The 115,343-nt window shown below is 69.7% G+C and carries 99 protein-coding genes (2 of these 99 cut by a window edge); 56 read left to right on the top strand and 43 right to left on the bottom strand.

All coding sequences use genetic code 11. From position 1 onward, the window contains the following. Window positions 1-364 carry the 5' portion of a Maf family protein gene (locus AA0Y20_RS15355; RefSeq protein ID WP_412936000.1) on the bottom strand. 293 nt of this gene lie to the left of the window's left edge, so only the first 364 of its 657 coding nucleotides appear in the window; it begins with the start codon at window positions 362-364; the stop codon falls past the left edge of the window. Window positions 365-408: 44 nt separating this feature from the next. Between AA0Y20_RS15355 and AA0Y20_RS15350 the strand changes: the two genes are divergently transcribed. Genes AA0Y20_RS15350 through AA0Y20_RS15335 form a run of 4 tightly spaced genes read left to right on the top strand, consistent with a single transcriptional unit; the run spans window position 409 to window position 4,665 of the window. Then, a complete protein-coding gene (locus tag AA0Y20_RS15350) occupies window positions 409-1,704 on the top strand; it encodes a class I SAM-dependent RNA methyltransferase (protein ID WP_412935998.1) in 1,296 nt (431 codons plus the stop codon). A 9-nt stretch (window positions 1,705-1,713) separates the two neighbouring features. Continuing rightward, on the top strand, window positions 1,714-2,370 hold the full coding sequence (locus tag AA0Y20_RS15345) for a response regulator (RefSeq protein ID WP_412935996.1): 657 nt from the start codon (window positions 1,714-1,716) through the stop codon (window positions 2,368-2,370). After that, window positions 2,360-3,598 carry an ATP-binding protein gene (locus AA0Y20_RS15340; RefSeq protein WP_412935994.1) on the top strand — a complete coding sequence of 413 codons (1,239 nt, stop codon included), beginning with the start codon at window positions 2,360-2,362 and terminating at the stop codon, window positions 3,596-3,598. Before AA0Y20_RS15345 ends, AA0Y20_RS15340 begins: the two co-directional genes overlap by 11 nt. Continuing rightward, on the top strand, window positions 3,595-4,665 hold the full coding sequence (locus AA0Y20_RS15335) for a hypothetical protein (protein ID WP_412935991.1): 1,071 nt from the start codon (window positions 3,595-3,597) through the stop codon (window positions 4,663-4,665). Before AA0Y20_RS15340 ends, AA0Y20_RS15335 begins: the two co-directional genes overlap by 4 nt. Window positions 4,666-4,884: 219 nt before the next feature. On the opposite strand, the gene AA0Y20_RS15330 is transcribed toward AA0Y20_RS15335, so the two are convergent. Together AA0Y20_RS15330 and AA0Y20_RS15325 are read right to left on the bottom strand one after the other, a co-directional pair. Then, window positions 4,885-5,136, bottom strand: a complete 252-nt coding sequence (locus AA0Y20_RS15330) for an acyl-CoA carboxylase subunit epsilon (protein ID WP_412935989.1) — start codon at window positions 5,134-5,136, stop codon at window positions 4,885-4,887. Beyond that, on the bottom strand, window positions 5,133-6,722 hold the full coding sequence (locus tag AA0Y20_RS15325) for an acyl-CoA carboxylase subunit beta (protein ID WP_412935987.1): 1,590 nt from the start codon (window positions 6,720-6,722) through the stop codon (window positions 5,133-5,135). Before AA0Y20_RS15325 ends, AA0Y20_RS15330 begins: the two co-directional genes overlap by 4 nt. A 129-nt stretch (window positions 6,723-6,851) precedes the next feature. Between AA0Y20_RS15325 and AA0Y20_RS15320 the strand changes: the two genes are divergently transcribed. From AA0Y20_RS15320 to AA0Y20_RS15265, 12 genes are all read left to right on the top strand, one after another. Continuing rightward, window positions 6,852-7,640: a biotin--[acetyl-CoA-carboxylase] ligase gene (locus AA0Y20_RS15320; RefSeq protein ID WP_412935985.1), complete on the top strand. Its 789-nt coding sequence runs from the start codon at window positions 6,852-6,854 to the stop codon at window positions 7,638-7,640. Window positions 7,641-7,702: 62 nt separating this feature from the next. Next, window positions 7,703-8,257 (top strand): PH domain-containing protein, encoded by a 555-nt coding sequence (locus AA0Y20_RS15315; RefSeq protein ID WP_412935983.1) that lies wholly within the window; start codon window positions 7,703-7,705, stop codon window positions 8,255-8,257. 76 nt (window positions 8,258-8,333) lie between these two features. Beyond that, a complete protein-coding gene (locus AA0Y20_RS15310) occupies window positions 8,334-9,461 on the top strand; it encodes a 5-(carboxyamino)imidazole ribonucleotide synthase (protein ID WP_412935981.1) in 1,128 nt (375 codons plus the stop codon). 110 nt (window positions 9,462-9,571) lie between these two features. Further along, on the top strand, window positions 9,572-10,039 hold the full coding sequence (gene purE, locus AA0Y20_RS15305) for a 5-(carboxyamino)imidazole ribonucleotide mutase (RefSeq protein ID WP_412939663.1): 468 nt from the start codon (window positions 9,572-9,574) through the stop codon (window positions 10,037-10,039). Beyond that, on the top strand, window positions 10,036-11,478 hold the full coding sequence (locus AA0Y20_RS15300) for an LCP family protein (RefSeq protein ID WP_412935978.1): 1,443 nt from the start codon (window positions 10,036-10,038) through the stop codon (window positions 11,476-11,478). Before purE ends, AA0Y20_RS15300 begins: the two co-directional genes overlap by 4 nt. Window positions 11,479-11,481: 3 nt before the next feature. Further along, on the top strand, window positions 11,482-12,567 hold the full coding sequence (locus tag AA0Y20_RS15295) for a glycosyltransferase (protein ID WP_412935976.1): 1,086 nt from the start codon (window positions 11,482-11,484) through the stop codon (window positions 12,565-12,567). A gap of 35 nt (window positions 12,568-12,602) precedes the next feature. Continuing rightward, window positions 12,603-13,535 carry a glycosyltransferase family 2 protein gene (locus AA0Y20_RS15290; protein WP_412935974.1) on the top strand — a complete coding sequence of 311 codons (933 nt, stop codon included), beginning with the start codon at window positions 12,603-12,605 and terminating at the stop codon, window positions 13,533-13,535. Between the two features lie 74 nt (window positions 13,536-13,609). Continuing rightward, complete coding sequence (locus AA0Y20_RS15285; protein WP_412935972.1) at window positions 13,610-14,137, top strand: hypothetical protein; 528 nt, start codon at window positions 13,610-13,612, stop codon at window positions 14,135-14,137. Continuing rightward, entirely contained in the window at window positions 14,134-16,521 is a 2,388-nt protein-coding gene (locus AA0Y20_RS15280; RefSeq protein WP_413331745.1) for a hypothetical protein, read from the top strand. Before AA0Y20_RS15285 ends, AA0Y20_RS15280 begins: the two co-directional genes overlap by 4 nt. Before the next feature lie 187 nt (window positions 16,522-16,708). Then, window positions 16,709-18,655, top strand: a complete 1,947-nt coding sequence (locus tag AA0Y20_RS15275) for a hypothetical protein (protein ID WP_412935967.1) — start codon at window positions 16,709-16,711, stop codon at window positions 18,653-18,655. A gap of 53 nt (window positions 18,656-18,708) precedes the next feature. Further along, window positions 18,709-19,440, top strand: coding sequence for a glycosyltransferase family 2 protein (locus AA0Y20_RS15270; RefSeq protein WP_412939662.1), 732 nt, complete (start codon window positions 18,709-18,711; stop codon window positions 19,438-19,440). Then, window positions 19,437-19,841, top strand: coding sequence for a DUF2304 domain-containing protein (locus tag AA0Y20_RS15265; protein ID WP_412935965.1), 405 nt, complete (start codon window positions 19,437-19,439; stop codon window positions 19,839-19,841). Before AA0Y20_RS15270 ends, AA0Y20_RS15265 begins: the two co-directional genes overlap by 4 nt. A 13-nt stretch (window positions 19,842-19,854) precedes the next feature. On the opposite strand, the gene AA0Y20_RS15260 is transcribed toward AA0Y20_RS15265, so the two are convergent. From AA0Y20_RS15260 to rfbB, 3 genes are all read right to left on the bottom strand, one after another. After that, window positions 19,855-20,205 (bottom strand): GtrA family protein, encoded by a 351-nt coding sequence (locus AA0Y20_RS15260; protein WP_412935963.1) that lies wholly within the window; start codon window positions 20,203-20,205, stop codon window positions 19,855-19,857. 127 nt (window positions 20,206-20,332) lie between these two features. Further along, window positions 20,333-21,751: a dTDP-4-dehydrorhamnose reductase gene (gene rfbD, locus AA0Y20_RS15255; protein ID WP_412935961.1), complete on the bottom strand. Its 1,419-nt coding sequence runs from the start codon at window positions 21,749-21,751 to the stop codon at window positions 20,333-20,335. 3 nt (window positions 21,752-21,754) lie between these two features. Then, window positions 21,755-22,753, bottom strand: coding sequence for a dTDP-glucose 4,6-dehydratase (gene rfbB, locus AA0Y20_RS15250; RefSeq protein WP_412935960.1), 999 nt, complete (start codon window positions 22,751-22,753; stop codon window positions 21,755-21,757). 153 nt (window positions 22,754-22,906) lie between these two features. Here rfbB and AA0Y20_RS15245 point away from each other — a divergent pair, with 153 nt between their 5' ends. Then, window positions 22,907-24,772, top strand: a complete 1,866-nt coding sequence (locus tag AA0Y20_RS15245) for a rhamnan synthesis F family protein (RefSeq protein WP_413331742.1) — start codon at window positions 22,907-22,909, stop codon at window positions 24,770-24,772. After that, on the top strand, window positions 24,769-26,703 hold the full coding sequence (locus AA0Y20_RS15240) for a rhamnan synthesis F family protein (protein ID WP_412935956.1): 1,935 nt from the start codon (window positions 24,769-24,771) through the stop codon (window positions 26,701-26,703). The genes AA0Y20_RS15245 and AA0Y20_RS15240 overlap by 4 nt, the downstream gene beginning before the upstream one ends. Here AA0Y20_RS15240 and AA0Y20_RS15235 read toward each other — a convergent pair. From AA0Y20_RS15235 to AA0Y20_RS15190, 10 genes are read right to left on the bottom strand one after another with little or no spacing between them, the layout of a single operon-like run. Further along, window positions 26,700-28,937, bottom strand: coding sequence for a glycosyltransferase (locus AA0Y20_RS15235; RefSeq protein WP_412935954.1), 2,238 nt, complete (start codon window positions 28,935-28,937; stop codon window positions 26,700-26,702). The two genes, AA0Y20_RS15240 and AA0Y20_RS15235, sit on opposite strands and share 4 nt — an antisense overlap. Beyond that, window positions 28,934-29,803, bottom strand: a complete 870-nt coding sequence (gene rfbA, locus AA0Y20_RS15230; protein WP_412935951.1) for a glucose-1-phosphate thymidylyltransferase RfbA — start codon at window positions 29,801-29,803, stop codon at window positions 28,934-28,936. Before rfbA ends, AA0Y20_RS15235 begins: the two co-directional genes overlap by 4 nt. A gap of 41 nt (window positions 29,804-29,844) precedes the next feature. Next, window positions 29,845-30,786, bottom strand: coding sequence for a UDP-glucuronic acid decarboxylase family protein (locus AA0Y20_RS15225; protein WP_412935949.1), 942 nt, complete (start codon window positions 30,784-30,786; stop codon window positions 29,845-29,847). Window positions 30,787-30,818: 32 nt separating this feature from the next. After that, complete coding sequence (locus AA0Y20_RS15220) at window positions 30,819-31,700, bottom strand: glycosyltransferase family 2 protein (RefSeq protein WP_412935947.1); 882 nt, start codon at window positions 31,698-31,700, stop codon at window positions 30,819-30,821. Between the two features lie 49 nt (window positions 31,701-31,749). Continuing rightward, window positions 31,750-32,814, bottom strand: coding sequence for a glycosyltransferase family 4 protein (locus AA0Y20_RS15215; protein ID WP_412935945.1), 1,065 nt, complete (start codon window positions 32,812-32,814; stop codon window positions 31,750-31,752). Window positions 32,815-32,851: 37 nt separating this feature from the next. After that, window positions 32,852-34,096 (bottom strand): lipopolysaccharide biosynthesis protein, encoded by a 1,245-nt coding sequence (locus tag AA0Y20_RS15210; RefSeq protein ID WP_412935943.1) that lies wholly within the window; start codon window positions 34,094-34,096, stop codon window positions 32,852-32,854. Continuing rightward, window positions 34,093-35,220, bottom strand: coding sequence for a glycosyltransferase family 4 protein (locus tag AA0Y20_RS15205; protein ID WP_412935941.1), 1,128 nt, complete (start codon window positions 35,218-35,220; stop codon window positions 34,093-34,095). The genes AA0Y20_RS15210 and AA0Y20_RS15205 overlap by 4 nt, the downstream gene beginning before the upstream one ends. Next, entirely contained in the window at window positions 35,220-36,419 is a 1,200-nt protein-coding gene (locus AA0Y20_RS15200; protein ID WP_256977408.1) for a glycosyltransferase family 2 protein, read from the bottom strand. Before AA0Y20_RS15200 ends, AA0Y20_RS15205 begins: the two co-directional genes overlap by 1 nt. After that, window positions 36,416-37,612 carry a glycosyltransferase family 4 protein gene (locus AA0Y20_RS15195; protein ID WP_412935938.1) on the bottom strand — a complete coding sequence of 399 codons (1,197 nt, stop codon included), beginning with the start codon at window positions 37,610-37,612 and terminating at the stop codon, window positions 36,416-36,418. Before AA0Y20_RS15195 ends, AA0Y20_RS15200 begins: the two co-directional genes overlap by 4 nt. A gap of 2 nt (window positions 37,613-37,614) precedes the next feature. Further along, window positions 37,615-39,531 (bottom strand): DUF6541 family protein, encoded by a 1,917-nt coding sequence (locus tag AA0Y20_RS15190; RefSeq protein ID WP_412935936.1) that lies wholly within the window; start codon window positions 39,529-39,531, stop codon window positions 37,615-37,617. A 166-nt stretch (window positions 39,532-39,697) separates the two neighbouring features. Here AA0Y20_RS15190 and glf point away from each other — a divergent pair, with 166 nt between their 5' ends. The 4 genes from glf to AA0Y20_RS15170 all read left to right on the top strand — a co-directional run bounded on the left by glf (window position 39,698) and on the right by AA0Y20_RS15170 (window position 45,121). Continuing rightward, on the top strand, window positions 39,698-40,834 hold the full coding sequence (glf, locus tag AA0Y20_RS15185; RefSeq protein ID WP_412935934.1) for a UDP-galactopyranose mutase: 1,137 nt from the start codon (window positions 39,698-39,700) through the stop codon (window positions 40,832-40,834). 7 nt (window positions 40,835-40,841) lie between these two features. Next, entirely contained in the window at window positions 40,842-42,878 is a 2,037-nt protein-coding gene (locus AA0Y20_RS15180; protein WP_412935932.1) for an acyltransferase family protein, read from the top strand. 81 nt (window positions 42,879-42,959) lie between these two features. Next, window positions 42,960-43,865, top strand: coding sequence for an ABC transporter permease (locus AA0Y20_RS15175; protein WP_412935929.1), 906 nt, complete (start codon window positions 42,960-42,962; stop codon window positions 43,863-43,865). 56 nt (window positions 43,866-43,921) lie between these two features. Beyond that, window positions 43,922-45,121, top strand: a complete 1,200-nt coding sequence (locus AA0Y20_RS15170; protein ID WP_413332499.1) for an ABC transporter ATP-binding protein — start codon at window positions 43,922-43,924, stop codon at window positions 45,119-45,121. Here AA0Y20_RS15170 and AA0Y20_RS15165 read toward each other — a convergent pair. After that, complete coding sequence (locus AA0Y20_RS15165; RefSeq protein ID WP_413331736.1) at window positions 45,109-45,849, bottom strand: hypothetical protein; 741 nt, start codon at window positions 45,847-45,849, stop codon at window positions 45,109-45,111. The genes AA0Y20_RS15170 and AA0Y20_RS15165 overlap by 13 nt on opposite strands. A gap of 195 nt (window positions 45,850-46,044) precedes the next feature. On the opposite strand from AA0Y20_RS15165, the gene AA0Y20_RS15160 reads away from it, so the two are divergent. The 3 genes from AA0Y20_RS15160 to AA0Y20_RS15150 are packed head-to-tail and all read left to right on the top strand — an operon-like array spanning window position 46,045 to window position 48,720. Further along, window positions 46,045-47,154 (top strand): glycosyltransferase domain-containing protein, encoded by a 1,110-nt coding sequence (locus AA0Y20_RS15160; RefSeq protein WP_413331734.1) that lies wholly within the window; start codon window positions 46,045-46,047, stop codon window positions 47,152-47,154. Window positions 47,155-47,185: 31 nt separating this feature from the next. Further along, on the top strand, window positions 47,186-47,977 hold the full coding sequence (locus AA0Y20_RS15155; protein ID WP_412935919.1) for an ABC transporter permease: 792 nt from the start codon (window positions 47,186-47,188) through the stop codon (window positions 47,975-47,977). Beyond that, complete coding sequence (locus AA0Y20_RS15150) at window positions 47,977-48,720, top strand: ABC transporter ATP-binding protein (RefSeq protein ID WP_412935916.1); 744 nt, start codon at window positions 47,977-47,979, stop codon at window positions 48,718-48,720. Before AA0Y20_RS15155 ends, AA0Y20_RS15150 begins: the two co-directional genes overlap by 1 nt. Before the next feature lie 3 nt (window positions 48,721-48,723). On the opposite strand, the gene AA0Y20_RS15145 is transcribed toward AA0Y20_RS15150, so the two are convergent. The 5 genes from AA0Y20_RS15145 to AA0Y20_RS15125 are packed head-to-tail and all read right to left on the bottom strand — an operon-like array spanning window position 48,724 to window position 55,885. Then, a complete protein-coding gene (locus AA0Y20_RS15145; RefSeq protein ID WP_412935913.1) occupies window positions 48,724-50,637 on the bottom strand; it encodes a glycosyltransferase in 1,914 nt (637 codons plus the stop codon). 13 nt (window positions 50,638-50,650) lie between these two features. Continuing rightward, complete coding sequence (locus AA0Y20_RS15140; RefSeq protein WP_412935911.1) at window positions 50,651-51,622, bottom strand: glycosyltransferase; 972 nt, start codon at window positions 51,620-51,622, stop codon at window positions 50,651-50,653. Window positions 51,623-51,632: 10 nt separating this feature from the next. Then, a complete protein-coding gene (locus tag AA0Y20_RS15135) occupies window positions 51,633-52,979 on the bottom strand; it encodes an O-antigen ligase family protein (protein WP_412935909.1) in 1,347 nt (448 codons plus the stop codon). Further along, on the bottom strand, window positions 52,976-54,424 hold the full coding sequence (locus tag AA0Y20_RS15130) for an O-antigen ligase family protein (RefSeq protein WP_412935906.1): 1,449 nt from the start codon (window positions 54,422-54,424) through the stop codon (window positions 52,976-52,978). Before AA0Y20_RS15130 ends, AA0Y20_RS15135 begins: the two co-directional genes overlap by 4 nt. A 36-nt stretch (window positions 54,425-54,460) precedes the next feature. Further along, on the bottom strand, window positions 54,461-55,885 hold the full coding sequence (locus AA0Y20_RS15125) for an O-antigen ligase family protein (protein ID WP_412935903.1): 1,425 nt from the start codon (window positions 55,883-55,885) through the stop codon (window positions 54,461-54,463). Between the two features lie 72 nt (window positions 55,886-55,957). On the opposite strand from AA0Y20_RS15125, the gene manA reads away from it, so the two are divergent. The 4 genes from manA (at window position 55,958) to AA0Y20_RS15105 (ending at window position 61,913) form a co-directional block, all read left to right on the top strand. Further along, entirely contained in the window at window positions 55,958-57,130 is a 1,173-nt protein-coding gene (gene manA / locus AA0Y20_RS15120) for a mannose-6-phosphate isomerase, class I (RefSeq protein WP_412935901.1), read from the top strand. A 144-nt stretch (window positions 57,131-57,274) separates the two neighbouring features. After that, the gene (locus tag AA0Y20_RS15115) at window positions 57,275-57,595 is read left to right on the top strand and encodes a WhiB family transcriptional regulator (RefSeq protein WP_094260134.1); all 321 of its coding nucleotides are present in this window, start codon (window positions 57,275-57,277) and stop codon (window positions 57,593-57,595) included. Window positions 57,596-57,684: 89 nt separating this feature from the next. Further along, a complete protein-coding gene (locus tag AA0Y20_RS15110) occupies window positions 57,685-60,525 on the top strand; it encodes a glycosyltransferase family 2 protein (protein WP_412935898.1) in 2,841 nt (946 codons plus the stop codon). Further along, on the top strand, window positions 60,522-61,913 hold the full coding sequence (locus AA0Y20_RS15105; RefSeq protein ID WP_412935896.1) for a DUF5719 family protein: 1,392 nt from the start codon (window positions 60,522-60,524) through the stop codon (window positions 61,911-61,913). The genes AA0Y20_RS15110 and AA0Y20_RS15105 overlap by 4 nt, the downstream gene beginning before the upstream one ends. Window positions 61,914-61,921: 8 nt before the next feature. Here AA0Y20_RS15105 and AA0Y20_RS15100 read toward each other — a convergent pair whose 3' ends face one another. After that, complete coding sequence (locus tag AA0Y20_RS15100) at window positions 61,922-62,275, bottom strand: metallopeptidase family protein (protein ID WP_412935893.1); 354 nt, start codon at window positions 62,273-62,275, stop codon at window positions 61,922-61,924. Window positions 62,276-62,442: 167 nt separating this feature from the next. On the opposite strand from AA0Y20_RS15100, the gene AA0Y20_RS15095 reads away from it, so the two are divergent. Then, window positions 62,443-62,649 carry a DUF3499 family protein gene (locus AA0Y20_RS15095; RefSeq protein WP_036305938.1) on the top strand — a complete coding sequence of 69 codons (207 nt, stop codon included), beginning with the start codon at window positions 62,443-62,445 and terminating at the stop codon, window positions 62,647-62,649. On the opposite strand, the gene AA0Y20_RS15090 is transcribed toward AA0Y20_RS15095, so the two are convergent. After that, window positions 62,621-63,481: an RDD family protein gene (locus AA0Y20_RS15090; RefSeq protein WP_412935890.1), complete on the bottom strand. Its 861-nt coding sequence runs from the start codon at window positions 63,479-63,481 to the stop codon at window positions 62,621-62,623. The genes AA0Y20_RS15095 and AA0Y20_RS15090 overlap by 29 nt on opposite strands. A 16-nt stretch (window positions 63,482-63,497) precedes the next feature. Here AA0Y20_RS15090 and AA0Y20_RS15085 point away from each other — a divergent pair, with 16 nt between their 5' ends. Genes AA0Y20_RS15085 through katG form a run of 3 tightly spaced genes read left to right on the top strand, consistent with a single transcriptional unit; the run spans window position 63,498 to window position 67,364 of the window. Further along, window positions 63,498-64,493, top strand: a complete 996-nt coding sequence (locus tag AA0Y20_RS15085; RefSeq protein ID WP_412935889.1) for a stage II sporulation protein M — start codon at window positions 63,498-63,500, stop codon at window positions 64,491-64,493. Window positions 64,494-64,546: 53 nt separating this feature from the next. Beyond that, entirely contained in the window at window positions 64,547-64,984 is a 438-nt protein-coding gene (locus tag AA0Y20_RS15080; protein ID WP_412935887.1) for a Fur family transcriptional regulator, read from the top strand. A 40-nt stretch (window positions 64,985-65,024) separates the two neighbouring features. After that, window positions 65,025-67,364 carry a catalase/peroxidase HPI gene (gene katG, locus AA0Y20_RS15075; RefSeq protein WP_412935885.1) on the top strand — a complete coding sequence of 780 codons (2,340 nt, stop codon included), beginning with the start codon at window positions 65,025-65,027 and terminating at the stop codon, window positions 67,362-67,364. A gap of 557 nt (window positions 67,365-67,921) precedes the next feature. On the opposite strand, the gene AA0Y20_RS15070 is transcribed toward katG, so the two are convergent. The 5 genes from AA0Y20_RS15070 to AA0Y20_RS15050 are packed head-to-tail and all read right to left on the bottom strand — an operon-like array spanning window position 67,922 to window position 73,279. Further along, entirely contained in the window at window positions 67,922-69,223 is a 1,302-nt protein-coding gene (locus tag AA0Y20_RS15070) for a DUF58 domain-containing protein (protein ID WP_412935882.1), read from the bottom strand. Between the two features lie 6 nt (window positions 69,224-69,229). Then, on the bottom strand, window positions 69,230-70,195 hold the full coding sequence (locus AA0Y20_RS15065; protein ID WP_412935879.1) for an AAA family ATPase: 966 nt from the start codon (window positions 70,193-70,195) through the stop codon (window positions 69,230-69,232). After that, a complete protein-coding gene (locus AA0Y20_RS15060; RefSeq protein ID WP_412935877.1) occupies window positions 70,192-71,361 on the bottom strand; it encodes a DUF4350 domain-containing protein in 1,170 nt (389 codons plus the stop codon). Before AA0Y20_RS15060 ends, AA0Y20_RS15065 begins: the two co-directional genes overlap by 4 nt. Further along, window positions 71,358-71,990, bottom strand: a complete 633-nt coding sequence (locus AA0Y20_RS15055) for a DUF4129 domain-containing protein (RefSeq protein WP_412935875.1) — start codon at window positions 71,988-71,990, stop codon at window positions 71,358-71,360. The genes AA0Y20_RS15060 and AA0Y20_RS15055 overlap by 4 nt, the downstream gene beginning before the upstream one ends. Next, window positions 71,987-73,279 (bottom strand): hypothetical protein, encoded by a 1,293-nt coding sequence (locus AA0Y20_RS15050; protein WP_412935873.1) that lies wholly within the window; start codon window positions 73,277-73,279, stop codon window positions 71,987-71,989. Before AA0Y20_RS15050 ends, AA0Y20_RS15055 begins: the two co-directional genes overlap by 4 nt. A gap of 142 nt (window positions 73,280-73,421) precedes the next feature. Between AA0Y20_RS15050 and mtrA the strand changes: the two genes are divergently transcribed. The 5 genes from mtrA to hpf all read left to right on the top strand — a co-directional run bounded on the left by mtrA (window position 73,422) and on the right by hpf (window position 78,963). After that, on the top strand, window positions 73,422-74,102 hold the full coding sequence (gene mtrA, locus AA0Y20_RS15045) for an MtrAB system response regulator MtrA (RefSeq protein WP_412935872.1): 681 nt from the start codon (window positions 73,422-73,424) through the stop codon (window positions 74,100-74,102). A gap of 7 nt (window positions 74,103-74,109) precedes the next feature. Then, window positions 74,110-75,780, top strand: coding sequence for an MtrAB system histidine kinase MtrB (gene mtrB, locus AA0Y20_RS15040; protein ID WP_412935871.1), 1,671 nt, complete (start codon window positions 74,110-74,112; stop codon window positions 75,778-75,780). Further along, window positions 75,777-77,453, top strand: coding sequence for an LpqB family beta-propeller domain-containing protein (locus tag AA0Y20_RS15035; RefSeq protein ID WP_412935869.1), 1,677 nt, complete (start codon window positions 75,777-75,779; stop codon window positions 77,451-77,453). Before mtrB ends, AA0Y20_RS15035 begins: the two co-directional genes overlap by 4 nt. An 88-nt stretch (window positions 77,454-77,541) precedes the next feature. Next, window positions 77,542-78,207 carry a phosphoribosyltransferase family protein gene (locus AA0Y20_RS15030; RefSeq protein ID WP_412935867.1) on the top strand — a complete coding sequence of 222 codons (666 nt, stop codon included), beginning with the start codon at window positions 77,542-77,544 and terminating at the stop codon, window positions 78,205-78,207. A 93-nt stretch (window positions 78,208-78,300) separates the two neighbouring features. Then, window positions 78,301-78,963 carry a ribosome hibernation-promoting factor, HPF/YfiA family gene (gene hpf, locus AA0Y20_RS15025; RefSeq protein ID WP_120264732.1) on the top strand — a complete coding sequence of 221 codons (663 nt, stop codon included), beginning with the start codon at window positions 78,301-78,303 and terminating at the stop codon, window positions 78,961-78,963. Between the two features lie 71 nt (window positions 78,964-79,034). Here the strand turns inward: hpf and AA0Y20_RS15020 are convergent, their stop codons facing one another. Continuing rightward, window positions 79,035-80,360, bottom strand: a complete 1,326-nt coding sequence (locus tag AA0Y20_RS15020; protein WP_412935865.1) for a hypothetical protein — start codon at window positions 80,358-80,360, stop codon at window positions 79,035-79,037. A gap of 160 nt (window positions 80,361-80,520) precedes the next feature. Here AA0Y20_RS15020 and secA point away from each other — a divergent pair, with 160 nt between their 5' ends. Continuing rightward, the gene (gene secA / locus AA0Y20_RS15015; RefSeq protein ID WP_412935862.1) at window positions 80,521-83,310 is read left to right on the top strand and encodes a preprotein translocase subunit SecA; all 2,790 of its coding nucleotides are present in this window, start codon (window positions 80,521-80,523) and stop codon (window positions 83,308-83,310) included. Window positions 83,311-83,370: 60 nt separating this feature from the next. Then, a complete protein-coding gene (locus AA0Y20_RS15010; RefSeq protein ID WP_412935860.1) occupies window positions 83,371-84,594 on the top strand; it encodes a pyridoxal phosphate-dependent aminotransferase in 1,224 nt (407 codons plus the stop codon). A gap of 6 nt (window positions 84,595-84,600) precedes the next feature. On the opposite strand, the gene AA0Y20_RS15005 is transcribed toward AA0Y20_RS15010, so the two are convergent. After that, entirely contained in the window at window positions 84,601-85,032 is a 432-nt protein-coding gene (locus AA0Y20_RS15005; protein WP_412939661.1) for an Rv3235 family protein, read from the bottom strand. 142 nt (window positions 85,033-85,174) lie between these two features. Between AA0Y20_RS15005 and AA0Y20_RS15000 the strand changes: the two genes are divergently transcribed. After that, entirely contained in the window at window positions 85,175-85,756 is a 582-nt protein-coding gene (locus AA0Y20_RS15000; RefSeq protein WP_412935857.1) for a hypothetical protein, read from the top strand. Window positions 85,757-85,760: 4 nt separating this feature from the next. Here the strand turns inward: AA0Y20_RS15000 and AA0Y20_RS14995 are convergent, their stop codons facing one another. Continuing rightward, window positions 85,761-86,033: a helix-turn-helix domain-containing protein gene (locus tag AA0Y20_RS14995; RefSeq protein WP_412935855.1), complete on the bottom strand. Its 273-nt coding sequence runs from the start codon at window positions 86,031-86,033 to the stop codon at window positions 85,761-85,763. Between the two features lie 98 nt (window positions 86,034-86,131). Here AA0Y20_RS14995 and AA0Y20_RS14990 point away from each other — a divergent pair, with 98 nt between their 5' ends. The 3 genes from AA0Y20_RS14990 to AA0Y20_RS14980 are packed head-to-tail and all read left to right on the top strand — an operon-like array spanning window position 86,132 to window position 89,517. Continuing rightward, a complete protein-coding gene (locus AA0Y20_RS14990; RefSeq protein WP_412935852.1) occupies window positions 86,132-86,758 on the top strand; it encodes a hypothetical protein in 627 nt (208 codons plus the stop codon). Next, on the top strand, window positions 86,758-88,014 hold the full coding sequence (locus AA0Y20_RS14985; RefSeq protein ID WP_412935849.1) for a hypothetical protein: 1,257 nt from the start codon (window positions 86,758-86,760) through the stop codon (window positions 88,012-88,014). Before AA0Y20_RS14990 ends, AA0Y20_RS14985 begins: the two co-directional genes overlap by 1 nt. Window positions 88,015-88,023: 9 nt before the next feature. Continuing rightward, window positions 88,024-89,517: a sensor histidine kinase gene (locus AA0Y20_RS14980; protein WP_412935847.1), complete on the top strand. Its 1,494-nt coding sequence runs from the start codon at window positions 88,024-88,026 to the stop codon at window positions 89,515-89,517. A 70-nt stretch (window positions 89,518-89,587) separates the two neighbouring features. Here the strand turns inward: AA0Y20_RS14980 and AA0Y20_RS14975 are convergent, their stop codons facing one another. Then, window positions 89,588-89,836 (bottom strand): WhiB family transcriptional regulator, encoded by a 249-nt coding sequence (locus AA0Y20_RS14975; RefSeq protein WP_023955350.1) that lies wholly within the window; start codon window positions 89,834-89,836, stop codon window positions 89,588-89,590. A gap of 222 nt (window positions 89,837-90,058) precedes the next feature. On the opposite strand from AA0Y20_RS14975, the gene AA0Y20_RS14970 reads away from it, so the two are divergent. Beyond that, on the top strand, window positions 90,059-90,445 hold the full coding sequence (locus AA0Y20_RS14970) for a histidine kinase (RefSeq protein ID WP_412935844.1): 387 nt from the start codon (window positions 90,059-90,061) through the stop codon (window positions 90,443-90,445). 24 nt (window positions 90,446-90,469) lie between these two features. On the opposite strand, the gene bcp is transcribed toward AA0Y20_RS14970, so the two are convergent. From bcp to aroA, 3 genes are read right to left on the bottom strand one after another with little or no spacing between them, the layout of a single operon-like run. Further along, window positions 90,470-90,937: a thioredoxin-dependent thiol peroxidase gene (bcp, locus tag AA0Y20_RS14965; protein ID WP_412935841.1), complete on the bottom strand. Its 468-nt coding sequence runs from the start codon at window positions 90,935-90,937 to the stop codon at window positions 90,470-90,472. Then, window positions 90,934-92,013 carry a ribosome small subunit-dependent GTPase A gene (gene rsgA / locus AA0Y20_RS14960; RefSeq protein WP_412935839.1) on the bottom strand — a complete coding sequence of 360 codons (1,080 nt, stop codon included), beginning with the start codon at window positions 92,011-92,013 and terminating at the stop codon, window positions 90,934-90,936. Before rsgA ends, bcp begins: the two co-directional genes overlap by 4 nt. Beyond that, window positions 92,010-93,353, bottom strand: a complete 1,344-nt coding sequence (gene aroA / locus AA0Y20_RS14955; protein WP_412935837.1) for a 3-phosphoshikimate 1-carboxyvinyltransferase — start codon at window positions 93,351-93,353, stop codon at window positions 92,010-92,012. The genes rsgA and aroA overlap by 4 nt, the downstream gene beginning before the upstream one ends. Before the next feature lie 66 nt (window positions 93,354-93,419). Between aroA and AA0Y20_RS14950 the strand changes: the two genes are divergently transcribed. Further along, the gene (locus AA0Y20_RS14950; protein WP_412935834.1) at window positions 93,420-94,073 is read left to right on the top strand and encodes a sigma-70 family RNA polymerase sigma factor; all 654 of its coding nucleotides are present in this window, start codon (window positions 93,420-93,422) and stop codon (window positions 94,071-94,073) included. Further along, window positions 94,070-94,318, top strand: coding sequence for a zf-HC2 domain-containing protein (locus AA0Y20_RS14945; RefSeq protein WP_412935832.1), 249 nt, complete (start codon window positions 94,070-94,072; stop codon window positions 94,316-94,318). The genes AA0Y20_RS14950 and AA0Y20_RS14945 overlap by 4 nt, the downstream gene beginning before the upstream one ends. A gap of 108 nt (window positions 94,319-94,426) precedes the next feature. Here the strand turns inward: AA0Y20_RS14945 and AA0Y20_RS14940 are convergent, their stop codons facing one another. Beyond that, a complete protein-coding gene (locus AA0Y20_RS14940; protein ID WP_412935830.1) occupies window positions 94,427-98,134 on the bottom strand; it encodes a multifunctional oxoglutarate decarboxylase/oxoglutarate dehydrogenase thiamine pyrophosphate-binding subunit/dihydrolipoyllysine-residue succinyltransferase subunit in 3,708 nt (1,235 codons plus the stop codon). A gap of 220 nt (window positions 98,135-98,354) precedes the next feature. On the opposite strand from AA0Y20_RS14940, the gene AA0Y20_RS14935 reads away from it, so the two are divergent. After that, entirely contained in the window at window positions 98,355-99,812 is a 1,458-nt protein-coding gene (locus AA0Y20_RS14935; protein WP_412935828.1) for a GuaB1 family IMP dehydrogenase-related protein, read from the top strand. A gap of 119 nt (window positions 99,813-99,931) precedes the next feature. On the opposite strand, the gene AA0Y20_RS14930 is transcribed toward AA0Y20_RS14935, so the two are convergent. After that, window positions 99,932-100,885 (bottom strand): hypothetical protein, encoded by a 954-nt coding sequence (locus AA0Y20_RS14930; protein ID WP_412935827.1) that lies wholly within the window; start codon window positions 100,883-100,885, stop codon window positions 99,932-99,934. Window positions 100,886-101,208: 323 nt separating this feature from the next. On the opposite strand from AA0Y20_RS14930, the gene AA0Y20_RS14925 reads away from it, so the two are divergent. Together AA0Y20_RS14925 and AA0Y20_RS14920 are read left to right on the top strand one after the other, a co-directional pair. Further along, the gene (locus tag AA0Y20_RS14925; protein ID WP_412935824.1) at window positions 101,209-102,576 is read left to right on the top strand and encodes a hemolysin family protein; all 1,368 of its coding nucleotides are present in this window, start codon (window positions 101,209-101,211) and stop codon (window positions 102,574-102,576) included. After that, window positions 102,573-103,631, top strand: a complete 1,059-nt coding sequence (locus tag AA0Y20_RS14920; protein ID WP_412935822.1) for a hemolysin family protein — start codon at window positions 102,573-102,575, stop codon at window positions 103,629-103,631. Before AA0Y20_RS14925 ends, AA0Y20_RS14920 begins: the two co-directional genes overlap by 4 nt. A gap of 24 nt (window positions 103,632-103,655) precedes the next feature. On the opposite strand, the gene AA0Y20_RS14915 is transcribed toward AA0Y20_RS14920, so the two are convergent. Beyond that, window positions 103,656-104,723, bottom strand: coding sequence for an NADH:flavin oxidoreductase/NADH oxidase (locus AA0Y20_RS14915; RefSeq protein ID WP_412935819.1), 1,068 nt, complete (start codon window positions 104,721-104,723; stop codon window positions 103,656-103,658). A gap of 35 nt (window positions 104,724-104,758) precedes the next feature. Here AA0Y20_RS14915 and AA0Y20_RS14910 point away from each other — a divergent pair, with 35 nt between their 5' ends. The 4 genes from AA0Y20_RS14910 to AA0Y20_RS14895 are packed head-to-tail and all read left to right on the top strand — an operon-like array spanning window position 104,759 to window position 108,469. Then, window positions 104,759-105,610: an NAD(P)H-hydrate dehydratase gene (locus tag AA0Y20_RS14910; protein ID WP_412935817.1), complete on the top strand. Its 852-nt coding sequence runs from the start codon at window positions 104,759-104,761 to the stop codon at window positions 105,608-105,610. Window positions 105,611-105,651: 41 nt separating this feature from the next. Beyond that, window positions 105,652-106,857 (top strand): glycosyltransferase 87 family protein, encoded by a 1,206-nt coding sequence (locus AA0Y20_RS14905; protein WP_412935814.1) that lies wholly within the window; start codon window positions 105,652-105,654, stop codon window positions 106,855-106,857. Between the two features lie 14 nt (window positions 106,858-106,871). Next, the gene (locus AA0Y20_RS14900) at window positions 106,872-107,213 is read left to right on the top strand and encodes an MTH1187 family thiamine-binding protein (protein ID WP_412935811.1); all 342 of its coding nucleotides are present in this window, start codon (window positions 106,872-106,874) and stop codon (window positions 107,211-107,213) included. Continuing rightward, complete coding sequence (locus AA0Y20_RS14895; protein ID WP_412935808.1) at window positions 107,213-108,469, top strand: MFS transporter; 1,257 nt, start codon at window positions 107,213-107,215, stop codon at window positions 108,467-108,469. Before AA0Y20_RS14900 ends, AA0Y20_RS14895 begins: the two co-directional genes overlap by 1 nt. Window positions 108,470-108,473: 4 nt before the next feature. Here AA0Y20_RS14895 and metX read toward each other — a convergent pair whose 3' ends face one another. Together metX and AA0Y20_RS14885 are read right to left on the bottom strand one after the other, a co-directional pair. Next, window positions 108,474-109,676 (bottom strand): homoserine O-acetyltransferase MetX, encoded by a 1,203-nt coding sequence (gene metX / locus AA0Y20_RS14890; RefSeq protein ID WP_412935806.1) that lies wholly within the window; start codon window positions 109,674-109,676, stop codon window positions 108,474-108,476. A gap of 46 nt (window positions 109,677-109,722) precedes the next feature. Beyond that, window positions 109,723-110,736 (bottom strand): DUF2332 domain-containing protein, encoded by a 1,014-nt coding sequence (locus tag AA0Y20_RS14885; RefSeq protein ID WP_412935803.1) that lies wholly within the window; start codon window positions 110,734-110,736, stop codon window positions 109,723-109,725. 181 nt (window positions 110,737-110,917) lie between these two features. On the opposite strand from AA0Y20_RS14885, the gene AA0Y20_RS14880 reads away from it, so the two are divergent. Next, on the top strand, window positions 110,918-111,949 hold the full coding sequence (locus tag AA0Y20_RS14880; protein ID WP_412935800.1) for a TerC family protein: 1,032 nt from the start codon (window positions 110,918-110,920) through the stop codon (window positions 111,947-111,949). Window positions 111,950-112,027: 78 nt separating this feature from the next. Here the strand turns inward: AA0Y20_RS14880 and AA0Y20_RS14875 are convergent, their stop codons facing one another. Next, window positions 112,028-113,350, bottom strand: a complete 1,323-nt coding sequence (locus tag AA0Y20_RS14875; protein ID WP_412935797.1) for a bifunctional o-acetylhomoserine/o-acetylserine sulfhydrylase — start codon at window positions 113,348-113,350, stop codon at window positions 112,028-112,030. 122 nt (window positions 113,351-113,472) lie between these two features. Here AA0Y20_RS14875 and AA0Y20_RS14870 point away from each other — a divergent pair, with 122 nt between their 5' ends. Beyond that, the gene (locus tag AA0Y20_RS14870; protein WP_412935794.1) at window positions 113,473-114,258 is read left to right on the top strand and encodes an SDR family oxidoreductase; all 786 of its coding nucleotides are present in this window, start codon (window positions 113,473-113,475) and stop codon (window positions 114,256-114,258) included. A 15-nt stretch (window positions 114,259-114,273) separates the two neighbouring features. Here AA0Y20_RS14870 and AA0Y20_RS14865 read toward each other — a convergent pair whose 3' ends face one another. Then, window positions 114,274-115,343 carry the 3' portion of an MFS transporter gene (locus tag AA0Y20_RS14865; protein ID WP_412935792.1) on the bottom strand. It continues 427 nt past the right edge of the window, so 1,070 of the gene's 1,497 nt are visible here — the last part of the coding sequence; its start codon lies off the right edge, out of view; it ends in the stop codon at window positions 114,274-114,276.

The raw sequence follows: 115,343 nt of genomic DNA, 5'->3' as shown, positions 1-115,343 counted from the left end.
CCGAGTGCCCGGAATGGAGGATGCCGGTTCCCCCGCGCATCCGTTCCCATCGCTCGGCGGCGACCGCCGGCAGCAGCGGCTTGCCGAGCACTTCTCCGTCGAAAGCGAACATCGAGTCGCCGCCGATCACGATGCCGTCGAAGTCGGGCTCGTCCCGCGTGAGGGCGACGACGACGTCGGCGGCCTTGCGTCGGGCGAGCAGCAGCACGTGCTCGTCGGGCGGCAGGGTCCTGCCCTCCGCGGCCTCGAGCGCGGCGACCACGGCCTCTTCGTCGACCTCGGGCGCCCGCGTCGACGGTTCGATGCCGGCTTGACGCAGCAGCATGAGGCGGGCGGGGGAGGTCGAGGCGAGGCACACGCGCATGCCGTTCACGCTACCCGTGGGCGCTCGTGTGCGAGCATCGTGGGATGCAGTCCGGCGACCTTCTCGATCTCGACGTCACCGACGTCGCCCACGGCGGCGTCTTCGTCGCCCGTCACGAAGGCCGCGTCGTCTTCGTCCCCGATGCGATCCCGGGTGAGCGGGTGCGTGCGCGCCTGACCGACACCGCGAAGTCGTCCTTCTGGCGTGCCGAGGCGCTCGAGGTGCTCGATGCGTCGCCGCATCGGAGGCCGCACGTCTGGTCTCGCGCTGACATCGGCACCGCTCCCGAGAACCGGCCGGGCGGCGCCGACTTCGGGCACATCGAGATCGGGCACCAGCGCGAGCTCAAGCAGCGTGTCCTCCGCGACGCGCTCCAGCGCTTCGGCGGCGTCGACAGCGACGTCGTCGTGAGCGCGGCCGGCGCCGACGAGACCGCCGACGGCACCGGATGGCGCACGCGCGTCAGCCTGCACGTCGACGAGGATGGGCGGATCGGCCCCTTCGCAGCGCGGTCGCACCGAGTGGTCGAGGTCGATGATCTGCCGCTGGCGACGCCCGCGATCGCCGAGGCGGTGTCCCGCGGTCGCTCGGCCGCGCCCGGTCGTCTCGACCTGGTCCAGCCCGCCGATGGACGTGTGCGCGCACTCCCGCGGCCCGAGGTCGCTCGCCGGCGTGGCCGGGGCGGACCGCGCCCCGTCGTGGATCCGGCGCTGCGCGACGTCGTGGTCGAGCGTGTCGGCGACCGCGAGTTCCGCGTCGATGCGGGCGGCTTCTGGCAGGTCCACCGTCTCGCCCCGGCGGCGCTGCGGGACGCGGTCCACGAGGGGCTGCGCGCAGCGGGACGTGACGCGGTGGATCCGGAGGCGTGGCACCTCGACCTGTACGGCGGCGTCGGCCTCCTCGCGACCGCCGTCGCGGAGCTCGGCGGTCCCGCCACGCGGGTCACGAGCGTGGAATCGGATCCGCGCGCGACCGATCACGCCGGCGAGAACCTCGCCGAGTGGGTGGGGGCGCGCGCGGAGACCGGTCGCGTCGACCGCTGGCTCGCCCAGACCGAGCAGGCCGCCTCGAACGCCGAGCGCGCCCGCCTGCGCGCCGGAGTGACGGTCCTCGACCCGCCGAGGGCGGGGGCGGGACGCGAGGTCGTCGACTCCCTGCTGCGACTGCGTCCGGCGACGCTGGTCTATGTCGCGTGCGATCCGGTCGCCCTCGCGCGCGACCTCGGTATGCTCCGCGCGGGCGGTTACCGCCCCGCGTCGCTGCAGGGCCTGGATCTGTTCCCCAACTCGCACCACGTGGAGGCGGTCGCGGTACTCACCGACGAGGGTCCGCTGTCCTAGGCTGAGCGCATGACACGGGTGGCACTCATTGACGATCACGAGTCGGTCCGACTCGGTCTCGCCGCCGCCTGTTCCCGGGCCGGAGTGGGCGATGTCGTCTTCTCCGGCAGCACCGTCGCTGAGTACCTGCGGTGGCGCAAAGACACGGGTGAGGCTCCCGCGGATGTCGTCGTCCTCGACCTCATGCTCGGTGATGGGGCCACCGTGTCCGAGAACGTCGCGCAGCTCGTGTGGGACGGGTCGCAGGTGATCGTCCACAGCGTCGCCGACCGTCCCGTCGCGGTGCGCGAGGCGCTCGCGTCCGGTGCGCTCGGCGTCATCAGCAAGTCGGCGCGCGCCGACGACGTCGTCGCGGCGATCCAGACCGTCGCGCGGGGCGAACATCTCGACAACGTCGAGTGGGCGAGTGCTGTCGACGGCGACCGGGCGTTCGCCGATGCCCAGCTCTCCGCGCGCGAGCGCGACGTGCTGCGACTGTATGCGGCGGGTCTGCCGCTGAAGGCCGTGGCCGAACGCCTGGGGATCGCCTATTCCACCGCGAAGGAGAACATCACCCGCGTCCGGGTGAAGTACGTCGAGGTCGGCCGTCCCGCACCCACCAAGGTCGACCTCCTCCGTCGCGCGATGGAAGACGGCCTCGTCGCCGAAGCCTCCGATGCCCGCTGAACCCTCCGGCGTCGGCATCCCCGGTCCCCGACGGCCCGCAGAGTTCCGCGAAGCGCTGGCCCAGACGCAGCGCTTCACGCAGTCGCGCATCGATCGCATCCTGGGCATCGTCGTCGGAGCCGGAAGCGCGGTCATCGGCATCCAGGCGCTCGTGGGCGCGCTCAGCGCACCGGCCGGGCATTCGACCTGGAACACGGTCCTCCTCGTCGCCGTGCTGGGCTCGCTGCTCATGATGTGCGTCTCGCTCCTCACCTCGTGGGCCGTCCGCGTGTTCACCGGCATCTTCGCCGGCGTCTTCCCGGTCGCGACCGTGCTCTGGCCGCTCGCGGCCGGAACCGGAACCACGATCGACGAGCAGCCCTGGCTCTGGTTCCTCATCAACGTCGGCACCGTCGCGGCGGTCTTCTGCATGCCCCTCACGGGGCAGATCGTCTGGGCGTTCCTGCTGCCGCTGCTCTACGGGGCGATGCGATTGACGCTCCTGCCCCTGAGTCCGGCCACCGTGCTCGACGTGGCGCTGGACTCGGTGTTCGCGATCATCCTCGCGAGCGTGCTGATCGTCGTGGGATGGATCCTGCGCTCCCTCGCAGCCAGCATCGACAACGGGCGGGAGGGGGCGGTGCGCTCGTTCGCGCAGGCTGCCGCGGCCGACGCTGTCGAGAAGGAACGGGTCGCGGTGGCGGCCCTCATGCACGACAGTGTTCTGGCGGCGCTCATCGCCGCGGAACGAGCCGAGACCGATCGGGAGCGCACCCTCGCCGTGTCGATGGCGCGTGACGCGCTCACGCGCCTCGCCAATGTCGATCAGGAAGCCGGGGAGGGGCCTGACGCGCCGGTGGATGCCGCGGCCATCGGCGCCGAGCTCGAAGCCACCGTCCGGCGCCTGTACCCCGCCGCCGCGGTCAGTCACGACATCCGACCCGACGCCCGGCCGGTCCCGGGTCGCGTCGCGCGAGCGCTGCAGCTCGCGGCGGCACAGGCCGTCACCAACTCGGTCGAGCACGCCAGCGCGGCGGATCTGCGGGTCGACTTCCGGGCCGACGGGACGGGGCTGCGCATCACGGTGAGCGACCAGGGTCCGGGGTTCGAGGCGGCTCGTGTCCCCGAGGATCGCCTCGGCATCCGAGCTTCGATCATCGCGCGGGTCGCTGCGGTGGCGGGAGTGGCCACGGTCGATTCCGACGCGTCGGGGACGACGGTGGCGATCAGCTGGCGGGAGCGCTCATGAACCGTTCGGTCCGCTGGGTGCTCTCCGCCCTCGGGGTCGCGTTCACGGCCTACCTGGCGGTCGGCGGCATGTTCTGGACCCGCCCCGTCGATGTGCCGATCGTGCTGGTGCTGAACCTCGTGGTCTACCTCGCCGTCACGGGGCTGTGCATCTTCTGGCCCACGCGGCCGATGGGCGTGCCGTCCGAGCCCCTGGCGAACGTTCCGGCGGTGAGCGCCGTGACGGCCGGGATGAGCCGGCCCGCGCCGCTGCCGTTGTGGATCGCGCTGCTCGCCTTCGTCGTGACGGTCGTGATCCCCTCGGCCACGTGGTGGGCGGCGGGCGAGGAGGGACGTCTCCAGCCTTTCGCGACCTGGAGTCTGGGCGGCCTCGGTGCGCTGATGGCGGTCCTCGTCGTCCGTCGCCGGTCGATCGTCGCGTGGTCGGGCATCGCGATGCTCTTCCTGCAATCGGTGATCTGGATCGGTCCCGAGCCCACGCTGTCGCTCGGCGCCGTCGGCTCGGCGCTCTGGGTGGGAGGGGCGCAGATCATCGTGCTGCTGATCGACCGCGCGGCCATCGAGACCGCGCAGCTGACCGCACTCCAGCGCGAGGCATCGGAGTGGCTCGCGACGCAGGAGGGGCGTCGTCGCGAGAGGCGCGTCCGCGTGCAGCGCGCGCTCGCCGTGGCCGGGCCCGTCCTCTCGCGGACGATCAAGGCCGACGGCGACCTCGACGATGACGAGCGGCTGCAGGCCCGGCTCGCCGAGGGGCGTCTGCGCGACGAACTGCGGGGACCGCGTCTGCTGGATGACGCCGTGCGCCGCGTGCTCGAGGATGTTCGGCGCGCCGGTTCGCACGTCACGTTCCTCGACGAGGGCGGCCTCGACGGTCTCGATGAGCGTGAACTGGCCGCCATCCGAGCCGAACTGGCTGCGGTTCTCGACGGCGTCCGGTCGGAGCGCCTCTACATCCGCACGTCCACGCACCCCGACACGGCGGTCACGGTGGTCGGGCGATCGCGTCACGCGGACGGTTCCGACGAGACAGTGGACCTCTGGCGCGAGATCGCTCGTCCGCGTCCCTGACCCGGAGGAAGATGCTGGGGGCGAGGGGCGGCGAAGCCGCCCGCCCCTCGCCATGCGAGTGGTTACCCGAAAACCGACTCGCAGCAGTCACCGGCGTGAAGCACAGGTGACCGAACGCAGTAGCGTTCCAGCACATTCAGTCTGCGACAGCGTGCCAGATCTGTCTGTAGGTATTTCGGGGGACAAGACCGCCCGGAGGTCGCACGCGCGGCAGGGCTGTCAGCCGGTGAACCTTCCCCAGCCGAAGCCGCGGCGCAGCGGTGTCCGCAGGGCGCGCGCCGAGCGTCGCCACGCGGATTCGGGTTCCGGCTCGGGGGCCACCGCCTCAGCCGCCTCCTGCGCGTACGACTCGCTCACCACCGCGATGAGCGCCGCGAGCTCCTCCGGCGTCGGATTGCCGCGGCGCACGTCGATGCGAAGGGGGCGCTCCTCGCGCTCCGCCTCACGCTGTGCGTCGTCCGAGCCGGTCACAGCGGGATGTTCCCGTGCTTCTTCGCGGGCAGCTCGGCGCGCTTTCCGCGCAGCGCGCGAAGCGACTTCGCGACGTAGACACGCGTCTGTGCGGGCTCGATGATGCCGTCCAGCTCTCCGCGCTCGGCCGCCAGGAAGGGGGATGCGACGTTGTAGGTGTACTCGGAGGCCAAACGCGACCGCACAGCGGCGACATCCTCGCCCGCCTCTTCGGCGCGCTTGATCTCACCGCGATACAGGATGTTGACCGCGCCCTGGCCGCCCATCACGGCGATCTCCGCGGTGGGCCACGCCACGTTGATGTCGGCGCCCAGCTGCTTCGAGCCCATGACGATGTACGCGCCGCCGTAGGCCTTGCGCAGGATGACCGTCACGAGAGGGACCGTCGCCTCGGCGTAGGCGTACAGCAGCTTCGCGCCTCGGCGGATGACACCGGTCCATTCCTGGTCGGTACCCGGGAGGTACCCGGGGACGTCGACGAGCGTGACGATCGGCACCGAGAAGGCGTCGCAGAAGCGCACGAAGCGGCTGGCCTTCTCGCCCGCGTCGATGTTCAGCGTGCCCGCCATCTGCGAGGGCTGGTTGGCGATGATGCCGACGGTGCGTCCCTCGACCCGACCGAACCCGACGACGATGTTGGGGGCGAACAGCGGCTGCACCTCGAGGAAGTCGCCCTCGTCGACGAGCCCTCCGATCACCTGATGGATGTCGTACGGCTGGTTCGGCGAGTCGGGGATGACGGTGTTGAGCGTACGGTCGTCATCGGTGGTCTCCCACTCGAAGCCGGTCTCGTAGACAGGGGCGTCCGACATGTTGTTGTCGGGCAGGAAACTCAGGAGCGAGCGCGCGTAGTCGATCGCGTCGTCCTCGTCTTCGGCGAGGTAATGCGCCACCCCCGAACGCGTGTTGTGGGTGTGAGCGCCGCCGAGCTCCTCCATGCCGACGTCCTCGCCCGTGACCGTCTTGATGACGTCGGGGCCGGTGACGAACATCTGGCTCGTCTTGTCCACCATGATCACGAAGTCGGTGAGGGCGGGGGAGTAGACCGCGCCGCCGGCTGCGGGCCCCATGATGAGCGAGATCTGGGGGATGACGCCGGACGCGGCGGTGTTCAGGCGGAAGATCTCGCCGTACTTGCCGAGGGCCACGACGCCCTCCTGGATGCGTGCGCCGCCCGAGTCGAGGATGCCGATGATCGGCATCCCGCCGCGCAGGGCGAGCTCCATGACCTTGATGATCTTCTCGCCCGCCGACTCGCCGAGCGAGCCGCCGAACGTCGTGAAGTCCTGCGAGTAGACCGCGACCGTGCGTCCGTGGATCGTGCCGACCCCCGAGACGACGGAGTCGCCGTACGGGCGGGAACGGTCCATGCCGAAAGCGGTCGTGCGGTGGCGCACGTACTCGTCGATCTCGACGAACGATCCCGGGTCGACGAGCATCTCGATGCGCTCGCGGGCGGTGAGCTTGCCCTTCTTGTGCTGCTTCTCGTGTGCCGTCGTCTCGGCGTCGACGACGGCCGTCTGATAGCGGGCGCGGAGGTCGGCGATCTTGCCGGCGGTCGTGGACAGGTCGGGCTGGTCGGTCACGCGTTCCACCCTATCCAGCACCGCCCCGCAGCCGTTGGAGCACACCCACAACGACCGCAGAGATCCGCTGTGGGAACCCTCGGGCGCAACCCCTCGCTGCGCCCCGATGCCGCGCCGTAGGGTGGCGCCATGACGATCCCCGAGAACGGCTACCCCCGCGCCGCTGCGGTCTCGCCCCGCCTGCACGTGGTGGAGCACACCGATTCGACCAACGCCCACCTGCGTCGCGACGTCGAGGCCGATCCTGATGCCCACCCGCACCTCTCCGTCCTCCTGACGACCGACCAGCGCGCCGGACGCGGCCGCCTCGACCGCAGCTGGACCGCCCCCGCGGGCACCGCGCTCGCGATCTCCGTGCTGCTGCGGGTCGGGGCGGTCCCGGTGCAGGCGCGCGGCTGGATCCCGCTCGTCGCCGGTCTCGCCATGAGCGATGCGATCGCCGCACAGCTGAGCGATCGGCGCGTGGGCGTGAAATGGCCGAACGACATCCTGGTCGACGGGCGGAAGATCAGCGGCATCCTCGCCGAGGTCCTTCCGGGCGAGGCCGGCGACGTGATCCTCGGCGCCGGTGTCAACACGACCATGGCCGAGGTCGATCTGCCTGTGGCGACGGCGACGTCGTTCGGTGCGCTCGGTGCCGCGGTCGACGAGGACCGGCTGCTCGCGGACTATCTCGCGGGTCTGCGCGATCACATCGCGCACCTCGCGGTGGCGGGGGCGGACGCATCGCTTCGCGAACGCGTCGCGGCGGCATGCGTCACGATCGGCGAGGACGTCGTCGTGTCGCTGCCCGGCGGTGAGGCGCTGACGGGCACTGCGCGCCGTCTCGACGAGGGCGGCCGTCTCGTCGTGCAGACGGGCGCGGTCGAGAGCGTCGTCGGCGCCGGGGACGTCGTCCACGTCCGCAGCGCCGGCTGAGGCCTCGCGCCATCCGGGCGTGCCGTCGTCGCGATGTCGTGCCCGCGGGTCATGATGGTGCTGTGACACACCCCGCGACCTCGTTCGGCAGGCCCGTGGCGCCCGCGCCCGGCGCCGCCGCGCCGGAGCTGCGGGTCGCGCGACTGCGTCCGCACGCCGGGCCCCTGCTGTGGCCCGCGCTGCTGCTCATCGTGATCGCCGGTGTCACGGGGTACTTCACCGACAACCTGCCCGAGCCCTTCACCGATGTCATGCTCTGGTCGGCAGCCGGCCTGATCGTCGTCCTGCTCGTGGTGTTGCCGTACCTCCGCTGGCTCGCGCACTCGTACACGATCACGACGCGTCGGGTCATCGAGTCCTCGGGACTCATCGTTCGGCGGCGGGCCGAGCTGAGCCATATCCGCGGGTACGGCATCGACGAGTCGCGCGGCCCGTTGCAACGCCTCAACGGCACGGGAACCCTGACGCTCTCGAACGGCGTCGACCCGTCGATGCGGCTGCGGAGCATCCCGGCCGTCGGGCTCGTCCACGAGGTGCTCGCCGATCAGGTCGAGGTGAGCCAGATCCTCGCGCATCGCGACTCGCACAGCATGCCCGTCGTCGGCTCCGACTCCTGATCTCGCCTGAGCCCGGCCGCGCGTGCGGCGACCCGGCGCGGTGCGCGATGATGGATGCGAACCCGGAGGAGGCGCCATGTCGTTGCGAGTAGGAATCGTCGGCGGAGGGCAACTGGCCCGCATGATGATCGCGCCCGCCGTCGAGCTGGGCCTCGACGTGCGTGTGCTCGCGGAGGAGACCGGGATGTCCGCGGCGATCGCGGCGACCGCGACGGGCGACTACCGCGATCTCGAGACGGTGCGGGCCTTCGCGCGTGATGTCGACGTCGTCACCTTCGACCACGAGCACGTGCCGCAGGAGGTGCTGCGCGCGCTCGTCGACGAGGGCGTCGCCGTGCACCCCGGCCCCGACGCGCTCTTCTACGCGCAGGACAAGCTGCGCATGCGCGCCCGTCTCGCCGAGCTCGGGATGCCGCAGCCCGAGTGGGCAGCGATCTCGGATGCCGCCGGCCTGCAGGCGTTCCTCGACGACAACGGCGGACGTGCGGTCGTGAAGACCCCCCGCGGCGGATACGACGGCAAGGGAGTGCGGGTGGTGCGGGCCGCGGAGGAGGCCGCGGACTGGCTCGACGCGCTCGAGCCGGGCGGACAGCTCCTCGTCGAGGAACTCGTGGAGTTCACGCGCGAACTCGCTCAGCAGATCGTGCGCCGGCCCTCCGGGGCGTGGCGCTCCTACCCCGTGGTCGAGACGGTGCAGCGTGACGGCGTGTGCGCCGAGGTCATCGCTCCGGCTCCGCGCGCGGGACAGCGCTTGATCGAGGTCGCCGAGAACATCGGGGTCGCCATCGCAGAAGGATTGGGCGTCACCGGCATGCTCGCCGTGGAGCTCTTCGAGACGGCGGACGAACGTCTGCTCGTCAACGAGCTGGCGATGCGCCCGCACAACAGCGGCCACTGGAGTCAGGACGGCGCCGTGACGGGGCAGTTCGAGCAGCACCTGCGTGCCGTGCTCGATCTGCCGCTCGGCGACACGTCCCCACGCGCGCCGTGGTCGGTCATGATCAACATCCTGGGCGGCCCCGTCTCGGACTCGCTCGCGGCGCGGATCCCCGCTGCTCTTGAGGCCCACCCGGGCGCGAAGGTGCACACGTACGGCAAGGCCCCCCGCCCGGGGCGCAAGGTCGGGCACGTGAACCTGTCGGGGGACGATCTCGACGCCGTCGTGGGCGACGCTCGGGTGGTGGCCGCTCACTTCGACGACTGAGCTCCGCGGGCACCGCGCCGCTCCGGGAATTCCTCAGGTCGCCCGCCTAACCTGGGTCGGTGACATCCTCGCCGCTGCATTCGTCGGACGCCCCGCTCGTGGGAGTCGTCATGGGTTCGGACTCCGATTGGCGCGTCATGAGCGACGCATCGCAGGCGCTCACCGATCTCGGTGTCGCCCACGAGGTCGAGGTCGTCTCGGCCCACCGCACGCCCGACAAGCTCCTGCGCTACGGGCGTGAGGCCCGCGGGCGCGGACTGCGGGTCATCGTCGCGGGAGCCGGGGGAGCGGCGCACCTGCCGGGCATGCTGGCATCGCTCACGCCGCTGCCCGTCGTGGGAGTGCCCGTCCAGCTCGCCACGCTCGACGGGCTCGACTCGTTGCTGAGCATCGTGCAGATGCCCGGCGGCATCCCCGTCGCGACCGTCTCGATCAACGGCGCCAAGAACGCCGGACTCCTCGCCGCCCGCATCATCGGAGCCGGTGACCCGGCGCTCGCCGACCGGCTGGAGGAGTACGCGCGCGGGCTCGAGCAGCAGGTCGAGGAGAAGAACCGTCGACTCAAGGAGTCCCTGTGAGCGTCAGCGCCCCGCCGCGCAGTTCCGCACGGCCACGGCGCTCGAGCCTCATCGAGGAGCGTCCTCTCCGGCATCCCGACATCTCGTCGCCGGAGGTGATGGGACGTCGCGGCTGGTGGCTCGTCGTGCTCAACTTCCTGCTGCCCGGCTCGGCGCAGGTGCTGGCGGGAAACCGTCGTCTCGGGCGTTTCGGTCTCGCGGCCACGATCACGATGTGGGTCGTCGCACTCCTGACGGTGCTCACGGGCCTGCTCTGGCGTCCGCTCCTGCTCTCCCTCGCGACCAACTGGTTCGTGCTGCTCATCGTCCAGGTGATCATCGCCTTCTATGCGGTGATGTGGATCGTGCTCACCGTCGACACGCTGCGCCTGGTCAAGCTCGTGCGCGCGGGAACCGTGGCCCGGATCGGCGTGCCCCTCCTGGCCGTCCTCCTCGCCGTCGCATCGACATCGGCGGCCGCCTGGACCTTCGACCGCGTCAATTCGGTCCGTGAGACGCTCAGCACCGTTTTCGGGGCGAGCGGGCCGAGTGTTCCGCCGTCGGACGGCTACTACAACATCCTCCTGCTCGGCGCCGACAGCGGGGAGGGCCGCGACTCCATGCGGTTCGACTCGATCTCGGTCGTCTCGGTCAACGCCGAGACCGGCGCCACGACGATCACCGGAGTCCCGCGCGACATGGGCCACTTCCCGTTCGCGCCCGGGCCGATGAAGGACCTCTACCCCGATATCCATGAGGGACGCGTCGACCCGAACTGCGGATGGAGCAGCGGCATCAACCAGCTGCAGACCGAGGTCGAGATCTGCCGCGACGGCAACGCGCTCTACCCGGATGCGAAGGACAACGGCTCGTCGCCGGGCGTGGAAGCGACCAAGGACGCCGTCGAAGGCATCCTCGGCATCACCATCCCGTACTACGTCTTCATAGACATGAAGGGGTTCGCCGACCTCGTCGACGCCCTGGGCGGTGTCGACATCAACGTCGTCGAGCGCCTGCCCAAGGGCGGCGGGCCCCGCTACGAGGGGCAGAGCGCCGAGGATTGGGCCGAGGGCTGGATCGAAGCCGGGCAGCAGCACATGGACGGCGACACCGCCCAGTGGTACGCCCGGTCGCGGTACACGACGAGCGACTTCGATCGGATGCGCCGCCAGCGCGAGCTCCAGCAGGCGATCCTCGCCCAGATGACGCCCCAGAACGTGCTCGACCGCTTTACCGAGATCGCCGATGCCGGTCAGGTGCTCGTGCAGACCGACATCCCCGCCGATCTGCTGCCGTTCCTCGCGGACATCGCCATCAAGGCCAAGGAGCAGCCGGTCACCACGATCGAGCTCACTCCCGAGAACGGCATCGAGGAGGCGGACCCCGACTGGGCGCTCGTCCGACAGATGGTGCAGGACGCGCTCCACCCGCAGACGCCGACCCCCGCTCCGGAGGGCTGAGCGATGACCACCGTTCTCCGGGTCGTCCTCGACCAGCTGGTCGACGTCGTCGACGCCGACTCGGCCGAGGCCTCCGTCGAGGTGGCGCGCGCGCTCGTCGAGACAGCGCCCGCCCGGTGCGAGGTCGCCGCCGTCGTCCCCTCGGATGCCGTGGATGCCGCCGCCGCGGTCGACGGCGTCGCTCAGACCGTCCGGGCCCCCTTCCCACGTACCGGCCTGCTCGCCTCGTGGCCCATGGGCATCTCGGGAGGCGTCGCGGGCGGACTGCTGCACGCCCCGACCCTGCTGGCGCCGCTCGTGAAGCACGACCGAGCACACGACAACGAGCAGACCGTCGTGACGCTGTGGGACCTCGCCGCATGGGATGCGCCCGCTCTGTTCCCGCGGGCGACCCTGCTCGCGCATCGTGCGCTTCTCAAGCGCGCCGAGAAGCACGCGGATGCCGTGGTCGTCCCCGCCCATGCGACAGCGCACCGTCTCGCGGAGATCGCCCCCAAGCTCGCCGGCCGGATCCGCGTCATCCCGGGTGCCGCCCCGGCGCACTTCCGTGTGCCGACCGACGCCATCGGGCGGCGGCGTGAGCTCGGCGTTCCCGATCGAGTCGCTGTCGTCGCCGGCGGCACCGAGGAGCAGTTGCGCGCCGTCCTGGCATCGATCGCCGGGGAGCAGACCGCCAGCGTCGTCGTCTTCGACGAACCGGCAGACATCGCCGGGGCCATCGCCGACGCCGGTATCGACCGCGAGCGCGTCATCGTGCCGGGCCGGCTCGACGCCGCCGACCGCGCCGCCGTCCTCGACGCCGCCGTCCTGCTGATCGCGCTGTCCGACGGCTCGGGGTTCCCCTGGCGTGCCGTCGAGGCGATGGTGCTGGGTGTTCCCGTCGTCGCGTGCGACTCGCCGGTGCATCGCGAGGTGCTGCTCGACGGCGCACGCATCGCACCGTTCGACCAGCTGAGGGATGCCGCGGGAGAGGTGCTCTCGGCTCCGGAGGAGCTCCACCGGTGGGCCGTGCGCGCCGCCGATCGCGGCCGCGCGTTCTCGTGGCGCGATCATGCCGAGCGGGTGTGGGCGCTCCACGCCGAGCTGTGACGCGGGACCCGGGCGGCGCCTCCTAGGGTGGAGGTATGCCCGCACGCGTAGGAGTCGTCATCCGCACGGCCGACCGGCCCGAGTTCCTCGCTCGGGCGCTCGCCGACGTCGCCGCCCAGACCTTCGGCGACCGACGGATCGTGGTGGTCAACGACGGCAGCGATCGGGCCGCAGTCGACGCCGTGGTGTCGGCGTCCGCCGTCGTCGACACCGTCACGGTGCTCGACTCGCGGGCCCCGGGCGGCCGATGCGCCGCAGCGAACACGGGAGTCGAGGCTCTCGACACCGAGTTCGTCGTCGTTCACGATGACGACGACCTCTGGGCGCCGGAGTTCCTCGCCCGCACCGTCGCCTTCCTCGACGACCACCCGGATGACTCGGGGGTCGGGGTCGCGACGGCGATCGTCTACGAGGAGAAGCGGGCAGGCCGCTGGGTCGAGACGCACCGCGTGCCGTTCTGGGCGGATCTGACGGCGTTGCGATTCATCGATCTGCTGGAGGTCAACCGTGCGGTTCCGATCTCGCTGCTCTACCGTCGCGGGCTGCACGAGCGCGTCGGTCCCTACGACGAGTCGCTCGAAGCCGTCGAAGACTGGGAGTTCTACCTGCGCGTCCTCGCGATCGGGACGCTCGGCTTCATCGGGGGAGCGCCGCTGGCGTTCTGGACCCAACGCCCCGGCGCGTCGGGTGCGGAGGGCAACAGCATGTTCGCGCTCGAGCACCTCCACGACCGCGACGACATGATCGTGCGCGATCGCGAGCTCCGCGCCTGGGTGGCCGACAACGGTGCCGGCCTGCCGCTCTATCTGGGCGCCATGGAGCGCCGCATCGTCGCGGAGCTGCGAAGTGAGGTCGAGTCACTGCGACGCGAGCAGCGCGAGCAGCGGGCTGCCATCCGCGCCGACATCGACGCACATCAGCCCATCTGGTCGCGTCTGCGCCGTCTGCGCCGCCGAATGTCGCGCTGACCGCCCCCGTAACGGACGGATGACGAATCGGCGTGGATACTGTGCGAACGCGATGATGGCCGCAGAATGATTGCGTGACCTCTCCCCGCGCGCGCAGAACGACGACATCGGTGACCGCGACGAGCTTCCGCCTCTTCGGCGGCCTCGTCGTCGGGATGCTGGCCTTGAGCGCTTGCGCCACCCCGGTGGGCGGTGCGATGACCCCAGCCCCGACCTCGACGATCGAGAGCCCGACGCCCGAGCCGACCCCGACGCCGGATGACACCGCGACGCCGGATGTGCCGGTCCCGACCGAGACGGTCGAGGTGGAAACGCCCTACAACGGCGAGGTCCTCGTCGTCACCGCCGAGCAGCGCGGTGCGACCCTCGAGGTCACCGCGATGATCCCCGGCGTCAGCGAGGATGACGGCACCTGCACGCTCCGCGTCGACGGCGTCGCGGTAGCCACCATCACCAGCACGGCAGGTAACGGTGTGACGTACTGCGGCCTCATGTCGGCCGACGTCGCGTCCGACTCCGCGGCGACACGGTTCGATGTGCAGTACGAGTCCTCGTCGACGCGGGCGCGTTCCGCCGACTCGAGCGTCGAGTCGAGCCAGTGAGCGCCCGTCGCAGCATCCGCTCGTCCGTCGCGGTCCTCGCCGCGTGGGTGTGCGCCGTCGCCCTGCTCGTCGCGGCACCGGTGGCACTGTCGTCGTCGATCGCTCCGGCTCCGGCCGCCGCGGCCGCGTCGGGCTCCGACTTCAACCCCGGCAACATCATCAGCGACGCTGCGTTCTACGACTCCAACGCGATGGGCTCACCCGAGATCCAGGCGTTCATGGAGCGCCAGGTGCGGTCCTGTTCGTCGGGTTACACGTGTCTCAAGGACTACCGCCAGAACACCGACAACCGCCCGTCCGACCGTTACTGCAACGGGTACGAGGGGCGCGGCAACGAGAGCGCATCGACGATCATCGATCGCGTCGCCCGCTCGTGCGGCATCAGCCAGAAGGTCATCCTGGTGCTCCTGCAGAAGGAGCAGTCGCTTGTGACGTCGACCGCGCCCTCCGCCAGAGATTACGCGGCGGCGACCGGGCAGGGGTGCCCCGACACAGCTCCCTGCGATTCGGCGACGCTGGGCTTCTTCTACCAGGTCTACTACGCAGCCCGGCAGTACAAGATCTACAAGGCGTTCCCGCAGGACTTCGGCTACCAGGCCGGCCGCTGGAACAACATCCTCTACCACCCGTACAACAACTGCGGGACGCAGCGCGTCTACATCGAGAACCAGGCGACGGCGGGTCTGTACATCTACACGCCGTACGTCCCGAACCAGGCCGCGCTCAACAACATGTACGGCACGGGCGACACCTGTTCCTCGTACGGCAACCGCAACTTCTGGCGGCTGTACACCGACTGGTTCGGGTCGACGCAGGCCAATAACGAGAGCCCCTTCGGTGGTTTCAACGTCGAGGTCTCCCGAGGGATAGTCGGAATACGCGGCTGGGCGCTCGATCCCAGCGACCCAGGGGCGGCTCTTACCGTCGTCGTCACAGCGAACGGGGCTCGTCTTGGAGAGTTCCGCGCGGACGATCCGCGTCCCGACGTCGCGGCCGCTCATCCCGGCTACGGGCCCAACCACGGCATGCGCGCCGACTTCGAGGTCGTCGGAGGTACGACTGAGATCTGCGTCACGGTGCGCAACGTGGGAAGAGGGTCGGACACGGCTTTCGAGTGCCAGACGGTCGAGGTTGAGACCGCTTCGCCCTACGGGGGTACGACGGTCGAGGCGTTGACCGGAGGCGTGCGCATCACCGGCTGGACGCTCGACACCGACACCCGGGATCCGCTCGACATCCACGTCTATATCGACGGTCAGGGGTCGGTCCACAAGGCGGACCGCCCTCGGCCGGATGTTGCCGCGGTTTTCCCGGGGTTCGGGCCGAATCACGGCATCGACGTTTCCATTCAGACGCCGGTCGGCAGCCACCACGTATGCACGTACGGAATCAATGTCGGGCTTGGTATGAACAAGCTTCTCGGCTGCCAGACGGTGGAGGTCACGCGGAGCGCCGACCCGCAGGGAATGGTCGATGACCTCTACCCGGTGCCGGGCGGCTTCCGCGTGCGCGGGTGGGCTGTAGACCCCAACACCACTGAGCCCATGACTGTTCACGTGTACAGAGGAAGCTCGGGGCGTGCGATCCAGACGAGCGTGATCCGAGACGACGTTCTGAAAATCTATCCGAGCGCGAATCGCAGGAGTGGATTCGACGAGTTCATCAGCGCCCCCGCCGGGTCATCCACCGTGTGCGTCTACGGCATCAACGTCGGTTGGGGGCAGAACTCAACGCTCGGGTGTCGCAATCTGGAGGTGCGAGCGGGGCAGGCGTTCGGCGGCATAGATACGACGGTCACGGGAGAATCGGTTCGGATGCGGGGATGGGCCATCGATCCCGATACTCGGGACTCGCTTACGATTCACACATATATCGACGGAACGGCCATCGTCGGGAGAGCCGATGTCACTCGAGCCGATATCGCGCGGGCCTACCCTGGTTATGGGGCCGATCACGGGATAGACGAGACTTTCGAGCTCGATCCTGGAACCCACCGGATTTGCGCGTACGCAATCAATGTCGGCCCCGGCACGAACCAGCTCCTCGGTTGCGAATCGGTCGTCGTCGAGGACCATTCGCCTTTCGGCGGTACTGACGTGACCGTCGAGGCCGGAGGCGTGCGGCTACGCGGCTGGACAATCGACCCTGACACGTCCGCATCACTCCAGGTTCATGTGTATGTCGATGGTGTCGGCTTCGCGGTTGCGACGGCCGCGGTCGCACGTCCCGATGTCGCGCGGGCGTACCCCGGGTTCGGGGACGCACATGGCATCGACCTCAGGCTGGCGCTCAAACCCGGACGGCACCAGGTATGCAGCTACGCGATCAATCAGGGCCCCGGCAGCAACTCCACGCTCGGCTGTCACAGCGTCTTGGTGCCCTGACCAAGGCGTTCCCGCACCGGCGCGGTAGGATCGGATGATTCCTGGCCGCGTACGAACAGAAGCAGCACGAATGTTCTCATCCCCGGGAGACCCAGACCCCCGCGCACTTTTTACCCGAGACCGCAGAGGCGACGGAAGGTGGGAACGCTGGATCGCTCCCACGGCAGATGGCCTCCCGTCTCGACGCGTGCTGGCTTTGCCGTTGGCATTGCTCGCCGGTGTGTTTGTGGTGCTGGTCGCCTTCGGCGTGACGGGCAGCTCGACCGGCGTCCTCCATTCGATGGTGTCTGGCGGAGACGATCCCCGTCTCGTCGCCGGCGAACCGCGCGAGATCCGTAGCGACGAGTGGTTCGTGCAGTCCAGCTGGGTGATCTCGCAGGTCGAGCAGTCGCTTCCCGTCGAGAACGAGACATTCCCGGGCGGCATGGACGCGACCGTGCAGAACGACCTCCCGAACGCCGACTGGTCGACTGCCTTCCGGCCTCACTTGCTCGGCTTCTTCTTCCTCCCACTGGACCAGGCAATGGCATTCCGCTGGTGGTTCCCGGGCCTCGGCGTCATCGCGGCGACGTATCTGTTCGCGGTCACACTCCTTCCACGGCGCCCGCTGACGAGCTTGGCGCTGGCGGTCGGTTTCTTCTTTGCGCCTTTCTTGCAGTGGTGGTACCTCTCGCTCACGCTTTACCCCGCCTTGTGGGCGATGCTGGTCATGTCCGCGATCATCTGGTCGTTGCGATCGCGGAAGCGAGGACCCGTGTGGATACTGGCCGCGCTCGTCGCCTACGTCACTCCGGCGTTGGCGATGGGAATCTACGTTCCGTTCATCGTTCCTGTGACGCTCGTGGCGGCCGCCTTCGGCCTCGGGGCCGTCATCGCCCGTGACGTCGGTCGACCTCGCTTCACACAGCGGCTGGTCGACATCTCGCCGGTCCTGGTCGCGGGGCTCGCCGGCGGCCTGGTGATGGTGATCTGGATCCTGACCCGTCTGCAGACGATCCAGGCATTCACCTCGACGCTCTATCCGGGGGAGCGGCTCCAGCAGGTCGGGCAAGCCGGCGTCAACGAGATGTCGCAATTGTTTTCCGCGTTCTCGTCTTTCGCTCTCGAACGCACACGGGGTGCCCCACTGAGTGTGAACTCCTCTGAGGCTTCCACCTTCTTCCTTCCTGGCGTCTTTCTCGTGGTGGTGCTGGGCTGGCTGGTCTGGGCTCGCCGGAAGAACGGCGCTGCGCTCGACGTCCTCGCGATCGCTGTGATCGGCGCGCTCGCCCTGATGTTCGCGTACCTTCTCGTGCCCGGCTGGGACCCGCTTGCGCATCTACTATTCCTCGACAGGACGACGAACGCGCGGATGCGGATCGGGTTCGGGGTCGTCAGCGTCGTGCTGGTGGTGCTCACAGCAGTGCGGTTCGACGATGCTCGATCGCGCGGTCTCGTGCCGCCGTTGTGGGTGAAGGTGGTCGCGACGACGCTCGCGGCGGGGTCGGTAGGCGTGGTGGCTTGGCGAGCGGTCGACATTACGGGATCCGTGGATGCCATCGCGCGGCGTGATCTGGCGCTGCTAGCGATATTCGCCGCGGCATTCGTGCTTATTGTGTGGCTCATGGCCTCGGGGCGCTTCCTCACTGCGGCGACCGGCCTCCTCATGCTGACCCTGGCGCAATCAGGGCTTGTGAATCCGGTGTACGTGGGAGTGTTCGATCTCCGCCAGACTGAGACCGTGCAACGCATTGAGCAGATCGATGCGCGCGACCCCGGCGCGTGGGTAGGCATCAATACATCGCTCGTCACGACGATGATGCTCGTCGAGTCCGGAGTACAGTCCTACAACGGGGTCCAAGGATCCCCCTCCTCCGAGATGTGGGAAGCAATCGATCCGACCGGGTCGTCGGAGCAAGCTTGGAACCGTCTCGCCACTCTCTCATGGGTTCCGGGCGAGGGTGACCCGGCCCCACGCAACCCGGCACCTGACCAGATTCAGATGACGTTCGATTCCTGCAATCGGTTCGCCGCGGAACACGTCTCGTATGTGCTCACGCAGGCGCCTCTCGAACAAGCATGTCTCGAGCTCCTCGACAGCGTCGAGCAGGGACCCAGCACGATGTTGATCTACGCCGTCCGGAGCGGGCAGTGACCGGCGAGGGTCACCTTCGAGAGCGACCATACGCCCGCGATAACATGGTTCCGATGTCTGAAGAGTCACCCAAGACGCTCGTGATCGTTCCGGCCTGGAACGAGGCCGAAAACGTTGGCAACACCGTGACAGAGGTTTTGGCGGCGAGTCGGGACTATCACGTTCTCGTCGTTGATGACGGATCGCGTGACGATACCGGAACCCGTGCCCGCGCGGCCGGAGCGACCGTACTGACGCTCCCGTTCAATATGGGCGTGGGAGGGGCGATGCGCGCCGGATTCACCTACGCGCAGCGGCATGGCTTCCGGCGAGCGATCCAGGTGGATGCCGACGGTCAGCACAATCCGCGCGATATCGTCGCCGTTCTCGAGGGACTCGACGTGGCCGACATCTCGATCGGCGCGAGGTTCGCTGACGTCGGTGACTACTCGGCGAAAGGGCCGCGCCGGTGGGCGATGAAGCTGCTAGCCGGTGTCCTGTCCCGGGTGGCGAAGACTCCTCTCACGGACGTGACGAGTGGTTTTCGTGCTGCGAATGAGGTCGCGATCGACCAGTACGTTCGGTACTACCCGGCCGAGTACCTCGGTGACACGGTCGACTCGCTGGTGAACGCGCTGCACGCGGGTTTGACGGTCACGCAGGTGCCGGTCGCGATGCGGCCCCGAGCCTTCGGCCGGCCCAGTCAGAACCCCTTCGGTGCCACGGTGTACCTGACGCGATCGGTCTTCGCCCTCAGCCTCGCGTTGATGCGCGGGCCGGCCAAACCCGTGGAAGCAGAGTCATGATCATCGCCGCAGGAATAGCATTTGCGATCGTCGTCCTTGCGATCATCATCGGCCTTCTCCTGAAGCGTCAGCTTCGCGAGAAGTACGCCACCCTCTGGCTGATCATCGGCCTCGCCCTCCTCGTCATCTCCGTGTTCCCCGGACTGCTCCTGCAGCTGACTGAGGTGCTGGGTGTCGAGGTGCCGGCGAACCTCATCTTCGCCCTCTCCATCGTGCTTCTCGTTGGAGTCGCTCTCCACCTCTCATGGGAACTGTCCCGGGCCGAAGACGAGATCCGTCGCCTCGCAGAGGAGTCCGCGATCCTCCGTACTGACCTGGACGAGTTGCGAGCGCGAATGGATTCCCAGGTAGCAGGCTCCGGGGTTCAGGGTGATCCGCCTCGGGACGCGCCTGCCGGTTGAGAGAGCGTCGACGCTACTCGCTGCGCGCCGGCGGGAAGATCCAGTAGCGGTAACCGAAGTAGTTCCACACCGTCGTCGACGCGACGGCGATCCCTTTCCCCACCGCCCACGGCCAACCGAGAGCGTCGATGCCGGTGACGACCGCGGTGGTGGCGAAGGCGTTGAAAATGACGAGTGCCGTGTACTTCACGGCGCTCGATCCCCATCCGGCGCCGGTCTGGAACGTGATCGCCCGCTGCATCACGAACGTGAGCGCGAAGCTCGTGAAGAATGCGACCGGCGTAGCGATGACCAGGTCGATGTGGACGAGGTCATGCAGGACGAACAGCAGCCCGAAGTCGACGAGGAAGGCTACGCCACCCACGACGACGTACCTGACCGCACTGTTTTTCCACATCCGCTTGATCGGTGCGGGGACGAGTGCGCTCAGCCGCACCGTCGGACCCCCGTGTGAGGTCGAGAGACGGGGCCCAGCGTCGTGCAGGGCAGCGTCACGATTTCAGGTAAGTGAGAAGGGCGTCGGCGCTGTCGGCGGGCGTGAATCCGGTAGCTTCCAGTGCGGACAGATCCAGTTCGCTGTTGCGCGGCCTCGGCGAGATCGGGTGCCCTAGCCCTGCGAAGTAGTCTTCCGTGCTGACCCCGCTGACTCGGCTGGCGTCATGACCGGTTTGCGCGAAGACATCCCGCGCAACGTCGAACCAGCTCGATGCCGTGCCTGCCGAACTGAGATTGTATGTGCCGTGTGCGGCCGCGCTCTCGAGGAGGTGCCGGATGCCGCGGGCGATGTCATCGGTGAAGGTCAGGCGTCCGATCTGGTCGTCGACGACCTTCGGATCGATGCCTCGCTCGGCGAGCGAGGCCATCGTGCGGACGAAGTTGTTGCCGTCGCCAATCACCCAGCTGGTGCGGACGATGTAGTGACGCGGTACGACGGACACGACGGCATCCCCGGCGGCCTTCGTCTGTCCGTACACGCCGAGCGGTGACACGGGGTCGTTCTCGGTGTATGCGCCGTCCTTCGTGCCGTCGAACACGTAGTCGCTCGAAACGTGGACGAGGGTGATGCCGTTCGCCGTCGCGATGCGCGCCAGCGCGGCGACGGCGGTGACGTTGGCCGCCCAGGCGTCGACGCGCCCCTCGGAAGTCTCGGCGAGGTCGACCTTGGTGTACGCGGCCGCGTTGATGATCGCGCTGTAGTCGCGCCACCGGCGCGCGGAGGCGAGATCCGGCGAGGTCAGGTCGAGGTCATCCCGGCTCGCATACTCCATCCAGGCATGATCGCCGAACTCGGCGCGGAGCGCGCGGCCGAGCTGCCCGTTCGCCCCCGTCACCAGGATTCGTTTCGGCGGCATCGGAACCACGTCGGAAAGACGCGGGTGGTTCTTGTCCTTCTCGCTGATCTCGACCTCGTCGAGGGGGATCGGCCACTCGATCGCTGCGGTCTCGTCAGCGAGATTGAGGAACGTGTAGGTCGCATCGGGCGACCAGTGGTCGTTCACGAGATACGTGTAGGCGGTGTCGGGCTCGAGGGTCTGATACGAGTTGCCGACGCCGCGCGGGACGAAGATCGCGCGCGAGGGATCGAGTTCGGTCGTGTAGACGGCGCCGAAGGTCGGCCCCTCGCGAAGGTCGACCCAGGCGCCGAAGATGCGGCCCGTGGCGACGGAGACGTACTTATCCCAGGGTTCGGCGTGGATGCCGCGGGTCGTGCCGACCGCGTCGTTGAACGAGATGTTGTTCTGCACCGGGCCGAAATCGGGCAGGTCGATGCCCGACGCGGTCATCTTCTCCCGCTGCCAGTTCTCCTTGAACCAGCCGCGTGAGTCGCCGTGCACCGGGAGGTCGAGGACGACCAGCCCCGGGATGGGGGTCTCGGTGACCGTGAGCGCCTTACCGAACTCGATGGCCACGGGTCACTGACCCTTCGAGGCGTAGAAGGCCTCGACGCCGTCCTTCGCTGGCGCCCACCAGTCCTCGTTGTCGCGGTACCAATCGATGGTGGCCTTCAGGCCGGCTTCGAAGTCCTGGTAGCGGGGCTTCCAGCCGAGCTCGGTGCGCAGCTTCGTGGAGTCGATCGCGTAGCGCAGGTCGTGGCCGGGGCGGTCGGTCACGTGGTCGTACGCGTCGGTCGGGTTGCCGGTGAGGGCGAGGATCAGCTCGACGACCGTCTTGTTGTCCTTCTCGCCGTCGGCGCCGATGAGGTAGGTCTCGCCGATGACGCCCTGATCGAGGATCGTCAGGACGGCGGAGGAGTGGTCGTCGGCGTGGATCCAGTCGCGGACGTTCTCGCCCTTGCCGTAGAGCTTGGGGCGGATGCCGCGCAGGACGTTCGTGATCTGGCGGGGGATGAACTTCTCGACGTGCTGGTACGGCCCGTAGTTGTTCGAGCAATTGCTGATGGTCGCCTTCACCCCGAACGACCGCACCCACGCACGCACGAGAAGATCGGAGCCGGCCTTCGTGCTGCTGTAGGGGGACGAGGGGTTGTACGGGGTGTTCTCGGTGAACCGTGCCGGGTCGTCGAGCTCGAGGTCGCCGTACACCTCGTCGGTGGAGATGTGATGGAACCGCTTGTCGTGCTTCCGGGCAGCCTCGAGCAGTGTGTAGGTGCCGACGATGTTCGTGTCGAGGAACGGCCGGGGGTCGTGCAACGAGTTGTCGTTGTGCGACTCGGCCGCGTAGTGCACGACGGCGTCGACCTGGCCGAACAGCTCGTCCACGAGCGTCGCGTCGGCGATATCGCCCTGCACCAGGCGCACCCGGTCTTCGGGCAGGCCCGCAAGCGACGCGGCGTTGCCCGCGTAGGTGAGCTTGTCGAGCACGATCACCGAGTGATCGGTGTTTCCGATGACGTGGTGGACGAAATTCGAACCGATGAACCCGGCGCCGCCGGTCACAAGAAGCGTGGACACGCCCACCAGGGTACCTGCCTACACCTGACGGCTGAGGAAACGCGCCTGGAGCGCTCACGCTCGCTCGATAGAATTCAGCGGCCGCAAGCTGCGGCGCGAAGGGAGCCGTCCGCCGACATGGATGAACCGGCAGAGCGCGTACGACGCCGACTGATGTATGCCGTCGAAGGCCCCCGCGCGGTGGTGGACGACCACGTCATCCACGCGCTCTCGGCGTTACGGCCGCTGATGGACGACATCGTCGTGATCGCTCCCGAGGCCCTGGAGGTCGCTGAGCGTCAGCGTCTGCGAGCGGTCTGCGACGCAGTCGTCGAGCCGGCCGCGACGGTGTTCCAGCCGACCGACTACCGGGACGCGATTCGCAGACGTGCCGATGAGGCGGGGCGCGCGGCCGAGGTCGTCCTGAGCGGTGACTCCTGGTTCGGGCCGGTCTCGGACTTCTCCGCCGTGATCGACCGCATGGCCGAGGTCCCGTGCGCGGCCTGGCAGCTCGTCGAGAACGCCCACAAGCACCAGCCGGAGTCGTTCCCGGGCGAGGGTTTCCCGCTTCTGACGGCTCCGTGGGTGTGGACCGTTCTTCGCAATGAAGCGTTGGACAGCGGAGCACTCGAGGAGTTCTGGACCTCGCACGCCGAGCGCCCCCACGATGCCGAGTACGCCCTGCCCGATGCCCTGCGCGAAGCGGGCCTCGAGGTCGCATTCGCCTTCCCTGCCTCTGCCTTCCGCAGTGGTGATCCGCTCGTCTTCAGCACCCACGCGTTGTTGAGCGCGGGGTGCCCGGTCGTGGGCAAGGCGCAGTTCCGGCTCTTCCCTCCCTACCTCGACCAGCACGCGGTGATCGGGCGCGAGACGCTGGCGCGACTCGAGGAGCGCGGTTTCCCCATCCGGTATGTCCGACAGAGCCTGGCGCGATCGGTTCCCCCGAAAGCGCTCAACACCAACGCTGGCATGCTCGACGTTCTGCCGCTTCGACAGCGCACAGACACCGCCGAAACGAGCTCGCTTGCGATCGTCGTCATCCTGCATGTCAGCGAGTTCGTCGGACTCCAGGAGGTGCTCGAGGCGATTCGCAACGTTCCCGCCGGTTATGACCTCCTGGTCACGACGGGCGACGGCATGACGGCAGCGCAGGTCCAGACCAGACTCGAGGAATGCGATGATCTCGGATTCGGCTCCCTCGAAGTGCGTGTTGTTCCGCCCGGTCCCGGCCGCGACATGAGCGACTTCTTCGTCGGCTGCCGCGATGTGCTCCTCAACGGTGGGCATGACATCGTGATCAAGCTTCACAACCGGCCGTCGCCGCGGAAGACTTTGAATCTGCGCCGCTATTCACGGCGATACCAGCTCGACAACCTGCTGGGCAGCCGCGGGTATGTGGTCAATCTCCTGCAGATGTTCGTTCGCGAGCCGGGTCTGGGCCTCGTGTTTCCCCCAATGGTGCACATCGGATTCGGGACGATGGGCCGCGGCTGGGCCGGTCTCGAAGGGCCGACGAAACGCCTGTTGGACAAGCTGGGCATCCGAGTCCCCGTGGACGCCGTCTCGCCGCTCGCGCCATACGGCGGCATGTGGGTGGCGCGTCCTGACGCCCTCCGGAGAATGGTGGAACCGCGCTGGCGGCACGCCGACTACCGTCGCGGAAAGCGTGATCGTGAACTCGCGCACGTTCAGGAGCGGACCGTCGTGCTGGCTGCCGCCGAGGACGGGTTCCACACGCGAACCGTGCTGACGCCGGAACACGCCAGCATCAGCCACACCGCGCTTCAGTTCAAGACCGATCAGGTCTCGATGTCTGTTCGTGGCTACCCGATCGATCAGATCCGTTTCCTTCACGGTGCCGGCGGGATGGGATTCGGCGGCCCGGTGGCGTTGTTCCGCATGTACCTGCGCCTTAATCACTTCGGCGTGGCGCGGCGGCTGCTGCCGGTCTATTACGCGGCGCGCCGCGGGTACGGTGTGGTGTCGCGCGTCAGGCGTGTGGTGTCGCGAGGACTGCGACGCGGGGAGGACTCGGAATGAAGACTGCGGAGCTCGTGAACTTCCCGGCCCGCGCGGCTGCGGAGTTCCCCGAAGGCGGCAAGCGCGCGCTGATCTACGTCGTCTACGACCGTCGCGGAGACGTCGAGGCGTACATCCCTTATGCGCTCCAGCAGCTGCGCGCCCATTGCGACCATGTCCTCGTCGTCGTCAACGGCCTCCTCACCGATGCTGGTCGCGACGCGCTCGAGCCCGTCGCCGACGAGATCCTCGTGCGTGAGAACCGCGGCTTCGACATCACCGGTTACAAAGAGGGTCTCGAACACCTGTCCGACCGCCTCGCCGATTGGGACGAGGTCGTCCTCGCGAATGACACGTGGTTCGGACCGATCGGCGATTTCGCCCCGCTGTTCGAGCGCATGGACAAGCGGCCCCTGCACTTCTGGGGAATGACCGACCACCCACGTGTCGAGCCGAACCCTTTCACCGGGGACTCGTATCTGGCCTACCACCTCCAGTCGTACTGGATGGCGGTTCGACGCGACATGTACCTGTCGGACGAGTGGGCCCAGTACTGGCGCGATCTGCCCTCGCTCGACAGCTACTCGAACGCCGTCGCGAAGCACGAGGCGGTCTTCACCGAGAGGTTCGTCGACTTCGGCTTCGTCGCGGAGGTCGCGTTCCCGAGCCTGACCGACAAGATCGAGAACAATGCCGTGCTCTACGCGCAGCAGCTCATCGAGGCGGGATGCCCGACGCTGAAAAGACGGCCGTTCTTCCAATGGCCGCCGTTCATGGACCGGCTCTCGGTCATCGGCCGGTGGACACTCGAGGCCGCTGAGCGTCGCGGGTATCCGATGGAGCTGATCTACCAGGATCTCGCGCGAAACGTCGAGCCGCAGACGCTGAACGCGGATGCCGCGATGCTCGAGGTGCTCGCGGAGGAGGATGACGGAACGTACGACTCCTCCCGCCCGTTGCGCACCCTCGCGGTCGCCCACATCTACTACCCCGAGATGACCGACGAGATCATGGATCGAATCGACACCCTTCCGGGCGCGTACGACCTGGTGATCACGACCCCGGAGGAGGACCGCGCCCGTAGTATCCGCGATCACCTGTCTCGGCGTGCCGCGCGGGGCTCGGTCGAGGTGCGGGTCCTCCCCTCGAACAACGGGCGAGATCAGGCCGCGTTCCTGATCGGCTGCCGCGACGAGTTGCTGGACGGGGGATACGACCTCGTCGTGAAGGTCCACTCGAAGAAGACGCCCCAGGACTCCGACAACGTCGGACGTCACTTCAAGCTCCAGCAGTTCGAGAATCTACTGTTCTCGAGCGGCTACACCGCGAACCTCGTCGCGCTCTTCCAACGCGAACCCGGCCTGGGCATGGCTTTCCCCCCGGTCGTGCACATCGGGCATCCGACCCTGGGCCACGGGTGGTGGGCGAACAAGCCCGGTTTCCTCGAACTGATGGCGAAGATGGGCGTGCGCGTCCCCGTCGACGAAGGGACGCCGCTCGCGCCCTACGGATCGATGTTTTTCGCCCGTCCCGAGGCGCTGCGTCGCCTCGTCGAGCAGCCGTGGGACTACGACCAGTTCGGCGGCGCGGAGGCGTACATCGACGGCGGGCTGGCGCACATTCTGGAACGTGTCCCCGCCTACGTGGCAGGCGAAGCCGGATACCACACACGCACCATCACTTCCCCCGATTACATGGCGGTCAGTTACACGGCGCTGGACTACAACTTCGATCAGATCTCGGTCACGCTCCCTCCGGCTTCGACGATGGAGCAGATCGAGTTCCTTCGCCGAGCCGGCGAGTTCGAGTGGGGAACGTTCCGCGACTTCCTGAAGATGTACGCGAGACTGCACCGACCCGCCCAGGAGGAGCGTCTCCTTGCGGTATACGACCGGTCCGTGGTGTGGCGGCGACGTGTACGCCGGGTCCTGCGACCCGTCCGTCGTCGCTAGTCCCGTCGGTCGGGTGCCGGCGCGACTCGCTGTCGTAGAGCAGTCTCGAGCAGAGTGGCGGCGCGGGCGTCGAACGAGTGCTGCTCGCGTATCTGCGTGGAGATCCGCTCGGCGATCTCCCCGGCAGGGAAGAGGCGCGCTGGGTCCTGGCGCAGCAGGTCGAGAAGTTCGGGGACGCTGCGGTAGGTGCGGACCATGCCGCCGAACAGCTCGTCAATCCCCTCGACGTCATCGCTGATCGCACGTCCGCCGGCGGCGACGACGTCGAAGAGTCGGTTCGAGATGAACCCGGATGCCTGCATGGCCGGCCAGTGGTCGTTGAGGACGAGGCGCGCGCCCTCGTAGAGCGCGGGCAGCTCGGCGTTCGGCACGCCGGACGCGACGACGTACGACGCGGGGATCCAACCGGTCCAGTCGGGGCCGTAGACGTCGACCTCGAAGCCGGCGCGGATCGGCTCGATGACGGAGGGGCGCGGGATGCCGCGAGCCGTACCGACGAACACGATCCGGTCGGTGGGTGCTGTGCCCGCGGGGCGGAAGCGGTGCACGTCCGTGCACTGGAGCAGGGGCTCGATCGGCCCGAGCGCCCCGGCCGTCGATCGGATCCACTTCTCGGACGCGGCGAAGACATGGTCGAACACCGCGGTCTCGTCGCGTGTCAGCTGGTCGGGGTGGCTGATGATCCACAGCAGCGAGATAGCCGAGCGGTGCGGCTCGATACGCTCCGGTCCGCGCAGGACCACCTCGACGTCGTCGAGGTGGTGGGACGGCCGATTACGGGCTCCGATCGAGTCGATGACGACGTCCTGTCCCCGGCGGCGAAGCGCGTCGGCGAGCCCGCGGGCGAAGTGCGTGTCGCCCCACCACTCCGCACCGAGACCCGCCGGTGCGGCGGTCTTGAGCGCCCATCGCAGGCGGGGTGCCGCAGACCGCGCCGCGGGCGTGTGTCGGCCGAGTCGCGCGTCGTCGTCGTTGAGGGGGGTCAGGCCGATGCGTGCGACGAGGCCGGCGAGGTCGTCTGCCATGGCGTGGGCTGCCTCCACGCGCGCGTGGACCGGCAGATGGCGCGCGGGGGAGATGACCCACGCGTCCGTGCGGACCTGAGCCGTCTCCGGAGTCTGTGAGCCGCCGACGGTCATCGCGAACGTCGTCGAGGCGACGCCGTCGACGGACACGAGGTGCCCGAGCCCGCGCGCATCCTCGGCGGGGTGGCCCTGCAGGAGCGGATGCACACGCGAACCGCGGCGCACCAGGCCGCAGTTGATCACGACCCCGTCGACGTCGAGGACAAGCGGTGACGTGATTCCGGCATCCGCCGCGGAGAGGGCCACGACGCTTTCGGCGGTGATCTCGTCACCCGGTCCACGCACGATCAGGCGCGAGCCGGCAGCGAGATGACGAGTGACGGCTGAGACGACGGAGTTTCCCGGGGCATCGGAGATGACGAGTGTTCCGGTGGTGCCGGCGGAAGCCGCCACGGCGGGCAGCCATGCGTCCGGCCGTCCGCCGCCCACGGCGAGGACGAGACGGGCGCCGATCCGCCGACTCGCTTCGGCGGCCGTCTCCACCGTGAGGCTGAAGTCGCGCTCGTGATCGGACAGGCGCCACAAGAGAACGACATCGGCGGAGGTCAGTTCCGCGAGGCCGCTCTGTGCCGACGTTCGTCCTGCCCGGGAGAGTGCTCGCTTCACAAGCGCCGAGATCTGGTCCGCGCGCGTCGTCGTCCGGTCGCCCGGGAAGCCGAAGTCGAGGGCCGACCCCGCTTGCAGGCTGCGCCAGGCGTGTCCGAGCGGGCCGGCGGGGTCGTCAGAGGAGTCGGGATGCGCGAGGGCATAGGCGGGGGCGTCCCACAGCAGGCTGGTGCGGATGCGGCGGCGGTCGTTGATCAGGTACGCATAGAGCGCCGGCACCCGGCCCGCGTCGGAGAGCTGCATCGACACCATCTGTTCGGAGAACAGCGGATTCAGCACGAAGCCGTCGCGGAAGCCCCGACGGACGTAATGCCGCACAGCGGCGCTCGAGCTCAGCCCGGGCCGCTGGGCCGAGATAGCGACCGGATCGACGATGCCGGCACGGTCGATGGTCCGCGCCCACCAGAAACGGTCGATGCGACGGATGACGGGGCCGCCCCACCACGAGCCTCGGACTTCGCGCACGCGCGAGCGGGCGAACACGGCCGCTCGTCGCAGGGTCGTCCGGACGACGGCGCCGGGCGACACGGCGCGGGGGGTCACCGACCGCGCTCGAGGACCTCGAGCAGGTACGTCCCGTATCCGGACTTCACCAGCGTCGCCGCGCGGTTGCGCAGCTCGTCGTCGGTGAGGAAGCCCTGACGCCAGGCCACCTCTTCGGGAACGCCGATGCGCAGACCCGTCCGCCGCTCCATCGTCCGCACGTAGTCGGCGGCATCGGTCATCTGGTCGAAAGTTCCCGTGTCGAGCCAGGCGGTGCCGCGGGGGAGGACCTCGACCTGCAGCTTGCCCCGCTCGAGGTAGGCGCTGTTGATGTCGGTGATCTCGTACTCGCCACGGGGCGAGGGCAGGAGGTTGCGCGCGATGTCGATCACATCGTTGTCGTAGAAGTAGAGGCCCGGCACCGCGAAGTTGCTCTTCGGCTCGCGGGGCTTCTCCTCGAGCGACACGGCGCGGCCCTCGTCGTCGAACTCGACCACGCCGTAGGCGGAGGGCTCACCGACCCAGTACGCGAACACGGCCCCACCGTCGACGTCGGCGTAGCGCTTGAGCTGCGAGCCCAGGCCCGGACCGTAGAGCAGGTTGTCGCCGAGGACCAGGGCGACCTTGTCGTCGCCGATGAAGTCCGCCCCGATCGTGAACGCCTGCGCCAGGCCGTCCGGGGAGGGCTGCTGCGCGAACGTGAGCGAGATCCCGAACTGCGACCCGTCGCCAAGCAGCCGTTCGAAGAACGGCGCATCGTGCGGGGTCGTGATGATCAGGATGTCGCGGATACCTGCGAGCATCAGCGTCGACAGGGGGTAGTAGACCATCGGCTTGTCGTACACCGGGATCAACTGCTTCGAGACGCCCAGCGTGATCGGGTGCAGACGCGTGCCCGAACCGCCGGCGAGAATGATGCCCTTCACGTCTTCATGGTGTCACATCAGCGCCGTGCGGCGCGCAGGACTCAGGCGGTCAGCACGCCGCGGAAGTAGTCGATCGTCCGCTCGAGGCCGGCGGTGAGTGCGACCGACGGCTTCCAGCCGAGCTCGCGCTGGGCGATGTCGATGTTGGGCTGTCGCTGCTTCGGGTCATCCTGTGGCAGCGGGCGATGCTCGATCTCGGAGGTGCTGCCCGTGATGCGCAGAACCTCGTTCGCGAGCTCGAGCATCGTGAACTCGCCCGGGTTGCCGACATTGATCGGCCCCGTGACGCCGTGATCGGTGTTCATCAGGCGAACCATGCCGTCGACCAGATCGTCGACGTAGCAGAACGAGCGCGTCTGCGAGCCGTCGCCGTAGATCGTGATGGGCTCGCCGCGGAGGGCCTGGACGATGAAGTTCGACACCACACGGCCGTCGTTCGGGTGCATGCGGGGCCCGTACGTGTTGAAGATGCGGATGACCTTGATCGACAGGTCGTGCTGGCGCCGGTAGTCGAAGAAGAGGGTCTCGGCGGCGCGCTTGCCCTCGTCGTAGCAGGAGCGGGGCCCGATCGGGTTGACGTTGCCCCAGTAGTCCTCCGTCTGCGGGTGGATCGCGGGGTCGCCGTAGACCTCCGACGTCGAGGCCTGAAGGATCGGAACGCGCAGGCGCTTCGCGAGACCGAGCATGTTGATGGCGCCCATGACGCTCGTCTTCGTGGTCTGCACCGGGTCGTGCTGGTAGTGCACCGGCGACGCAGGACACGCGAGGTTGTAGATCTTGTCGACCTCGAGGTACAGCGGGAAGGTCACGTCGTGACGGATGACCTCGAAGCGCGGGTTGTCGAAGAGGTGCTCGACGTTGCGGCGTGATCCGGTGAAGAAGTTGTCGACGCAGATGACCTCATCGCCTTCGGCGAGGAGGCGCTCGGACAGGTGGGACCCGATGAACCCGGCTCCGCCGGTGATCAGAACTCTCGATGACACTTCCGAAGCCTATCAGCGCGGCATCCGACGGCTCAGCGGGTGGTCGAGACCATCCGCGCCTGTCCGAAGGTGCGGCCGAGCTGCCCCTCGAGACGCCCGACGAACATCGGCCAGCCGTCGCCGATCGTGATGGGCGCGGGGTTACGGACCCCGTACAGCAGTCCGGCGCCCGTGAAGGCGAACCGCCACCACAACGGGTAGCGGTGCACCCCGAGAACGCGGGCGGTGCCGCGGCCGTATGCCCGGAGCTTGCGGCGTCGCTCCGCGGCGGTCAGCCCGAAGCCGGTCGAGATGCCGTCGACGTGCACCTCCGCGGGCAGCCAGCGGAATTCGTCCGTCAGACGTGGCTCCCGCGCGAGCGCTCGCAGGAGGAGATCGGTGCCTTCGGCGACCTGCCACGGGGTGGCGGCGCCCGGGCCGAGCCGCTCGTCGAAGCCGCCGATGGCGTCGAAGAGCGACCGGCGCATGAGGATGCCCATCTCGATCACGGCCCAGACGTTGTACCGATCGAGGGGAGTGCCGGGCGAGGGGAGCGTGGTCTTGGGCCCGCGCTCGTCCCACGACGAGAAGCCGCCGGCGATGAAGTCGTCGGCGTCGACGGCCGCGTGCAGCGCGTCGACCGTGCCTGCCGGGTAGACCGTGTTGTCGTTGGGGAACGTCACGACCCGTTCCCCAACGGGGAGCGCAGCGACGCCGGTGTTCCGGCCGAGCGAGGCGCCGCGTGCCGAGGTCGCAGCGGTCACGGCCATCCCGCGGGCCGCGTAGTCCGCAACGAGAGCTGCCACCTCGTCCTGTTCGCCCTGCGCGACGATGGCGACCGCGTCGCCGTCGCGCAGCTGCGGCTCGAGGGAGTCGAGCAGGGTGCGGAGCGGGCCGAGGCGGCCCAGGGTCGTCACGACGAAGCCGAGGTTCACGCTTCCGATTGTCCCCTGTCGACGGGGTCGACGCGCAATCCCGCCGGATTCAGCGACGGTTCTTGTCCAGCAGCGCGTTCCACGCGGTCGTCGTGGCCGCCCAGGTGAATCGCTCCGCGTTGCGCCGGCTGCGCTCGCGCAGGTCGGCCCTTCGAGCGGGATCGCGGACGAGCTCCATCATGAGCGCGCCGAGCGCCACGGGCTCGGCGGCGGGGAAGTAGAGCGCCGAGTCCTGCAGGATCTCGCGGTTGATGGGGATGTCCGAGGCGAGGACGGGTGCTCCGTAGCTCTGCGCTTCGAGAGGCGGCAGCCCGAAGCCCTCGTGGAAGGACGGCCAGACGAACCCGTCGGCGTCGGCGAAGACACCCGCGAGCTCGGAGTCGGAGACCGGGCCGCGCCAGCGTATGCGTCGCGACGGGATGCCCTTCTCCGCGGCGTAGGGCTCGAGGTCGGGATCGAGCCTGCCGACGAACTCGATGACAATTGGCGCATCGTCGTCGACATGGCGCAGCGCGTCGATGACGGCCCGCGTGTTCTTGGCGGCTCCATGGCGTCCGAAGGCGACGAAGCGGATTTCGGTGTCGTCGGCGGCCGGGCGCGTCGCATCCGGCGATCCCAGGCTGTCGGCTCCCTCGTAGACCACGTCGATGGTCTCGGGCGACACACGGAACCGTTCGGCGATCTCGCGCTGCGAGGCGTGGCTCACCGTCACCAGTCGCTGGCCGCGGCGCAGCATCCCGAACCGCACGGCGAGGTGCCACTGGATGCGGAAGAGGACGGTGAAGTCCTGGGGACGGATCGTGGGGGCGATGTCGTGGAGGACGGTGAACTGGTTGCGGTACGCCACCGGCGCGATGTTCGCCAGGTTCAGCAGAACGGGGGAACCGTGGCGGCGCAGCCAGCGGGGGAGCTCGAGCTGTTCCCAGACCGGTCCGGCGGAGCGCCCCACCGTCTCGACGCGAACGCCATGGATGCCTGATGCATCGGCCGCGGCAGGGACGAGCAGGACGACGTCGTCGCGGGATGCGGCGAGATGCTCGGTGAGCTCGGTCGCGAAGCGGCGCACGCCGCCGAAGGAGTCGATGAGAAAACGGCCGTTGACGGCGATGGTCATCGTACGGTCCTTTCGGATGAGGCCACTCGGGCGACGCTCACGGCGTGGGCTCGACGGGGGTGTGGCGGAGATCGTGCAGAACGCGCAGGCACCGGCGGGCGAGGAACAGCGTCGCCGCGCCCTCGGTCGCGGCGTAGCCGAGGGCGGCGCCGACGGGACCCCAGGCGATCCCGAGCCCGATCATCAGCGGAATGCCGAGGGCGGTGGCGATCAGTGTCGCACGCATGACCGCGCCGGCTTGGCCGGCGGGGAAGAGCACCAGGCGCGCGACGGCCGTGCGGACCGAGAAGAAGAAGAAGACCGCTCCCAGGACGACGAGGATCTCGAACGGCGCCGGTGCGTTGGGCAGGTACGCGCTCGTCAGCCACGGGCCGACGAGCGCGAGTCCGGCCCACCCGGCGACACCGGTCGCGGTCGCCAGACCGATCGCTATCGTCATGCGGCGGCCACGGTGACTGCCGTGCGCTTCGCCGATCCATGCCTGGAGCGCATTGGCGAGCGTCATGGGGATGAACTGCCCGAGCTTCAGCATCTTGTCGCCCGTCGCGTAGCCCGCAGCGGCGACCGGTGCCGCCGTGACGTTGACGACCGGGGCGGGAACGCTGGAATAGCCGCTCAGCCCGGCGTCGTTGAGCGCGACGGAGAGGTTCGAGCGCAGAAGCCGCGGCAGATCCCGGGGACGCGGCCACGGGCCGGGATGCCGACGAAGCAGCCGCGCGGTGAAGAGTGAGGTACCCACGAGCGTGACGAGGATGCCGGCCAGCGGATAGAGCACCACGATGCCCGTCGAGAGCACGAGCCCCGCCGCCGCGAGGTTCGCGAGCAGACGCGGTGCCGCGTCGTAGAGGACGATCGTGCGGGGGTCTCCGACACCGGCGCAGAACCAGGTGAAGGACAGTGCGATGAGCGCGCCCTGCATGCCCATGAGGATCGTGAGCCATTCCGAGCCCGGCGTGGCGATGAGCCAGCAGATGACCGCGAGGGCGGGCAGGGCCAGGACCGAGATCGACAGGCGCACCGCGATCGACTCGCGATAGAGCTTGGCGCGTTCCTCGTCTCCCGCGGCGACGGAGATCAGCGCCGGCCCGATGGTGGCCCATCCCCACCCGATCGCGATGGCGGCGAACGTGCCGATGGACTCGCCCGCGATGGCGCTCGCCCAGCCACCGGGGCCCGCGATGGTCGTGACAGCGGGCAGAGCGATGATCGGCGAGAGGGCGGCGATCGCCGGTACGAGAAGGAAGCCGAGCAGGCGGCGCTTCATCGAGGGTGCAGCGGTCACCGCGAGGACTCCGACAGGGTCGCCTCGAGGACGGCGGCAGTCGCGTCCGCGGCGTCGTCCCACGTGAACCGCGAGGCCCAGGTCCGCGCGCCGGCCTGTGCCTCGGCATCCCCGGGGTCGCTCACGGCCCTGGCGATCGCGGCGCCGAACTGCTCGGGGCTCGTCGCGTCTGCATAACGGGCGGCATCGCCCCCGACCTCGCGCAGCACCGGCACATCATTGGCGAGGACGGGGACACCGCGGCGCAGCGCGTCGACGACCGGAAGCCCGAATCCCTCGACGAGAGAAGGGCACACATAAAGGTCCGCGACCTGGAACAGCGCTTCGAGCTGGTCGTCGCTCACCCAGCCGGGCAGGAGGACGTCGCCGTCGAGCCCGAGCCGCGAGACCTCGTCCGCGAGCGGGTCGGGGAGCCGGCTGCCGGCGATGACCGTGAGAGGGCGGGCCTCCGCGGCAAGCGTCGCGAGCGCCTCCAGCAGCCCGACGAAGTTCTTGTGCGGCATCCGGTTGCCGACGCTCAGGGCGATCGGTCGATCGGTCGGGAGCCGGAGCGTGTCGAGGGCAGACCACGGGTCGTCGACGGGGCGGGGGTCGGCGCTGCCGTTGTGGACGACCGAGATGCGCTCGGCGGGGACGCGCAAGTTGCGCGCGATGCTCGCGGCGGCAGCATGAGACACCGTCAGCACGCGATCGGCCGTCTGCGCCGACCGGCGCATGAGCGTCGAGGTGACGGTCCGTTGCGCACGTTGCGCGAGGGTTCCCCGCACCTCGTCGTAGATGGCGTCGTGCACCGTGACCACGCGCGGCGTGCCGCGGAGGATCGGGCCGAAGTTGGCCGGAGCCCAGACGAGGTCGGCGCGCCCACGGCGGGCGACGACCTCGGTCGCCGCCACGGCCCCCAGCGCCCACGTGGCGGGGTCCGCGCCGATCCAGGCGAGCGACTGGACATGCCCCGGGAAGAAAGCACGGACCTTGTCGGCTCCGACTCGCCCGGTCAGCGCGGCGAACCGCACGTCGGGGAATCGCTCGGCGAGTCGAGGGGTCAGCTCGCGCACATAGGTCTCGGTGCCGCCGCGCGACCCGGTGAACCCCAGCAGGTCGACGAGCACCCTCCGCGACGGCATCAGCTCTCGATGACGGCTTCGGGACGCTGCTCGCGCCGCGGCGTCGTGAGGACGCCCGAGAAGAAGCTCATCATGATGGTCTGGAATCCGAGGATGATGGTGAGCGCGCTCGGAACGGCGATACGGACCGCCTGCGCGGCATCCTGCTGGCCGAAGTCGGCGCTGCCCCAGACGCTGACCTGCACGATCCCGATCACGATCCCGAGCAGGAACAGAGCGACGCCTGCGAGCAGCCCGCGTTCGGCGGACCATTTCGCGACGATACGGCGGTACCGCTCACTGGTCGGGAGGAAGCCCTCCTGGGTCGCGTACAGCTTCGTCAACCAGAAGAAGAGCAGCGCTTGGAAGCCCGTGACGCAGAGGGCGCTCGCATAGACCATCGTCGTGACGTCGAAGCCGATCCCCCCGATCTCGACGCCGCCGAACGCGAGCACCGCGACGGCGATGGCGCCGAGGAAGAACGCCACGAGGCCGGGGTAGACGAAGAGCCAGCGCGGAGCGAAGAGAAGCAGGAACCGCAGGTGACGCCAGCCGTCGTGCCAGCTGCGGAGGTGCGGCGGACGGGACCGGCCATCCTTCTTCAGCGTTGTCGGGACCTCTTCGATCCGGTACTTCGCGAGGGAGGACTTCACCACCATCTCGGAGGCGAACTCCATACCCGTCGTCTGGAGGTCCAGCGCGCGCATGCGGTCGCGGTTGAAGCCCCGGAGGCCGCAGTGGAAGTCACGGACGTTCGGCCGGAAGAAGAGCTGACCGATCGTGGACAGCACCGGATTGCCGAGGTACTTGTGCAGCGGCGGCATCGCGCCCGGGGCGATGCCGCCGGCGAAACGGTTGCCCATCACGAGGTCGGCTCCCGCGCGCAGACGCTCGACGAACGGCTCGAGGTTCTCGAAGTCGTAGCTGTCGTCGGCGTCGCCCATGATGATGTAGCGGCCGCGGGCGTTGTCGATGCCGTTGATGAGCGCGGCGCCGTATCCGCGACGGCTGGCCGCCGATACACGCGCGCCGAGGCGGAGCGCGATCTCCTGCGAGCCGTCCGTGCTGCCGTTGTCGGAGATGAGGACTTCGCCGGAGATCCCGGTGCGGGCGAGGAAGCCCTGGGCCTTGCGGATGCAGACCTCGAGCGTCTCGGCCTCGTTGAGGCACGGCATGAGAATCGTCAGTTCGACCTCGGTGGACGGGGATGCAGCTGTCACGGAGTGTCTTCTTTCGTCTTCCGGGCGATGCGCCGCGGGGGTTCGAGGGCTTCGAGGATTCCCTCGACGGTACGGCGGATTGTTCGGGTCTCGATGGCGGAGTCGTACCAGGCGCGTGCGGTGCGACGGAGCTCGTCGCCGCCGTCTGCGACGGCGCGGATGGCGGCCGACAGGTCTTCGGCCGACGCGGAATCGGCGACGACGCCGTTGACTCCCGCCTCGACGAGTTCGGTGGCGGCGTTGCCGGGGTCGGACACGAGGACGACGGGCGTGCCGTGCGCGTTCGCCTCGACGACCACCAGGCCGTATCCCTCGCGCCGTGACGGATTGACGACGCAGAGGGCTCCGTGCATCAGCTCCGCGAGGCGTTCCTCGTCGACGAACCCGGGGAACTCGGTCCACCCCTCGCCGGCGGAGTCCGCGACGGCGGCGCGGACGGTGTCGCCGCTCGGCCCTCGCCCCAGCACGACCAGGCGCAGGCCGGGGAGGTGACGACGTGCCTGAGCGACGGCGGCCGGGAGAGTCTCGACCCGCTTGTCGGGGATGTGCCGCCCCACGTAGAGCACATACGGCGGTTCGGACGCGGGGGTGACGGGACCGGTCTCGACCGTGCCGTCGATGAGGCCCGGGCTCACCACCGGAGTCGAGCGCAGGCCCTCGGCTCGCAGCCGTGTCGCGCTGAGCTGAGAGTGGCAGGTCGCGAGCGGGGTGACCGCGATCGCGGCGCGCTGGAGAACCCAGGCGATAGTGCCGGTGACGGCGCCGGAGTACTCGATCCACTGGGGCCGCGGCCAGACCTCGAGATAGTCGACGACCAGGCGTGTGCCCGACCCGAGCAGCGCGAGACGTGCGGCGAACACATTGAAGATCGGTAGTCCGCTCACGATAACCGCGCCATAACGACGACGCCGACGCACGAGGGCGGCGAACAGGCCTGCCGCGAAACGCAGGGCCGCGGGGATGCGCCGCACACCGTCGCCCGAGTACAGGCTGAGGCGGCCGGTGACCGGAACCACGGCGAAGTCGTCGGGCAGCTCGGAGTCGTCGTCCCACTGACGCGACGTGAGGTAGTCGACGTCGTGACCGAGCTTCACGAGCTCAGCCGCGAAGGCGCTGTACTGACGCTCACCGCCTCCGGTGGTGAAAGGGAAGAGGCAGTCGTAGGCGACCGCGACACGGCGACGCGACGCCACGGTCAGCATCCTTCGATGCGGAACAGGCGCGCTTCGGGACCTTCCGAGTCCACGAGCACGAGGTGCCGACCCGGTGCGAGGTCCTGGATGCCGTCGTAGGTCACGGCCTGCGCTTGATCCATCACGTCCTGACGACCGAAGTCCAGGACGTAATCGATGCCGAGGTCGTCGACGGTGGAGCAGACGGCCGGATCGGTGTCGATGTTCCGCAGCTGGGAGTTGAGGTAGACCAGTTCGGGGGAGGGGGATCCGAAGATGTGCCGCTGGGTCACTTCGCGATCGGCCAGCGCAAGCGCGAGCGAGGCTCCGGTCCGCGGACTTCCGATGATGAGCGCGTCTTCGTCGGTCTCCTCCTGGAGCCGGTCGAGAAGGGCCCGTTCATCCGAGGTGAGGAGGACCGAACCATCGGTGTAGGCATAGGCCTCGCGGACCTGCGAGAGCGCGACGCGGGCGTTCGGCCCGACCGCGACGGAGAAGACGGCGACCACCGCGATGACCAGCGCGACGACGCGTGCCCAGCTCGGGGCGGAGAGTCGTGCCAGGGCTCGACGGCCCGCGTCGTAGATCCCGAGGGCGCCGAGGACGGCGACCGGGATGGCGGCCATCGGGAGCAGCGCCGCGAGACGGTTCGAGTCGTTGTACCAGGGGTTGGTGAGGAACTCGCGGAGCGGGTGATCGATGCGCAGGCCCGAGGCCACGACGAACAGCAGAACCGCCGCAGCGAAGGGGGCGAGCAGGGGCAGGGTCTTCGGCCGTCGCACCGCGACGACCGCGCCGGCCACGATGAGCACGGCGATCACGATGGTCGGGGGGTATCCCCGAGGCGACGCCAGCGCTGCTTCCCCGAAGGCCTGCGCGAGGTTCTGCCACGGCTTCCAGCCGGAGTGCTCCGCCGACGTCCGGAACACCGACCACGTCGCGAGGCAGACGATCGCGAATCCCGCCGCGCTCGCCGCGAGAGTCCACCACGCGCGCCGAGACCGGCCTGCGATGGCGCGTGCCAGGAGCGTGCTCAGCACGGACGCTGCCGCGAACGCGAGCAGGGCCAGGAAGGCGTTCGGATGCCCGAGGAAGACGCCGCCCGACAGGAGCGCGGTGAGCAGGACGGCGCGGACGATGCCGCCGGACCTGCGCTCGTCGAGCGCCAGGACGACGGCAGCGAGGCCCGCGGGCACCATGGCGTAACCGACGAGATTGGGGTACAGCACGCCCCAGTTGAGGAAGAGCGCGGGGAACGCGCCGAAGCCCGTCGACAGGGCCGCCGCGGCGACGTAGGCGGCTCGGCGTCGGTGGAACATCGCACCGACGAGGGCCATGATCGAGGCGGGCCAGAGGATCGCGACGAACCCGAGGTTCGCGGCGTTGATTCCCTCCGGAACGGTGACACCGGTCAGCTCGACGACGAGCGTCGTGATGGCATGCCAGGCGTTGGGGTAGCCGCCGATGTCCGAGGTGGCGCCGATCTGGAACGGCGAGGCGCTGCCGTTCTTCACGGCGAGGGCGATCGCGTTCAGATGGACGATGTTGTCGAACCGCTGGGCGATGTTCTCCGGTCCGCCGAACGCGCGCGCGAACAGGATGCCGAGTCCGCCGGCCGCCGCCGCCAGCGCGCCGGCAGTCGCGAGGAACGTACCGCGGGACGACGGTGCGTCGTCGGTTCCGGCGAAGCGGCGCAGCACGAGGCCGACGCCCGCGACGAGCACGGTGACGATCGCGAGCGGGATCAGCCCCCAGCGCAGACCGACGAGCGGGGCGATCGTGGCGGCGACCGCAGCGATCGTGACCGAGACCGCCGGAGCGAGGAGCCAGCGAGAGGGGTTCCGCGAGCCCCAGCCGGCGATCATCACGATGCCGCCCGGGATGATCAGGAGGAGCGCAGCGACGAGGATCGACGGAAATGTGCTGATCCAGCTGTCCATTCGATCCCGACTCCGTCACTGCGACAATTCGACATGCCATCGTAGCCGACGCCCTCATCGGGCTTTCCCACGCTTTCCTCAGGCCCGCGGAACGCGTCGCGTAGGATCGATGACGCCCCGCCCGGGGGCGCCCATTCGCTTGCCCCGAAACGAAAGCGTTCGCCCCATGGACCTCCTCATCGTCGGCTCCGGCTTCTTCGGCCTCACCATCGCCGAGCGTGCTGCAGCAGCCGGTCGCAAGGTGACCGTCATCGACCGCCGTCATCACATCGGCGGCAACGCCTACACCGAGAACGAGCCGACCACCGGCATCGAGGTGCACAAGTACGGGGCCCACCTGTTCCACACCTCGAATGCGACCGTGTGGGAGTACGTCAACCGCTTCACGCAGTTCACCGACTACGTCCACCGCGTGTACACGACGCACAAGGGCGTCGTGTATCCGCTTCCGATCAACCTCGGCACGATCAACCAGTTCTTCCAGGCTGCGTACACGCCCGGCGAGGCGCGCGACCTCATCCACGAGCTCGCGGGCGAGTTCGATCCGAAGCAGGCGAACAACCTCGAGGAGCGCGCGATCGGCCTGATCGGCCGGCCGCTGTACGAGGCGTTCATCCGCGACTACACCGCGAAGCAGTGGCAGACCGACCCGAGAGAGCTTCCGGCCGAGATCATCTCGCGCCTGCCGGTCCGCTACACCTACGACAACCGCTACTTCAACGACACCTGGGAGGGTCTCCCGGTCGACGGCTACACCGCGTGGCTCGAGCGCATGGCCGACCACGCGAACATCGAGGTGAAGCTGAGCACCGACTTCTTCGACGAGTCGCAGCCGCTCAACAAGAAGGACACCGTCGGCCAGGTGCCGGTCGTCTACACCGGTCCCGTCGACCGCTACTTCGACTACACCGAGGGCGAGCTGTCGTGGCGCACGCTCGATTTCGAGCAGGAGGTCCTCGACATCCCCGACTTCCAGGGCACGAGCGTCATGAACTACGCCGACGCCGATGCGCCGTACACCCGCATCCACGAGTTCAAGCACTTCCACCCGGAGCGTGCCGATCGCTATCCGACCGACAAGACCGTCGTCGTGCGGGAGTACTCGCGCTTCGCGACCCGTGCCGACGAGCCGTACTACCCCGTGAACACCGCCGACGACCGCGCCGGTCTGCTGGCGTACCGCGATCTCGCCAAGGGCGAGCAGGACGTGCACTTCGGCGGCCGCCTCGGCACCTACCAGTACCTCGACATGCACATGGCGATCGGCTCTGCGCTGTCGATGTGGAACAACCACCTCGCGTGAGGCTGTCGTGGGTTCGTTGACGACCCGTCCGCGCCGCACGGCCGGTGCGGCGACGGATGCGGACCGCTGGGGGTACCGCGCCGACATCGACGGCCTCCGGGCCGTCGCCATCCTGCTGGTCGTGACCTACCACGTCTGGCTCGGGCGCGTATCGGGCGGTGTCGACGTCTTCCTGATGCTGTCCGCCTTCTTCCTGACCCGTACGTTCCTGCACCGCCTCCACACCGGAGCGCCACCGGACATCGCGCGCCGGCTTGTCGGGACGTTCCGTCGTCTTCTGCCCGCCGCCGCGGTCACGCTCTTGTTCGTCCTCGTGCTGGTGCGAGTGCTCTACCCCGCGACGATGTGGCGTTCGCTCTGGGAACAGACGTGGGCATCTCTGCTCTACGTCCAGAACTGGGTCCTGGCCGCCGACGCGGTCGACTACTACAACCGCGGGCAGGCGCCGAGCCCGCTCCAGCACTTCTGGTCGCTCTCCGTGCAAGGGCAGGCGTTCGTGCTGTGGGCCGTTCTCTTCGCGCTCTGCCTCCTGATCATTCGACGCTTCCGGCGGTCACCCGACGCGACCGTCGCGGTGGTCTTCGGAACGGTCTTCGTGCTGTCGCTGGCGTACTCCATCGTGCGGACGGATGCCGCTCAGCAGCTCGCGTACTTCGACACGGGCGCTCGACTGTGGGAGTTCGCCGCCGGGTCGCTGCTGGTCGTGGCGCTCCCGCACCTGCGGCCCGGGCCCACCGTGAGCGCCGTCCTCGGGTGGATCGGCATCGGCGGGCTCCTCGCCTGCGGTGTTCTGCTCGACGTCGAAGGCGGGTTCCCGGGATACCTCGCCCTCTGGCCCGTCGTCTGCGCCGCGATGATCGTCGTCTCGGGAACCGGTGACGCGGGGCGCGGCCCCGCCCGGTTCCTCGCGTCGCGCCCGCTTCGGCTCGCCGGCCGCGACGCGTACGGCCTCTACCTCGTGCACTGGCCGATCCTCGTCACGTGGCTCGTCGTGCGCGAGCGCACGGAGGTCGGCGCAGTGGGCGGCGTGGCGATCGTCGTGGCCTCGCTGGTGGGCGCACGACTGCTGACGTTCGCTGTGGACCACCCCGTGCGGCAGTGGCGGCGCTCGGAGCGCAGCGTCATGCCCTCCGTCGCGGTCGTCGCGGTCGCCGCCCTAGTCGTCATGGTCCCCGTCGGGACGTGGCAGGGCGTGACCGCGTACCGCGAGCAGCGGATCGCGGAGCAACAGCTGACCGCGAACCCCGGGGCGCACGTGCTCTTCGACGACGAGGTCTCCGAACCCGACCCGGAGCTGCCGATGATCCCGCTCGCGACGGCGATCGAGGACGAATGGGTGCAGCTCGAGCTCGAGTGCAGCGGCGCGCGCGCCATCACCGACGACATCCTGCACGGGTCGTGCTCGGAGATGCCGGGCACTCAGCGCGCGAGCGAGCTGATCGCGGTGATCGGAGACTCGCACGCGCAGCAGATGACGGCGGCTCTCGTGCCGATCGCCGAGCAGCGGGGCTGGGGCGTCATCACCCTCGTGCGCGGTGGCTGCGCCATGGGCCTCGACGACCCCGGCTTCGATCCCGACTTCTGCCCGCAGTGGCGTGAAGCGGCGATCCGCCACGTGGAGGCGATCAAACCGTCGGCGGTCATGACCATCGTCACCGCCGCCGACGCGGGCGAGGAGGATGAGAGCCTCCGGCCGGGCATCGAGCGGTTCATCGACCGGATGGACGCCGCCGACATCCCGGTCATCGCGGTGCGCGACAACCCGCGGTTCGGTTACGACATGTTCGGCTGTGTCGTCGAATCTGACGACCCGGAGGGGTGCTCCATGCCGCGCGGCAGCTCGCTGGCGGCCGCCAATCCGGCGCGCATCCTGCAGCGCGAGAGCATCACGCACGTCGACCTGACCGAGTGGATCTGCCCGGATGACGTCTGCCCTGCCGTCGTCGGCAACGTCGCCGTATATCGTGACGACAACCACCTCTCCAGCTCTTACGCGCGCACTCTCGCGCCGGTACTGGAGTCTCAGCTGGGCGGGCTCTGGTGAGTCCGTGCCTCCGCGGGTGGTTCACAGACGGCGCGCTGTATCGTTGGTCGTTGTGCCTGGCGAATCGAATGGAACTCCGCTGTGACCGATAGCGCTCTCGCCCGCTTCGCCCGCCTCGAGCGCGAGCCGCTCGCTCCGATCGCCTCGGGAACCGGGTTCGTGGCTTCCGTTAGAGCGGTCTGGGCGCACCGTCAGCTGCTGGCGCTGCTCGTGCGGCGTGACATCAAGGCTCGGTATAAAGACAGCGCGCTCGGGCTTCTCTGGGTGCTCATCAACCCGATCGTCCAGCTCACCGTCTACTACGTCGTGATGGGTCAGTTCCTCCAGGCTGCGCGCGGTATCCCCGACTTCGCCATCTACATCTTCTCCGGCTTGACCATCTACGCCTTCTTCTCCGAGATGCTCTCGGGGTCCACCGGATCGATCGTCGCCAACTCGGGACTCGTGAAGAAGGTCTACGTACCTCGCGAGATCTTTCCGCTCGCCAGCATCGGGTCGGCCATGTTCACCTTCCTGGTGCAGCTCGCGGTTCTGATCGCGGCCTGCTTCATCCTCGGTGTTCCGCCCTTCTCCATGGGGTTGATCTACTTCGTTCCCGCCGTCGGCCTCATCATCGTCTACGGACTGGCCACCGGTCTCTTCCTGTCCGCGCTGAACGTCTACCTCAGGGACGTGCAGTACCTGACCCAGGTCGTGCTGATGCTGGCGATGTGGGCATCGCCCATCGTCTACGCGTGGACCATGGTCAACCGGGTCTTCGATGAGTTCGGCTTCCCGGCCTGGCTGCTGGAGATCTACACCAACAGCCCGTTGACGCTCGCCGTGCTCGGATTCCACCGCGCCTTCTGGGTCTCGGGCTCACCGGCCGACTACCCTCCTCATCTGGCGCTCCGAATGGCCATCGCGTTCGTGATCGGCCTCGTCCTCGTGTGGGCGTGTCAGCGCCTCTTCGCCCGCCTGCAAGGCAACTTCGCACAGGAGCTCTGACCGACGTGACCCAGAACAGGTCCACTTCTCCCCAGGATCGACCGACCGGGCCCGATGTGGTCGTGGTCGACAACGTGTCGAAGAAGTTCACGATCCGTCGAGACAACTCGATCAAGGAACGCGTGGTGACGTTCGGAAGGCGCGGACGACTGCATCAAGAGGTGTTCCAGTCTCTGAAGGACGTTTCCGTCAACATTCCGGCGGGGTCGACCATCGGGCTCATGGGCCCCAACGGATCGGGCAAGAGCACTCTGCTCAAGATCATCGGCGGCATCATCGATCCGACCTCGGGATCGGTACGTCGACGCGGCCGGTTCGCGGCCCTGCTCGAGCTCGGGGCCGGGTTCCATCCCGACCTCTCCGGCCGTGACAACGTCTACTTGAACGCAGCGATCCTGGGTCTGTCGCGGGAGCAGACGGATGCGGAGTTCGACAGCATCGTGGCGTTCGCGGAGATCGGCGACTTCATCGACACGCAGGTGAAGTTCTACTCCTCAGGAATGTACGTCCGGCTCGCGTTCGCCGTCGCCATCCATACCGACCCCGACATCCTGCTGGTAGACGAGGTGCTGGCGGTCGGCGACGAGGCTTTCCAGCGAAAATGCATGGATAAGATCCGCGAGTTCCAGGCGGAGGGGCGGACGATCATCCTGGTGTCCCATTCCGCGGCGCAGGTCATGGAGATCTGTGACCAGGGTGTCGTCCTTCACGATGGCGAGGTCGTCTTCTCGGGGTCTGCTGCAGCAGCCACCCGCGTCCACCGGGAGGTCCTGGAGGGGAGGCGTCGCCGCAACGCGGAGAACGCCGACGTCCTGGAGGCAGAACTCCACCCGGAGTCCGAAGAGAAGGCGCCGACCTCGTCTATCGAAGCGGTTCGCATCGAGGCTGCTGATGGCACCCCCTTGTCTGATGTGAAGCCCGGTGAAGACATCCATGTCCGCATCGTCGTCAACCACACCCAGCCCTACGAGCGCTGGAACACAGGAGTCAGCATCGATACGCCGTCGGGTCAGCAGGTCCTCGGGACGGGGAGCCGTCGCCTCGAGCAGCCGCACGGCCGAGCCGAGGCGGGGACGACCGAAGTGGAGTACGTCATTCGCAACTCGGCCTTCGCGGGTGGGCAGTACTTCATCAACGCCGAGGTGGCTGACGAGAACGGCTCTTCGTTGGCCGTCGCCTGGCAGGCCGCGACCTTCTTTGTTCCGATGGAGCACCGCCAGACGGGAACCGTCCACGCGGACATTCAGGTGCGCTGAGGCCTTCCCGCGGACGCCCAGATGCGTTCGCGTGTCAGCTCGGTGTGCGTCGCACGCAGTTGCTCGTCATTGGCGCCGCCGACGACGTTGACGGCGTTCAACCCGGAGGTCTGCGAGCCGGGGACGAACCACCAGTGCAACGACCTCTCCTCGACCTGGCGGGTGCGGAAGCCGTGGGCGACCGCGCATCGATGGATCCAGACATCGTCAGCGGTCGGACAGATCTCGACGAAGACTGGCCCTTCCTCGCGCAACGCGTTCTGCAAGCCGGGTGGCAGAAGCTGGCCTGAGACCGACGTGGCGAAGTGTGCGTAACTGGGCTCGGTGGTCGCGCATGTGGGCCACGAGCTGTACGGGGCGAAACGGTCATGGTCGACCATGACCATGCGGTGCGCGCGGAACGCGATGACGTCATCCGGATAGCGCTCGTGCATCGTGTGCAGGTCCTGCAGCCAGTTCGGCGGGTACAGGATGTCGTCGTCGGCCGTCACCAATGGCCCGGCGAGCTCGATCGTGCTGGAGATGTACGGCCAATACTTGGTATGAACGCCCCAGCCTCGCGCGACCTGCTGGATCTCCAGCCCGCGCGATTGCAGACGGCGCAGTCGCCACGGGACCTTCGTTCCTTCATCCAGCCAGAGGATTATCCGCGCGGGCAGCCTGTCGCCTCGTCCGATGGATTCGATCGCCAGCCACACGTCGCGGATGCGCTGCCCGTGAGTCGTCATCGTGACGATCTCGTCACTCGAGCTGTCCGTGATCGGCTCGCGACTGGTGATGTTTCGCATCCACAACTGCGTGACATCGTGAGCGACCGGAGGCGGGGGACTGTCCACCGTGCCGACCGAGTGGGGCAGGCCGCCGTACCGGACGGCGAGGGCTCGAGCGGCGGCTCGCATCCTCGAGCGTGCGGATCCGGCCCAGTGGCTCACACGCTGCAGCATGCCGTCCACTTTAGTTCGTCGAGCCTGACCGGGCCGTGCGCAGGCAGCGGCTACGGTTGGACCCATGTGCATGCTGTCCGTGCTGCCGCACGCTCCGGTGGGCCTCGCATGAGCCTCGTCGTCTTCACCTCGCTCTTCGGCCGCTACGACTCCCTGCTCGATCAATCCGTCGCTGGCCGGAGCCAGGCTCGATTCATCTGCTTCACCGACGACCCCGATCTGACGAGTGATACGTGGGAGATCCAGGTTGTGCAACCGGCTTTCGCCGCGGACCCCGTGCGCAGTGCCCGGCTGCACAAGATCCTCGGTCCTCAGACGGACGTCGAGTTCGACGTGAGCCTGTACATAGATGCGTCCGTGCGCCTCAAAGTCACACCCGAAGAGCTCGTCGCTGCCTGGCTGCCCGATGACGCCGACATGGCCTTGCCCACGCACAGCTACCGCGACAACCTCGTCGACGAGTTCGACGAAGTGATTCGACTCAATTACGACGATCGAGCCCGGGTCTACGAGCAGCTGTCGGATTACGCGACGACCGTGCCCGACGTTCTCGACGCGCGCCCGCACTGGACGGCGCTCCTCGTGCGTCGGCGCAATGCGCGGGTTTCCGCTGCCATGCGGGTCTGGGCCGACCACGTCCTGCGGTACTCGCGCCGAGACCAGCTGTCGGTCATGGTCGCCCTCGACGGCGATATCGACTATCGCGGCGTCGAGATCGACAATTTCGATTCCCGGTTCCACCAGTGGCCGATCGTCGAGGGGCGCCGCGTGCAACAGGGCAAGGCCCCCTCGCTTCCGGCCGGCCCGCTCGCCGCTGACCTGCGCCGCGCCGTACGTCGTATCACCGAGCTCGAAGCGCGTCTGAGCCTTGCAGGCGAGGACGCTCTCGAACGTGCTGCAGCACAGATCGAGGATCTCAAGGCGCAGATCGAGCAAGGGACGCAGGAACGGGCGCGGATCGAGCTGAGGCTGGACAACAAGACACGGGAAGCCGTTCTCGCCTCGGAGCGTGTGCGCGAGCTCGAAGCACGCGACGGCGCGGTCAGGCGGTTGCTGCGTCGGTTCCTGCCGCGTCGGTTCCAGCGATGAGTCTCGAGTCGTCAACACGTAAACTCGTCGCGTGAGTCCCGCTGTCGTCGGCGCCCCCGGATCGCCGCGGCGCTACTTCCACTCTCTGTGGCTGCTGTCGGCGCGCGACCTGCGGGTGCGGTACTCCACGAGCGCGCTCGGCTACCTCTGGTCGGTCCTCGACCCGCTCGTGATGAGCGGCATCTACTGGTTCGTCTTCACGCAGGTCTTCCATCGGGATGTCGGTGAGAACCCGTACATCGTCTTCCTCATCACCGCACTGCTGCCGTGGGTGTGGTTCAACTCCGCCGTCACCGACTTCACGCGTGCGTTCAACAAGGATGCGCGGCTCGTCAGATCGACGTCGATCCCGCGCTCGATCTGGGTGGGGCGCATCGTCCTGAGCAAGGGGATCGAGTTCCTGTTCTCGCTCCCGGTGCTCGCGGTGTTCGCGATCTTCGGGGGCGCGACGGTCAACGCGGCGCTCCTGCTCTTCCCCGTAGCCGTCATCCTGCAGGTGATCCTCCTGCTCGGCCTCGGGCTCATCGTCGCACCGCTCTGCGTGCTCTGGGGCGACCTCGAGCGCACGACGCGACTCGTCCTCCGGGCACTGTTCTACGCGTCGCCGATCATCTACGGCGTGGCCGACCTGCCGGGCGTGTTCAAGGAGCTCGGAGCGTTCAATCCGCTGGCCGGCATCTTCACGCTCTACCGTGTCGGGTTCTTCCCCGACCAGTGGGACACGCTGTCGGTGATCGTCGGGGCCGTCACCAGCATCCTGGTCTTCGGCCTCGGTCTTCTCGTCTTCTCTCGTCTCGAGCGCCCGGTGCTGAAGGAGCTGTGATGTCCGGACTCGCGATCGAGGTACGCGACCTCGGCGTCCGATTCCGCCGCAACCGGCGCGGCAGACGCAACCTCAAGGACCTGTTCGGCGGTGCCTCGCGACGCAGCCGCCCGGGCGAGTTCTGGGCTCTCCGGGACGTCTCGTTCTCGGTCGTACCGGGTGAGTCGATCGGCGTCGTCGGGCGCAACGGGCAGGGCAAGTCGACGCTCCTCAAGCTCGTCGCCGGCGTCCTCCTGGCGGACGAGGGCAGCGTCGACGTGCACGGCGGGGTGGCCCCGCTCATCGAGATCACGGGCGGCTTCGTGGGAGACCTGACCGTTCGCGAGAACGTGCGCCTCACCGCAGGCCTGCACGGGATGTCGAAGGCCGAGGTCAATCGTCGATTCGACGACATCATCGACTTCGCGGAGATCTCCGACTTCGTCGACACGCCCTACAAGCACCTGTCGAACGGCATGAAGGTCCGCCTCGCGTTCTCCGTGGTGTCGCAGCTCGACGAGCCGATCCTGCTCGTCGACGAGGTGCTCGCCGTCGGCGACCGTGCGTTCCGCGCGAAGTGCTACAAGCGCATCGACGAGCTGCTCGCCGAGGGGCGGACGCTGTTCTTCGTCAGCCACAACGAGAAGGACCTGCGTCGCTTCTGCACGCGGGGCCTCTACCTCGACAGAGGCTCACTGGTCCTCGACGGACCGATCGGCGACGTGCTCGACCGGTACAACGAGGACCACAACGGCGGAGCTTGAGGCTCAGCGCTCCGCCGGGTCGAAGATGCGCTCCCACGACTGGGGGGAGGTCAGCTGCCCCATGGCGCGACGGTAGCGGCGTGACAGCTTCGGCCAGTCGCGCTCGAGCTGCGCGTGCAGTCGCACGCTCTCACGCAGCATCCGCCGGAAGGCCGCCCGGTCTCGGGTGTAGATGTTCTTGCCCGACCCGTCGGCCGCGCTCACCAGGGCGCTGTCGTAGCGGGGAAGACGCCACCACTGCGCGTCGCCCTTGCCGAACTCCACCTCGGGTTGAGCGACGTTCTCGGGGCGAGGGGCATGCAGCCAATGCGACGCGAGAGTCGACAGCGTGAACCAGCGCAGCTTGAGGCCGGTGGGGCTGTCGAAGGTGTGCTTGGGGAGGCGCTTGAAGACCTGACGTCCCTTGCGGGAGCGGAGCGGGACTCCCGTGTCGCGATGCACGACGGTCTCGGGGAAGTCCTTCTGCAGGGCTCGCGCGGCAGGCATGGCCGTCGCGATCCCGGCCGCCATGTGCTCGGGCCCCGACAGGATGTCGCGCAGTGCGCGGTGGCGCAGCGCGACGGGGTAGTACTGCATCATCATGAGGTGCTTGAGGTCGAGACGCCGGCTGTGTCGCAACAGCGTGCCCCCCCGTGGGCTGTTCGAGTGCAGCAGCGCGGCGACGATGCGGTTGCGGGCGTGGAAGTAGGCCTGCCAGTCGATCGAGTCGTCCTTGCCGACCCACGACACGTGCCAGAGCGCGACCCCGGGCATCGAGACGGTCGGGAACCCGGCGTCGCGGGCTCGCAGGCAGTATTCGGCGTCGTCCCACTTGATGAAGGCGGGCAAGGAGAGCCCGACCTGACGGATGACCTCCACGGGGATGAGGCACATCCACCACCCGTTGTAGTCGGCGTCGAGCCGCATGTGCAGCTCGGGGGACTGCCGCAGGTTCGCGACCGAGAAGTCGTGCGGCATTTTCTCCTGCTGCAGCGTGCGCCACATGAACGGCGCATCATCGACGACCTCGGCCCAGGCGTGGAGCTTCGGGCGGTCGAGCAGATCGAACATGTGGGCACCGACGATCGTCGGCGTCGTCGCGTATCGGCCGAAGACGATCGAGCGACGGAGTGACTCCGGCTCGATGCGCACGTCGTCATCCAGCAGCTGCACGAAGTCGCTCTCCGGCCGCTGCAGCGTCTCGTGCATCGCGCGGGCGAAGCCGCCCGAGCCGCCGAGATTGGGCTGCGTGACGATCTGGAGGGTCTCGCCGAGGCTGCCGGCGACCTCGGCGAAGTCGGGCTGAGCGTCGACGCGATCCGTGCCCTGGTCGATGAGGAAGATGCGATCGACCAGCTCGAGGACGTCGGGCGCCGCATCGAGGGCGCGGAGGGTCTCGACGCAGTAGTCGGGCTTGTTGTAGGTCGTGATGCCGAGCGAGGCCTTGCCCGAGCGGGTCGGCTCCTGCTCGGTCGTCCACTCCGCCCCGAGGAACCGAGCGTCGTCGCGGTCCGCCGCGATGTCGAACCAGATCCATCCGCCGTCGCTGTACTGATTCAGGGTGAGCTCGAACGTGCTCGTCGCCTCGCCGGTCACCTCGCGGGTCTCCAGCCGCTGGCGGGTGCCGCCGCCGTTGGAACGGTAGACGAGGACCGTGGCGGTCCCCTCGGTGCGCACCGTGAGCGTGACCGCGCGCACCGGGGTCCAGTGCTGCCAGTACGACGCCGGGAAAGCGTTGAAGTAGGTGCCGAACGAGACCCGCCGCCCGCTCACGATCCGCGCTTCCGACCGGCCGAGGATGTTCGACAGCTGGGCCCGCGACGACACGCGCACGGGCTCCTCATCGATCTCGGTCCACGTCTCGGGGTCGACGTAGAGGGGGAGGAGGTCGGGGTCGTGCTCGAGCGGGAGGACGGCGCGCTGCAGCAGGTGAGGCATGGTCTGTCTTTCGTCAGGGACGGGCCGGCTGATCGATCAGCGGCTGCATCGGCTGCCAGGAGCGGTCGCGTGCGATGCGCCGCCCGTCGCGGAGGCCGCGGAAGAGGTGGGAGGTGCCGCGCACCGTGCGCTCGACGAGGAAGAGCCGGATCAGCTCCTTGCCGAACGTGAGCGTCGTCCCGAGACCGAACAGCACGGGGTTGTAGACGCCCTTCGCGCGGTAGTAGTTCTTGATGTATGCCCGGTTGCGCATGATGTAGTACCGGTAGGCGTTGCTCGAGGCGTTCATGTGACGGATGCCCATGTCCCACTGGCGGATCTCGCGCGTGCGGCGCAGGACGAACTCGTCGACGATGACCGACGTCGTGATGCGCGACGCGAGCCACCCGTAGAGCTGATCGTCCCAGTAGATGAAGAAGCGGGGATCGGGCAGCCCGATGCGGGCGACGATGTCGCGGTGGATGAACATCCCCTCGAAGCACCCGGAGTTCATCTCCTTGTAGCCCGAGTCGCCGAAACCGGCGGGGGCGAAGGGGATGGGGATGCCCATGCGCTCGGCGACGCGGTACTGCCAGTAGAACTCGCTGCCGTCGTAGTCGTACCGGCGGCCCTGGATGCTGCGGAACCGCGGCGCCCAGCGGCCCATCTTCGCGAGTCCGTCGGGGAGTACCTCGACGTCGTCGTCCATGAGCCAGATCCACTCGGAGCCGAGCTCGTATGCGATACGGACCCCTTCGCTGAAACCGCCGGACCCACCCGTGTTCGTCTCGAGACGCCGGTACTCGAGCTGCGTGCCCAGTCGGTCGCGGAACGACTCGACGACGGCTGTCGTGTCGTCGGTCGATGCGTTGTCGACGATCACCACGCGCCCGGGCTTCGGGTCCATGCGGACGATGCTCTCGAGCAGCCGCGACAGGAGCGCGGAGCGGTTGAAAGTGACGATGGCGATGGTCGCCGATGTCGGGTCGAAAACCTGCGCGCTCACCGGCCCGATCCTACCGTGCGATGCCGTGCGTTCCCGTCGAGGTGTCATCGGGCAGCCCCGCGGCGGGAGACGGCGGCCGCGCGGCATCCCGGATGTTCTCCCGCCAGGACCGCGACTGGCCCGCGCGCAGCGCACACAGGACGAGCATCAACCAGCCGTATCCATGCAGGGGGAAGCTCTCGAACAGCGCGTCGACGAGCACCGTCACGAGGATGAGCGGCGTCCAGGCGTAGAGGATGGATCGGCGCTCGCTCGCGACGAGCCACGCGCGGCCGAGGGCCAGACCCGCGAACGCGATGAAGATCAGCAGACCGACCCAGCCGAGTTGGAGCACGACGTCGACGTACGCGTTCAGCGCGGAGGTGTGGCGGTCTCCGAGCGCGAAGTTGATGGCGTTGAAGGGGAAGTCCGTCCGTGACCACGGGCCGAACCAGCCCCACCCGCGTACGGGCTCCACGCGGACGAACGAGGCGATCTGATCCCAGAGCTCGGCGCGGATGGAGAAGTCGGTGCCCGCCCCGATCCACGCGATGATCCGCTCGCGGAAGACGTAGCCGACCAGTGCTCCGACGACGACCGTCGCGCCGAGGACGGACTGCACGGTGCGTCGGAGCCCGCGGCGCGTGCGTCGGACGAGGCCGAGGGCCGCCGTCGCGATTCCCGTGGCGACAGCGAGGACGAGCACGGTGGGGGAGTCCGAGAGCGCGGCGAGGAGGGCGGCCAGCACCGCGGAGAAGAGGGAGACACCGGTGCGCACGGAGACGGTCCGCCACTCGATGTAGAAGGTGATGAGGGCCAGGACCGCGATGAACCCGAGCGAGTTGCGCGTGCCGAAGATGCCCTGGACAGGGCCGAGCACGGCGATATCGCCCTCGATGCCGAGAAAGGTGAACGGCATGTCGAAGAACACACCCGAGAGGAGCTCGAGTGCGAGCGACAGCACCAGCAGCACGCGGAACACGTCCGCCAGCGCCCGCACCGTCTGCAGCGTGTCACGCGTGTTGGCGATGACGACGGCGAGGAACGCGATCGACGCGAGCGAGAGCCACCCGCCGAGTGTGCCGGAGGCGTCGGTGGTCCACGTGATGCTCGCGAGAGCCCAGCCGAGGAAGACGACGAGCGTCGACGGGATCAGCCGCACGAGGGTGAACTCCCGCCGCCGGACCAGGAGCACCGCGGCACCGACGACGCACAGCCCCGCGATCACGGTGAGCCAGGTGACCCGGCCGGCCGTCCGCTCGACGAGGTGCTGCGCGAAGACGGCCGCGATGGCGGTGTGCGCGAAGGCCTGTGCGAAGGCGGCCGAGTCGAGTGTCCGGACGATCCACGAGGTGGACAGCGCGGGCGGCGTCCTCACGCCGCGCCCTCCACCGGCGCGCCGCGCTCGATCGGGGCGCCCCCTTCGAGCGGCCATGCGGCGGCGAGCGTCGAACGCCGCCGCACGGGCGTGCCGCGCACGGAGGCGGGAGCCTGCTTGATCGCGAAGGCGAGCATCACCAACAGGAACCAGCCCCAGTTGAGGAGCGGCGACGACTCGGTGACGCTCTGGACGAGCAGGATCGTCGCGACGAGCGCCGGGATCAGCAGCAGGCGCGAGCGGGGCTCCCGCTCGGTGCCGGGACGGGGGATGCGGCCGAGCGCCAGGAACCACGCGCGCCACGTGAATGCTCCGAGGGCGACGGCGAACAGGAGCACGCCGACGACGCCGAGCTGCATCGCCACGTCGAACCACGTGCTGTGGGCCTGCATCACGGTGACCCCCCGGTCCACGATCCAACCGTCGAAGAACGGGTCGGTCGGGACCCAGGGCACGGAGTAGCCCCAGCCGATGATCGGGCTCTCGGCGAATCGCTCGCCCACGGTCGCCCAGATCTCCTTGCGGCCACTGAGGTCGGAGGAGCGTCCGAGCATCTCGAAGAGCGCCTCGCGGAGAACCCAGAGGGTCGTGATGAGAGCGATCCCGGTGACGGTGAAGACGATGTAGAGGAGGCGGCGGGTCCGCGCCGTGCGCGCACGGCGCATGAGCAGCACGACGACGATGACGATGGCGATCGCGATGGCGCACATCGCCGCCGTCGCGGACGATCCCCGCCAGAAGCAGAACGCGGCGAGCAGGGTCCAGGCCACGAGCGGACCTCGCCGCCCCGCACGGGTGTTGATCTGCAGCCCGAACACGACGAGCCCGAGGAGTGCGATGTAGGCGAGGGAGTTGGCGTTGCCGAAGATGCCCTGGATGCGATCGTCCGTGAAGAGCTTGTCGCGCGACCAGAACATGATGGGGTCGCCCGTGAAATCGGGTCCCGGACGCACGAACTCGGGCAGGATCGGCCCCTGCCAGACGAGCGAGACCCACAGTTCGAAAGCGAGCGACAGGGCCAGCATCCACTTCACCGCGGCGGCGATCGCCTCGATGATCTGGCGACCCGTGAGGACGGATGCCACGAAGATCGCCTGCGCCGTCGTCGCCAGCAGGAGCGCGAGCGTCATCGCGGTCGCCTGCGGCCATTCGGTCCACAGCAGCGAGAGAACCGCCCAGCCGACGTAGGCCAGGGCGAACCACGGGAGCCGGCGCCAGCGTCGCCGGGGGCGTTGGATCGCCCAGATCGCCGCCGACACGGCGGTCGTGACCGCGACCACGACGGCCGAGCCGCCGACGCCGATCGCCATGAGCCAGGCGGTGCCCGCCATCGACGACGCGATGATCAGGGTGCACCACGCACGCACCAGTCGCAACGGGAGGCGCCGTGGCGCCGGGGTCGTCGACGCATCCGTTCCGGATCCCCCGCGCGTGTGACTGGCCATGATGCTCTCAGATTAGCCGGAGGCCCCTGAGAGCACTCATGCGCCGCGGAACGCCTCCTGCTGCTCGGGCAGACGGTCGCCCTGCTCCGCGTCGAGGCGCTGTTCCGCGGGCCCGCGTCCGACGAGCGGGGCCTGCTTGATCTTGAAGGCGAACAGGATGATGAGGAACCAGCCCCAGTTCAGCAGCGGCGCCGACTCGGCGAGGCCCTGGACCAGCAGGATCGTCGCGACGAGCGAAGGGACGAGCGTCAACGCGCTGTAGGGCCGATCGGCCACGAGGTCCCAACGCGGGCGGTCGACCGCGAAGAACCACGAACGCCACACGAACGCCAGCAGCGCCAGGCCGATGAGGGCGACGCCGATGTATCCGAGCTGGAGGGCGACGTCGAGCCACATGTTGTGGGCCTGCATCACGCTGACGCCGTGGTCGACGATCCAGCCGTCGAAGGCGGGATCCGAGGGCACCCACGGAGTCGAGTAGCCCCAGCCGATCACGGGGCGCTCGGCGATCCGGTCTCCGACGGCATCCCAGATGCGCTGCCGCCCGGTGAGATCCGAGGACCGGCCGAGAAGCCCGAACACCGTGTCGCGGGCGAGCCAGACCGCCCCGCCGCCGATGCCGGCGATGGCGAGGTACATGACATAGAAGCGCGTGCGCTCGCCGGGTCGCCGTGCCGTGCGCATCAGCAGGATCGTCACGAGGACGACCGCCACGGCGACGGCGCAGAGAAGCGCCGTCGCCGATCCCGCGCGCCAGAAGAGGTACAGCGCGAGAGCGGTCCACAGGGCGAGGAGGAACCGTCGGGGTGCGCCCGAAGCGATCCGCACGATGAAGACGATGATCGCCAGGAGCGCGATGTAGGCGAGGGGATTGGCGTTGCCGAAGATGCCCTGGAGCCGGCCGCCGTTGAAGAGGTTGTCGCGGGACCAGAGGGTGATGGGGTGGCCGTCGTAGTCGGCTCCCGGGCGCACGAAGCCCGGCAGGATGTCGCCGCGCCAGATGAGCGCGACCCACAGCTCGAAGATGATCGACAGGGCGAGCATCCACTTCAGCGCCGCCGCGACGGCGCGGAGGATCTCACGCCACGTCAGCACCGCCCCGACGAACATGGCCTGCGCCGTCGTCGAGACGAGCAGCAGCAGGGTCAGCTCCGTCGCACCGAGCCACACCGACCACAGCATCGACGCCACCGCCCACGCGACATAGGCCAGGGCGAACCACGGCAGCCGGCGCCACTGCACCCTCGGACGCAACGAGACCCACAGGATCGCCGACACCACGCCGGTCGCGACGACGACGATCGCCGCGCCCGCCGAGCCGAACGCCATCAGCCAGCCGGTTCCGGCCATCGAGGCGGCGATGACGAAGACGCACCAGGCGCGGAGCAGGAGATGGCCGGTGGTCTCGCGGGCGGGTGCCGTGGGTGGAGCCGAGACGGGATGTCGGGAGGAGACGGCCATGGTGCAGACAGGGTACCGCGGCGGCGTCCGTCGACATCGGTTCTAGCGGCCCCCGCGTCCTAGGCTGGGCTCGTGCTGATTCCGATCTCGAACATCGCCAGAGACTACGCGTGGGGCTCCGAGACGCTCATCGCCGAGCTGCAGGGGCGCGAGCCCTCGGGAGCCCCCGAAGCGGAGATCTGGTTCGGCGACCACCCCGGCAGCCCGTCGCGCGTCGACGACGGCACGGGGCGCCCGCTGAACCTGGCCCTGTCCGAGGCGGGGATCGAACCCCTGCCGTACCTGCTGAAGATCCTCGCGGCGGCCACGTCGCTGTCGATCCAGGCTCACCCGTCCCGAGAACAGGCGGCTGCCGGGTTCGCGCGTGAAGAGGCCGCGCGGATCCCTCGGGATGCCGCGCACCGGCTGTACCGCGACGACAACCACAAGCCCGAGATCATCGTCGCCCTGTCGGAGACGTTCCGTGCACTCGTCGGGCTGCGGCCGATCGCCGATACGCAGCGGCTGATCGCGTCGCTGCGCGAGCACGGCGACGTCGAGGCGCTGTCCGCCGCGCTGACGCCGACGGACGCCGAGGACGAGCCCGCGGCGCTGCGCCGTGTCATCGGCTGGGCGCTGTCGGGCGAGGCCTCGGATGTCGTCACCGGCCTCGCGACCGCGCTGCACCGTTCCGCGAGCGCTGAGGCCGCCGCATCCGACTTCGCGGCCGAGCGGCGCGCCCTCCGTGAGATCGCGCACGAGTTCCCCGGCGATGCCGGCCTCATCGTCGCAACCCTCATGAACCTCGTCGAGCTGCACCGTGGCGAGGCGCTCTTCGCGCCGGCCGGGGTGCTGCACGCCTATCAGGACGGCCTCGGCGTCGAGCTGATGGCAGCGAGCGACAACGTGCTGCGCGGGGGGCTGACCCCCAAGCACGTCGACGTGCCCGAGTTGCTCGAGGTCGTCAGCACCGAGAGCGGCCCTGCGCCCGTCATCGAACCGGTCGAAGCCGCTCCGGGGGTCTTCTCCTACGAGGTCGGCGTGTCGGATTTCCGGCTGGCGCGCGTCGAGACGACCTTCGAGTCGGTCGCTGAGATCGCGCTCGAGGGGACCGCGATCGTGCTCGCCACCCGTGGCGACATCGTCGTCGAAGCCGACGGCGAGCGCATCGAGCTCGTCCCCGGCACGGCCGCGGTCGTCTCCGCGGCGTCCGTGGCGATCGGCGGCGCGGGGGAGGCGTTCGTCGCTCAGCCCGGCACGGAGTGAGCCGCGACACGCCGGTGGATCGACGCGAAGCTTAAACACGCGCTTGAGGGTTTACGATCCGCGACTTGACCCGGAGGAATCACACGGGTGTAATTAATGCGAGACACGCGGCTCGCGTGCCGGCCGGCGAGGAGGGGACACGATATGACGGCATACCGTTCGGGCGTTCCCGACAACTGGTTCGTCGACCCGGTCAACCTGGGCGTCCCCGGTGTACGGCGCGTCGACGCCGACGGTGACGACAATGCTCTCGCCTGGCAGACCGACGCGCTCTGCGCGCAGACCGATCCCGAGGCGTTCTTCCCTGAGAAGGGTGGATCGACGCGCGACGCGAAGCGCATCTGCACGTCGTGCGACGTGCGGGGCGAGTGCCTCGAATACGCCCTGCAGAACGACGAGCGATTCGGCATCTGGGGCGGCCTCAGCGAGCGCGAGCGCCGCAAGCTGAAGCGCCGCGCGGTCTGACACGCGCCGCCGGCGGCTTCCGACGAGATCGGCGACCCGCCCCGCCGGTGACGAGGCTGCTCAGCATCGCCGCCTAGGCTTGCTCCGTCATGCCCGCCCGTGTTCACGCGCTCCTGGTGGTGCGTCCCGATGGACGCGCACCGGCGGCCTTCCATCTCACGCGCACGCTCGCCGCGCTGCGCGATCAGACGCGCGCCGTCGATGCGCTGACCATCGTGCTCTGCGGCGGCGACGAGCGGCTGCGCGCTCTCGCTGAGGCGTCCGGCGCCGAAGCGGTGATCTCGGCGCCGTCGCGCACGGGGTTCGCGGCCGCCCTCCGGCTCGCCTCCCGACGCATCGACGGCGACGCCGTCTGGCTCCTCGCTCAGGACGTCGCCCCGGAACCGGAGGCGCTGCAGCGGCTCGCCGCGGCTCTCGAGACGGCACCGTCGGTCGCGATCGCCGTTCCCAAGCTCGTCGAGTGGGACGACAACACCCGCATCGTCTCCCTCGGCCGCTCGATGACGAGGTTCGGCGCTGCGGTCGGACTCGCCGACGGCGAGCACGATCAGGGCCAGCACGACGGCACGGATGACGTCCTCGGCGGCGACGTGCGCGGCATCCTCGTGCACACGGCCGCATGGCGCGAGCTCGAAGGGATCGACGACGCGCTCGGCGGCGCGGACGAGGGACTCGATCTCGGCGTGCGCGTGCGGCTCGCCGGTGGCCGCGTGATCCTCGCCCCTCGCGCTCGGATCGCCGTCGCGCACGACGGCGTCGCCGGTCCGCCGGCGCCGAGGACGACCGGTGCGCGGGCGCGCGCCGTCCACTCCGCGCGTGTCGCGCAGCTGCACCGGCGGCTGGTCTACGCCCCACCGCCGGCTGTCGTGCTCCACTGGCTCACGCTGCTTCCCCTGGCGCTCTGGCGCAGCATCCTCCATCTCGTCGGCAAACGTCCCGCGCGCATCGGGCCGGAATGGTCTGCGGCGTTCACCGTGTTGGTGCGGTTCTCGGCGATCGCTCGCGCTCGGCGCCGCATCGCACGTCATCGCCGCGCCTCGTGGTCGCAGCTGGCGCCGTTGCGCGTGAGCTCGCGGGTCATGCGGCAGCGGCTCATCGAGGACCAGCCGGCCGGAGACGGTCCTCGACGTACCGAGCTCGGGTTCTTCTCCGGGGGCGGTGCGTGGGCCGTGCTCGCGGCGCTCGCGGTGTCGATCGCCGCGATGCCGGCCGCGCTGAGCTGGCCCTCCATCGGCGGGGGAGCCCTCGCGCCGCTCGCCGCGAACGCAGCTCGTGCATGGTCGGAGGCGACGGGTGCCCAGCGCCCGCTCGGATGGGACGCGGTGGGTCCGGCAGACCCGTTCAGCGCCGTCGTCGCCGTTCTCGCGTCGTTCTCACCGGCCGATCCGTCGCGCGCACTCGTGGTGCTGTGGCTGCTGGCTCTTCCGCTCGCTGTCCTGGGCGGCTGGTTCGCCGCGACCCGCATCACCGAGCGCCCGGTCCTGCGCATCGTCGGTGCGGCGATGTGGGCGCTGGCGCCGATGTTCCTCGTCGCGCTGGGCGACGGGCGGCCGGCCTCCGTCATCGTCCACCTGGTGCTGCCATGGCTGGCATTCACCGCCTCGGCCGCGCACCGGTCGTGGGGCAACGCCGGAACGGCATCGATCCTCGTCGCCGTCGTGCTGGCGTGCTCACCCGTGCTCACCGCGCCCGTCGTGGTCATCTGGCTGTTCGCTGTCGTGCTGTCGATGGCGCTTCGCGGTCGGCGCGCAGCCTTCCGGTGGCTCTGGATCATCGTTCCGACGCTGGCGCTTTCGTTGCCGCTCGTCTTCGCGCGGCTCCGAGCCGGCGACCCCTGGTCGCTACTGGCCGACCCGGGCGTGCCGTGGAGCGGCCCACGGGTCGCCGACGACGTGGTGGGACGATTCCTGCTGGCGGCGGGCTTTCCCGCCGACGCGGGCTGGGCGGCCTTCACCGGCGCCGCCGGCCCCGTCTGGTGGGTCATCCTGTTCACCGCGCCGATCCTCGCCCTCGCTCTCGCCGCGGCCGTCTCGGCTCGGCGGTTCGTCGGGATCGCCCTGCTCGTCGTCGCCGGCCTCGGCGTCGCGACGGCATTCGCGGCGGCCGGGGTGGCCGTTGCGATCGACGGCACGACGGCGATCGCCCTCTGGCCGGGCGCCGCGCTCAGCCTCGCCTGGATCGGAGTGGCCGGGGGCGCGCTCCTGACGCTCGACAGCGTCGTGCCGGTCCGCGCGATCCGCACGGTCGCGGCGGGTGTCGCCGTCGCCGGCCTCGTCGTCGCGGCGGTGCCGATGCTCACTTCGCACGCGCGGGACGTGTCGGTCGTCGGCCGCGGCGAGACCAGCACCCTCCCCGCCTTCGTCGCAGCCGAGGGTGCGAACTCTCCGGGGCTCGGCACGATCGTGCTGACCCCCACCGACGACGGCGTCGCCGTGGATGTCGTGTGGGGCGGCAGCGCGACGCTCGGCGGCCAGTCCACGCTCGTCACCGCCCGCACCGAGCTGACCGACGCCGATCGCGAAGCGGCGCAGGTCGCCGCCGATCTCGTCGCCGACACGGCGAACGACGTCGTCGCGGAACTGCGCGATCACGGGGTCGCGTTCATCCTGCTCGCATCGTCCGGCGACGACGAGTCGGCCACGGCCCGCAGCACGCGGCTCGCCGCTGCGACGGCCCTGGGCAGCCGAGAGGGGTTGGACGCGGTCGGATCGACGGACAAGGGCGACCTATGGCGGCTGTCGGGCGACGTCGCTCCGCGTGCCGAGGCATCGCTGTCGGCACGTGCCGTGGCGTCGGCGGTGTGGACCGGGATCGCGGCGGTGTTCGCCATCGCCCTCCTGCTGTCTCTGCCCACCCGCGGGAGCCGGTCCGCGTCGCGAGCGGCACCTCGCCTGGTGGGCATCCGACCGCTCCGCAGGAGGGACCGATGAACACGCGAACCGCACTCGTGACCCGCCTCGCCGCGGGAGCGGTGGCCGCCGTCGTCGTGGGCGGCGGTGTGATCGTCGCTGCCGCGGCGCCGTGGCCGACGTTCGTCCGTGAGCCCATGTCTCTCGACGTCGTCCCCGAAGCGGCACGTTCGGTCGCGGCGTGCGACGGCCCCCTGCTCGCTCTCGGCCGCGATGCGGCCGCGGCGGGCGCGATCACCGCTGCCGCGCCCTCGGCCGTCGTCTCGGCCGCGGACGGCGGCGACCCGACGCCCTACACGCTCGCGACACCCGACCGGGCGGACGAGGGCACGCCCCCCGCCGCCTTCTCGGCAGAGCCGACGGCGGGCCTCCCGACGGATCTCGGCGCGGCGTCGGCCGCATCGCTCGATGAACCCGACCTGCGGGGCCTCGCGGTGTCGGCCTGCACGCGGCCCGCGATGGAGTCGTGGCTCGTCGGCGGTTCAGCGGCGACGGGCGCGAGCGACCTCGTCCTCCTGACGAACCCCGGGGATGTCGCGGCGACAGTCGACCTTCGTGTGTTCGGCGCCGACGGAGCGCAGGACCCCGTCGCGGGCCGCGACATCGTCGTGGCCGCCCGCTCTCAGCGCGTCATCCCCCTTGCTGCGCTCAGGAGGGGGGAGCAGAGCCCCGTCGTGCAGGTCACGGCGGAGGGCGCGCCCGTGCGCGCATCGCTGCAGTCAGCCCTGACGCGCACCCTCATCGCCGGCGGTGTCGACCAGGTCGGAGCGAGTGCGCTGCCCGCAGCGGAGCAGGTCATCCCGGCGGTGGACGTCACGGTGGCGCCCGACTCCGTCGCCTCGGCCGGCGGCCTCTCCGTGCGGCTCATGGCCACAGCGGCGGACACCGTCGCGAGCGTGACCGTCCGCGCCGTCGCCGACGGCAGCGTCGTGTCGCAGCAGGACGCGATCGCCCTGGCCGCGGGTCGCCCGCTCGAACTCGAAGTGACGGGGATGCCGGTCGGCGACTACACCGTGACCGCTACCGCGACCGAGCCTGTCGTGGCCGCAGCGTGGACCTCGACTGATCAGGCGAGCCCGGCCGACTTCGCCTGGGCCGTCGCCGCCCCGCTCATCGATGCGCCGACTCTCGTCACCGTGGCGCCGGGTCCCGCCCCGACGCTCACCCTCACCGCTGATCGAGACACGGTCGCGACCGTGACACCCATCGCCGGGGGCGCGCCGCAGTCGGTGCAGCTGGCAGCGGGCCAGTCTCAGACGATCGACGTCTCGCCGGGAGCGACCTACCGTCTCGACCCGGGCGCGGGCGGCCTCCGCGGCTCCGTCGGGTTCTCAGCCGCGGGGCAGCTCGGAACGTATCCCGTGACCGGCTCGGCCGCAGCGGCCGCCGAGCTCACGGTCTATCCCTGACCGGACGGTCAGAGGAAGCGGAACCGGTCGGGGCCGAGGTCCCAAGGGTCACGGTCGAGATACTCGGCCGCCGCGCGGAAGACGCAGCTCTCGACCATCATCCGGCGATGCAGGTCGTCGTTCCGGTGCAGCCGGTTCAGGCGCTCGATCGGCAGCCGGTAGAGCACGATGCGCTTCTCGGCGGCGAAGACCTGCCAGCGAGGGATGCCGTCGTCGTCGCTCGCCGTGGGCATGCCGGCGACCTCGAATCGCACCTCGCGCAGCTCGGGCCATGCACTCCGCAGGAACTCCGCAGCCGTCCCCACCGACAGGTCGAACCGTTCCGAGCGGGTCTCGAGAGGCGGGAGCGGAGGCCGGACCACGGGGCTGCGATCATCGCGGCCGTGACGGCCGTGGCGGGACGGCCGGTTCCGACGAGGCGGCTCGGGCCGGGAACGACGCCGGATCATGAGGCCATCCTATGCGGCGTGAGGTGAGGCACCGGCGCGGCATCCGATCGTGCGGCCCGCGCAACGTTACCGTGGACGGGATGCGCGAGAGACTGTGTTCGAAGGTGGGCTGCGCCCGCGAGGCTGTGACGACCCTGACCTTCGACTACGGCGATCAGATGGCCGCCCTCGGCCCGCTGGGCGGCGGCACCGATCCGCATGCGCACGACCTGTGCGCCATCCACACCGAGCGGCTGTCGGTCCCGAAGGGATGGGTCGTCATCCGTCACGAGACGCTTCGGGTCTGACGGGAAACCCGCGCGGCGTCTCCTGTGCCGCACCGACGAGCGCGCGCGCCCGCTCGTCGATCCGCGTGATCGCCGCGTACTCGCGGTCGCGCCGAAGCGCGACGACGGCTCGGACGAGCGTCTCCGGGTCGGCCTGCGGCAGCGGGGAGACGAACGGCGCCACCTCGCCGGCGATCATCGTGGCCGAGCGCAGCCGGGCTCCCGGCTCCATGCCCTCGGCCGAGCGCGCGAACTGGGATGCTCGCCGGGCGATGCGATCGGGCAGTCGCGCCACGTCGGCGACGTCCGCCCAGTCGCGCAGTCCGCTCGGGACCGGACCGGCGGGCGCCGGAAGCCGCGGTGCCCGGGTGCGCTCGCAGTAGGTTCCCGCGACCATGTCGCCCAGGCGCGTCGAGCGCGGGGTGAAGGCGGCGACCACTCCGGCGAGCGCGCCGAAGGTGAACCAGATCTCCAAAACTCCGACGAGGGCCCGGATGAACGCCTGGCGGAACCCCGTGGCGCCGCCGTCGGTGCGCACGATGCGCCCGCCGACCGCGAGCTTGCCGAGGCTGCGCCCGTGCGAGAGGGTCTCGACGGCAGTCGGGATGACGACGAGGACGAGCACGAGCGCCGAGATGACGAGGATTCCCGACAGGCTCTCGAGACCCAGTCCGGCGATCGCGAACCTGCCGACGAAGAAGAACAGCAGGAGGAGCGCGATCCCGCAGAGGACGTCGATGAGGATGCCGAGGGCGCGGAGGAAGAAGCCCAGCGGCTGAACGTCGAGCGCGACCGCCTCGCCCGTGAGGATCTCGTCCTGGCGGATCTGCACCGGGGGAGCGGTCGTGGTCATGGGTACAGTTAAGCAAATGGACCTCGACGCCCTGGTCGCCGCGCGTCGCGCCGAGTGGGATCGGCTCGACGTCCTCGCGCGTGCGCGCCGGCTGTCGAGCGACGAGGTCGATGAGCTGGTGACGCGGTACCGTGCGGCGTCCGCCGACCTCGCCGACATCAAGACATCCGCTGGCCGGAGCGTCGAGGGCGACCGGCTGTCGATGACGCTCTCTCGCGCCCGGCTGCGCCTGACCGGAGCCCCGGAGAACGTCCTGCGGCTGCTGCCCCGCTTCTTCGTGCAGCAGCTCCCGGCCGCGCTGTACCGCGTGCGCTGGACCACGCTCGCCGTCGCCGTCGCCTTCGTCGTGATCAGCTCGCTCGTCGCCTTCTGGGTGTCGGGGGACCCCGCCGCGGTCGCCGCGCTGGGGTCGCAGGCTCAGCTCGAGCAGTACGCCGAGAACGACTTCACCGCCTACTACAGCGAGAACCCCGCCGCCGTGTTCGCGGGAACCGTGTGGACGAACAACGCCTGGATCGCGGCGCAATGCGTGCTCTTCGGCATCACCGGGCTGTGGCCCGTGATGGTCCTGATGCAGAACGCCGTGAGCATCGGCCAGGCGGCGGCGATCCTCATCGCGTTCGACCGGGGAGACGTGTTCCTGCTCCACATCGCACCGCACGGACTGCTCGAGCTCACCTGCATCTTCGTGGCGGGCGCGACGGGGCTGCACATCTTCTGGGCCTGGGTCGCGCCGGGACGTCGCAGCCGCGGAGAGGCGCTCGCCGCTGCGGGGCGGTCGCTCGCGACGGTCGCGATCGGCCTGATTCTCGCCCTCGCGCTGTCCGGACTCGTCGAAGGCTTCGTGACGCGCCAGCCGTGGCCATGGCCGATCAAGATCGGCATCGGGGCGCTGGCTCTGGGCGTCTTCCTGGCCTACATGCTGGGACTCGGCCGGATCGCCGCGCGGCAGGGCGAGACCGGTGACCTCACCGAGTACGAAGCGGGCACGCCGCGCCTCGTGGCGGGGTGACGTCGAGCACCCGTTAATTTGATCGAATCAAAAATGCGGGATAGGGTCGGGGTATGACGATCACGACCGCCCCCGAGGCCATCCGCGCCTCCGGCCTGCGCGTGACCGAGTCGCGCACGGCGGTCTACGCCGTGCTGCACGCGCGTCCCCACGCCAGCGCCGACGATGTCTACGCGGCTGTCGCCGAACGGATGCCGCAGACGAGCCGTCAGTCGGTGTACAACGCTCTCAACGACTTCGCCGACGCCGGGCTCGCCCGTCGTATCGAGCCGGCCGGCCGCTCCATGCTCTTCGAGCTGCGCGTCGGCGACAACCATCACCACCTCGTCTGCACCGAGTGCGGCCGGGTCGAAGACGTCGACTGCGCCGTCGGACACACCCCGTGCCTGCATCCGTCGGATGACCACGGCTTCGAGGTCGCCTCGGCCGAGGTGACCTATTGGGGTCGGTGCGCGGCATGCGCGGCATCCGCTGCCCCGGCTGCATCCTGAGCTTCCCTCTCTCCCGAAAACCCCCAACGGAAGGATCTCCATGAGCGATCGCGACCAGCAGTCCGCGCCCATCGGCGAGGACGTGACCGACACCGATCAGGCGGTCACCCCCATCGACACACCCGAAGACGAGCGCGCCGACGGAGAGACCCGACCGCGTTCCAACGACGCCGGCGGCTGCCCCGTCATCCACGGCGGCGACCAGGGGCACGGGCACGGCTCGCACGGCGGCCAGCCGCACCCGACCGTCGGCAACGCCAACCACGTCTGGTGGCCGAACCAGCTCAACCTGCGCATCCTGAAGAAGAACCCCGCCGTCGCGAACCCCGTGGGCGAGGACTTCGACTACAAGGCCGCGTTCGAGTCGCTCGACCTCGCCGCCGTGAAGAAGGACATCGAAGAGGTCCTCACCACGTCGCAGGACTGGTGGCCGGCAGACTTCGGTCACTACGGCCCGCTCATGATCCGCATGGCCTGGCACTCGGCCGGCACCTACCGCGTCACCGACGGACGCGGCGGCGGCGGTGCTGGCCAGCAGCGCTTCGCCCCGCTGAACAGCTGGCCCGACAACGTCAACCTCGACAAGGCGCGGCGCCTGCTGTGGCCCGTCAAGAAGAAGTACGGCCAGTCGATCTCGTGGGCTGACCTCATGATCCTCGCCGGCAACGTCGCGCTGGAGTCCATGGGCTTCTCGACCTTCGGCTACGCCGGCGGCCGCCCCGACGTGTGGGAGCCGGACGACGACGTGTACTGGGGTCCCGAGACCACCTGGCTCGCCGACGAGCGCTACTCGGGCGACCGCGACCTCGAGAAGCCGCTCGCTGCCGTGCAGATGGGCCTCATCTACGTCAACCCCGAGGGCCCGAACGGCGAGCCCGACCCGCTGAAGTCGGCGCGCGACATCCGTGAGACGTTCGGCCGCATGGGCATGAACGACGAAGAGACCGTCGCCCTCATCGCCGGCGGTCACACGTTCGGCAAGACCCACGGCGCGGCACCCGACTCGAACCTCGAGGACAACCCCGAGGCAGCGGGCGTCGACATGCAGGGCCTGGGCTGGAAGAACAACTTCGGCACCGGGCACGGCGACGACACCATCACGTCGGGGCTCGAGGTCACCTGGACCTACCACCCCACCCGCTGGGACAACGAGTTCTTCCACATCCTCTACGCCTACGACTGGGAGCTCATGCGCAGCCCCGGCGGCGGACACCAGTGGCGTCCCGTCAACGGTGCCGGTGCAGACATGGTGCCGCTCGCGCACTCGGACGGACGCCGCGAGCCGCGCATGCTCACGAGCGACCTGGCGCTGCGCGTCGACCCCGCCTACGACGAGGTCTCGCGCCGCTTCAAGGACGACCCGGTGGCCTTCGGCGACGCATTCGCCCGCGCCTGGTTCAAGCTCACCCACCGTGACATGGGCCCCATCGCGCGCTACCTCGGTCCCGAGGTCCCGCAGGAGGAGCTCATCTGGCAGGACCCGCTGCCTGCCGTCGACCACGAGCTCATCGACGACGCGGATGCCGCAGACCTGAAGGCCCGCATCCTCGCCACCGACCTGACCGTGAGCGAGCTCGTCGCGACGACGTGGGCTGCGGCCTCGACGTTCCGGGGCAGCGACAAGCGCGGCGGCGTCAACGGCGCCCGCATCCGCCTGGCACCCCAGAAGGACTGGGAGGCGAACAACCCGGCCCAGCTGCAGCGTGTGCTGGGTGTGCTCGAGAGCGTGCAGTCGTCGTTCAACGACGGTCGCACCGACGGCAAGAAGGTCTCGCTGGCCGACCTCCTGGTGCTGGCGGGCAACGCCGGCGTCGAGAAGGCCGCGCGCGACGGCGGTGTCGAGGTGACGGTTCCCTTCCGTCCCGGACGCACCGACGCCACCGCAGAGCAGACCGACGAGCTGTCGTTCAGCCACCTCGAGCCGGTCGCCGACGGGTTCCGCAACTACTACGGTCCGAATGCGGTCCTGCCGGCGGAGCACCACCTCATCGACAAGGCGAACCTGCTGACGCTGAGCGCTCCCGAGATGACGGTGCTCGTGGGCGGCCTCCGCGCCCTCGCGACGAACTACGACGGATCGTCGTTCGGCGTGTTCACCGAGCGTCCGGGTGTGCTGACGAACGAGGTGTTCGTGAAGCTGCTCGACCTCGGCGCGACGTGGAAGCCGCTCGACCCGGGGTCGCATGCCTTCCGCGGTGTGAACGCCGACGGCTCGGAGATCGGCATCGGCACGCGCGTCGACCTGCTGTTCAGCTCCAACTCCGAGCTCCGCGCAATCGCCGAGGTGTACGCCTCGGACGACGCGAGCGAGAAGTTCGTGCGCGACTTCGTCGCCGCGTGGACCAAGGTCACCGAGCTCGACCGCTTCGACCTGCGCTGACTCGCAGCATCCCTTCGAAGGCCCGTCCCGATTCCCGAGGCGGGCCTTCGTCGTTCCCGCTGCGGGTCGGTTGGTTGGTTGGTTGGGTTGGCAGTTGGTGCCCCTTCTCGGGTCGGGTGGGGGCGTGATCTGCCAAGTGAAGGGGATGCGGCGGGTTTGGGTTGGCAGGTTGTGCCTCTTCCCGGGGTGGGCGGGGGCGTGAGCTGCCAAGTGGGGGCGTTGCGGGGCTGGGGCGGTGCTTGGCGCTCCGCCTACGACCGCGCGCTGCGTGAGCTGCCATGCGCGGATGCGGCGGAAGTGGGTTGGCAGTTGGTGCCCCTTCTCAGGTCGCGTGGGGGCGTGAGCTGCCAAGTGAAGGGGATGCGGCGGGTTGGGGTGGCAGGTTGGTGCCCCATCTCGGGCCGGGTGGGGGCGTGAGCTGCCAGGTGAAGGGGATGCGGCGGGGGCGGGTCGGCAGGTTGCGCCCCATCCCGGGGCGGGTGCGGGCGTGAGCTGCCAAGTGAGGGCAGAGGGCAGAGGGCAGAGGGTGGTGAGAGGGGAGGGGCCGCGGGCGCGGGTCAGAGCCTGCCGGCGGCCTTGAGCGCGAGGTAGTGGTCGGCGACGGCGGGGGGCAGGGCCTCGGGGGTCGCGCTGAGGGCCTCGCCCCCGGCGCGGCGGATCGCTGCGGCGACCAGTTCCGCGTCGCGCGTGGCATGGGCGATCGCCGCCTCGCGGTAGATGTCCTCCGCGACGCGCTCGGCCGGCGCCGGTTCGGGGGCGTCCTGCGCCGAACCGACGAGCACTGTCGTGCGCTCGGTCAGCGACGGCAAGGCGCCGAGGAAGCCTCGGGCCGCGTCGGGAGCGTCCTGCGCGGTCAGCAGCACCACGAGGGAAGGCCGCGAGGTCAGGGTGCGCACCTCGGTGAGGACGGCGTTCCAGTCGGTGTCGATGAGCGTCGGCTCGACGGGCGCCATCGCGTCCACGAGGGCCGGAAGCAGCCGCGGACCGTCGATACCCGTGACCCGAGCACGCCGAGCACGATCGAACATGAGCAGATGCACATGGTCGCCGGCGCGGGCGGCGAGGGCGCTCAGAAGCAGCGCCGACTCCATCGCGGCATCCAGTCGAACGCCGTCTCCCACCCGCGACGCGCTCGTGCGTCCCGTGTCGATCACGATCACGACGTGGCGATCGCGTTCCGGACGCCAGGTGCGGAGCATCGTGGTGCCCGCGCGGGCTGTCGCGCGCCAATCGATGGAGCGGACGTCGTCGCCCCGCACGTACTCGCGCAGGCTGTCGAACTCGGTGCCGCGCCCGCGAACCTGGACGCTCGTGTTGCCGTCGAGCTCACGCAGCCGGGCGAGCCTCGACGGCAGGTGTCGGCGCGAGGCGAACGGCGGCAGCACGCGCAACGCACCCGCGGCCGGAAGGACACGCTGCCGTCCCGCGAGTCCCAGCGGTCCGCGGCTGCGCATCGCGATGAACGCCGAGCGCAGCTCGCCTCGGCGGCGGGGGAGCAGAGGCATCGGGATCGCCCGGCGCTCACCGGGCGGGATATCGATCGTGGCTCGGGCGTCGCCGGCGCCGGCGGTGGGCTGCCAGCCGTCGCGCAGTCTCCCGCGGATGCGGCGGGTGCCGCGATTGCTGACAAGGATCGTCGTCTCGACGGGCTCGCCGGCTCGTGACCGCGCCGGGATGCGCCGTTCGATCTCGACGGCGCGCAGCGGCCCGGCGAACACCGTGTCGACGGCAGCGAGGGCGAGGCACAGCCCGAGCCACGCGAGCGCCGTCCACGCCGCGTTCAGCCCCGCCGCGGGAGCGAGCACGACCGGCACGACGCCGACGGCGACGAGCAGCACGAAGAGGCCGGAGAGGTACACGGCGGCTCAGATCGGGACGCGCGTCTGCTGCAGCACCGAGGTGAGGATCGTGTCGGCGGAGACCCCCTCGATCTCGGCATCCGGGCGAAGCTGCAGCCGATGGCGCCATGCGGGGACCAGCATCGTCTGGACATGGTCGGGCGTGATCGCCGGGTACCCGCCCAGCCACGCCCAGGCCTTGGCGGCAGCGAGCAGGGCGGTCGCGGCGCGGGGGCTCGCCCCCAGCTGAACCGACGGCGACTGCCGGGTGGCGCGGGCGAGATCGACGACGTAACCGAGGACGTCGTCCGAGACCTCCACGGCGGATACGGCCTGCTGGGCCGCGCGGATCTCGGCTGCCGTCACGACTGCCGACACTCCGGCGGTCTCCAGCGCCCCGGGGCGGAAGCCGTCGGCGTGGCGACGCAGCACCGAGATCTCGTCGTCGCGGGCCGGGAGGTCGATGACGAGCTTGAGCAGGAAGCGGTCGAGCTGTGCCTCGGGAAGCGTGTAGGTGCCCTCGTGCTCGACCGGGTTCTGTGTGGCTGCGACGAGGAAGGGATCGGGGAGCGGGCGGGAGACGCCGTCTGCCGAGACCTGCCGCTCCTCCATGGCCTCCAGGAGAGCGGCCTGGGTCTTCGGCGGCGTCCGGTTGATCTCATCGGCGAGGAGCACGTTGGTGAACACCGGGCCGGAGCGGAACTCGAACTCTCCGGTCCGGGCGTCGTAGACCAACGATCCGGTGACGTCGCCCGGCATGAGGTCGGGGGTGAACTGGATCCGGGTGGTGTCGAGGCCGACGGCTCGACTGAAGGTGCGCACGAGCAGGGTCTTCGCAACGCCCGGCACGCCTTCGAGCAGTACGTGCCCACGGCCGAGCAGCGCGATGAGGAGGCCGGTGACGGCACCGTCCTGCCCGACGACGGCCTTGCCGACCTCGAGCCGGACGCGGTTCATCGCCTCGCGCAGGTCGCCGGATGCGGTCTCGCTCATGGGGTGTTCCTTTCGGGACGGACGGATCGGAGAACTGCTGCTTCCACGTCGCGCAGACGGTCGGCGGCGTCGACGAGTTCGCGGTCGTTTCGGGGGAGGTCATCGAGCAGGATGCCGCGGATGCGCGTGCGATCGTCGCCGATGCGGCTCGCGGCGGCATCGGCGATGGCGCCGGCGTCGGCGGCACCGAGCCCCAGTAGTCGCGCGATGCGGCGCAGCGCTTCGCGCCGCAGCTGGTCGAGCGCGTGGAGGGGGTCGGCCGAGGCCGCGTACAGGCGTGCCCGGCCTTCCGTCGTCTCGGACGCGCGGACGGTCACCGGCAGGTTCTCGGCCACGAGCGGGCCGAAGCGGCGCCCGCGCCAGACGGCGGCGGCGACGGCCGAGCCGAGGAGGAGCAGGATCGCGGGCGTCACCCATGGCGGCGTGAGCTCGCCCAGCGACGGGGCGCCGGTGATCGAGCCGTCGCCGATCGACGGCAGGTACCAGACGACGGTGCCGGTGCCGCCGAGCAGGTTGAGTCCGAGCGCGGCGTTGCCGTCGTCGGCGATCCGACGGTTGACGAGCAGGGCGGTGGCGTCCAGCGCGGCGACGCTCTGGTCGCCGTCGCCGGAGGCCACGAGCCCGAAGCCCGCTGCTGCCGGGTAGCACGCGTCGTCGACGCCCTCGGCGGTGAAGACCTCGCCCGGGCCGACGGGCCCGCTGAAGTCGGCGGCGGGGAGGTCGCAGGCGGGGCCCACGGTCGAGCCGTCGGCGAAGCCGGCGCTGCGTGCCTCTCCGAGGAGCAGGCGCAGATCGCGTGTGCGCGGCTCGAGCAGGACGACGCCGGAAGCGGCATCCCGCAGCTCGAGGATGTCGTCGTCGTCGAGGGGCGCGGTGTCGGCGATCGCGAGCGTCGCATCGCCGCCCTCGAGCGCCCGCAGAGCGCTCGTACGGTCACGTGCGACCTCGACGTCGACGCCGCGGTCGCGCAGCAGCTCGGCGAGCGCGCGTGATCCCTCGGGGCCCGCTGCCTCGGGGTCGAGAAGCCCCTGCGCCGGCATCGTGTTGATGCCGGCGATGGCGGCGACCGCGACGCCGGCGACGAGGAGGCCGGCGGTCACACCCGCCCAGCCGAGCACTGAGCGCGATCTGCGACGTGTCGTCGGGGGAGCGACTGTCGTGCTCATGCCGGCACCTCCGCCCGCGTCGTCGCGAGACGCTCATCGAGGGCGCGCACGGCGGCGTAGGCCTCGGCGGTGCCCGGCCGTCGCAGGTAGCGCACGTCGTCGAACACCCGGGCCACACGGTCGAGCTCGGCGCTCTCCGCGCGGAAGACGCGTCCGGCGTCGGCCGCGAAGCGGTGCACGGTGGTGCCCGGGGCGGGGTCGATGATCGTGCGCTCCGCGAGCCCGCGCGCGAGCGCGCGCACGCGCAGGACGATCGCGTCGTCCCAGGCGCCCCGGTTCGCGGCATCCGCGGCGTCCGCCCTCAGCTGGTCCGCGCTGCGCGTCTCGTCTTCGCCGAACAGCGGCACGCTCGCGCGTGAGCGGACGATCGCTCGCGGGCGCCCCCAGATGAGGATGGCCACCGCGACCAGCACCAGGATCACGACGATCGCCACGGCGGCGAGCCAGGGGCCGACCGTCGCCGGTACCTGCCCGTTGAATATGGCGGCGAGAAAGTCGACGACGCCGCGCGCGAAGCGATCGACAGGCGTGGGCTCGGCCTCCTGGTACGCGGCCTTCGACAGCTCCTCCTCCGCCCATCGGCGGGCTTCGTCGGGGTCGGGCGCGACCGGCGTGGCGAACGGCCTCATGCGCGGTCAGCGCCCGGAGCGGTCCAGTCGGTCGATGACGGACGATCCGTCGGCGCAACGGGCGGCTCTGCGGTGGTCCCGGCCTGCTGCGGGTCGGGCGATCCGGCGGGCGCGGGCTGCGCGGGTCGATACGCGGGTTGCTGGACCGGCGGCGGCGGATAGCCGGGCTGGCTCGCGTAGCCGGGTTGCGGGGCGTAGCCGTAGCCCGGCTGCGGAGCGCCGTACGCGGGGGGCTGCTGCCAGCGGCCGTCCATCGTGCGGCCGACGTTGCGTCGGTACGGGTCGGGAGCCGCGACCCCGGCATCGCGCTGATCGATGTACGACGACAGGTCGAGATCGAGTCCCTCGCGACGCATGCGGCAGTCGACGTAGACGAGCGCGCCGGCGGTCGACTGCACGATCACGGCGATGGTCTGGATGAGGGTGACGAACGCCTGTGCGAGAAGCGTGCCCACGAGCAGCGCGATGATCTGTCCCGGCTCGGGGTCGCCGGTCGGGGTGATGACCGATGTCAGCCCCATCGTGACGAACGAGAAGGGCACGCTGATGACCTGTGCCAGGACTCCGAAGCTCATCGAGATGATGACGATAATCCCGAGCGTCGGCCAGAATCGTCCGCGGGTGAGCCGCCACGACCGCGCGACGGCCCCGAAGACCGTCGCCTGCTCGAGCACGATGACCGACGGCACCAGCAGGAGCTTCGTGCTCAGCCACAGGCTCAGCGGGATCGCGGACAGTCCCACGATGATCGCGAGGATGATGGCAGCCGGGCCGACGCTCACGGCGAGCCCCACGATCCCGGCGGCGACGATCCCGATGACGACGGCGACGATGAGGAAGACGAGCGCCGAGTATCCGATCAGACGCCAGGCCACTGGCTTCACGCGACGCCACAGGCCGCCGAGGGTGTGCTTCTCTGCGACGACGGCATGCGCGACCTCACTGACCACGACCCCCTGCACGATGACGCCGAGCGCCCCCGATGCCAGCGACAGCACGAGCGCGGTGGCGCCGCTGATCGCGATGGAGCCGGCCAGGACCGTCTCGAACTCGTCGGTGCCCGGTCGCAGGGACGCGAGCCTGCCGAAGGTCGCGAAGCCGACGGCGACGATGCCCGCGGTGGCGACGAGGATCGCGACGGTCTGGACGACGAGCGCGAAGCCCAGCAACACCTTCGGGTTCTGACGCAGTGCCGAGAACGAACGACCCAGGATCACCCCGAACGAGAGCGGATGAAGCGGGATGATGCCGGGACGCGGCGCCGGCGTCCACGCGGGGTATGACGTCACGATGCACTCCTGGAACAGTCGGCTCGGTCGAACCCATCGTGTCACACGCGTGCGCAGCATCCGGAGTCGACGGTGCGCGGGTCGGGTACGGTGAGTACGCGCACGTCGCGCGCGAGCCCGAGCCGAAAGACGAACGCCGCCCATGACTTCTCGCATCCTGGTGGTCGATGACGACACCGCTCTGGCGGAGATGATCGGCATCGTGCTGCGCACCGAGGGGTTCGACACCGTTTTCTGCGCCGACGGCGCGGCGGCCGTCGACACCTGGCGCAGCGAGAAGCCCGATCTGATCCTGCTCGACCTCATGCTGCCCGGCATGGACGGCATCGAGATCTGCACGCAGGTGCGTGCGGAGTCCGGTGTTCCCATCATCATGCTGACCGCGCGCACCGATACGGCGGACGTCGTGCGGGGGCTCGAATCGGGCGCCGACGACTACATCGTCAAGCCGTTCAACCCCAAGGAGCTCGTCGCCCGCATCCGCACGCGCCTGCGCCCTGCCAACGCATCGGCCTCGGAGTCGCTGCGCATCGGCGACCTCGTCGTCGACGTCGAGGGCCACGAGGTGCGCCGCGGCAGCGATGTCATCGCGCTCACGCCGCTGGAGTTCGAGCTGCTGGTCGCGCTCGCCTCCAAGCCGCAGCAGGTCTTCTCGCGCGAGATGCTCCTCGAGCAGGTCTGGGGCTATCACTACAAGGCCGACACGCGACTCGTGAACGTGCACGTGCAGCGGCTGCGGGCGAAGGTCGAGATCGACCCCGACAACCCGCGCATCGTGACGACCGTCCGCGGCGTCGGCTATCGCGCCGGCGCCGTCATCTGACGCGCCGATGCCTATCCGCACCGTCACGACGGCGACGGTGGCGACGCACGGCTGGCGGTCCTGGGGACGTCGGCTCGCGCGAACCTGGCGGCGGTCGCTGCGATTCCGCACCGTCGCGATCACGCTCGGCGCGACGGCGTTGACGATCACGGTGGCGCTGGTGTGGATGTCGCTGGCCATCCAGAACGACCTCTTCGAGTCGCGCACCTCGCAGCTGCTCGCCGAAGCGCAGCGGGCGACGCAGTCGGCGCAGGCCACGCTCGACGCCGCTGAGGTCGGGGGCGATGTCGTCGCCGTCGACAACCTGATGGAGAGTGTGCGCACCTCCATCCAGCGGCAGTCCTCGACCGACCGCATCGCCGCGTTCCGCATCTCGTCCGAACCGTCGGCCATCGCGCCGCAGGACTTCGACTCGGCAGGGCTCCCCGCCGACCGGATCAGTGACGACCTGCGCTCGCAGGTGCAGAGCGACGACGAGCTGCAATGGTGGCAGCCGGTCGGCTTCGCCGCGTCCGGCGGCGGTCAGGTGCCCGGGATCGTCGTGGGGCAGCAGATCGTGCTCCCGGAAGTGGGCGCATACGAGCTCTATCTCGGTTACGACCTGGCGGGCGAGGCGCAGACGCTCGCGTTCGTGCAGATCACGCTGTGGATCGTCGGGGTGGGGCTGGTCGTCCTGATCGGCGCGATCTCGTGGATCGTGCTGCGCTCGGTCACCGAGCCGATCGCGCAGGCGGCGGAGAGCAGCTCGAGACTGGCGGCGGGCGACCTCGCGGTGCGGCTCCAGGTGCGCGGCGAGGACGAGTTCGCCACCCTCGGACGGTCGTTCAACGCCATGGCCGACAGTATCGAGGCGCAGATCAAGGAGCTCGCCGAGCTGTCGCAGGTGCAGCAGCGGTTCGTGTCCGACGTCTCGCACGAGCTGCGGACACCGCTGACGACGATCCGCCTCGCCTCCGACATGCTCAACGACCGTCGCGACGACTTCGATCCGGTGGCCGCGCGTGCCGCCGAGCTGCTCCACGACCAGGTGCACCGGTTCGAGGTCCTGCTCACCGACCTGCTCGAGATCAGCCGCTACGACGCCGGCTCGGTACAGCTCGAGAGCGAGCCCACGAGCATGACTCAGCTCGCCGAGGACGTCATCGCCTCCATGGCCCAGCTCGCGGAGCAGCATGGCAGCGACGTGCGTCTCGTGGCGCCCGGCGGCTACTCGCCCGTCGAGATGGACCCCCGGCGCGTGCGTCGGATCGTCCGGAACCTGCTGGGCAACGCGATCGAGCATGGCGAAGGCCGCCCGATCGTGGTGAGCGTCGACAGCGATGCTCGAGCCGTGGCCATCGGAGTGCGCGACTACGGTCTCGGTATGCGGCCCGCCGACGCCGAGCGCGTCTTCGACCGCTTCTGGCGCGCGGACCCGTCGCGCAAGCGCACCATCGGCGGCACCGGTCTCGGGCTCTCGATCGCCCTCGGCGACGCCCGACTGCACGGCGGCACCCTCGCGGTGTGGTCCGAGCTGGGACGGGGGACGAACTTCGTGCTGACCATTCCCCGGCGCAGCGAGCCGCTCGACGGTCACTCGCCGCTCCCGACCGATCCGGGGGAGGACGGCGTACCCTTCGACGATCTGGGACTCACCCAGCCCATATCCCTGCCCCGTCCCGCGAAAGGCTCATCGTGAAGCGTCTGCGTCCGATCGCCACGGCTCTGGCGATGCTGTGCGCCGTGGTGCTCACGGGCTGCACCGGGCTGCCGACCTCGGGCCCTGTCGTCGCCGGCGCGCCCATCGACCAGGAGGCCGGCGCGGTCGACTTCTCGTTCCTGCCCGACGATCCGCCACCGGGAGCGACCCCGCAGCAGATCGTGGCGGGGTTCCTTGCGGCGGGCTCCGGCCCCCGCGACGATTGGGGCACCGCGCGGCAGTTCCTCGCGCCCGACTTCCGTTCGTCGTGGCAGCCGACCGCCCGGGCGACGATCGACTTGCCGGGCGAACGCCTCTACACCGTGGCCGGCGACGGTACGGTCACGGTCTCCATCACCCCAGAAGCGGCCGTCGACGCCACCGGCGCGCTGTCGGTGACCGACGGCGGTTCGATGCCGCTGGACTTCAGCCTCGTCGAGGTCGACGGCGAGTGGCGGATCTCGGAAGCACCCGACGGCGTCGTGCTCGACCGTGCCCGGTTCCAGGCGGTCTTCCGCGAGTACTCCGTCATGTACTTCGATCGGTCGTGGACCTACCTCGTGCCCGACCGTCGCTGGTTCCCGGCGACGAACGCCGCGACCCACATCACCGAGGCTCTCATCGACGGCGATCCGAGCCCCTGGCTGTCGGGCGCCGTCTACTCGGCGTTCCCCGAGAGCCTGGAGCTCGCGACCCGTGCCGTTCCGCTCGATGCGGGGGTGGCGCAGGTGCCCCTGTCGCAGTCGGCACTGGCCATCGTGCCGGAGACCCGCAACCGGATGCAGGCGCAGCTCGACGCGAGCCTGCAGTCGGCGGGAATCCGCGGTGCGCAGATGTCCGTTGACGGCGAGCCCGTCGCGGCCCAGGCCGTCGATGTCCGACCCATCCGCGTCGATGTCCGACCGGCAGTCCTGACGGAGGACGCGTTCGGCTTCCTCTCCGGCTCCGAGGTCGAGCCCCTGCCGGGGCTGTCGACCGTCATCCCCGAGCTCGAGCCGGAGTCGATCCAGGTGGGGGCGGATCGCAGCACTGCCGTGGTTCGCACGACCGCCGGAGCTGTCGTACGGGCTCGTGACGACGCGACCTTCGAAGTCGTGGACGAGCGCGCGGGCCTGATCGACCCGACGATCGATCCGCAGGGCTTCATCTGGAGTGTTCCCGCCGGCGACCCGTCGGGGCTCACGGCGACCGGAGACGACGGCACGGTCGTCCCCATCGCGAACGCGTGGCCGGGCGCGTCGCAGATCTCGAGCATCGAGGTGTCGCGCGATGGCACGCGCATCGCGGCGCTGGTGCGCGACGGCTCGCGCCCGGCGCTGTGGATCGCCGGCGTCCTCCGCGATGACGACGGTGCACCCGTCGGTCTCGGCGACCGCGAGACCGTCGCACGTCTCCCGGGCACCGGCATCGATGCGAGCTGGGTCGACGGGTCGACGATCGCGGTCCTCGCGGAGAACGGCGACGCCGATGTCGTCATCTCGCAATCGGTGGGCGGTTTCGGCGAGGAGATCGCGGCGCCGGCGGGCCCGGTGGCGATCGCGGCTACGAACCAGCTGCGGGCCGTACGCCTTCTCGACAGCGAGGGCGTCCTGTACGCCCAGAAGGGGCAGGCCTGGCCGACGGTGGCGGGCGGCGTCCGCGTCCTCGCGACGCAGCAGGGCTCGCCGCGCTGATTCCTCCCCAGTGACCGGACGGGCGGCTGCACCCCCAGCCGCAGTCCGCCGGCTATTTCGCGCCGGCCCCCGGGGACAGCATGAGAGCGTGCTGCCGAATCGTGCCCGCCGTGAGCGCTGGCGGGAAGACCTCGCCGACGCGCTCGACCTTCTCATCCCGGTGTGGTGCGCGGGATGCGACGCACCCGGCCGTCCGCTCTGCAGGCGCTGCGCCGCGGCGATCCCGCAGCCGAGGCGACGTGATGCCGACGGGCTCGAGGTGTGGAGCGTGGCGCGGTACGCGGACACGACGGCACGCGTCATCCGGGCTTTCAAGGAAGACGGGAGGACGGCACTCGCACGCCCCCTCGGAACTCTGACGGCGGAGCTCGTCCGCGACGCGGGGTGGCAGGATGCCGTGCTCGTCCCGGTGCCGCCCTCCCGTGCGGCCCTGCGGCGACGCGGCTATGCGGTGCCCGAGATGCTCGCACGGCGCTGCGAGGCGCGCACGGCGCGATGGCTGCGCCCCCGAGGCCACGTCGCCGACCAGCGTCTGCTCGGACGAGAGGAACGCCGCCGCAACGTCGCGGGCGCGTTCACCGCACGCTCGCGCACGGGCTCGGTCGTCATCGTCGACGACGTCATGACCACGGGAGCGACACTCCGCGCCGCGCGAGCTGCGCTCGACGGAGCCGGTCTGCGAGTCGTCGGCGCCGTCGTGCTGGCCGATACGCCTCTCCGGGCTGCCGCCGAAGATATTCCCGGCGGTTCATGAGTGACAACGCGCGCTCGCCGCACTAGCGTGGGGGAGACCAAGGCGAACGAAGGTCCGCCCTTGAACCGGGCGGACCGGAGCAAGGAGGTCAGGATGGAAACCAGCATCGTCGGCGTGGGAGTCGGGATCACGGATCGCTTCCGCACGGTGGCTGAAGAGAAGTCCAGTCGCATCGAGACGCTCGCACCTCGTGCGCAGCGCCTCGATATCAAGGTCACGCATCACGCCTACCGCAACGGGCGCATGGATGACGAGACCGTCGAGCTGACCCTCACCGGAAAGGGACCGATCGTCCGGGCAGAGGCCACGGACGGCGACAAGTTCGTCGCCCTCGACCTCGCGGTCGACAAGCTCGTCGAGCAGGTCCGTCGCGCGAAGGACAAGCGCGTCGACGCGCGCAATCACCCTCGCGGCGCCAAGCTCGACAAGGGCACGGGCGCGCTCGAGGGCATCGACGTGGAGCCCGCGTCGGTCGAGGTCCTGCGGGCCGTGGCGACGGGCGAGGTGCCCGTCATCGGAGACTCCGCCGAAGAGGACGACTACACGCCCGTCGTCATCCGCACCAAGGAGTTCGGTGCGGAGTGGATGACCGTCGAGGAAGCCGTGGATCGGATGGAGCTCGTCGGCCACGACTTCTTCCTGTTCATCAACGCCCGCACCGATCACCCGAGCGTGGTGTACCGCCGCAAGGGCTGGGACTACGGTGTGATCTCGCTGACCGCGGCGGCACCGCCGGAGGCGGAGCTGGCGTCCTGAGCTGAGGACGACGACGGGGGCGGTGCCATCGCGGCATCCGCCCCCGTCGCATGTCGGCCGCAGCCGGGGCGTCAGTCGAACATGCCGTCGAGCATGCTGCCGATCACGAGACCGCCCAGGATGCCGCCGACCATGTTGCCGCCGTTGCCGCGACCGCCCCATCCGCCGCCGTACCCGCCGGGGCCGCCCCAGCCGTCGTTCGGGCGCGAGCCGTCGATGTCGCGCTGGGCGAGGTGGAGGGCCTCGCCGGCGAGCGCGGCGCACCGCCGAGCGTCCGCGAGAGCCTTCTCGCGGTCGTCTTCTGAGATCGGCCCGGCAGGAGCGAGCCCGAGCCGCAGGCTCTCGGCTTCGGCGAGTCGGGTGCGGGCGTCCGCACCGATCCAGCCGCGGTGGCCGGCGATGACGCTCCGAGCGACGGAGAGCTGGCGGTCGGCGTCGTCGATCGCATGTCGGACGTGGCTCTCGGGCGGGACCGGACGAGCGGCGCGCTCGCGCGCCGTGTCGACGGCGACGTCGAGCGCGGCGTTCTTCTCGCGGAGCATCGACAGCTCCGCGAACGGGTCGCCCGGGGTGCCGGCGGGGCTGACGCGCGTCAGCGCCTGCTGAAGCTCCGCCATCGCCGTGGTCACCGCGGGTGTCTGCGGCGCGGTGCGAGCGGCGATGAGGTCGTCACGGGAGTCGGCGACGACATCGGCGAGCGTCGACTGCGCCCGCAGCGCCTCGACCTCGAAGTCGTCGACCGCGTCGAGCAGAGTGCGGGCACGGCGCACGGCCTCGGTGGCGGTCTCGAGGGCGATGTTCGCGGGTCCGCGCTCGCCGGCCGCGCGTCGACGTTCGGCGACATCGGCGCCGTGCTCGGCGAACTCGAGCAGTCCGGCCGCTTCGTCGGCGTTCCCGCTCACGCGGTTGAGGGCATCGGGGTGGTAGCGGCCGGACACGCGCTCGATGACGGCGCGTGCGGGGCCAACGCGCTCGCGGAGGACGGCGACGTCGTTCCGGATGCCGACGAGGATCTCCGGAGCCCGGCGTGCGCGCTCGATCGCCTCGGACAGCGCGGAGACACGATCGTCGAGAAGATCCTGGGCCCACTCGCACAGCTGCACGATGCGCGCATTGCGCGTGCGTACCTCTTCGGGGGTGTCGGGGATCTCGTCGTGGTTGAGCTGCTTGAGGTGGAACGCCTCGCCGAGGTGATGGCGAACGGAGGCGATGGCCTCCCGCAGCGGCGCGGTGGCCTCCTCGCCGAGCTCAGCCTCGGCGAACACCATCTCGTCGCTCGTGACACGCAGGCGCTCGTCCGCTCCGACGAGAGCGATGTCGGCCTCGCGTGCGAGGTTCGCGTCCGCGTCGGCGACTTTCTGCTGTTCCTGCTTGCGTCTGCCCCAGAATCCGGCCATGTTCCGATCCTAGGTCTCGCCGGTCGGCGCGGGAGGGGATGTCGTCGGCTCTCGCAGGCGACGCCAAGGTCACGGCCCGATAACATGGCTCCATATGCCCGTGCGTACGCGCGGGCGCGGCCGACGTGGCGTCGGCGCACCCGACAGATGGAGATCCGCTGTGGCCAACCCTCTCGAGAAACTGCTCCGCGCCGGTGAGGGCCGCGTGCTGCGCCGTCTGCAGCAGATCGTCAAGGCCGTGGGCGCGCTCGAAGAGGATTACGCCCGCCTCACCGACGAGGAGCTGCGGAACGAGACGGCCGAGCTCCGTGCCCGCCACGAAGCGGGCGAGACCCTGGACCGGCTGATGCCAGAGGCGTTCGCCGCCGTGCGCGAAGCCGCGAAGCGCACGCTCGGTCAGCGTCCGTACGACGTGCAGGTCATGGGTGGTGCGGCCCTCCACCTCGGCAACATCGCCGAAATGAAGACCGGTGAGGGAAAGACGCTGACGGCCACGTTCGCGGCCTACCTGAATGCGATCGCCGGCAAGGGCGTCCACGTCATCACGGTCAACGACTTCCTCGCCTCGTACCAGTCCGAGCTCATGGGCCGCGTCTACCGCGCGCTCGGCATGACGACGGGAACGATCGTCTCGGGTCAGACCCCCGAGGTGCGCCGCGAGCAGTACGCGGCCGACATCACGTACGGCACGAACAACGAGTTCGGCTTCGACTACCTGCGCGACAACATGGCGTGGCGCCGTGAGGACCTCGTGCAGCGCGGCCATTTCTTCGCCGTCGTCGACGAGGTCGACTCGATCCTCATCGACGAGGCCCGCACCCCCCTCATCATCTCGGGGCCGTCGTCGGGCGAGGCGAACCGCTGGTTCGTCGAGTTCGCGCGCGTCGCCCTCACCCTCGAACCGGGCGTCGACTACGAGGTCGACGAGAAGAAGCGCACCGTCGGTGTTCTCGAGCCCGGCATCGAGAAGGTCGAGGACTACCTCGGCATCGACAACCTCTACGAGTCGGCGAACACCCCGCTCATCTCGTTCCTGAACAACTCGATCAAGGCGCGCGCCCTGTTCAAGCGCGACACCGACTACGTCGTCATGAACGACGAGGTCATGATCGTCGACGAGCACACGGGCCGCATCCTCGTCGGCCGCCGCTACAACGAGGGCATCCACCAGGCCATCGAGGCGAAGGAAGGCGTTCCGGTCAAGGCTGAGAACCAGACCCTCGCCACCGTCACGCTGCAGAACTACTTCCGTCTCTACGACAAGCTCTCGGGCATGACCGGTACCGCCGAGACCGAGGCGGCCGAGTTCATGTCGACCTACAAGCTCGGCGTCGTCCCCATCCCGACGAACAAGCCGATGATCCGCAAGGACCAGCCCGACCTCGTCTACAAGAACGAGACCGCGAAGTTCGCGCAGGTCGTCGAAGACATCGTCGAGCGCCACGCGGCCGGTCAGCCGGTGCTCGTGGGTACGACGAGCGTCGAGAAGAGCGAGTACCTCTCGCGCCTGCTTGCCAAGAAGGGCGTCAAGCACGAGGTCCTCAACGCCAAGAACCACGCCCGTGAGGCCGAGGTCGTCGCCCGCGCCGGTCGCCTGGGCGCCGTGACGGTCGCGACCAACATGGCCGGTCGCGGTACCGACGTCATGCTCGGCGGTAACGCGGAGTTCCTCGCCGTCCAGGAGATGAAGTCGCGCGGGCTCGACCCCGTCGAGACTCCGGAGGAGTACGAGGCCGCGTGGGACGAGGTCTTCTCGTCGGTGCGGGAGACCGTCGCCGAGGAGGCCGAGAAGGTCGTCGCAGCCGGCGGTCTCTACGTGCTCGGCACCGAGCGTCACGAGTCGCGCCGCATCGACAACCAGCTGCGCGGTCGTTCGGGCCGTCAGGGCGACCCCGGTGAGAGCCGGTTCTACCTCTCGCTGACCGACGACCTCATGCGCCTGTTCCAGTCGGGCGCCGCCGAGGCGATCCTCGCTCGCACGAACTTCCCCGAAGACGTCGCGATCGAGTCGTCGATGGTCTCGCGCGCGATCAAGAGCGCGCAGTCTCAGGTCGAGGCGCGCAACGCCGAGATCCGCAAGAACGTCCTGAAGTACGACGACGTGCTCAACCGCCAGCGCGAGGCGATCTACGCCGACCGCCGCCAGGTGCTTCACGGCGACGACCTCTCGGAGCGCGTGCAGCACTTCATCGAAGACGCCATCAGCGCCGTCATCGACGACCACACGTCTTCGGGCCACACCGAGAGCTGGGACTTCGACGCCCTCTGGACCGAGCTGAAGACGCTCTACCCCGTGGGCGTCACGATCGACGAGGTCGTGGCCGAGGCCGGGAACAAGGGACGCATCACCGCCGACGTCCTCAAGCGCGAGCTGCTCTCCGACGCGAAGATTGCCTATCAGCAGCGCGAGGAATCGCTGGGCGAGCCCGCGATGCGCGAACTGGAGCGCCGTGTCGTGCTGCAGGTGCTCGACCGCCGCTGGCGCGACCACCTCTACGAGATGGACTACCTCAAGGACGGCATCGGCCTGCGCGCGATGGCCCAGCGCGACCCGCTCATCGAGTACCAGCGCGAGGGGTATGAGATGTTCCAGTCGATGATGAGCCAGATCAAGGAGGAGTCGGTCGGCTTCCTCTACAACCTCGAGGTCGAGGTGCGCTCCGCCGAGAGTGGTGACGTCGACGCCAAGGGGCTCACCCCGACGCCTGTCGAGACGCAGAAGCTCGAGTACTCCGCCCCGAGCGACACAGGTTCGGGCGAGGTCGAGGTGCGCAACGACCGCGGTCAGGTCCAGAAGACCGCGACGGCGAAGGCGCGTCAGCAGGCGGCCGAGCAGGACGCCCCCGCCGACGCACCGCGGGGCGCGTTCGGTCAGAAGATGGGCGCGAACGAGGATGCCGGAGACGCGGGCAACCGCGCGGCACGGCGCGCCGCCGGCAAGAAGAAGTGATCCGGCGAGCGGGCCACGCATCGTCGATCGGCCCGCTCGGCCCCCGGATATCCTGATCGCATGAACCGCCGCACCCTCGATCAGTCATCGAAGCTCAAGGACGTCCTCTACGAGATCCGTGGTAGCGCCTTGGCCGAGGCCGATCGACTCGAGGCCGACGGGCATCGGGTGCTCAAGCTGAACACCGGCAACCCGGCGATCTTCGGCTTCGAGGCGCCGTTTCAGATCGTGCGCGACATGATCGAGTCGGTGCCCCACGCGCACGGCTACAGCGACAGCCGCGGCATCCTCTCCGCTCGCCGCGCCGTCGTGTCGCGGTATGAAGAGGTCCCGGGTTTCCCGCACGTCGACCCCGATGACGTCTACCTCGGAAACGGCGTCTCCGAGCTCATCACGATGACGATGCAGGCGCTCCTCGACGAGGGTGACGAGGTGCTGATCCCGGCGCCCGACTACCCGCTGTGGACCGCCATGACGAGCCTCGGCGGCGGCAAGCCCGTGCACTACCTGTGCGATGCGACCCAGGGTTGGGAGCCCGACCTCGACGACATCCGATCGAAGGTGACCCCGCAGACGAAGGCGATCGTCGTCATCAACCCGAACAACCCCACGGGCGCGGTGTACAGCCGCGAGGTGCTCGAGGGCATCGTCCAGATCGCTCGGGAGAACTCGCTCCTCCTGCTCTCGGACGAGATCTACGACCGGATCCTCTACGACGAGGCGACTCACATCCCGCTGGCGACCCTCGCCCCCGACCTCCTCTGCCTCACCTTCAACGGCCTCTCCAAGACGTACCGCGTCGCGGGGTACCGCTCGGGCTGGCTCGTCATCACAGGACCGAAGGCGCATGCGAAGGGCTTCCTCGAGGGCATCCAGCTGCTCGCCTCGACACGTCTGTGCCCGAACGTTCCCGCGCAGTTCGCGGTGCAGGCGGCGCTGTCGGGCGTGCAGTCGATCGAAGCGCTGATCGCGCCGACGGGGCGGTTGCACGAACAGCGGGATGCCGCATGGCAGGGTCTCGAGAGCATCCCGGGCGTGACCTGTCACAAGCCCGAGGGTGCGCTGTACGCCTTCCCTCGCCTCGACCCCGAGGTCTACGACATCCATGACGACGGCAAGCTCGTCTACGACTTCCTCGTCGCGGAGCACGTTCTCCTCGTACAGGGGACCGGCTTCAATTGGCCGGACCCGGATCACCTCCGCATCGTCACGCTGCCCGAGGCTCGCGTGCTGACCGAGGCGATCGAGCGGCTGGGCAACTTCCTCTCGTCGTACAAGCAGTAGCGCCGGTCACAGCAGGGCGAGCGAGGTCGCCCGCCATCGGCCGTCGAGGCCCTCGAGCCGGAGCGCCACCGCGCGCGTCCGGTGCGGAGTGGTGACGACGACTGTGCCCTCGACGATGCCGTCCGCCGGCTCGCACATCCTCACCCTGACGATCGAATAGACCGGTCGCGCCGGGGTGACCTGCCTCGCGCTGCGTGCCCGAGCGGCGAGGTTCGCGCGCGTCACCAGCACGCGGAAGGCATCCTCGCTCAACCACCGCGCGAGCTGCTCGACCTCGCGAACACCGGCGAGGACCTCGAGGACGCCGCGCGTCAGGTTGCGCGCCAACGGTTCGGGATCCGGCAGATCGGCGGTCGATGTCGGCTGCGCTGCGAAATACTCGGCGATATCGAGCGAGGACCCGATCCGGGGGTAGCGACGGGGCTCGCCAGCGCTCATCGACGTCATCGCGCGCACCTCCTTCTCCTCGGCTCTCCCAACGCCGACGAGTACAACACACTGCCGAATCCGGCCGGATGAGAATCCTCCAACCTGTGGAGAACGCTCCCCGGGGTCGTTCTCGACGGCCTAACCTCGCCGCGTGCGATGGCAGCGTTTCTTCGAGGATCTCGAACTCCAGCTCGACACCGAGTGGGAGGCTGAGCGAGCCGCGCTGGATACGGAGGCCGAGCGTCTGCGCCTCTCACGGCTGACGCTGCGCGAGCGCCTCGCGGAGCTGACGGGCGTCGAGATCGCGATCGACGTGATCGAGGCGGACGGGGTTCGTGGCTGTCTGACCGGTGCGGGTTCCGATTGGATCGGCATCGCGAGCAGCGCCGGGGCCCGGGCCGCGGTTGTCCCCCTGCACGCGATCGCGTCAGTCGCCGCTGCCGAGCCCGATCTGCTCCGCAGTGCGCGCCCCGCCCGGGGTCGCTCGCCGCTCGCCGAGCGGATGACGCTCGGCTTCGTCCTTCGCGATGTCGCGCGCCGTCGGGTCGGGGTTCGCGTCGTGGTGAGCGGGGGCGTCAGCTGGACGGGCACGATCGACCGAGCAGGCGCGGACCACTTCGATCTCGCGCTGCATGACGCGGGGGAGCCCCGGCGTGCGAGCGCGGTCATCGGGCATCGGATGATCGGCTATCCGGCACTTCGGACCCTGCACCTCGACAGCGCGGAAGGGTGATCGCTCACTTCCGCGGCTTCTGCCGGCCCCACAGCTCGGGAAAGCTGGCCACCTGGGACTGCTGCCACAGCGCCGCGCGACGGGCATCCTCGATCTGAGCGTCGAGGTAGTCCTCCACGCTGGCCGACTCGATCCGCCACCGGGGAGGAGTTCCCACCTTCGCGCCGACCAGTCGTCCCTCGTGGACGAGCGCGATCACCTCGTCCACCTCGATCTGCAGCATCTCTGCGACCTGGGACGGGGTGAGGAAGCGCGCGCTGTCGGGGGTGGCGGGCATGACTCCATTATCCGCGGGCACGTCCTCTTCCGGCTGGTCCTTGACACCCCTGTGGACAACCGGCGACGTCGTCGCTCGCACTCGCCCACGATGGGGTCATGGTCGTACGCACCTCGTTCCGCAGCCGCATCCGTCGGGCCGATGCTCGTGTCGTCGTCGGCATCGCTCTCGTGCTGATCTCCATCGCGGGGGTCTGGTCCGTCGTGGCGGCGGCGCGGCAGACCTCCGCGGTCCTCAGCGCCGCGCGCACGATCGTGGTCGGCGATCCGATCGAGGCCGCCGACCTGCGGGTCGTCGAGGTGGCGCTGGGTGCGGCCGACGAGATGTACGCGGCGCCGGGCACACTCGAGCCCGGCGGTGTCGCGACGCGGACGATACCGGTGGGCGAGCTCGTGCCGCGGGACGCCGTGGCGTCACCTGCGGACGCGGACGCGACGACGATCGTGGTGCAGACGACGAATGCGGTCCCGGGGTCGGTGTCGGCGGGAACCCGTGTCGAGGTGTGGAGCGCTCCCGAGCGTGAGCGCGGTGTGTTCGCCGACCCGCGGATCCTCGTTCCGGACGCCACGGTCCGGGCTCTTCAGACCAGTGAGGGCCTCGTCGCCCAGCAGCGCTCTGCGGCCGTCGAGCTGGTGGTCCCGCGCGAGGACGTCGCCGTCCTGCTCGCGGCGATCGGAGCCGGAGACGCCCTGTCCGTCGTCCCCGCTGCGGGCGGCGGCCGCTGATGCGCGTGGTGGTGGCGATACCCGGGGCCGGCAGCTTCGTCGAGCGGCTGGGTGCCGGCGGCGTGACCGACGTGGCGGTGCTGGCGCCCGAGCAGGTGGCCGCGGCAGCGCGCGATGTCTCGGGTGCTGCCGGACGGACGATCGATCGTCCCGGCGCAGCGGACGCCGTCGCGCATGCCGATGTGCTGGTGCTCGCTGCATCCCGAGCCTGGCTCACGCGGGAGGTCGTCGAGCTCTGCGATCGCGCAGCGACCCGGATCGTCGCCTGGGTGCGCGACCCCGCCGAGCGCCGCGTCGCGGAAGTCCTCGGCATCGCGATCGCCGACGCCGGCGCGGACGCCCTGGACGTCGTGAGCGCCGTCCCCGCACCTGCGCCGTCGAGCCGCTCGCGCGGCCGGGTGATCGTCGTGTGGGGAGCGTCCGGCGCTCCGGGGCGCACCACCCTCGCGATCGAGCTCGCTCGCGAGACAGCACGAGACGGCCGCCGCGTCGCGCTCGCTGACGCCGACACGCACGCGCCAGCCGTCGCGATGGCGCTCGGCATCCCCGACGAAGGGCCGGGGCTCGCGGCGGCATGCCGTCGGGTGGCGCGGGGAGAGCTGACTCCGGCGGAGCTGACGCGGATCGCCGAGCCCGCCGGTGCCGTCGAGGTACTCCCGGGGATCAACCGCACGTCTCGGTGGCCGGAACTCGGTTTCGATCGCGTCGCACGCGTGCTCGAGACCTGCCGCGATTGGGTCGATGACGTCTTCGTCGATGTCTCCGGCTCTCTCGAACGCGACGAGGAGATCGTGAGCGATCTCGACGGGCCGCGCCGCAACGGTGCGACGCTCGCCGCGCTCGAGTCCGCGGACGTCGTCGTGGCGGTCGCCGCCGCCGATCCCGTGGGCCTCTCGCGGTTCCTGCGTGTGTACCCCGATCTGCGGTCTATCGTCGGCGCCGTTCCGGTGCACGTCGTCGTCAACAAGCTGAGGGGTGGGCCGCTCGGGATCGATCCGCGGGGCCAGATCCGCCGCAGTTTCGAGCGATACGCCGGGATCGAGCGGTGCTGGTTCGTTCCGTGGGATCCGCGGGCCACCGACGCCGCGCTGCTGGCGGCGCGGCCCGTCGGCGAGGGGAGCGGGAGAGGCCCGATCCCCGCGGCCGTCCGTCGATTCGTCGGCGAGGCGGTCTCGCCGCCGGCGCGCCCGGTGTCACAGTCACGACGGCGGCAGCGTGTGACGGAGCGCGCCGTACCGGCGGGGTCCGCCCCGTAGTCTGGGATGGTGTCGACCCTCAGCGATCTCGTCCATGCTCAAGGACTGTCCACCGACGCCGATGTCGAGTGGCTCCACCGGCTCGCCGGTGACGGGCAGCTGCTGGCGGACCTCGCGTTCGCGGACATCGTGATCTGGGTGCCGACGGCCGACGACTCCTTCATCGCGGTGGCTCACACTCGTCCCGGTGGAGCGGCGACGCTGTTCTATCGCGACATCGTCGGCGACCGCGTGCGCCCCCAGTGGCGCACGCAGGTGAAGGATGCCTTCACCCAGGCCCGCATCGTCGACTCCGCGTCGCCGGACTGGTTCGAGGAGACGCCCACGCGCGTGCGCGCAGTTCCCATTGTGCGCGAGCGGGCAGCCGAGGGGCGCCCGGCGCACGTCGTCGGTGTGCTCACCCGTCACACCAACCTCGGCGAGGCCCGGACACCGTCACGTCAGCAGATCACCTTCAACGACTGTGCCGATGATCTGTTCGGGATGGTCGCATCCTCCGACTTCCCCGACCTCAACGCCCCGACCGCACCGCGTCGCGGTGCACCGCGCGCATCCGACGGACTCATCCGGCTCGACGTCGACGGCATGACGACCTTCGCGAGCCCCAACGCTCTCTCGGCCTTCAACCGGCTGGGCTTCGAGGACGAGCTCGAGGGGGAGCCCTTGATCGATGTGGCCACGGCGATCCTCCCGAGCAAGCGCGAGTTCGACGAGTCGCTGCCGATCGTGATGGCCGGCCGTGCACCGTGGCGGGCGGACATCGAGGCTCGCGGTGTGACGGTCTCGCTGCGGACGATCCCCCTACGCGACCACGGCACGCGGATCGGAGCGATCGTGCTGTGTCGTGATGTCAGTGAGATCCGACACCAGGAGCAGGAGCTCATCACCAAGGACGCGACGATCCGCGAGATCCACCACCGCGTCAAGAACAACCTGCAGACCGTCGCATCGCTGCTGCGGATCCAGGCGCGTCGCACGCACTCGGAGGAGGCCCGTGACGCCCTGACGCAGGCGATGCGCCGGGTCTCGGCCATCGCGGTCGTGCACGACACCCTGTCGGAGGGGCTGGCGCAGAACGTCGACTTCGACGAGGTCTTCGCGCGCGTGCTGAAGCTCGTGGCCGAAGTCGCGGCCGCGCCCAACACGCGCGCCCGGACCCGCTCGACCGGCCGTTTCGGCACGCTTCCCAGTGAGTACGCCACGCCTCTCGCCCTCGCGCTGACCGAGCTCGTGACGAACGCGGTCGAGCACGGTCTCGCCGGCACGGAGGGCGATGTCGAGATCGTCGCGGAGCGGTCGGGGGAGCGCCTCGAGGTGAAGGTGCGCGACTCGGGAAGCGGTCTGCCCGAGGGGCAGGTCGGCCGCGGACTGGGCACGCAGATCGTTCGCACCCTCATCCAGGGGGAGCTCAGCGGGACGATCGACTGGCACACGCTCGTCGGGAGCGGCACCGAGGTGACCATCGACATCCCGCTGCGCTACATCGAGCGCGACGCGGGCTGAGCCCGACGGAGCGTCCCGTTCAACGCACGAACCCCGCCCCGACGTGTCGGCGGCGGGGTCGGCGAGTGGTTCAGGAGGCGCGGCGTGCGCGAGCGGCGCGGCGCTTCAGTGCGCGGCGCTCGTCCTCGGAGAGGCCTCCCCAGACGCCCGAGTCCTGACCGGTCTCGAGGGCGTACTGCAGGCAGATCTCCGTCACGGTGCAACGGGCGCAGACGGCCTTCGCCTTCTCGATCTGGTCGACGGCGGGGCCCGTGTTGCCCACGGGGAAGAAGAGTTCGGGGTCGACGGTCAGGCAGGCAGACTTGTCGCGCCAATCCATGTGGTGCTCCTTGGGGTGGTGATTCTTGTCAGGCCGGACTCGGGTAGTCCGTTACCCTGGATAAGTGTGCGAGCGGATGCTCGCCCCACTTCGCTGTGGGAGCACACGGCTTGATCTATCGTCCCATAGCCCGGACAGATGAATCAAGGGTGAACTGCGGATTTGCTCGCCGTCGGGCCGTGAATACCGGCATCGCGCGGCCTGGATCGAAGATCGGATGCCATGGCTCCCTCTGCTGTCGAACGCATCGCGGGAGCCGTGCTCGCCGCTGAGGCCGTTGCGCTGTTCGCCGTCGTCGGGTGGGAGATCGTCGCTCTCCTGCGCGGCGACACGATCGATGTCCCGAGCTCCGTCGCGCTCATCGTGCTGACGGCGATCGGTGCGGTGGCCCTCGTCGCGTTCGCGGTGTCGGTCTGGCGCCGGATCTCGTGGGGTCGCTCCGGGGGCATCGTCGCGCAGCTGCTGATCCTCGCCGTCGCGCTCGGGGCCGCGACCGGTCAGTACGCCGATGCCGGCACCGCAGTGCTCATCGCCGTGCCGGGCGTCGTGGGCTTCGTGCTCCTCGTGGCCGCCACGCGCCGCGCGGCGCGCGACCGCGACGACGCCTGACGCCGGGCCCGGCGGCCGCGCCGATCAGTCGAGACCGAGCAGCGCCCGGACGCGGGCGACGTGGCCCGTCGCCTTCACGTTGTACAGCGCGTGCTCGATCCGGCCATCCGCGTCGATCACGAACGTCGAGCGGATGACGCCTTCGACCGTCTTGCCGTAGTTCTTCTTCTCTCCCCACGCGCCGTACGCCTCGTGCAGGGCGTGATCGGGGTCGCTCAGCAGGGGATAGGTCAGCTGCTCCTGCTCGCGGAAGCGCCGCAGCTTCGCCTCGTCGTCGCGGGAGACGCCGAGGACCTCGATGCCCGCGGCGCGCAGCGACTCGACGCTGTCGCGGAAGTCGCATGCCTCTCGCGTGCAGCCGGGGGTCATGGCAGCGGGGTAGAAGAAGACGACCGTGCGCCGTCCGCGGAGGTCCGACAGCGAGACCGTCGAGCCGTCCTGGTCGTCGAGAGTGAATGCGGGGGCGGGATCGCCCGGTTCCAGACGCGTCATGATTCCAGCCTAGAGCGGCGGACAGCCGGATCGACGCCCGCCGAGAACGTCCCGAGCAGGCGCTGCAGCGAATCGAGGCGTGCCGGGCCGCGTTCCCCGAGCCGGCCCTCGACGACCGCCTCGATGATCGCGCAGTCGGGCGCGTCCGGCAGGTGGGTGCACCCGCGGGGGCACTCCTCGGCGACGGCGGCGAGGTCGGTGAAGGCGGCGAGGATGTTGGCGGGGTCGACGTGTCCGAGTCCGAACGAGCGCACCCCGGGTGTGTCGATGACCCACCCGCGGCCCTCCGGTCCGCGGTAGCGGAGCGAGACGGTGGAGCTCGACGTGTGCCGACCGCGTCCGGTGACCTCGTTGACGTGCCCCGTCGCTCTGGCCGCGGTGGGAACGAGTGCGTTCACGAGGGTGGACTTGCCGACGCCGGAATGGCCGACGAACACCGTCGCGTGGCCCACGAGCTTCGCGCCGAGCTCGGCCACCGGCATCCGCTCGCGTCCGCTCGTGAGTACTTCGAGGTCATCCACGCCCTCGAAGTGAGCGAGGAACGTCGAGGGGTCGGCCAGGTCGGTCTTGGTCACCACGAGGAGCGGATGGATGCCGGCGTCGAGGGCCGCGATGAGGTAGCGGTCGACGAGGCGCGGGCGCGGCTCCGGGTCGGCCGCCGCCACGACGATGACCATCTGATCAGCGTTGGCCACGACGATCCGCTCGACCTGATCGGTGTCGTCAGCGCTGCGGCGCAGCAAGGTCGTGCGTGGTTCGATGCCGACGATGCGGCCCAGCGTGCCCTCCTCGCCCGACACGTCGCCGACGACGCGTGCGCGGTCGCCGCTGACGATCGGCTGCTTGCGCAGCTCACGAGCCCGGACCGCGAGGGTCGTGTGCTCGTCGTCGCCGTCCTCATCGATGAGCACCGTGTAACGGCCGCGATCGACTCCCACCACGCGAGCGACCTGCGCATCGCTGTGTGCCGGGCGGCGCTTCGTGCGGGGCCGGTTCGCCTTCGGGTTCGGACGCATCCGGATGTCGGACTCGTCGTACTCCTCGTCGAGGTCGTCGTCGCCGCCGAGCCAGCTCACCCGTCGACCCGCGCATCGCCGGCGAGCATCTCTGCCCACAGCTCGGGGAACTCCGGCATCGTCTTGGCCGTGGTGCCGATGTCGTCGACCTCGACCCCCGGAACGCGCAGGCCGATGATCGCGCCCGCGGTCGCCATCCGGTGGTCGTGGTGAGCCCGCCAGAGCCCGCCACGCAGCGGCGTGGGAATGATCCGGATGCCGTCCTCGAGCTCTTCGGCCGACCCTCCGAGCGCGCGGAGGTTGCCGACCAGGGCGGCGATGCGGTCGGTCTCGTGGCCGCGGATGTGACCGATGCCGTGGAGCGTGCTCGGCGAGTCCGCGAACGCCGCGAGCGCGAACAGCGACGGGGTCAGCTCGCTCGCAGCCGACAGATCGAGGTCGACGCCCCGGATCTCGCCCGTCCCGGTGACGGCGAGCACGCCGCTGCGTCGCGTGACGCGGGCGCCCATCTCCGTCAGGATGTCGGCGAGCAACGCACCCGGCTGGGTCGAGTGGACGGGCCAGTGCGGGACCGTCACCCGACCGCCCGTCAGCGCAGCTGCCGCCAGGAAAGGAGCGGCGTTCGACAGGTCGGGCTCGATCGTGAGCTCCTTGCCTCGCAGCGGGCCGCTCGGGACGAGCCATTCGCGCTCGCTCGGACGCTCGACGATCACGCCGCGATGACCGAGGGCTTCGACCGTCATATCGATGTGGGGCAGGCTCGGCAGGCGGTGCCCGTCGTGGACGAGACGCAGGCCGACGTCGAAGCGAGGCGCGGCCAGCAGGAGCCCTGAGACGAACTGGCTCGAGCCGCTCGCATCGATCGTGACCTCGCCCCCGCGGACGTGGCCGTGGCCGTGCACGAGGAACGGCAGCGTCCAGCGTCCGCCGTCGTCGATGTCGACCCCGAGCTCGCGCAGGCTGCGGATCATCTCCGCCATCGGTCGATGCAGCGCGCTCTCGTGGGCGGTGACGGTGACCTCGCCCCGTGCGAGGCCCGCGAGCGGGGTGACGAAGCGCATGACGGTGCCGGCCTGACCGCAGTCGACGACCGCGTCGGCCACCTCCGATGCGATCGGCGTCACGACGAGGTCGGGGCCGAATCGGCCCTCGCCCGGCACGGCCTCGATCCGGGCGCCGAGGGCGCGCAGGGCGTCGATCATCCGCGCGGAGTCGTCGGAATGCAGCGGTGCGATGAGGCGCGAGGGCGTCTCGGCGAGGGCCGACAGCACCAGCTCGCGGTTCGTGATCGACTTCGACCCGGGGACGGCGACCTCGGCTCGGATGGGGGACTCGGCGACGGGAGCGCGCCACGGCGCGCCGATGTCGGCGGGACGGGGGGAATACGCGGCAGGGCTCATGGGTTTCCACAGTATCGAACCCGTTCGTCCTGTCGAGGATGTTCGGAACACGGAGGAAGGGAGTCCATGATCGCACTCGCCGATCCCACCGTCGTGCCGTGGGACGCCCACGTAGACTGGCCGCTGATGGAAGAGCAAGCGGTCACCGATCCGAGCGCCCAGTTCGAGGAGCAGGCGCTCCCGTTGATGGACCAGCTTTACGCAGCGGCGATGCGGATGACCCGCAACCCGGCCGACGCGGCGGACCTCGTTCAGGAGACGTTCGTCAAGGCCTTCGCCTCGTGGTCGTCGTTCACTCAGGGCACGAACCTCAAGGCGTGGCTGTACCGGATCCTGACGAACACCTACATCAACACGTACCGCAAGAAGCAGCGGGAGCCCTATCAGGGCACCATCGACGACCTCGAGGACTGGCAGCTGGGTGGAGCGGAATCGACCACCGCATCCAGCAGCCGCTCCGCAGAGGCCGAAGCGATCGACCATATGCCGGCTTCCGCTGTGAAGGACGCGCTGCAGTCGATCCCCGAGGATTTCCGGTTGGCGGTGTACCTCGCCGACGTCGAGGGCTTCGCCTATCAGGAGATCGCCGACATCATGAAAACCCCGATCGGCACGGTCATGAGTCGTCTGCACCGAGGCAGGCGGCTGTTGCGTGACCTGCTGGCCGACTACGCGAAGGAGCGGGGCATCGCGACGCCCCCCACGAGGAGCAAGAAATGAGTGACTGCGGCTGCGACAAGGCGCGACGCGACCTGGAAGAGTACCTGCGCAACGAGGTCTGCAAGACCGAGCATTCCGACATCCGAGAGCACCTCGAGTCGTGCCCGGCTTGTCGGGACGAGGCTCTGGTCTCGCGTACCCTCACCGAAGTCGTGGCGCGAGCGTGCCGGGAGTCGGCTCCCGAGGAGCTCCGCGATCAGGTGTTGGCGCGTCTGCGGCAGGCCCAGGAGGCAGCCCACGCGTGAGCATGCCCCCGAGGCGGCTCCGATGATCGGCTGACGTCCCCGTCACGGGATGACGACGAACGAAGGGGCGGACGTGTCACACGTCCGCCCCTTCGCGTTGTCGCGGTCTCAGAGCGTGAGCGCCTGCTCGATGAGCTTCGCCTGCTCGACGGCGTGCACCTTCGGCGAGCCCGTCGCGGTCGAGGCGGCGGCGGGGCGGGTGATACCGCGGACCGGGCGCCCGTCGAGCTTGGCGGAGGCTTCGAGCGCGATGAACGGCCATGCCCCCTGGTTCTCGGGCTCGTCCTGGACCCAGACGACCTCGGCATCGGGGTATCCGGCCAGGACGGCCTTCAGCTCGTCCACGGGGGCCGGATAGAACTGCTCGAGACGCACGAGGGCGATCGCGGGGTTCGGCTTCTTGTCGAGCTCGGACTTCAGGTCCCAGTGGATCTTGCCCGAGTGCAGCAGGACCCGCTTGACGGCGCCCTTGTCGGCGATCGCGTTGTCGTCGATCACCGGCTCGAACTTGCCGTTCTGGAAGTCCTCGACCGGGCTCGTCGCACCGCGCAGACGCAGCATCGCCTTCGGGGTGAACACGACGAGGGGACGACGCGGGCGTGCGTACGCCTGTCGGCGCAGCAGGTGGAAGTACGACGCCGGGGTCGACGGACGGGCGACGGTCATGTTGTCCTGTGCGCACATCTGCAGGTAGCGCTCGATGCGCGCCGACGAGTGGTCCGGCCCCTGGCCCTCGTAGCCGTGGGGGAGGAGGAGGACGACGCCCGACTGCTGCGCCCACTTCTGCTCGGCCGAGGAGATGAACTCGTCGATGACCGACTGTGCACCGTTGGCGAAGTCGCCGAACTGCGCCTCCCACAGCACGAGCGAATCCGCGCGTTCCACCGAGTAGCCGTACTCGAAGGCCATCGCCGCGTACTCGCTCAGCAGCGAGTCGTAGACGTAGAAGCGGCCCTGGTTCTCGGACAGGTTCGCGAGCGGCAGCCACTCCTGGCCGTTCGAACGGTCGTGGAGGACGGCGTGGCGCTGCACGAACGTGCCGCGACGGGCATCCTGACCGGCGAGGCGGACGTTGGTGCCCTCCATCAGCAGCGATCCGAAGGCGAAGAGCTCGCCCATCGCCCAGTCGATGTTGCCGTTGCGGCTCATGTCGTGGCGCTTGTCGAGCAGCTGCTTGAGCTTGCCGTGGACCGTGAAGTTCTCGGGCGCGTTGACGAAGGCGTCGCCGATCTGGCGGATGACGTCCTCGCCGACACCCGTCGTCTCGGGCGCGCCGACGGCCTGGTCGATGGGACCCGACAGGCCCACGGGGCCGGAGGCGCCGGTCTCGGCGGCGTGCGTCTCGGCGAACGCGACCTCGAGGCGGTCCTGGAAGTCGCGCTTGGCCTGCTCGTACTCTTCCTCGGTGATGTCGCCGCGTCCGACCAGCGACTCGGTGTAGAGCCGGCGGACCGAACGCTTCGCCTCGATGAGGTTCGTCATGAGCGGCTGGGTCATCGAGGGGTCGTCGCCCTCGTTGTGGCCGCGGCGGCGGTAGCAGACGAGGTCGATGACGACGTCGCGCTTGAACTCCTGGCGGTACCGGAAGGCGAGCTGCGCGACGTGCACGACCGCCTCGGGGTCGTCGCCGTTCACATGGAAGATCGGCGCCTGGATCGTCTTCGCGACATCGGTCGCGTACACCGAGCTGCGGGCGTCGAGGGGGAGCGTGGTGAAGCCCACCTGGTTGTTGACGACGACGTGGACGGTGCCGCCCGTGCGGTATCCGCGCAGCTGCGACATCTGCAGCGTCTCGACGACGACGCCCTGGCCCGCGAAGGCCGCGTCGCCGTGCACGAGGATGGGGAGCCACGAGAACGACGCGATCGGACCGCGGTCCTGCTTGGCGCGCACGATGCCCTCAAGGACGCCGTCGACGGTCTCGAGGTGCGAGGGGTTCGCCGCGAGGTAGACCGGCAGCTCGTCGCCCTCGTCGCCGACGAAGGTGCCCTCGGTGCCAAGGTGGTACTTCACGTCGCCGGAGCCGCTCTTCGAGCCGATCGCGACCGAGCCCTCGAACTCGCGGAAGACCTGGCCGTACGTCTTGCCGGCGATGTTCGTGAGGACGTTCAGGCGGCCGCGGTGGGCCATACCGATGGCGGCGCCCTCGAGCCCGGTGCGAGCGGCGCCCTGGAGCACCTCGTCGAGCAGCGGGATCAGCGACTCGCCGCCCTCGAGGCTGAACCGCTTCTGCCCCACGAACTTCGTCTGCAGGAACGTCTCGAATGCCTCGGCCTGGTTCAGCTTGCCGAGGATGCGGAGCTGCTCGTCGTGGCCGGGCTTCTGGTACTTGACCTCGACATTGTCCTGGAACCACTTGCGCTGGTCGGGATCCTGGATGTGCATGTACTCGATGCCGATCGTGCGGCAGTACGAGTCGCGCAGGACGCCGAGGATCTCGCGCAGCTTCATGACGCGCTTGCTGCCGAAGCCTCCCGTGACGAACTCGCGGTCGAGGTCCCAGAACGTCAGGCCGTGCTGCTCGATCTCGAGGTCGGGGTGGGTGCGCTGGCGGTACTCGAGCGGGTCGATGTCGGCCATGAGATGACCCCGCACCCGGTAGGAGTTGATGAGCTCCTGAACGCGGGCCGTCTTGTCGACGCGCTCGGCGAGGTCGACGTTGATGTCGGTCGACCACTGGATGGGTGCGTACGGGATGCGCAGCGAGGCGAAGATCTCGTCGTAGAAGCCGTTCTTGCCGATCAGCAGCTCGTGCACGGTCTTCAGGAACTCGCCCGAGCCGGCACCCTGGATGACGCGGTGGTCGTACGTGCTCGTCAGCGTGATGGTCTTGCCGATGCCGAGGTTCACCAGCGTCTTCTCGCTCGAGCCCTGGAACTCGGCCGGGTAGTCGAGCGCGCCGGCGCCGATGATGCTGCCCTGGCCGCGCATGAGGCGCGGGACCGAGTGCACGGTTCCGATGCCGCCCGGGTTGGTGAGGGAGATCGTGGTGCCCTGGAAGTCGGCGGCGGTCAGCTTGTTCTTGCGGGCGCGGCTGACGAGGTCCTCGTAGGCCGAGAGGTACTCGGTGAAGGTGAGCGACTCGGCGCGCTTGATGCTCGGGACCATCAGCGCGCGCGTGCCGTCGGGCTTCGGGAGGTCGATCGCGATGCCGAGGCCGACATGCGCGTGCGCGATGACCGACGGCTTGCCGTCGACCTCGGCGTACGAGACGTTCTGGCTCGGGAAGGCCTTGAGCGCCTGGATGAGCGCCCAGCCGATGAGGTGGGTGAAGCTGATCTTGCCGCCGCGCGTGCGCGACATGTGGTTGTTGATGACGATGCGGTTGTCGATCATCAGCTTGGCCGGGATCGTGCGGACGCTCGTCGCGGTCGGGACCGTGAGCGAGTCGTCCATGTTCGCGGCGAGGGTCTTCGGCATGCCGCGGAGCGGGGTGACGACGTCCTCACGCTGCTCGACCTCGGCGGCGGGCGTCGTCGGAGCCTGCGCGGGCACGGGCTGAGCTGCGGCCGGTCGGGCCGTCGTCCGAGCGACCGGCTGCGAGCCGACCGTCGGCACGGGCGCCGTCACCGGGTGGGACGCCGCGGCGGGCTGGGCGGGGGCCGGCGCGGGAGCGGCCTGAGACGGAGCCGCCGGGGCGGTCTTGTCGGCGCCGCTGCTCACGTGAGCGGCGTAGGCCTCGAGTGTCGGCCACCACTCCTTGTCCACCGAGTTCTTGTCTTCGCGGAACTGTTCGTACAGTTCCGCGACGAGCCATTCGTTCGCCCCGAACTCTCCGTCGTTCGAGGTTCCGATTCCGGTCGCCTGGCTGGACACGGCAGATCGCCTGCTTTCATCGGTGAAGATCAGTTCTCACGGCGGTGGTCCGCCGCCGCGCACAGTCTCCTAGGGTAGCCCAGATCAACTGAGCGGATGCCGCGACGGCATCCGTGCTATCGCGTTGTGATGGTGTGTGACATCGTTCGCCGCGTGCGTCGCCCCGGCCGTTCCGTCCGTGCCCGGCCGGCTGTCGGGTCGGCGGCGTAGCGTATGGACCATGCGTTTCTCCGGTGCTGAGCCCACGGTCGACCTGACGTACTCCGACGTCTTCCTCGTGCCCCGTCGATCGGCGATCACGAGCCGGCTCGACGTCGACCTCGCTCCCGGCGACGGCACCGCGGCCACGCTGCCGATCGTCTCGGCGAACATGAACTCGGTGACCGGCCCGCGTCTGGCCGCGACGCTCGCACGTCGCGGCGGTCTCGGCGTCCTGCCGCAGGACATGCCTCTGCAGGACCTCGACGCCGCCATCCGATGGGTCAAGGACCAGCCGGTCGCGTGGGACACCCCGATCGTGCTGTCCCCGGATGCCACGGTCGCCGAGGCAGCCCGCATCCTCCCCGCGCTCGACGGCCACGGCATCGTCGTCGCCGACCCGGCGGCGCAGGCGCTGCGCATCGAGGGCATCACCGGCATCGTCCCGGCAGCCCGTCTCGCCACCGCGCTGCCGGACGCGCGACTGGGCGACCTCGTGCGGGGCCGGCCCACCGCGATCGACGCCGACGATGTCTCCGATCCCCGCGCCGCGTTCGACCTCATCGACGCGGCCGACGTCCCGGTCGTCGCGATGCTCCACCAGGGGGCGCTCGTCGGGACCCTCTCGCGCCGCAGCGCGCTGCGCACCGCGATCTATCGGCCCGCCGTCGACGGCGACGGCCGACTCATCGTCGCCGCGGCGATCGGCATCAACGGCGACGCGGCAGCCAAGGCGCAGGCGCTCGCCGCCGCGGGCGTGGACGTGCTCGTCGTCGACACCGCCCACGGGCATCAGGAAGGCATGCTCCGAGCACTGCGCGAGGTCGCCGCCCTCGATCTCGGTCTGCCGATCGTCGCGGGGAACATCGTGACGGCCGACGGCGTCGCCGACCTCGTCGAGGCGGGTGCCACGATCCTCAAGGTCGGGGTCGGCCCCGGCGCCATGTGCACGACGCGCATGATGACGGCGGTCGGACGGCCGCAGTTCTCCGCCGTGCTCGAGACCGCCCAGGCCGCCGCCGAACGCGGCGCGCACGTGTGGGCTGACGGCGGGGTCCGCTACCCGCGTGACGTCGCCCTCGCGCTCGCCGCGGGCGCGGCATCCGTCATGATCGGCTCGTGGTTCGCCGGCACCATCGAGTCGCCGGGCGAGGTCCAGGTCGACGAGGAGGGGCGCGCGTTCAAGGAGTCGTGGGGCATGGCCTCGACCAAGGCCGTCGTCGGTCGTTTCGGACGGCTCGACGCTTACGAGCGCGCCCGCAAGGAGCTGTTCGCCGAGGGCATCTCGTCGTCGCGCATCTACCTCGATCCGCTGCGCCCGGGCGTCGAGGATCTGCTCGACATGATCACGTCCGGCGTGCGTTCGTCCTTCACCTACGCGGGAGCGGCCACGGTCTCGGAGTTCCACGACCGTGCGACGGTCGGCCTCCAGTCGGCGGCCGGCTACGAAGAGGGCAAGGCGCTCCCCGTCAGCTGGTAGCTTGCCGGTCGCGTGGCTGCTGTGCTCAAGGCGCAGTTCGCCGTGTAACTCGCAGTTCCTCCTGCGGGCGAAGCCAGAAAGTGCGCCCGATGGCCGGGCAGGGCGGGCTGCGGTGGGGGTCAGCGGCCGGGGCGAGGACGGGCCGAGGGGAGGCCGTCGGAGCGCAGGATGTCGTACAGCAGGCGGGGGCTCCGGAGATGCGGGGTGCGCCACCGTGAGAGCGCCCGAACCTGACGTCGGAGCGCGTCGCCGCGGTCCTTCTCGGCGATCAGCGCCTGCTCGGGCGTTCGGCCCCGCCGCATCCCCGGATCGAGGTATTTTCCGGTGCCGTCGAACTCGCCGATGTGGTCGTGGTCGGGCCACCAGAAGTCGGCGAACGCATCGCGTCCGTCGGGCAGGATGAAACGCTGCTGCAGGGTCGGTGCGGGAAAGCCCAGCCGCTCGATGAGAACGCGGCTCTCCGATTCGCGAACGCTGTCGGAGAGGTCGGTGGCGAACGCACTGACGGCGGCCACCCGAGCGTGGGCGCGACCTCCGTATCGGGATGCCGCGGCCTCGAGCTCGTATCGGGAGCACAGCGCCCCGCTCGCTCGCCGCTGCCAGAGCGCCTGGTCGGCGGCGACCACGCCGCCGACGAAGGGAAGGATCGAGGCGAGATCGACGACCGTCCGCGCGGGCGTCGTGAGGAGATGATCGCCCCACGGCATCACCTCGTCGGCGTCCAGGGGGCGATGATGCCGGCGGATGACGCCGGACGAACCCGCAGACGTGGCCGTGGTCACGTCGATCGCCTGCGGCCACGATCCGATCAGGTCGATACCGAGCACCGCGGCGGCCGCGTGGTGTGAGAAGACCGTGCCTGGTCGCAGGCGGGCCGCAGCCTCCCACACACGTTGCGCGTGCGCATCGAGCGGGTTCAACCTCGCCCATTCCCCGGAGGCGGCGTACGAGCCGCGGGCGATCTGAGTCGCGGCCCCGGCCCTGCGGGCCCGATCCAGGAGCCGCGTGGTGGCCTCGTCGGCCTCGCGCCGTCGCACGACGGTCTCCACCGGTGGTCGCGTCATCCAGGTCATGCGGGAAGCCTGTCCGACAGGGGAAGCGCCGGGCGCGCGGCATCCGATTCCGTGCGCTCCGCCGTCCCGAGACGGTCCGGGGAGGAACCGGCGCCGGCCCGCGCACTCCGCAACCGACGGCGTGGGTCGCACTTCGCGAGATCAACCGCGGCTCGAACCGCGCCCGACACCCCGAAGTGCGACTCACGCGAGGGGAGGGGGATGCGAAGCGGATGCCGCAAGCCGGGGCGCCCCGACAGGCGTAAGATCGGGCGCACGATGGACGACCCTCCCAGTTGCCGACCCTCGCCCCGCCGACCCCGACCGATCGGGGGTGACGCCTGATGGACTTCGTCATGCTGGGCGTGGGGCTCCTGCTGACCGTCGGCACCGGTCTGTTCGTGGCGAGCGAGTTCGCCCTCGTCAACCTCGACCGCGCGGACCTCGAGGCGCGTCAGGCGGCGGGCGAGTCGCGGTTGTCGATGACGATCGCCGCGCTGCGGATCACCTCGACGCACCTGTCGAGCGCGCAGCTCGGGATCACCCTGACGACGCTGCTCACCGGTTACACCATGGAGCCGGCGATCTCGAACCTGCTCTCGCCCGTCTTCGAGGCATGGGGCTGGCCCGAGACCGTGTCGCGTCCGGTCGCCGCCGTCGTGGGCGTCTCGATCGCGACGATCTTCTCGATGATCCTCGGCGAGCTCGTCCCGAAGAACTTCGCGCTGGCGATCCCGCGTCAGACGGCGAAGCTCGTCATCCCGTTCCAGACGCTCTTCACGACCGTGTTCCGGCCGGCCGTCACGGTGTTGAACGGCAGCGCGAACGGAGTGCTCCGCTCGATGGGCGTCGAGCCCAAGGAGGAGCTGTCGGGTGCCCGTTCGGCCGAGGAGCTCTCGAGCCTCGTGCGCCGATCCGCCAGCGCGGGCGTGCTCGAGAAGGACACCGCGTCGCTGCTCGACCGGTCGCTCACGTTCGCCCGCCTCACGACCGCCGACGTCATGACGCCGCGGCCGAGCCTGCATGCCGTCGCCGCCGGTGACAGCGTCGAGGACGTCATCCAGCTCGCGAGGCGCACCGGACACAGCCGGTTCCCGGTGTTCGGCGACTCGATGGACGACATCACCGGCATCGTCCACGTCAAGCAGGCGGTCAGCGTTCCGCGCGAACGTCGCGCGGACGTGCCTGCCGCCGCGATCGCGGAAGAGCCGCTGCGGGTGCCGGAGGCGGTGCACCTCGACGCCGTCCTCAGCGAGTTGCGAGCCCGGGGGTATCAGATGGCGATCGTCGTCGACGAGTACGGCGGGACGGCCGGAGTCGTCACCCTCGAGGACCTCGTGGAGGAGATCGTGGGCGAGGTGCTCGACGAACACGACCGCAACCGCGCGGGCGTGCTGCGGGTCGCCGGGGGCATCGTCTTCCCGGCGGACCTGCGCCCGGACGAGGTGCTCGATCGCACCGGCGTCCGCGTCCCCGAGGGCGACGTCTACGACACCGTCGGCGGCTTCGTCATGAGCGTGCTCGAACGCATCCCCGTCGTCGGCGACACCGTCGAGATCGAGGACGGCACGCTGACCGTGCAGCGCATGGACGGCAGACGGGTCGACCGCGTCCGGTTCGAGCCGACCCCCGTGCCCGAGACCGCCACTACCGATTCCGTGGTCGAGCCGATGCGACGTGCGCCGCGTCGCGAGGACGGTGATCGTCGATGAACGACTGGGCGGGACTGGCCTGGCTCGTCGTGCTGCTGGCCTTCAACGCGTTCTTCGTCGCGAGCGAGTTCGCCGTCATCTCCGCGCGCCGATCGCAGATCGAGCCCCTCGCCGACAAGGGGTCGCGCTCCGCGAAGACCGCGCTGTGGGCGATGGAGCACGCCACCCTCATGCTCGCGACGTGTCAGCTGGGCATCACGATCTGCTCGCTGGTGATCCTCAACGTCTCCGAGCCGGCGATCCACCACCTGCTGGCCGTGCCGCTCGGTCTCACCGGGTGGGGCGAGGCGGTCGTCGATGTCGTCGCCTTCGCCGTGGCGCTCATCGTCGTGTCGTACCTGCACGTCGTGTTCGGCGAGATGGTCCCGAAGAACCTGGCCTTCTCGCTGCCCGACCGCGCCGTGCTCCTGCTGGCGACGCCGCTGCGGTGGGTCTCGCGGCTCTTCTACCCGATCATCGTGGCCCTCAACTGGATCGCCAACCACGCGGTGCGCCTGTTCCGGGTCGAACCCAAGGACGAGGCGACCTCGACCTACACGCTCGACGAGGTCGCGACCATCGTTGCGACATCCCGTATCGAGGGCGTGCTCGACGATGCGTCGGGAACCGTCGCGGCCGTCGTGGAGTTCACCGACAAGAAGGCGGCGGATGTCGCCGTGCCGTTCGGCGAACTGGTGACGCTGCCCGAGACGGCGACCCCCGAGGACGTCGAACGCGCCGTCGCGCGGCACGGCTTCTCGCGCTACGTCATCGTCGACGACGCCGACCAGCCCGTCGGGTACGTGCACCTCAAGGACGTGCTGCGGGAGGCGGAGGATGCCGACGGCGCGGCCTCACGGCCGATCAAGCCGAAGCGCATCCACCTCATGGTGCCGGTCGCCGAGACGACCGATCTCGAGGACGCGCTCGCCCTGATGCGGCGATCGAGCCGTCACCTCGCGCAGGTTCGGGATGCCGAAGGCCGGACCACCGCGGTGCTCTTCCTCGAGGACATCATCGAGGAGCTCATCGGCGAGGTGCACGACGCCACGCGCCGGGCACCTCGCTGGGCCTGAGCCTGGCCGGGTGACGACGCTCGCTCAGCGGCGCCGTGCGCGGACGTACTGCGGCGGCCAGACCGAGGCGTCCTCGTCCAGCTCGTCGGCTGCGCGGAGCCCGAAGTGGGGGTCGCGCAGCCACTCGCGGCCGGCCATGATCGCGTCGGCTGCGCCGTCGGCGAGGATCTGCTCGGCCTGGGTGCCGGTCGTGATCTCGCCCACCGCGCTGACGGACAGGCCGGTCGTCGTCCGGATCTCGTGCGCGAAGGGCACCTGGTAGCCGGGCCCGGTCGTGATTCGCTGGTGGGCGACGAGACCGCCGCTCGAGACGTCGATGAGGTCGGCGCCGTGCTCGTGCGCCCACGTGGAGACCGTCGCGGTGTCGGCGACATCCCATCCGCCCTCGGCCCAATCGGTCGCCGAGAAGCGGACGAACAGCGGGGCGTCCGGCGCCGCGGCGCGGACCGCCTCGACGATGCGCAGCAGGAGCCGGGCGCGGTTCTCGAGCGATCCGCCGTATTCGTCGGTGCGCCGGTTCGACAACGGGGACAGGAACTCGTGCAGCAGGTAGCCGTGGGCGGCGTGGATCTCGAGCACCTCGAAGCCGGCCTCGAGCGAACGGCGCGCACCATCGGCGAAGGCGGTCACGAGGTCGTCGATCTCGGTGGTATCGAGCTCGTCGGGTCGGGCGTAGCCGTCGAAGGCCACGGCCGAGGGGGCGAGGGGCTGCCAGCCGCCCTCGGTCGCCGGCACGGTCCCGCGCTCGGCGGCGAACGGCGTGTAGGTCGACGCTTTCCGGCCCGCGTGCGCGAGCTGGATCGCGGCGACCGCGCCGCGGTCGTGGATTGCGGTCACGATCGGGCGCCAGGCGTCGCGCTGTTCGTCGTTCCAGATGCCGGTGTCTTCGGGGGTGATGCGTCCCTCCGGCACGACCGCGGTCGCCTCGGCCATCACGAGTCCCGCGCCGCCCGAGGCGAACTGGGCGAGGTGGACATGATGCCAGTCGTTCGGGATGCCGTCCTCGGCCGAGTACTGGCACATGGGGGCGACCCAGAGGCGGTTGCGCACCTCGACGGCGCGAATGGTCAGGGGGCTGAACAACTGGCTCACGCCGGGCTCCTTCGGGGCGCCGATAGTGTGGCGCCATGGTCGAGATCCACGAATGGGATGCGCGCGACACGGTCGCGCTCCTGCGCAAGCCAACTGCCGACGACCACAAGTATTCCCGCGGGGTGCTCGGTGTGCGAACCGGGTCGCAGGAGTATCCGGGAGCCGCCGTCCTCGGCGTCGAGGCGGCGTGGCGGACGGGGATCGGCATGGTGCGATACCTCGGCCCCGAGCGCCCCGCAGACCTGGTGCTGCAGCGCAGGCCCGAGACCGTCACGGCGCCCGGACGCGTGCAGGCGTGGCTGATCGGATCGGGGACGGATGCCGCGACCCGTCCTGCTGCCGAGGCGGCACGGCTGGGTGAGTTGCTCCAGGGAGACATCCCCGTCGTCGTCGATGCGGGCGCCCTCGACCTGGTGCCCGGTGCCGCGGCCCCGCTCGTGGTCACCCCGCACCAGAGCGAGCACGCGCGCCTGCGCGCACTGCTCGGCCTCGACGAGGTGACACCGACGTCACTCACCGACCGCATCGCCGCCGCCCGCGAGACCGCAGCCGCGGCGGGCATCGCCGTGCTGCTGAAGGGAGCCGAGACCGTCGTCGCGGCTCCCGACGGATGGACCGCCGTCGTCCGGGCCGGCACGGGGTGGCTCGCCACCGCGGGCACCGGTGACGTGCTCGGCGGCATCCTCGGTGCGGTCGTGGCGGCCCGGGGCGCTCAGCACGATCTGGATGCCGCTTCCCTGGCTCCGCTCGCCGCCGCGGCAGCCTTCATCCACGGGCACGCCGGTCGCGCCGCCGGTCCGGGCCCCATCACGGCGCTGGATGTCGCCGAGGCCGTGCCCGCTGTGATCGATGTGCTGTTCTCGGGCGGCGACCCGGACCACGGCTGAGGCAACCGGGAGCGGGGAGGGCCTCACCGTAGGATGTGACGGTGTCGAGACGGGGAACGCTGTGGGTCGCGTTCGCGCTCGTCCACGTCGTCGTCTCGGTGCTCGGTTTCGTGTTCCCGAACCAGCCGATGGGCGATGTCTACCTCGTCTACGAACCCTGGTCGCAACGTGCCCTCGCCGGTGAGGGCATCGTGGGCGTCGACGAGGACTGGGTCTACCCTCAGCTCGCGCTCGTCCCGCTCGTCCTCGCCCACGGATTCGCCTGGATCGCGGGCTACACGGTCGGATGGGCCGTCTTCGTCACCGCACTCGACGCCGTCGCCTTCGCCGTCCTCGTCGGCCGTGCGCGCTCGCGCGGGCGGGTGACGGCGGCGTGGTTCTGGCTCGCCGCGATCCTGCTCCTCGGACCCGTGGGCCTGTACCGCCTCGACGCCGTCACGGTCGCGCTCGCCGTCATGGGGTGTCTCTGGCTGCGCGGCCGGCCTTGGCTGGCCGGCATCCTGCTCGCGGTCGCGACCTGGATCAAGGTGTGGCCGGCGGCGATCATCGCGGCCGCCGTCATCGCGCTCCGACGGCGATGGGCGCTCGTCGGTGCCGGCCTCGTCGTCTCCGCCGTCACGCTCGCCGTCGTCGTGGGCGCGGGGGGTCTGGACCACGCCTTCGGGTTCATCGGCGATCAGACCGGTCGGGGACTGCAGGTCGAGGCGCCCGTGAGCATGTTCTACCTCTGGGGTCAGATGCTCGGCCTGCCGGGCTTCTTCGTCTACTACTCGACGGAGATCCTGACCTTCCAGGTCACCGGCACCGACATCGATCCGGTCATCGCCGCGATGACCCCCGTCCTGATGCTCGGCGTCGGCGCCGTCGCCGTCATCGCGGCCCTCAAGGTGCGTCGGGGCGCGGCGGTCGTGGATCTCCTACCGGTCGCGGCGCTGGCGATCGTCACGGTGTTCATCGTGCTCAACAAGGTCGGGTCGCCGCAGTACCTGTGCTGGCTCGTCCCGCCCGTCGTGCTCGGGCTGGTCGTCGCGCGCCGAGACTGGGTCCGCCCGGCGATCCTCGTGCTGGCGCTCAGCGCCCTCACGCAGCTCGTCTATCCGGTGTTCTACGGCGAGGTCCTGTCGGCGCACCCCCTGGGTGTCGGCATCCTCACCGTGCGGAACGCCCTGCTCGTCGTCCTGGGCGTCTGGATGGTGGTGCGCCTCGTCCGCGTTCCCGTCCGGATGTCGTCACCCGTCCCCGCGTGAACCGGAGGTCCATCATGCTCATCGCCTTCTCCGTCGCTCCCAGCGGCACCGGCAGCAATCCCGACGGCTCGGTGCACGATGCCGTCGCCGCGGCCGTCGCCGTCGTGCGGGCGTCCGGTCTACCGCACCGCACCACGTCGATGTTCACCGAGGTCGAGGGGGAGTGGGACGAGGTGATGGATGTCGTCAAGCGGGCCACCGAGGCGGTGCTGCCGTTCGGCTCGCGCGTCTCGCTGGTGCTCAAGGCCGACATCCGCCCGGGGTACAGCGGCGAGCTCGACGGCAAGATCGAGCGCCTCGAGGGCGCGCTCGAATCGATTCGACACGAGGGGGAGGGCGGCGCTACGCTCCCGTAGTGACAACGCCCGCCATCTCCCGCCCGACCGCCCGCCGGGCCCTGCTCTCGCTCGCGATCGGCAGCTTCGGAATCGGGATGACCGAGTTCGTCGTCATGGGTCTTCTTCCCGAGATCGCCGGCGAGCTGCTGCCCTCCGTCTATGCGACCGACCCGGAGGCCGCGATCGCGCAGGCGGGCTGGCTCATCACCCTCTACGCCGCCGGCGTCGTCGTGGGGGCGCCGACCATCGCGGGTGTCGTGGCGAAGTACCCGCGGCACCGGGTCATGGTCCTCCTCGCGCTCGCCCTCACCCTCGGCAATGCGCTGACGCTCGTGCTGCCGACGTTCGAGCTTGTCGCGGCATCCCGATTCCTCGCGGCCCTGCCGCACGGCGCATACTTCGGCATCGGTGCGCTCGTCGCCGCCGACGTCCTCGGTCCCGGCAAGCGCGCGCAGGGTGTGGCGTTCGTCCTGACCGGCCTCACGATCGCCAACGTCGTGGGTGTTCCGCTCGGCACGTTCCTCGGGCAGCAGTTCGGGTGGCGGGCGGCATTCCTCGTCGTCGCGGCGATCTTCGCGCTCGCGACGGTGGCCATCGCCCTGACGGTCCCGCATCACGCGGGGGAGCCGTCGCGCACTCTGCGCGCCGAACTGCGCGTCTTCGGCATCGGCCAGGTGTGGTTCGCCCTCGGAATCGGCGCGATCGGCTTCGGTGGCTTCTTCGCGGTGTACAGCTACGTCGCGACCCTCGTCACCGAGGCGGCCGGCTCGCCGCAGTGGGCGGTGCCGATCGTCCTCGTCGTAGCCGGGATCGGCATGACGATCGGGAACCTCGTCGGCGGCCGGCTCGCCGACCGTGACCTGCGCGGAAGCCTCCTCGGCGGTCTCATCGCACTCGCCGTGATCCAGACCCTCTTCGCTCTGACGGCCGGCTGGATCGTGGCGGTGGGGCTGTTCGTCTTCCTCGTGGGGTTCTTCTCGGCAGCGCTGAGTCCGACGATCCAGACGCGGCTGATGGATGTCGCGGGCGACAACCAATCCATCGCGGCGGCGCTGAACCACTCGGCCCTCAACATGGGCAATGCGCTGGGCGCGGCGCTTGGCGGGGCTGTGATCGCCGCCGGACTCGGGTACGTCGCGCCGGTGTGGGTGGGGGTCGTCCTCGCGCTCGCCGGATTCGGGGTCGCGTGCGCGAGCTTCGCCGTCGAGGCGCGCGCCCGGCGCCGCGCCTCGCTCCGGGCCGAGCGACCGGATTCGCCCGCCCCGGCGCGCTGAGCCGTCAGCCCTCGAGCAGCCGTCGCAGGTGAGCGCCGACGGTCGGCGTCTCGATGAGGAAGGCGTCGTGCCCGAAGTCGCTCGAGATCACCACCGCCGCGTCGTCGATCGTGGATCGGATGCCGCGCGCGATGCGGTGCTGACCTTCGACCGGGAACAGCCGGTCGGAGTCGATGCCGAGCACGAGCGTGCGTGCCGTCACCCGGGCCAGAGCGTCTTCGATCCCGCCGCGGTCGCGACCGACGTCGTGCGAGTTCATGGCCTCGACGAGGGTGATGTAGCTGTTGGCGTCGAAGCGTCGCGTGAACTTGTTGCCGTGGAAGTCGAGGTAGCTCTCCACCGCGAAGCGTCCGCCGAGGCCGAGGGGGCTCTTGCCCGATTGCCAGGTGCGCTGGAAGCGCAGGTTCAGCTCGGTCGGGCTGCGGTAGTTGAGCAGAGCCATGCGGCGCGCGAGCGCGAGGCCGCGGTGCGGGCCGTCGCCATCGGCTGCGTCGTAGTACTCCCCGTCCTGGAATCGGGGGTCGATGCGGATGGCTTCGAGCTGCACCGAGTTCAGGGCGATCTGATCGGCGGTGTTGACGGGCGGGGCGGCCAGGATCGCGAGTCGATTCAGCCGGTCGGGGTGACCGACACCCCACTCGAGCGCGTGCATCCCGCCCATCGATCCGCCCACGACCGCGGCCCACACCTCGACGCCGAGGGCGTCGGCCAGCCGGACCTGCGCGTCTACCTGGTCGCGGATCGTGAGGTACGGGAAGCGAGCCGCCCACTCGTAGCCGTCGGACGAGATCGACGAGGGGCCCGTCGAGCCCTGGCAGCCGCCCAGCATGTTCGGGGCGACCACGAACCAGCGGTCGGTGTCGATCGCCAGACCCGGACCGACGATGTCCTCCCACCAGCCTGCCGTCGGGTGCCCCGGGCCCGCCTCGCCGCGCAGGTGACTGTCGCCGGTGAGCGCGTGAAGCACCAGAACCGCGTTGTCCCGCTCGGGTGAGAGCTCGCCCCAGGTCTCATAGGCGAGTCGGAAGCTCGGCAGCTGCTCACCACTCTCGGTGATGAGGGGACCGAAGACTCCGAAGCTCCGGTGCCCGATGGGGTCGCCGTCGCGCCAGGCGCCCGTGGCGGGCGGCCGTCCGCGCAGCAGGCGCGCATCCGCCTCCGTGATCGGTGCGCTCGGCACCGTGTCTTCGGAGGTCTGCCAGTCCATGCGAGCCATTCTCCCGGGTGAGGGCGCATGCTGCTCGCGTGTTACGTCACGACCGGAATGGCGACACCTCGTACGTCGCGCCGTGCTGGCCCGCGAGCGCGACGGGCACGCCGTCGACCGTCTGGACGAAACTGCCCGTGCTGTCGACGCCGCGCGGCATCCGTCCGTCGATCTCCGGCAGCGTCCCCGCCGTCTCGTTCGAGACCCAGACGACCCGGCGCCCCACCCGCTCGCTGAGAGCGCTCACGAGGTCGGCGAAGCGACGACGTTCGTCGGCGTCGAGGTAGAGCAGCACGGCGCTGTGGAAGACCACGAGCGTCGCGTCGGGAGGGCTTTCGGCGGCGACCTCGGGGAGGCGGTCGAGGATGTCGCCGAGAACGATGCGCGGCGGATCGGCGCGAGCCACCTCGACGGCGGCACGCAGCCGGCCGACACGATCGTCATGGACGGAGCCGGGCCAGATGAGCGTCTCGAGCCAGGCGACCGCGTCCGCATCGCGCACGTCGATCGGGGCGAGATCGATGCCGGCGCGCCAGACGATGTCGGGCAGGTTCTCGGGCAGGGCCTCTGGGTCATCGATGCGGCAGCGCAGCAGGGGGCGCACGGCGTCCGGTCCCGCGGGGACGATCGTTCGGAGCCCTTCGCCCGCGGGCGACGAGTACTCGTAGGCGTACCGATCGGGATAGAGGCAGAGGCCCGCGGCCGTACCCGTCTCGAGCAGGGCGATCGGGCCGTCGATGCGCGAGAGGATCGGCAGCAGCGTGGCGCAGCGTCCGACCTCGTTCGTCTGCGTCCGCCGCTGCGCGGTGATGGACGCCACGCTGTCCCACTCCGCGACCAGGCGGTCGCGCCAGACGGCGAACGGCTCGAGCCCGCAGCCGGCCCAGCGCGCCGCGGCGAAGACGAGATTCGGCTGACCGCGACGCTCGCCGAGCCGGGAGATGAGCTCCGTCAGCTCGTCGTCGCCGGCGATCCCCTCGGCCCATTCGGCGTAGATCGGTGAGCTGCTCCGGGCCCAGTCGGCGAACGCATGATAGCGGCGGGAGGTGTGTGCGTCCATCGCCTCAGAGTAGGTGCGCCCGCGTACCACGATCGTCGCGTAAGCTACCGCGAAGCAAGGGGAGTACTTCCGCCTGCGGCGCTCTCGTCATTACGGATCCGACGTCGGATTCCGGGACGCCGGTCCCTCCGGGGATGAAGGAGACCTGGCCGTTCGCTACTGTCGACCCCTTGGAGCCTTCGTGGATATCACTCCGCTCGTCTGGATCATCACCATCGCGGTGACCATCGCCTTCTTCGTGTACGAGTTCTTCGCGCACGTCCGTACCCCGCACGAGCCGACGATCGCCGAGTCGGCGCGCTGGTCGGCGTTCTACATCGGTCTCGCGCTCATCTTCGGCGTGGTCATCGGCTTCGTGCCGGGCTGGGGCTGGGTGTTCGCGGGCGAGTACTTCGCCGGCTACCTGACCGAGAAGGCCCTGTCGATCGACAACCTCTTCGTGTTCCTCATCATCATGACCGGATTCGCGGTGCCGAAGAAGTACCAGCAGAAGGTGCTCATGATCGGCATCGTGATCGCGCTCATCATGCGCGGTGCGTTCATCGCCATCGGGGCGGCCCTCATCGACAACTTCTCGTGGATCTTCTACATCTTCGGTGCGCTGCTGCTCTTCCTCGCCTACCGTCAGGCCTTCTCGCACGGCGACTCCGACCCGGCCAACGGCAAGTTCATGCGCTTCGTCCGCCGCCACCTCCCCGTGACCGACGAGTACAACAGCGACAAGCTGACGGTGAAGAAGGACGGCAAGCGCTTCGTCACGCCGATGCTCCTGGTCATCATCGCGATCGGCTTCATCGACCTGGTCTTCGCCGTCGACTCGATCCCCGCCATCTACGGCCTCACCAACGAGGCCTACATCGTGTTCACGGCGAACGCGTTCGCGCTGATGGGTCTGCGTCAGCTGTTCTTCCTGATCGGCGGCCTGCTCGAGCGTCTGGTCTACCTCGCGCAGGGCCTGGCCGTCATCCTCGCCTTCATCGGTGTGAAGCTCGTCTTCCACGCGCTGCACGTCAACGAGCTGCCCTTCATCAACGGCGGTGAGCCCCTGTTGTGGGTCCCCGAGATCCCGATCTGGTTCTCACTGCTGTTCATCGCGGCCACCGTCGCCGTCGCCACCATCGCGAGCCTGCGCAAGACACGCGGCGACAAGGCGAAGAACGACCGTGAGCAGGTTCAGGGCGAGCAGATCACGACGGCGACCGACGCCGACTGAGAACCTCGCAGACGACGGATGCCCCGGCTCCACCGTTCACGGTGGGCCGGGGCATCCGGTCGTTCTGAGGAGGAACGATCAGGCGCGCGCCGCCTCGACGACGTTGCGCGCGGCCGCGAGGGCCTGCTCGAGGTCGGCCTTGAGGTCGTCGATGTTCTCGAGACCGACCGACAGGCGGACGAGGCCCGGGGTGACGCCGGTCGTGAGCTGCTGCTCCGGGGTCAGCTGCGAGTGGGTCGTGGATGCCGGGTGGATGACGAGCGAGCGCACGTCGCCGATGTTCGCCAGGTGACTGAACAGCTGCAGCGAGTCGACGAACGCGCGTCCGGCGGCGACGCCGCCCTTCAGCTCGAACGACAGCACCGCGCCGACGCCTCTCGGGGCGTAGCGGTTGGCAGCGGCGTACCAGGGCGAGGTCGGCAGGCCCGAGTAGTTCACCGACGCGATGTCGTCGTGGTTCTCGAGCCACTCGGCGATCTCCTGCGCGTTCTGCACGTGGCGCTCGATGCGCAGCGACAGCGTCTCGATGCCCTGGATCAGCAGCCAGGCGCTCTGCGGCGAGATCGCGGCACCGAGGTCGCGCAGCAGCTGCACGCGGGCCTTGATGACATAGGCGAGGCCGTCGCCGACCGCCTGCGTGTAGACGGCGCCGTGGTACGAGGGGTCGGGCGTGGTGAGTCCCGGGAAGCGCTCCGAGTGCTCCGACCACGGGAAGCTGCCGCCATCGACGATCACGCCGCCGATGACGGTGCCGTGACCGCCGAGGAACTTCGTCGCGGAGTGCACGACGATGTCGGCGCCGTGCTCGAAGGGGCGGATGAGGTAGGGCGTGGCGATCGTGTTGTCGACGATCAGCGGCACGCCGGCCTCGTGGGCGACGTCGGAGACGCCGCGGATGTCGAGGACGTTGATCTGCGGGTTGCCGATCGTCTCGGCGAAGAACAGCTTGGTGTTGGGCCGGACCGCGCGGCGCCACTCCTCGAGGTCGTCCTGGTTCTCGACGAACGTGACCTCGATGCCGAGCTTCGCGAGCGTGTACTTGAAGAGGTTGTACGTGCCGCCGTAGATCGAGCTCGAGGCGACGAAGTGGTCGCCCGCCTCGGCGATGTTGAGGATCGCGAACGTCTCGGCGGCCTGACCCGAAGCGACGAGGAGAGCACCCGTGCCGCCCTCGAGCGCGGCGAGGCGCTGCTCGACGACATCCTGTGTGGGGTTCTGGATACGGGTGTAGATGTTGCCGAACTCCGACAGCGAGAAGAGGTTGGCGGCGTGGTCGGAGTTGTCGAACACGTACGAGGTCGTCTGGTAGATCGGCGTCGCGCGTGCCTTGGTGACCGGGTCCGGTGCGGCTCCGGTGTGGATCTGCTTCGTCTCGAAGCGCCAGTTCTCGGATGCGGACATGCGTGGCTCCATCGGGTCGGGAAGCGGCGACGGTCGCCGGCCTGGGTCGAGCGTACGGAAACCGGGTATGCCCGACAATGCGCGGGACACGCTGCGTAACCTGACACGGCTACGGTGGAGTCATGACGCGACGTGCAGTGGTCACCGGTGCCAGTTCGGGAATCGGAGAGGCGGTCGTTCGCGCGCTGCGCGCGTCGGGCTGGGACGTGGTGGGCGTCGCCCGCCGCGCCGATCGGCTCGCCGCGCTCGACGCCGAGGTCGGCTCGACCTCGTTCGCCGCCGATCTGACCCGCGAGGCCGACGTCGCGGCGCTCACCGAGCACCTCGCAGCGTCCGGGGACCTCCACGCCCTCGTCCACGTCGCGGGCGGCGCGCGGGGAACCGACCGGGTCGAGGACGGCGCCCCCGACGACTGGCAGTGGATGTTCGAGGTGAACGTGCTGTCGGCACAGCGCCTGACGGCGGCTCTGCTTCCGCTGCTGCGACGCGGGGTGGCGGCGGGCGGCGGTCACGCCGACACCGTCTACGTCACCTCGACCGCGGCGCAGACGGCCTACCCGGGCGGCGCCGGTTACAACGCCGCGAAAGCGGGGGAGTCGATGCTCGTCCACGCGCTCCGGCTCGAGCTGAACGGTGAACCGATCCGCGTGATCGAGATCGCTCCCGGCATGGTGCGCACCGAGGAGTTCACGCTCAATCGCCTCGGCGGCGATCGGGATGCCGCGGACCGTCTGTACGAGGGCGTCGAGCAGCCGCTCGTCGCCGCCGACGTGGCTGACGTCGTCGCCTACGCGCTGAACGCACCCGGACACGTGAACCTCGACCTCGTGACGATGCGTCCTGTCGCGCAGTCCGCACAGCATCTGCTCGCGCGGGGACCGCTGCGTCCGCGGTCGACCGGGGCCTGAGGCCTCCGACCGCGCTCACCCGCGCGGCTGAGCGGTCGTCTCGTCCGTGCCGTCGATCGATCGGACGGCGGTCGACTCGTCGCCGTCGGCGAACGCCACGCGCGGAACGACGAAGAGCAGGATCGCCGCGACGAACCCGCCCGCAGCGCAGATCGCCCACACCGTGAGGTAGCCCCCGAGAGAGGCGGCGGTCTCGCTCGCCACGATCCCCGCGCCGGCGGCGAGCACGACGCCGAAGACCGCCGACGAGAAGGTGCCGCCGATGGTCTTGGTCGTATTGGTCATGGCCGATGCCACGCCGGTCTGCCCGCGGGGAGCGGCGGCAGCGGCAGCGGCCGGCATCGCTCCGACGAGCGCCCCGCAGCCCAGACCGGCGATGCAGAGGTTCAGGAGCACCTGCCACAGCTCGCGGTGGAACGGCAGGAAGAGCGCGTACCCGACGCCGACGAGCAGCGCGGCGACGATGAGGACGATCCGAGGGCTCGCGCGGCGCGAGGTGACCGCGAAGAGCACGGCACCGACGATCAGAGACACGAGATAGACCCCGATGATGTTCGACCGGTCGGTGGCGTCGAGCCCGAGCCCGTACCCGAGCGCCGGATCGGTGCCAGCATAGGTCGAGAGCGGTCCTTGAGCCCCGAGCAGGCTGATGCCGACGAGGAAGGCGGTCGCCTGCACCGGCCACATCTCCGGTCGCGCGAGCATCCGGACGTCGACGGCGGGGTCGGGCTGGCGCAGCTCGAATCGGCCGAACATCACGAAGCCCGCGATTCCCGCGACGAGGAGTGCCCACACCCAGACGGCTCCGGGCCCGTTCAGCCGCAGGAACGTCAGGGCGCTGGTGACCAGCAGCAGGGCGACGGCCAGCAGGACGAAGCCCCGCGAGTCGAGCTGCCGCCTGCCGGGCTCGGGTGTCGACTCGGGCACCCAGAGCCAGATGACGATCGCCACGACGGACACCGCGACCGCCGGCACGATGAGGGTGCGGGTCATGTCGCCCGCCGTCGCGGCGTAGATGCGGCCTGCGGCGAGGGCACCCATGATGGCTCCCGCCTGGAGCCCGACGACCAGGAGTCCCGCGGCCC

The sequence above is a fragment of the Microbacterium pratiae genome, from assembly GCF_047302165.1.
Taxonomy (GTDB): Bacteria; Actinomycetota; Actinomycetes; order Actinomycetales; family Microbacteriaceae; genus Microbacterium.
Note: the sequence above shows the minus strand (reverse complement) of the source record. Positions and strands in the feature narration are given on the sequence as shown.

Coding starts and splice junctions, on each gene's coding strand:
- AA0Y20_RS15345 (WP_412935996.1), top strand. CDS start 1,714: ATGACACGGGTGGCACTCATTGACGATCACGAGTCGGTCCGACTCGGT.
- AA0Y20_RS15080 (WP_412935887.1), top strand. CDS start 64,547: ATGACGATCACGACCGCCCCCGAGGCCATCCGCGCCTCCGGCCTGCGC.
- AA0Y20_RS15190 (WP_412935936.1), bottom strand. CDS start 39,531: ATGGACAGCTGGATCAGCACATTTCCGTCGATCCTCGTCGCTGCGCTC.
- AA0Y20_RS15245 (WP_413331742.1), top strand. CDS start 22,907: ATGTATGCCGTCGAAGGCCCCCGCGCGGTGGTGGACGACCACGTCATC.
- AA0Y20_RS15240 (WP_412935956.1), top strand. CDS start 24,769: ATGAAGACTGCGGAGCTCGTGAACTTCCCGGCCCGCGCGGCTGCGGAG.
- purE (WP_412939663.1), top strand. CDS start 9,572: ATGGGTTCGGACTCCGATTGGCGCGTCATGAGCGACGCATCGCAGGCG.
- AA0Y20_RS14985 (WP_412935849.1), top strand. CDS start 86,758: ATGCGCGTGGTGGTGGCGATACCCGGGGCCGGCAGCTTCGTCGAGCGG.
- AA0Y20_RS14870 (WP_412935794.1), top strand. CDS start 113,473: ATGACGCGACGTGCAGTGGTCACCGGTGCCAGTTCGGGAATCGGAGAG.
- AA0Y20_RS15010 (WP_412935860.1), top strand. CDS start 83,371: ATGAACCGCCGCACCCTCGATCAGTCATCGAAGCTCAAGGACGTCCTC.
- AA0Y20_RS15265 (WP_412935965.1), top strand. CDS start 19,437: ATGATCATCGCCGCAGGAATAGCATTTGCGATCGTCGTCCTTGCGATC.
- AA0Y20_RS15145 (WP_412935913.1), bottom strand. CDS start 50,637: ATGCCTCACCTGCTGCAGCGCGCCGTCCTCCCGCTCGAGCACGACCCC.
- AA0Y20_RS15290 (WP_412935974.1), top strand. CDS start 12,603: ATGCCCGCACGCGTAGGAGTCGTCATCCGCACGGCCGACCGGCCCGAG.
- AA0Y20_RS15150 (WP_412935916.1), top strand. CDS start 47,977: ATGTCCGGACTCGCGATCGAGGTACGCGACCTCGGCGTCCGATTCCGC.
- katG (WP_412935885.1), top strand. CDS start 65,025: ATGAGCGATCGCGACCAGCAGTCCGCGCCCATCGGCGAGGACGTGACC.
- AA0Y20_RS15165 (WP_413331736.1), bottom strand. CDS start 45,849: ATGACGACTCACGGGCAGCGCATCCGCGACGTGTGGCTGGCGATCGAA.
- AA0Y20_RS15320 (WP_412935985.1), top strand. CDS start 6,852: ATGACGATCCCCGAGAACGGCTACCCCCGCGCCGCTGCGGTCTCGCCC.
- AA0Y20_RS15090 (WP_412935890.1), bottom strand. CDS start 63,481: ATGACCACGACCGCTCCCCCGGTGCAGATCCGCCAGGACGAGATCCTC.
- AA0Y20_RS14930 (WP_412935827.1), bottom strand. CDS start 100,885: ATGACCTGGATGACGCGACCACCGGTGGAGACCGTCGTGCGACGGCGC.
- AA0Y20_RS14995 (WP_412935855.1), bottom strand. CDS start 86,033: ATGCCCGCCACCCCCGACAGCGCGCGCTTCCTCACCCCGTCCCAGGTC.
- AA0Y20_RS14990 (WP_412935852.1), top strand. CDS start 86,132: ATGGTCGTACGCACCTCGTTCCGCAGCCGCATCCGTCGGGCCGATGCT.
- AA0Y20_RS15020 (WP_412935865.1), bottom strand. CDS start 80,360: ATGGCCGGATTCTGGGGCAGACGCAAGCAGGAACAGCAGAAAGTCGCC.
- AA0Y20_RS14975 (WP_023955350.1), bottom strand. CDS start 89,836: ATGGATTGGCGCGACAAGTCTGCCTGCCTGACCGTCGACCCCGAACTC.
- hpf (WP_120264732.1), top strand. CDS start 78,301: ATGGAAACCAGCATCGTCGGCGTGGGAGTCGGGATCACGGATCGCTTC.
- AA0Y20_RS15310 (WP_412935981.1), top strand. CDS start 8,334: ATGTCGTTGCGAGTAGGAATCGTCGGCGGAGGGCAACTGGCCCGCATG.
- AA0Y20_RS15085 (WP_412935889.1), top strand. CDS start 63,498: ATGGACCTCGACGCCCTGGTCGCCGCGCGTCGCGCCGAGTGGGATCGG.
- mtrB (WP_412935871.1), top strand. CDS start 74,110: ATGCCTATCCGCACCGTCACGACGGCGACGGTGGCGACGCACGGCTGG.
- AA0Y20_RS15205 (WP_412935941.1), bottom strand. CDS start 35,220: ATGCCGTCGCGGAGGGTGCTCGTCGACCTGCTGGGGTTCACCGGGTCG.
- mtrA (WP_412935872.1), top strand. CDS start 73,422: ATGACTTCTCGCATCCTGGTGGTCGATGACGACACCGCTCTGGCGGAG.
- AA0Y20_RS15270 (WP_412939662.1), top strand. CDS start 18,709: ATGTCTGAAGAGTCACCCAAGACGCTCGTGATCGTTCCGGCCTGGAAC.
- AA0Y20_RS14950 (WP_412935834.1), top strand. CDS start 93,420: ATGATCGCACTCGCCGATCCCACCGTCGTGCCGTGGGACGCCCACGTA.
- AA0Y20_RS15295 (WP_412935976.1), top strand. CDS start 11,482: ATGACCACCGTTCTCCGGGTCGTCCTCGACCAGCTGGTCGACGTCGTC.
- AA0Y20_RS15055 (WP_412935875.1), bottom strand. CDS start 71,990: ATGAGGCCGTTCGCCACGCCGGTCGCGCCCGACCCCGACGAAGCCCGC.
- AA0Y20_RS15130 (WP_412935906.1), bottom strand. CDS start 54,424: ATGGCCAGTCACACGCGCGGGGGATCCGGAACGGATGCGTCGACGACC.
- AA0Y20_RS15350 (WP_412935998.1), top strand. CDS start 409: ATGCAGTCCGGCGACCTTCTCGATCTCGACGTCACCGACGTCGCCCAC.
- AA0Y20_RS14970 (WP_412935844.1), top strand. CDS start 90,059: ATGGCTCCCTCTGCTGTCGAACGCATCGCGGGAGCCGTGCTCGCCGCT.
- AA0Y20_RS14910 (WP_412935817.1), top strand. CDS start 104,759: ATGGTCGAGATCCACGAATGGGATGCGCGCGACACGGTCGCGCTCCTG.
- AA0Y20_RS14935 (WP_412935828.1), top strand. CDS start 98,355: ATGCGTTTCTCCGGTGCTGAGCCCACGGTCGACCTGACGTACTCCGAC.
- AA0Y20_RS15065 (WP_412935879.1), bottom strand. CDS start 70,195: ATGAGCGAGACCGCATCCGGCGACCTGCGCGAGGCGATGAACCGCGTC.
- AA0Y20_RS15060 (WP_412935877.1), bottom strand. CDS start 71,361: ATGAGCACGACAGTCGCTCCCCCGACGACACGTCGCAGATCGCGCTCA.
- AA0Y20_RS15125 (WP_412935903.1), bottom strand. CDS start 55,885: ATGGCCGTCTCCTCCCGACATCCCGTCTCGGCTCCACCCACGGCACCC.
- AA0Y20_RS15105 (WP_412935896.1), top strand. CDS start 60,522: ATGAACACGCGAACCGCACTCGTGACCCGCCTCGCCGCGGGAGCGGTG.
- AA0Y20_RS14900 (WP_412935811.1), top strand. CDS start 106,872: ATGCTCATCGCCTTCTCCGTCGCTCCCAGCGGCACCGGCAGCAATCCC.
- AA0Y20_RS14925 (WP_412935824.1), top strand. CDS start 101,209: ATGGACTTCGTCATGCTGGGCGTGGGGCTCCTGCTGACCGTCGGCACC.
- AA0Y20_RS15110 (WP_412935898.1), top strand. CDS start 57,685: ATGCCCGCCCGTGTTCACGCGCTCCTGGTGGTGCGTCCCGATGGACGC.
- AA0Y20_RS14920 (WP_412935822.1), top strand. CDS start 102,573: ATGAACGACTGGGCGGGACTGGCCTGGCTCGTCGTGCTGCTGGCCTTC.
- AA0Y20_RS15335 (WP_412935991.1), top strand. CDS start 3,595: ATGAACCGTTCGGTCCGCTGGGTGCTCTCCGCCCTCGGGGTCGCGTTC.
- aroA (WP_412935837.1), bottom strand. CDS start 93,353: ATGAGCCCTGCCGCGTATTCCCCCCGTCCCGCCGACATCGGCGCGCCG.
- metX (WP_412935806.1), bottom strand. CDS start 109,676: ATGGACTGGCAGACCTCCGAAGACACGGTGCCGAGCGCACCGATCACG.
- AA0Y20_RS14945 (WP_412935832.1), top strand. CDS start 94,070: ATGAGTGACTGCGGCTGCGACAAGGCGCGACGCGACCTGGAAGAGTAC.
- glf (WP_412935934.1), top strand. CDS start 39,698: ATGGACCTCCTCATCGTCGGCTCCGGCTTCTTCGGCCTCACCATCGCC.
- AA0Y20_RS14875 (WP_412935797.1), bottom strand. CDS start 113,350: ATGTCCGCATCCGAGAACTGGCGCTTCGAGACGAAGCAGATCCACACC.
- AA0Y20_RS14885 (WP_412935803.1), bottom strand. CDS start 110,736: ATGGACGCACACACCTCCCGCCGCTATCATGCGTTCGCCGACTGGGCC.
- AA0Y20_RS15340 (WP_412935994.1), top strand. CDS start 2,360: ATGCCCGCTGAACCCTCCGGCGTCGGCATCCCCGGTCCCCGACGGCCC.
- AA0Y20_RS15215 (WP_412935945.1), bottom strand. CDS start 32,814: ATGACCATCGCCGTCAACGGCCGTTTTCTCATCGACTCCTTCGGCGGC.
- AA0Y20_RS15095 (WP_036305938.1), top strand. CDS start 62,443: ATGCGCGAGAGACTGTGTTCGAAGGTGGGCTGCGCCCGCGAGGCTGTG.
- AA0Y20_RS15005 (WP_412939661.1), bottom strand. CDS start 85,032: ATGAGCGCTGGCGAGCCCCGTCGCTACCCCCGGATCGGGTCCTCGCTC.
- AA0Y20_RS15115 (WP_094260134.1), top strand. CDS start 57,275: ATGACGGCATACCGTTCGGGCGTTCCCGACAACTGGTTCGTCGACCCG.
- bcp (WP_412935841.1), bottom strand. CDS start 90,937: ATGACGCGTCTGGAACCGGGCGATCCCGCCCCCGCATTCACTCTCGAC.